Source organism: Longitalea luteola (assembly GCF_017356035.1).
GTDB classification, from domain to species: Bacteria; Bacteroidota; Bacteroidia; order Chitinophagales; family Chitinophagaceae; genus Niastella; species Niastella luteola.
The window spans coordinates 346029-461371 of sequence record NZ_JAFIQX010000001.1 but is presented as its reverse complement, the minus strand read 5'-3'; the positions used below and the strand labels follow the sequence as shown (position 1 = coordinate 461371).

Annotated in this window: 86 protein-coding genes and 1 pseudogene (1 of these 87 only partly in view); 46 read left to right on the top strand and 41 right to left on the bottom strand. The window is 44.5% G+C overall.

Annotation, left to right across the window (positions count from 1 at the left end; translation table 11 throughout):
• Positions 1-130: 130 nt before the first annotated feature.
• On the bottom strand, positions 131-1705 hold the full coding sequence (locus JUB15_RS01810; protein ID WP_207510610.1) for a glycerol-3-phosphate dehydrogenase/oxidase: 1575 nt from the start codon (positions 1703-1705) through the stop codon (positions 131-133).
• A gap of 546 nt (positions 1706-2251) precedes the next feature.
• On the opposite strand from JUB15_RS01810, the gene JUB15_RS01805 reads away from it, so the two are divergent.
• Positions 2252-3019, top strand: a complete 768-nt coding sequence (locus JUB15_RS01805; protein ID WP_207510609.1) for a DeoR/GlpR family DNA-binding transcription regulator — start codon at positions 2252-2254, stop codon at positions 3017-3019.
• Between the two features lie 152 nt (positions 3020-3171).
• On the opposite strand, the gene JUB15_RS01800 is transcribed toward JUB15_RS01805, so the two are convergent.
• Entirely contained in the window at positions 3172-3714 is a 543-nt protein-coding gene (locus tag JUB15_RS01800) for an RNA polymerase sigma-70 factor (protein WP_207510608.1), read from the bottom strand.
• Positions 3715-3868: 154 nt separating this feature from the next.
• On the opposite strand from JUB15_RS01800, the gene JUB15_RS01795 reads away from it, so the two are divergent.
• The 3 genes from JUB15_RS01795 (at position 3869) to JUB15_RS01785 (ending at position 8413) form a co-directional block, all read left to right on the top strand.
• Complete coding sequence (locus JUB15_RS01795) at positions 3869-4750, top strand: AraC family transcriptional regulator (protein ID WP_207510607.1); 882 nt, start codon at positions 3869-3871, stop codon at positions 4748-4750.
• A 393-nt stretch (positions 4751-5143) separates the two neighbouring features.
• Complete coding sequence (locus tag JUB15_RS01790) at positions 5144-6211, top strand: glycosyltransferase family 4 protein (protein WP_242696157.1); 1068 nt, start codon at positions 5144-5146, stop codon at positions 6209-6211.
• A 24-nt stretch (positions 6212-6235) separates the two neighbouring features.
• Positions 6236-8413 (top strand): amylo-alpha-1,6-glucosidase, encoded by a 2178-nt coding sequence (locus JUB15_RS01785; RefSeq protein ID WP_207510605.1) that lies wholly within the window; start codon positions 6236-6238, stop codon positions 8411-8413.
• 121 nt (positions 8414-8534) lie between these two features.
• Here the strand turns inward: JUB15_RS01785 and JUB15_RS01780 are convergent, their stop codons facing one another.
• The 3 genes from JUB15_RS01780 to JUB15_RS01770 all read right to left on the bottom strand — a co-directional run bounded on the left by JUB15_RS01780 (position 8535) and on the right by JUB15_RS01770 (position 12926).
• The gene (locus JUB15_RS01780) at positions 8535-9968 is read right to left on the bottom strand and encodes an arabinose isomerase (RefSeq protein ID WP_207510604.1); all 1434 of its coding nucleotides are present in this window, start codon (positions 9966-9968) and stop codon (positions 8535-8537) included.
• Positions 9969-10162: 194 nt separating this feature from the next.
• On the bottom strand, positions 10163-11305 hold the full coding sequence (locus JUB15_RS01775) for an aldose epimerase family protein (RefSeq protein ID WP_207510603.1): 1143 nt from the start codon (positions 11303-11305) through the stop codon (positions 10163-10165).
• 79 nt (positions 11306-11384) lie between these two features.
• Positions 11385-12926 (bottom strand): alpha-N-arabinofuranosidase, encoded by a 1542-nt coding sequence (locus JUB15_RS01770; RefSeq protein ID WP_207510602.1) that lies wholly within the window; start codon positions 12924-12926, stop codon positions 11385-11387.
• A gap of 395 nt (positions 12927-13321) precedes the next feature.
• On the opposite strand from JUB15_RS01770, the gene fdhD reads away from it, so the two are divergent.
• Together fdhD and JUB15_RS01760 are read left to right on the top strand one after the other, a co-directional pair.
• Positions 13322-14134: a formate dehydrogenase accessory sulfurtransferase FdhD gene (gene fdhD / locus JUB15_RS01765; RefSeq protein ID WP_207510601.1), complete on the top strand. Its 813-nt coding sequence runs from the start codon at positions 13322-13324 to the stop codon at positions 14132-14134.
• Between the two features lie 254 nt (positions 14135-14388).
• Complete coding sequence (locus JUB15_RS01760) at positions 14389-16650, top strand: FdhF/YdeP family oxidoreductase (RefSeq protein WP_207510600.1); 2262 nt, start codon at positions 14389-14391, stop codon at positions 16648-16650.
• A 192-nt stretch (positions 16651-16842) separates the two neighbouring features.
• On the opposite strand, the gene JUB15_RS01755 is transcribed toward JUB15_RS01760, so the two are convergent.
• The gene (locus JUB15_RS01755) at positions 16843-17331 is read right to left on the bottom strand and encodes a YbhB/YbcL family Raf kinase inhibitor-like protein (RefSeq protein ID WP_207510599.1); all 489 of its coding nucleotides are present in this window, start codon (positions 17329-17331) and stop codon (positions 16843-16845) included.
• A gap of 408 nt (positions 17332-17739) precedes the next feature.
• On the opposite strand from JUB15_RS01755, the gene JUB15_RS01750 reads away from it, so the two are divergent.
• Positions 17740-18465 (top strand): hypothetical protein, encoded by a 726-nt coding sequence (locus JUB15_RS01750; protein ID WP_207510598.1) that lies wholly within the window; start codon positions 17740-17742, stop codon positions 18463-18465.
• 126 nt (positions 18466-18591) lie between these two features.
• On the opposite strand, the gene JUB15_RS01745 is transcribed toward JUB15_RS01750, so the two are convergent.
• On the bottom strand, positions 18592-18957 hold the full coding sequence (locus JUB15_RS01745) for a hypothetical protein (RefSeq protein WP_207510597.1): 366 nt from the start codon (positions 18955-18957) through the stop codon (positions 18592-18594).
• 307 nt (positions 18958-19264) lie between these two features.
• On the opposite strand from JUB15_RS01745, the gene treS reads away from it, so the two are divergent.
• Together treS and JUB15_RS01735 are read left to right on the top strand one after the other, a co-directional pair.
• Positions 19265-22582 (top strand): maltose alpha-D-glucosyltransferase, encoded by a 3318-nt coding sequence (treS, locus tag JUB15_RS01740; protein WP_207510596.1) that lies wholly within the window; start codon positions 19265-19267, stop codon positions 22580-22582.
• Between the two features lie 777 nt (positions 22583-23359).
• Positions 23360-23998: a hypothetical protein gene (locus JUB15_RS01735; RefSeq protein WP_207510595.1), complete on the top strand. Its 639-nt coding sequence runs from the start codon at positions 23360-23362 to the stop codon at positions 23996-23998.
• Positions 23999-24196: 198 nt separating this feature from the next.
• On the opposite strand, the gene JUB15_RS01730 is transcribed toward JUB15_RS01735, so the two are convergent.
• The 7 genes from JUB15_RS01730 to JUB15_RS01700 form a co-directional block, all read right to left on the bottom strand.
• Entirely contained in the window at positions 24197-24835 is a 639-nt protein-coding gene (locus tag JUB15_RS01730; RefSeq protein WP_207510594.1) for a 3-keto-disaccharide hydrolase, read from the bottom strand.
• A gap of 379 nt (positions 24836-25214) precedes the next feature.
• Positions 25215-26465 (bottom strand): tetratricopeptide repeat protein, encoded by a 1251-nt coding sequence (locus tag JUB15_RS01725; protein ID WP_207510593.1) that lies wholly within the window; start codon positions 26463-26465, stop codon positions 25215-25217.
• Between the two features lies 1 nt (position 26466).
• On the bottom strand, positions 26467-27786 hold the full coding sequence (locus JUB15_RS01720) for an ATP-binding protein (protein ID WP_207510592.1): 1320 nt from the start codon (positions 27784-27786) through the stop codon (positions 26467-26469).
• A gap of 209 nt (positions 27787-27995) precedes the next feature.
• Positions 27996-29930: a peptide-N-glycosidase F-related protein gene (locus tag JUB15_RS01715; protein WP_207510588.1), complete on the bottom strand. Its 1935-nt coding sequence runs from the start codon at positions 29928-29930 to the stop codon at positions 27996-27998.
• A 103-nt stretch (positions 29931-30033) separates the two neighbouring features.
• Positions 30034-30588, bottom strand: coding sequence for a hypothetical protein (locus JUB15_RS01710; protein ID WP_207510587.1), 555 nt, complete (start codon positions 30586-30588; stop codon positions 30034-30036).
• A 53-nt stretch (positions 30589-30641) separates the two neighbouring features.
• The gene (locus tag JUB15_RS01705) at positions 30642-32144 is read right to left on the bottom strand and encodes a hypothetical protein (protein WP_207510586.1); all 1503 of its coding nucleotides are present in this window, start codon (positions 32142-32144) and stop codon (positions 30642-30644) included.
• Between the two features lie 11 nt (positions 32145-32155).
• Positions 32156-33286 carry an ABC transporter ATP-binding protein gene (locus JUB15_RS01700; RefSeq protein ID WP_207510585.1) on the bottom strand — a complete coding sequence of 377 codons (1131 nt, stop codon included), beginning with the start codon at positions 33284-33286 and terminating at the stop codon, positions 32156-32158.
• A gap of 127 nt (positions 33287-33413) precedes the next feature.
• Between JUB15_RS01700 and JUB15_RS01695 the strand changes: the two genes are divergently transcribed.
• The 8 genes from JUB15_RS01695 (at position 33414) to JUB15_RS01660 (ending at position 41538) form a co-directional block, all read left to right on the top strand.
• Positions 33414-35627 (top strand): ATP-binding protein, encoded by a 2214-nt coding sequence (locus JUB15_RS01695; RefSeq protein ID WP_207510582.1) that lies wholly within the window; start codon positions 33414-33416, stop codon positions 35625-35627.
• Positions 35628-35670: 43 nt separating this feature from the next.
• Positions 35671-36306 carry a response regulator transcription factor gene (locus JUB15_RS01690; protein WP_207510576.1) on the top strand — a complete coding sequence of 212 codons (636 nt, stop codon included), beginning with the start codon at positions 35671-35673 and terminating at the stop codon, positions 36304-36306.
• Positions 36307-36308: 2 nt separating this feature from the next.
• The gene (locus tag JUB15_RS01685; RefSeq protein WP_207510573.1) at positions 36309-36650 is read left to right on the top strand and encodes a hypothetical protein; all 342 of its coding nucleotides are present in this window, start codon (positions 36309-36311) and stop codon (positions 36648-36650) included.
• A 22-nt stretch (positions 36651-36672) separates the two neighbouring features.
• Positions 36673-37782 carry an OmpA family protein gene (locus JUB15_RS01680; RefSeq protein ID WP_207510571.1) on the top strand — a complete coding sequence of 370 codons (1110 nt, stop codon included), beginning with the start codon at positions 36673-36675 and terminating at the stop codon, positions 37780-37782.
• A 32-nt stretch (positions 37783-37814) separates the two neighbouring features.
• Positions 37815-38273 (top strand): hypothetical protein, encoded by a 459-nt coding sequence (locus JUB15_RS01675; RefSeq protein ID WP_207510569.1) that lies wholly within the window; start codon positions 37815-37817, stop codon positions 38271-38273.
• Positions 38274-38390: 117 nt separating this feature from the next.
• A complete protein-coding gene (locus JUB15_RS01670) occupies positions 38391-40118 on the top strand; it encodes a thiol-activated cytolysin family protein (protein ID WP_207510567.1) in 1728 nt (575 codons plus the stop codon).
• Between the two features lie 134 nt (positions 40119-40252).
• Positions 40253-41167 (top strand): SMP-30/gluconolactonase/LRE family protein, encoded by a 915-nt coding sequence (locus JUB15_RS01665; protein ID WP_207510565.1) that lies wholly within the window; start codon positions 40253-40255, stop codon positions 41165-41167.
• Between the two features lie 101 nt (positions 41168-41268).
• Entirely contained in the window at positions 41269-41538 is a 270-nt protein-coding gene (locus tag JUB15_RS01660) for a hypothetical protein (RefSeq protein ID WP_207510564.1), read from the top strand.
• A 41-nt stretch (positions 41539-41579) separates the two neighbouring features.
• Here the strand turns inward: JUB15_RS01660 and JUB15_RS01655 are convergent, their stop codons facing one another.
• The 12 genes from JUB15_RS01655 to JUB15_RS01600 all read right to left on the bottom strand — a co-directional run bounded on the left by JUB15_RS01655 (position 41580) and on the right by JUB15_RS01600 (position 58093).
• Positions 41580-42392 (bottom strand): DUF1206 domain-containing protein, encoded by an 813-nt coding sequence (locus JUB15_RS01655; protein ID WP_207510562.1) that lies wholly within the window; start codon positions 42390-42392, stop codon positions 41580-41582.
• A 128-nt stretch (positions 42393-42520) separates the two neighbouring features.
• Complete coding sequence (locus JUB15_RS01650; protein WP_207510560.1) at positions 42521-44782, bottom strand: peptidase domain-containing ABC transporter; 2262 nt, start codon at positions 44780-44782, stop codon at positions 42521-42523.
• Entirely contained in the window at positions 44772-45932 is a 1161-nt protein-coding gene (locus JUB15_RS01645; protein WP_207510558.1) for an HlyD family secretion protein, read from the bottom strand. Before JUB15_RS01645 ends, JUB15_RS01650 begins: the two co-directional genes overlap by 11 nt.
• Before the next feature lie 101 nt (positions 45933-46033).
• Positions 46034-46198 (bottom strand): hypothetical protein, encoded by a 165-nt coding sequence (locus tag JUB15_RS01640; RefSeq protein WP_207510556.1) that lies wholly within the window; start codon positions 46196-46198, stop codon positions 46034-46036.
• A 498-nt stretch (positions 46199-46696) separates the two neighbouring features.
• Positions 46697-47524: a ThuA domain-containing protein gene (locus JUB15_RS01635; protein ID WP_207510554.1), complete on the bottom strand. Its 828-nt coding sequence runs from the start codon at positions 47522-47524 to the stop codon at positions 46697-46699.
• A gap of 115 nt (positions 47525-47639) precedes the next feature.
• Positions 47640-48443: an endonuclease/exonuclease/phosphatase family protein gene (locus JUB15_RS01630; RefSeq protein ID WP_207510552.1), complete on the bottom strand. Its 804-nt coding sequence runs from the start codon at positions 48441-48443 to the stop codon at positions 47640-47642.
• A 6-nt stretch (positions 48444-48449) separates the two neighbouring features.
• The gene (locus tag JUB15_RS01625) at positions 48450-50063 is read right to left on the bottom strand and encodes a hypothetical protein (protein ID WP_207510546.1); all 1614 of its coding nucleotides are present in this window, start codon (positions 50061-50063) and stop codon (positions 48450-48452) included.
• A gap of 9 nt (positions 50064-50072) precedes the next feature.
• The gene (locus JUB15_RS01620) at positions 50073-50957 is read right to left on the bottom strand and encodes an endonuclease/exonuclease/phosphatase family protein (RefSeq protein WP_207510543.1); all 885 of its coding nucleotides are present in this window, start codon (positions 50955-50957) and stop codon (positions 50073-50075) included.
• Between the two features lie 11 nt (positions 50958-50968).
• A complete protein-coding gene (locus JUB15_RS01615) occupies positions 50969-52720 on the bottom strand; it encodes a RagB/SusD family nutrient uptake outer membrane protein (RefSeq protein ID WP_207510542.1) in 1752 nt (583 codons plus the stop codon).
• A gap of 31 nt (positions 52721-52751) precedes the next feature.
• Positions 52752-55961, bottom strand: coding sequence for a SusC/RagA family TonB-linked outer membrane protein (locus JUB15_RS01610; protein ID WP_207510541.1), 3210 nt, complete (start codon positions 55959-55961; stop codon positions 52752-52754).
• A 99-nt stretch (positions 55962-56060) separates the two neighbouring features.
• Complete coding sequence (locus JUB15_RS01605; RefSeq protein WP_207510540.1) at positions 56061-57497, bottom strand: FecR family protein; 1437 nt, start codon at positions 57495-57497, stop codon at positions 56061-56063.
• 47 nt (positions 57498-57544) lie between these two features.
• Entirely contained in the window at positions 57545-58093 is a 549-nt protein-coding gene (locus JUB15_RS01600; protein ID WP_207510538.1) for an RNA polymerase sigma factor, read from the bottom strand.
• 370 nt (positions 58094-58463) lie between these two features.
• On the opposite strand from JUB15_RS01600, the gene JUB15_RS01595 reads away from it, so the two are divergent.
• The 3 genes from JUB15_RS01595 (at position 58464) to JUB15_RS01585 (ending at position 61992) form a co-directional block, all read left to right on the top strand.
• Entirely contained in the window at positions 58464-60542 is a 2079-nt protein-coding gene (locus JUB15_RS01595; protein WP_207510536.1) for a tetratricopeptide repeat-containing sensor histidine kinase, read from the top strand.
• Positions 60539-61291: a LytR/AlgR family response regulator transcription factor gene (locus JUB15_RS01590; RefSeq protein ID WP_207510534.1), complete on the top strand. Its 753-nt coding sequence runs from the start codon at positions 60539-60541 to the stop codon at positions 61289-61291. Before JUB15_RS01595 ends, JUB15_RS01590 begins: the two co-directional genes overlap by 4 nt.
• Before the next feature lie 170 nt (positions 61292-61461).
• A complete protein-coding gene (locus JUB15_RS01585) occupies positions 61462-61992 on the top strand; it encodes a hypothetical protein (protein WP_207510532.1) in 531 nt (176 codons plus the stop codon).
• Between the two features lie 93 nt (positions 61993-62085).
• On the opposite strand, the gene JUB15_RS01580 is transcribed toward JUB15_RS01585, so the two are convergent.
• From JUB15_RS01580 to JUB15_RS01570, 3 genes are read right to left on the bottom strand one after another with little or no spacing between them, the layout of a single operon-like run.
• Positions 62086-64239 carry a xanthine dehydrogenase family protein molybdopterin-binding subunit gene (locus JUB15_RS01580; RefSeq protein WP_207510530.1) on the bottom strand — a complete coding sequence of 718 codons (2154 nt, stop codon included), beginning with the start codon at positions 64237-64239 and terminating at the stop codon, positions 62086-62088.
• 21 nt (positions 64240-64260) lie between these two features.
• Positions 64261-65253: an FAD binding domain-containing protein gene (locus tag JUB15_RS01575; protein WP_207510528.1), complete on the bottom strand. Its 993-nt coding sequence runs from the start codon at positions 65251-65253 to the stop codon at positions 64261-64263.
• A complete protein-coding gene (locus JUB15_RS01570) occupies positions 65250-66038 on the bottom strand; it encodes a 2Fe-2S iron-sulfur cluster-binding protein (RefSeq protein ID WP_207510526.1) in 789 nt (262 codons plus the stop codon). Before JUB15_RS01570 ends, JUB15_RS01575 begins: the two co-directional genes overlap by 4 nt.
• Before the next feature lie 198 nt (positions 66039-66236).
• On the opposite strand from JUB15_RS01570, the gene JUB15_RS01565 reads away from it, so the two are divergent.
• The 3 genes from JUB15_RS01565 (at position 66237) to JUB15_RS01555 (ending at position 68761) form a co-directional block, all read left to right on the top strand.
• Positions 66237-67340, top strand: a complete 1104-nt coding sequence (locus tag JUB15_RS01565) for a DNA alkylation repair protein (RefSeq protein WP_207510524.1) — start codon at positions 66237-66239, stop codon at positions 67338-67340.
• A 59-nt stretch (positions 67341-67399) separates the two neighbouring features.
• Entirely contained in the window at positions 67400-68323 is a 924-nt protein-coding gene (locus JUB15_RS01560; protein WP_207510522.1) for a VOC family protein, read from the top strand.
• 96 nt (positions 68324-68419) lie between these two features.
• Positions 68420-68761, top strand: coding sequence for a HopJ type III effector protein (locus JUB15_RS01555; protein ID WP_207510520.1), 342 nt, complete (start codon positions 68420-68422; stop codon positions 68759-68761).
• Positions 68762-68820: 59 nt separating this feature from the next.
• On the opposite strand, the gene JUB15_RS01550 is transcribed toward JUB15_RS01555, so the two are convergent.
• The 3 genes from JUB15_RS01550 to JUB15_RS01540 all read right to left on the bottom strand — a co-directional run bounded on the left by JUB15_RS01550 (position 68821) and on the right by JUB15_RS01540 (position 70745).
• Positions 68821-69261, bottom strand: a complete 441-nt coding sequence (locus tag JUB15_RS01550; protein WP_207510518.1) for a MarR family winged helix-turn-helix transcriptional regulator — start codon at positions 69259-69261, stop codon at positions 68821-68823.
• Positions 69262-69336: 75 nt separating this feature from the next.
• Complete coding sequence (locus JUB15_RS01545; RefSeq protein WP_207510516.1) at positions 69337-69837, bottom strand: GNAT family N-acetyltransferase; 501 nt, start codon at positions 69835-69837, stop codon at positions 69337-69339.
• A gap of 209 nt (positions 69838-70046) precedes the next feature.
• Positions 70047-70745, bottom strand: coding sequence for a hypothetical protein (locus tag JUB15_RS01540; protein ID WP_207510508.1), 699 nt, complete (start codon positions 70743-70745; stop codon positions 70047-70049).
• A gap of 341 nt (positions 70746-71086) precedes the next feature.
• Here JUB15_RS01540 and JUB15_RS01535 point away from each other — a divergent pair, with 341 nt between their 5' ends.
• From JUB15_RS01535 to JUB15_RS01510, 6 genes are all read left to right on the top strand, one after another.
• Positions 71087-73801, top strand: a complete 2715-nt coding sequence (locus tag JUB15_RS01535) for a PAS domain S-box protein (protein WP_207510501.1) — start codon at positions 71087-71089, stop codon at positions 73799-73801.
• A gap of 84 nt (positions 73802-73885) precedes the next feature.
• Positions 73886-75025: an AI-2E family transporter gene (locus tag JUB15_RS01530; RefSeq protein WP_207510500.1), complete on the top strand. Its 1140-nt coding sequence runs from the start codon at positions 73886-73888 to the stop codon at positions 75023-75025.
• 58 nt (positions 75026-75083) lie between these two features.
• Positions 75084-75398 carry a hypothetical protein gene (locus JUB15_RS01525; RefSeq protein WP_207510498.1) on the top strand — a complete coding sequence of 105 codons (315 nt, stop codon included), beginning with the start codon at positions 75084-75086 and terminating at the stop codon, positions 75396-75398.
• 118 nt (positions 75399-75516) lie between these two features.
• Positions 75517-77964 carry an ABC transporter permease gene (locus JUB15_RS01520; RefSeq protein ID WP_207510496.1) on the top strand — a complete coding sequence of 816 codons (2448 nt, stop codon included), beginning with the start codon at positions 75517-75519 and terminating at the stop codon, positions 77962-77964.
• A 69-nt stretch (positions 77965-78033) separates the two neighbouring features.
• Positions 78034-79083: a serine hydrolase domain-containing protein gene (locus JUB15_RS01515; RefSeq protein ID WP_207510494.1), complete on the top strand. Its 1050-nt coding sequence runs from the start codon at positions 78034-78036 to the stop codon at positions 79081-79083.
• 80 nt (positions 79084-79163) lie between these two features.
• A complete protein-coding gene (locus JUB15_RS01510) occupies positions 79164-79622 on the top strand; it encodes an FKBP-type peptidyl-prolyl cis-trans isomerase (RefSeq protein WP_207510492.1) in 459 nt (152 codons plus the stop codon).
• A 24-nt stretch (positions 79623-79646) separates the two neighbouring features.
• Here JUB15_RS01510 and JUB15_RS01505 read toward each other — a convergent pair whose 3' ends face one another.
• Both JUB15_RS01505 and JUB15_RS01500 read right to left on the bottom strand, forming a co-directional pair.
• Positions 79647-80681 carry a PorP/SprF family type IX secretion system membrane protein gene (locus JUB15_RS01505; RefSeq protein ID WP_242696156.1) on the bottom strand — a complete coding sequence of 345 codons (1035 nt, stop codon included), beginning with the start codon at positions 80679-80681 and terminating at the stop codon, positions 79647-79649.
• 97 nt (positions 80682-80778) lie between these two features.
• Positions 80779-85599 (bottom strand): PKD domain-containing protein, encoded by a 4821-nt coding sequence (locus tag JUB15_RS01500; protein ID WP_207510490.1) that lies wholly within the window; start codon positions 85597-85599, stop codon positions 80779-80781.
• A 244-nt stretch (positions 85600-85843) separates the two neighbouring features.
• Here JUB15_RS01500 and JUB15_RS01495 point away from each other — a divergent pair, with 244 nt between their 5' ends.
• The 7 genes and pseudogenes from JUB15_RS01495 to JUB15_RS01465 all read left to right on the top strand — a co-directional run.
• The gene (locus tag JUB15_RS01495) at positions 85844-86356 is read left to right on the top strand and encodes a class I SAM-dependent methyltransferase (RefSeq protein ID WP_207510482.1); all 513 of its coding nucleotides are present in this window, start codon (positions 85844-85846) and stop codon (positions 86354-86356) included.
• A 186-nt stretch (positions 86357-86542) separates the two neighbouring features.
• Entirely contained in the window at positions 86543-87277 is a 735-nt protein-coding gene (locus JUB15_RS01490) for a PDDEXK nuclease domain-containing protein (protein ID WP_207510480.1), read from the top strand.
• 41 nt (positions 87278-87318) lie between these two features.
• Entirely contained in the window at positions 87319-87624 is a 306-nt protein-coding gene (gene tnpA / locus JUB15_RS01485; RefSeq protein WP_205514631.1) for an IS66 family insertion sequence element accessory protein TnpA, read from the top strand.
• The gene (tnpB, locus tag JUB15_RS01480; RefSeq protein ID WP_205514630.1) at positions 87621-87995 is read left to right on the top strand and encodes an IS66 family insertion sequence element accessory protein TnpB; all 375 of its coding nucleotides are present in this window, start codon (positions 87621-87623) and stop codon (positions 87993-87995) included. Before tnpA ends, tnpB begins: the two co-directional genes overlap by 4 nt.
• A gap of 171 nt (positions 87996-88166) precedes the next feature.
• A complete protein-coding gene (gene tnpC, locus JUB15_RS01475) occupies positions 88167-89255 on the top strand; it encodes an IS66 family transposase (RefSeq protein WP_207510472.1) in 1089 nt (362 codons plus the stop codon).
• A gap of 30 nt (positions 89256-89285) precedes the next feature.
• The gene (locus JUB15_RS01470) at positions 89286-90197 is read left to right on the top strand and encodes a PDDEXK nuclease domain-containing protein (protein WP_207510466.1); all 912 of its coding nucleotides are present in this window, start codon (positions 89286-89288) and stop codon (positions 90195-90197) included.
• Between the two features lie 12 nt (positions 90198-90209).
• A pseudogene (locus JUB15_RS01465) lies at positions 90210-90623 on the top strand (SDR family oxidoreductase); the annotation flags it as partial.
• 86 nt (positions 90624-90709) lie between these two features.
• Here the strand turns inward: JUB15_RS01465 and JUB15_RS01460 are convergent.
• Positions 90710-91267, bottom strand: coding sequence for a dihydrofolate reductase family protein (locus JUB15_RS01460; RefSeq protein WP_207510462.1), 558 nt, complete (start codon positions 91265-91267; stop codon positions 90710-90712).
• 611 nt (positions 91268-91878) lie between these two features.
• On the opposite strand from JUB15_RS01460, the gene JUB15_RS01455 reads away from it, so the two are divergent.
• Positions 91879-92694, top strand: a complete 816-nt coding sequence (locus JUB15_RS01455) for a hypothetical protein (RefSeq protein WP_207510461.1) — start codon at positions 91879-91881, stop codon at positions 92692-92694.
• A gap of 599 nt (positions 92695-93293) precedes the next feature.
• Here JUB15_RS01455 and JUB15_RS01450 read toward each other — a convergent pair.
• Positions 93294-95252, bottom strand: a complete 1959-nt coding sequence (locus JUB15_RS01450) for a hypothetical protein (RefSeq protein WP_207510460.1) — start codon at positions 95250-95252, stop codon at positions 93294-93296.
• Here JUB15_RS01450 and JUB15_RS01445 point away from each other — a divergent pair.
• The 9 genes from JUB15_RS01445 (at position 95237) to JUB15_RS01410 (ending at position 105971) form a co-directional block, all read left to right on the top strand.
• Positions 95237-97144 (top strand): hypothetical protein, encoded by a 1908-nt coding sequence (locus JUB15_RS01445; RefSeq protein WP_207510459.1) that lies wholly within the window; start codon positions 95237-95239, stop codon positions 97142-97144. The two genes, JUB15_RS01450 and JUB15_RS01445, sit on opposite strands and share 16 nt — an antisense overlap.
• The gene (locus tag JUB15_RS01440; RefSeq protein WP_207510458.1) at positions 97141-98037 is read left to right on the top strand and encodes a hypothetical protein; all 897 of its coding nucleotides are present in this window, start codon (positions 97141-97143) and stop codon (positions 98035-98037) included. Before JUB15_RS01445 ends, JUB15_RS01440 begins: the two co-directional genes overlap by 4 nt.
• A 1660-nt stretch (positions 98038-99697) precedes the next feature.
• Positions 99698-100066, top strand: coding sequence for a helix-turn-helix domain-containing protein (locus JUB15_RS28740; RefSeq protein ID WP_207510457.1), 369 nt, complete (start codon positions 99698-99700; stop codon positions 100064-100066).
• 402 nt (positions 100067-100468) lie between these two features.
• On the top strand, positions 100469-101344 hold the full coding sequence (locus JUB15_RS01430) for a glycosyltransferase family 2 protein (RefSeq protein ID WP_207510456.1): 876 nt from the start codon (positions 100469-100471) through the stop codon (positions 101342-101344).
• A gap of 151 nt (positions 101345-101495) precedes the next feature.
• Positions 101496-101858 (top strand): helix-turn-helix domain-containing protein, encoded by a 363-nt coding sequence (locus JUB15_RS28735; RefSeq protein ID WP_369411482.1) that lies wholly within the window; start codon positions 101496-101498, stop codon positions 101856-101858.
• Between the two features lie 52 nt (positions 101859-101910).
• Entirely contained in the window at positions 101911-103455 is a 1545-nt protein-coding gene (locus JUB15_RS01420) for a hypothetical protein (RefSeq protein WP_207510454.1), read from the top strand.
• A 22-nt stretch (positions 103456-103477) separates the two neighbouring features.
• Positions 103478-103963 (top strand): MauE/DoxX family redox-associated membrane protein, encoded by a 486-nt coding sequence (locus JUB15_RS28730; RefSeq protein WP_369411481.1) that lies wholly within the window; start codon positions 103478-103480, stop codon positions 103961-103963.
• A gap of 22 nt (positions 103964-103985) precedes the next feature.
• A complete protein-coding gene (locus tag JUB15_RS01415) occupies positions 103986-104477 on the top strand; it encodes a TlpA family protein disulfide reductase (protein WP_207510453.1) in 492 nt (163 codons plus the stop codon).
• Between the two features lie 1221 nt (positions 104478-105698).
• The gene (locus tag JUB15_RS01410) at positions 105699-105971 is read left to right on the top strand and encodes a hypothetical protein (RefSeq protein WP_207510452.1); all 273 of its coding nucleotides are present in this window, start codon (positions 105699-105701) and stop codon (positions 105969-105971) included.
• 284 nt (positions 105972-106255) lie between these two features.
• Here the strand turns inward: JUB15_RS01410 and JUB15_RS01405 are convergent, their stop codons facing one another.
• From JUB15_RS01405 to JUB15_RS01385, 5 genes are all read right to left on the bottom strand, one after another.
• Complete coding sequence (locus JUB15_RS01405) at positions 106256-109276, bottom strand: S9 family peptidase (RefSeq protein ID WP_207510451.1); 3021 nt, start codon at positions 109274-109276, stop codon at positions 106256-106258.
• A gap of 199 nt (positions 109277-109475) precedes the next feature.
• Positions 109476-110147 (bottom strand): DUF4397 domain-containing protein, encoded by a 672-nt coding sequence (locus JUB15_RS01400; protein WP_242696189.1) that lies wholly within the window; start codon positions 110145-110147, stop codon positions 109476-109478.
• Between the two features lie 33 nt (positions 110148-110180).
• Positions 110181-111626 carry a thioredoxin family protein gene (locus JUB15_RS01395; protein WP_207510449.1) on the bottom strand — a complete coding sequence of 482 codons (1446 nt, stop codon included), beginning with the start codon at positions 111624-111626 and terminating at the stop codon, positions 110181-110183.
• 19 nt (positions 111627-111645) lie between these two features.
• A complete protein-coding gene (locus JUB15_RS01390) occupies positions 111646-113127 on the bottom strand; it encodes a RagB/SusD family nutrient uptake outer membrane protein (RefSeq protein ID WP_207510448.1) in 1482 nt (493 codons plus the stop codon).
• Between the two features lie 27 nt (positions 113128-113154).
• On the bottom strand, positions 113155-115343 hold the 3' portion of the coding sequence (locus JUB15_RS01385; protein WP_207510447.1) for a SusC/RagA family TonB-linked outer membrane protein. Its footprint extends 1195 nt past the window's final position; the window shows 2189 of its 3384 coding nt (coding positions 1196-3384); its start codon lies off the right edge, out of view; it ends in the stop codon at positions 113155-113157.

Sequence of the window (115343 nt, the reverse complement as noted above, 5' to 3'; positions counted from 1 at the left end):
TTATGCTATATTGTTAGTGTTTTTTTCGGCTTCAAGAGACGGCGCCATTTAGGCGCTGGTTGCAAGTAATCAAAACAAAAGCGCTAAGCAAACGTTTGCGCATTCCGGCTTCCGACTTCCGACTTCCGCCTCAGCTCTTCAACACGTATCCTTCAGCCAATTTTGTATAGGATGCCACCTGCTCCTTTATCCAGTTATTATCTTTTTGTAATGCTTTCGCCATAATAGCGGCTACCGGTTCCGCCATGCGGATGCTTTCGCGGGCATCGAGCAGCAGCGCCCTGGTACGGCGGCTTAATACATCTTCGACGGTGCGCGCCATTTCATGCTGCACCGCCCATACTACCTGCGCTTCATGGATCTGCAGACTGGTGCTGAGCCATTCATTCGAATGTCCGTTCATCAATGCTTTCACGCGTTCTTTATCGCTGCCATAAAAATATAACGGGTCGTTGAGGTTAACATTCGCCACCGATCCATGGATAGCCAAATTACGGGTAGCTGTTTTCTTATGCGGCCACCGCAGTTCTTTCTCTATGCGGTCGACCATATCCTCGCCCATTTTGCGAAAGGTGGTCCATTTACCGCCTAAAATGGTGAACAGCTTTGAAGGCGTTACCATGATCTTATGACTGCGGGAGATCTCTTTGGTTTTCTGGTTGCCACCCTGTGGCGCTGCGAGCGGACGTAAGCCCGCAAACACACTCAGTACATCGCTTCGTTTCGGCTGCTGAACAAAATAGCGTGATGCATTTTCAAGAATAAACGCAATTTCTTTTTCCAGTGCCTGTGGTTCCAGCGATGCTTCGGTTACCGGCGTATCGGTAGTGCCCACCACCACCTTGCCATGCCAGGGCACGGCAAACAACACACGTCCATCACTGGTAGCCGGGATCATCAACGCATCGTTACTGGGGTAAAATTTTTTATCCAGCACCAGGTGCACCCCCTGACTGGCTGTTATACTTTTTGTTCCGGTGGGATTATCCATCTGCAGCACCTCATCAACAAACACCCCGGTGGCATTGATCACGGCCTTTGCCTTACAAACATAGGATCGGTTGGTTTCCACATCGGTGATGGTAGCTCCTGCAATTTGTCCGTTGTCTTTTAGCAGACCGGTCACCTTCATATAATTCAGCGCTACCCCGCCCTGCTCGATGATGGTTTGCACCAGGTTAATGGCCAGGCGGCTGTCATCGAACTGACCGTCGTGGTACAGCACGCCACCTACCAGTCCTTCGGATCTTATATTGGGTAATTTCTGTAATGCTTTGGAACGGGGAACAAAAACAGACGATCCCAGGCTCAGGCGGCCCGAGATCCAGTCGTAGAGCTTCAGACCGATGGTGTATTTCAGCCGGTCCCAGAAAGTATAAATGGGAATAATGAAAGTCTGGTTCTTAACCAAATGAGGAGCATTTCGCCATAACAGGCCCCGTTCGATGCTGGCTTCTCTAACCAGTTGAATATCACCTTGTGCCAGGTATCGCACGCCACCATGCACCAGTTTGGTGCTGCGGCTGGAGGTGCCTTTCGCAAAATCGGCCTGCTCCACGAGCAATACCGAATATCCTCTGCTAACTGCTTCTAATGCAATGCCTAAGCCGGTGGCTCCACCCCCAATCACCAGCAGGTCCCATGTCGTTGGAGGAGCCAGTCTGTCAATTAGTGTCTTTCGGGTCTGTACGGTTTCTACTTCCATTTTATACCAAAAACTTTCGTTTTATTACAAATACTTCTATGATGCAATAATAACGAAACAATTTGAAACTTTAATATAATATTGCGAAACTTTCTGTTATCTTATTTGGAGCACTAAACCTGCCAGGCAGGAACAATTGAACTTATTAAGGACGTTTGCATTGGACAGGCGGTACTAGAGACCAGGCAATTTTAAATACCCGTTACCGGAGCATTACCAGGTCTTAAGGGTACCAGATCCCGGAGCCTCTTGTGCATTTCAGGTGCGAGCTTCCTGCATGTTTCCCGGATATCCCGTTCCTTTAAAGGATCGGCATAAGTACGGAACATATACGAGACATCTACGGGGTATCAACGAGACATTGGCGAATCTGGCCCGAAGCAGACCCGGCGCAGCTACGGTTTACAGATGGTCAGGAAGCGCGAACCGCCGGGTGCTTGTTAAAAGCAGAGCGGCCAACGCCATTGTAATCAGACAATTCTGTTATTCAAACTACCGTCCCTGTACAGCCATCTGATAATTTTCCTTTAATTTGGTACACCAATTATGATCTCACAAACTGAACGCCACCAATTCATACTGAATAAACTGAGTAAGGAAAGTTTCGTTAACGTACTGGAGCTTTGCAAGGAGCTCGATGTTTCGTCTGTAACGATCCGAAAGGATTTGAAACTGCTGGAAGACAAGAATCTGTTGTTCCGCACGCATGGCGGCGCAACGACGAATAATCCCTATACGATCGACCGGCCGGTCAATGAAAAGGAGAAACTGCAGTCGGCAGAAAAAATGAAGATCGGCTTTACCGCGGCCCAACTGATCACCGATAACGATTCCATCATCATTGCCTCCGGTACTACGGTGCTCGCGCTGGCCAAAAATTTTCCGGCTAAAGAAAATGTGACCGTTATTACTGCCTCGCTGCAGGTAGCGCAGGAATTGATCAAACACCCGGATATCGAGATCATGCAGCTGGGCGGGATCCTGCGCAAAAGCTCCTCTTCTGTAACCGGACCCTACGCGCAAAAGATCCTTACCGATTTTTTCTGCAGTAAATTATTCCTGGGTGTAGATGGCATTGACCTGGAGTTCGGCCTCACAACTACCAGTGTAATGGAAGCCCACCTGAACCGGCAAATGATAGAGGTATCACAAAAAGTGATCGTGCTCTCCGACTCTACCAAATTTGGTAAACGTGGTTTCGGCCGCATCTGCGGGCTCGAAGAGATTGATCAGATCATCACCGATAGTGGCATCTCAGAACATTTTGTTTCGCAGTTCGAAAGCCGGGGGATAGAAGTGACCATCGTTAATTAGCTAATTTGATAATGTGATGATGTGATGATGAATACAGAGGAAGATAAGGACAACTTCGAATTATCAAATTATCAGAGTGCGTATTACCACATTATCGAATCATTAATTATCTCAATTTCCAATTATCAAATTATCAAATTATCACATTGCCGTTAGCACATTGCCATATGGTCTTTCAGCAACCGCAGCGCCGCCACCATATGATTCTCAACGGTGTTCTTTGATAATTGCAATCTGTCGGCTATTTCCTTGTAGGAGCTGCCTTCTTCCCTGCTCATGGTAAAGATGCGTTTCTTTTGCGGCGGTAACCGGTCGAGCGAATTCTTATATAAACGTTCCAGTTCTTTATGCAGAATACGGCTATCGGTAATAAATGAAGAAGGCGGTTCCACCGATGTTTGATCCAGGGAAACAGTAGGCAGGTGTTGTTTGCGCAGATGATCTATCAGGCGGTTCCTGACCGATCTATATAAATAAGCCGATAAAGAAAGATTGCTGTTGAGGCGGTCGCGCTTCTGCCATACCGCCAGCATAACGTCCATCACTATCTCTTCTGAAATACTTTTGTCAGAGATCAGTTTCAGGGTATAGTTGTACAGCTTAAAAAAATAACGATCAAATAATACACGGTATGCGTTCTCATTACCGGTACGCCATAATTCAATCAGATGGCTATCAGGTGTGTTCCCGTTCATATCAAATGGTTTACAATCGTTTTATTGCTGTGAATGGCTGTTGACCCGATAAGTAACATGGTACATTGTGCCCAATAAAATTATTGCTATTATTGTGCTGGCTATTTACCTGATTTGATATTTGCGTTGTACTTTTTGATATTAAAGCAACAACATGGTCAATTACTACAAATACCTGCCGGTAAGTGAAGAAGATGAAAGCTGGGGCCTGAGCGTTTTGAACACCGGCTGCACACACATTGTTGCAGGGAGCACTTACCCCTATGCCACACATCCTGCCCATCATTATTTCAACTGGGAAAAAGGAAGGGTATTGCAGGAGTTCCAGATAATTTATATCACACAGGGCAGCGGCCTCTTTGAATCTAACAGCGGCGGACAGCAACCCATAACAGCAGGTTCTGTCATCCTGTTATTCCCCGAGGAACGGCATCGCTACAAACCCGATAAAAAAACCGGCTGGGATGAATACTGGGTGGGATTCAATGGTCCCATCGTACAAAACCTGCTGGCTAAAAAATTTTTTACCCCGGCCAATCCGATCATACCGGTTGGTTACCAGGAACCGCTGTTGCATTTATTCCAGGAGATCATCGATACCACGAGAGAAGAAAAAGCGGGCTATCAACCGCTCATTGCCGGCACCGTGTTACACCTGCTTGGTAATATTTATTCATTATCACAACAGGAAAAATTTACCGGGCAGGACGTAGAAGCTATTGTAGATAAAGCGCGGTTATTGTTCCGGTCGAATATCGATCAGAACTATTCGCCGGTTGATGTAGCGCATGAACTGCAGATCAGTTATTCACGATTCAGAAAAATATTCAAAGAATATACCGGCCTTGCACCGGGGCAGTTTCAAATACAACTGAAGATACACAAAGCCAAAGAACTGCTTACCAATACTACCAAATCGGTAAAAGAGATCGCTTTCGAGCTCAACTTCGAATCCAACTTTTATTTCTCAAAATTGTTTAAGGAAAAGACGGGGGTAACACCCGTTCAATTCAGGAATAAAACTCTTAAGTTGTAAGGCGCTTGAGGGAATGAAAGCGATTCAAAAAGTCAAGGAGTTAGCTAATTTGCTAATGTACTGATGTGCTAATGCTAATACATGCTATCGCTCTTGCTTAGGCATGAACTAAGCCTTTAACAGGAACCTCTGCAAAATCGGAATTAGCACATTAGCCAATGATCCCATCAGCACATTGGTTTCCCCTGGCATCCGAATTGCGTATTCCTGTTCGTATTTAATATGAATACCTTTCATTCAGAAAGCGTTAATAGATAAATCAGGAGCGTACTTATGTTGTATAATTTTCACCATATGCCACCCTGACGCCATTTTTCCCCAACCTCCTCGCATACCCCTATCACACCATCGCCGTATAATTTTAATTGAAACAACAAACAGAAATTATTGGCTATGTTGAGAATTGCACAAATTGCCCCGTTGGTTGAATCAGTTCCGCCCAAATTCTATGGCGGCACAGAACGTGTAGTAGCTTACCTCACCAATGCTTTGGTAAAGCTTGGTCATCAAGTCACATTGTTTGCATCAGGCGATTCGGTGACGAATGCCAAACTGGTTTCTGTTACACCTACTTCGTTACGATTGAGTAATTGTGTCGATCAGGTTGCGGGGCATATCCTGCAGATCCAGGAAGTAATGGATCGTGCGCATGAATTTGACCTGTTGCATTTCCATACAGATTATCTGCATTTTCCCGTGAGCCGCTTCTGCGATACACGGTCATTGACCACCCTGCATGGACGCTTGGATATCCCGGAACTAAAACCATTGTATAAAAAATTCAGTGATATTCCGGTGATCTCTATCTCCAATGCACAACGGCGGCCATTACCTATGGCCAACTGGGTGGATACCGTATATCATGGGTTGCCGGTTGACCTGTATGATTATGGCGAAGGAAAAGGAGATTATGTGGTTTTCCTGGGCCGGTTCTCGCCCGAAAAAAGAGCAGACCGCGCTATTGAAATCGCCCGCAAGGCGAACATAAAAATAAAGATCGCGGCGAAAGTAGATAAAGCCGATGAAAGATATTTTGAGAAAGAGATCCGTCCGCTGCTCGATGAGCCGCATGTTGAATATCTGCAGGAGATCGGGGAAAAGGAAAAAGGGCCATTGCTGGCCAACGCCAAAGCATTGCTGTTCCCGATCGACTGGCCCGAACCATTTGGCATGGTGCTGATAGAAGCTATGGCTTGCGGTACACCTGTCATTGCTTATAGTCATGGTTCCGTTCCCGAGATCATTGAACATGGCAAAACCGGCTTCATTGTTAACAATATTGATAAAGCAGCGGAAGCTCTTAAAAATATTCATTTAATAAGCCGTTCGGCTTGCCGCGAAACCTTTGAAAAAAGATTCAGCGATATTGTAATGGCTGAAAATTATGTACGGTTGTACGAAAAAACGGTATTCAAACAACCCAAACTTAGTTTCTCTTTAACACCAGCGTATAGAAAATAATAAACGGATACAAAACACTGGATAATGAAAAAGCACGACACCCTGGTGAAGCTGCATGATGACAAATACTACATACTGGCTTCTTCTTCGTATGCCGATGATCGTGTGCTCACACTGAATTATGGCGATACCTTTGGCATTTTTGACCGCTGGGGCGATATTAAACAGTTTGGAACCTGTGTGCAGGGCATCTACCACCAGGGCACGCGGTTCCTCAGCGATATGGAACTGGAGCTAAACCATTACCGGCCCATGCTGCTCAGCTCCAATATCAAAAATGAAAATGAAATGATGTCGGTTGACCTTACCAATCCCGACATCAACGACGATCAGAATATGGTCATTCCCAAGGGCACCTTACATATCTCCCGCAGTAAATTCCTGCAGGACGGCGCCTGTCATGAACTGATCATCCTGCACAACTATGGTTCCGATGTACATGAGGCGGAACTGGAGATCACTTTTGACGCCGACTTCAGGGACATCTTTGAGGTGAGGGGCATACCGAGAAAACAAAGAGGCGCTGTACAGGTACCGGTAATATCAGCTAAAAATCATATTGTACTTTCCTATAAGGGGCTCGACAACATTGAACGGCAGACGAACCTGCATTTTGATCCGGCCCCTGCGGTCATAAAAGAGAACAGGGTATATTATAAAATAAAACTGGCGCCACAGGAAACCTTCAGCATTAATTGCACTTCCGTTTTTTCGGTTTCCCAGCCGGTTATGCTCGAATCTTATTCCGCCGCGTTCAATAAGATCAGAACGGGCATGGAGAAGAGCAAGGAAATGATCGCTGAGATCTATACCGACAATGAGCAGTTCAATAACTGGATCAACCGTTCGAAGAATGATCTGCTCTCATTGCTGGTGCAAACACCGTATGGCTGTTATCCCTACGCGGGGGTACCCTGGTACAACACGGTGTTTGGCCGCGATGGCACTATTACGGCCCTGGAAACTTTATGGGTAGCCCCCAATATTGCCAAAGGCGTTTTAATGTATCAGGCCAAAAGACAGGCAAAGGAATTGTTACCGTTGCAGGATGCTGAACCAGGCAAGATCTTACATGAAATAAGATCGGGTGAAATGGCCGAGACTGGTGAAATTCCGTTCAAACTGTATTATGGCAGTATCGATACCACACCTTTATTCATCGTACTGGCCGGCCACTACTTAAAACGCACCGACGACCTGGCGACCATCCGCGAAATATGGGATAATATTTTACAGGCACTCACCTGGATAAAAGTATATGGCGATATGGATGGCGACGGCTTTGTAGAATACGAGCGCAAAGCAGAAAGCGGTCTGGCCAACCAGGGATGGAAAGATTCACACGATTCCATCTCGCACGAGAATGGCGACCTGGCCTCTTTTCCCATCGCATTATGTGAAGTGCAGGGCTATGTGTACGATGCCAAAAAACAGGCTGCTTATATCGCCCACCGCTTAGGTCATCACGAAATGGCAGAACAGTTGAAAAAAGAAGCGGAAGAGTTGAAAGAACATTTCAATGAAGTATTCTGGGACGATGATTTAGGTACGTACATCCTGGCCCTGGACGGCGATAAAAGACCCTGCCGGGTGGTGTCATCGAACGTAGGACATCTTTTATACTCCGGCATTGTGACCCCGGAAAGAGCCGTGCGCACAGCCAATGTATTGATGAGTGATGATATGTTCACCGGCTGGGGCATTCGTACGCTTTCATCGCGGGCAGCGAGGTACAACCCCATGTCGTATCATAACGGATCGGTATGGCCGCACGACACCGCCCTGGCCGCCTATGGGTTCGCCCGCTATGGGTTGATGCAGGAATCCCTCCGGCTGATGCAGGGATTATTCGATGCGTCGCTCTTCATAGAACAACAGCGATTGCCTGAACTGTTTTGTGGCTTTCCATTCCGGCGGGGAGAATCTCCTACCGCTTACCCCGTGGCCTGTTCCCCACAAGCCTGGTCAGTAGCCGCGGTATTCCTGCTGATACAGGGTTGTTTACGCGTTACCTTCGACGCTCACAACAAGAAACTGACCCTGTACAAACCGATGCTGCCGGATTACATTAAACAGATCAGGATCTCGAACCTGCGGTTTGGCAATGAAGTGTTTGAGCTGGAAATGATCAGGTATGAACATGACCTGGGCATTCATTGTATCAAAAAGCCGGTGGGCTGGGAAATAGTCGCCATCAAATAGATTTCTGATTTCTGATTTTGGGATTTCGGGATTTCGGGATTTTGGGATTTCGGGATTTCGGGATTTCGGGATTTTTAGATTTAATAAATCTCGTAATCAGGAAATCAGAAATCCCAAGATCCTAACAGACTTGCTTAACCTCGATACCCAACAACAATCCTAACTTTTTAATTTTCGACACTATGTGCCCCACGCCTACTGCACAATGGTGGGCGGGGCCATGGCTGTTCCAGTCATTTACAAACCGGCGGGCGCCGATGGAGAATTTATAGCGGCTATTGGTATTACCTATTTCGAGGATCGGACCGGCAACAGAAGCCCCTTCAGCGGTTAACAACATCAGCCGGCCGTCCCCCTGCTGTACAACCGAAAGCAGGGTAACCGGTCCGTTCTTTACCGACATTTCAACCGATAATCCCCTACCCACTTTCCCATGATACACATAGAGTGGGCGCACTTTGGTCTTCCCTTCGGCAATAGCTATATGGCCCGGACCGTCATGTCCCATCAATACCACATCTTCCTTGAAATCCATGGCATAGTATTCCGTAAAAGAACCGCCGGCGCCAAAGCTGTCCATGATCTTCATAGCCTGCGCATTCTTTATCTCGTATTCACCCGCCACGGGCACACCGCTGGCAGTGAGCATGGAGTTGCCCAGGATAATAGAGCTGATAGCATCTTCATTCTCTTCATTGCCGGTGCCTTTGTAATAATAAGCCATAGAACCCAGTTGGTATTGAGCAACCAGCTTGTCTAAAGCTACGGAAGTACGGGCGGCCCTGATCAATTCTTCAGTAGAACAATCGGCCTGCACATCAAAGGTCGTCTTGAATAAAGCAACGCGTTGTTCGATCGCTGCTTCTGTTACTTCGCGCCGTAAGGCCGCCAGTTCATCTACTTCTATCAACTCAATATGCCCGCCGAAGAACCGGTATTGCTGGGTGAGGTCAGAATAAATATCAAGCATGCCGCTGTAATAATGGCCCATACAACCCAGCCTGTTAAACGCCATAGTGTGGGCTACTTTAGCCGCTTCTACCCATTCCAGGATCTCTTTCCAGCATTCGGCATCGCTGTACAACATACCGGTAACCTGGTAGAACTGTATGCCGGTACGCAGGAACACATTGGCGATTTCGGGCACGGGGCAGGCAGAACAATAGGCCAGCCATTCACCGGTCATGCGGGTACGGTCATTCATGCTGTTGAATGCCTTGTAGTCGATGGCCGCTTCGGGCGACAAATTCAAAACGATCACCGGTACTTTAGCCTGCTGTACCACGGGCAATACGGTTGAGGACAATGCATAGGTGGTTACATACAGAAATATAATATTTACCCCTTCCGTGCGGAACCGGTATCCGGCTTCAAAGGCTTTATCAGCCGTATCAACCAGTCCGGCATTAACAATATCGGGGTGCAGCGCCGCAATTTGTTTATGCACTTCACCCAGGTAGCCTTCCAGTCTTTCTTTTAAGCCTGCAAACTGAGGCCAGTAGGTATCCAATCCTATTCCAAACAATCCAATTTTAAATGGGGGCGTTTTTGTCATGCTGCTGAATTATACATTTCCAATTACCAGTTTCTGAATGTTGCGTTTTTTGAACAAGACGCGTCCTGCGCATCCATAAACAATACGCAAAACAGCTCCTCGACCACCAGTTGTATTGGAAAAAGACAGGTGGGCTCAAAAAAAGCGGCGCCACGATTTTGGACCGTGGCGCCGCTAACTATTATGTTGACTTTTTACTGTACCGAAACTTTATACTGTGTTACAGTATGGTATTTCTGTCCGGGTTGTAAAATGGTGGATGGGAAATTGGGTTTGTTGGGTGAATCGGGAAAGTGCTGGGTTTCCAGGCAAAGGGCTGTACGTAATTTCACCGGTTTGCCACCGCTTGTAAAAGTGCCATCGAGGAAATTACCGCTGTAGAACTGGATCCCAGGCTCCGTGGTAAATACTTCCAGCTTACGGCCGCTCACACTGTCGGTCAATATAGCCGCCAGTTGCAGGGAGCTATCTTTGCGGTTCAACACAAAATTATGATCATAGCCACCGGGCACGGCATCGATGCGGGCGCCAATGGTTGCTGGTTTTGTAAAATCGAATGGCGTTCCTTTCACCGGTTTGATCTCACCCGTGGGGATCAGCGTAGTATCAACCGGAGTATAATGATCGGCATTGATCTGCAGCGTGTGATTCAAAATGGTGTTCTCTGTACTTCCGGTAAGATTGAAGTAACTGTGGTTGGTTAAATTAACCGGAGTGGCTTTGTCGGTTTCTGCGGAATAGTCCATATTCAGCACATTATCATCTGTAAGGGTGTACACCACCGTTACTTTCAGGTTGCCGGGGAAACCCTCTTCACCATCTTTGCTGAGGTAAGTTAATGTAAGGGAAGGTGTGCTGTCGGCAGCAGGCGATGCATCCCACACCACTTTATCGAAACCTTTGTTGCCGCCATGCAGGTTATTCTTTCCGTTGTTGGCAGCCAGCGTATAGGTTTTGCCATCGAGTTTGAATTTGGCATCACCAATCCGGTTACCATAACGGCCAATGATAGCGCCAAAATAAGGTGGCTTTTTCAGGTACTCATCCAGGCTTTCCATACCAATCACCACACTTGACTTGTTGCCATTTTTATCAGGCGTAACCCATGAAGTGACAATTCCACCATAATTTGTGATGCTTACTGTTAAGCCGTTTTTATTGGTGAGCGTAAATAACTGTACTTTTTTGCCATCAGTTTCGCCCCAATCTTTTGTTGTTACGCCAGCTTTGATCATTTCCTGATTATTTTCTGTTGAAGGTTGTTTGTTTTCGCCGCCGCATGATGCTATACTCGTGACCAGCGATAGCATAGCGACATGGCAAATCAATCTATTCATTGGAAATCCGTTATTATGTTTACAATTGGGTTGTTTGAAAATTTGTCAAATATCTGATATTTTCCCTATCACGACCACACTATTTTAACTCCAGTACAACTACAGAAAAAGGGGGCATCTTTACATTGAGAGATCTGCCTTTTAAGGCAGCGCCCTGGAACGTTGCCGGTTTAATTTTAGCTGGTTCCTCAAATGTGTTATGGTCCTGTAATTTAGCCGATGTAAGGATGCGGCCGCTCACTGTTTTATAATTCCCGCCTTCCAGGGTGATCGCAAGGTCCTGTGCCGCTTTGGGATCGATATTCACCAGGGAAATATGCATAGCGCCGGTAGAGTCTTTAGAAGCAGACGCCGATATGGCCGGCAATTTTTCATTGCCGAACATATAACTGTTGCTCCTGATCGTTAACGGAACCATTTTAGCATCCTGATGTACATTATACATTTCCATTACGTGATAAGTGGGTGTAAGGATCATTTTTTCTTCCTTCGTTAAGATCACCGCCTGCAGCACATTTACCGTTTGCGCGAGGTTGGCCATCCGAACCCGGTCGCAGTGGTTATGGAAGATATTGAGTGTAGCGCCGGCGATCATGGCATCGCGCATCGTGTTTTGCTGATACAGGAAACCCGGATTGGTACCTGCTTCCACATCGTACCAACCACCCCATTCATCCACTACCAGGGCTACCCGCTTTTGCGGATCATATTTATCCATGATAGCAGCATGTTTTGTCACCAGCGAATCCATGAACAGGGCCGATTTCATGGTTTGAAAATATTGCTGTTCGGTAAAATCAACGGCAGGGCCTTTTTTGTTCCATTCAATTACGGAGTAATGATGCAGGGCCAAACCACCCACCATGTTGTGCGGGATCTTTTTCATCAATACTTCCGTCCAGTTATAATCTTTTGAATTGGCGCCGGAGGCAATGCGGAATATTTTGGTTTCGTTCGACCAGCCGGTCATGAACGTGGCGTATTTGCGGTAAACATCCGCATAATATTCGGGGGTCATATTACCACCACAACCCCAAGCTTCATTACCTACACCCCAGTAAGTAACATTCCAGGGTTTTTCGCGGCCGTTCTGGCGGCGCAGGTCCGACATAGGACTTTTTCCGTCGAAGTTTACATACTGCACCCAGTCGATCAGCTCCTGTACGGTACCACTGCCAACGTTACCAGCAAGATAGGGCTGGGTGCCAATGAGCTCGCACATATTCAAAAAATCGTGCGTGCCAAAACTGTTGTCTTCGGTAACACCGCCCCACCAGGTATTTACCATGCTGGGCCGTTTGTCTTTAGGGCCAATGCCGTCTTTCCAGTGATAGGTATCGGCAAAACAGCCGCCGGGCCAGCGCAGGTTGGCGATCTTTAATCTTTTCAGCGCATCAACAACATCGTTGCGTACGCCATTACTGTTCGGAATCTTCGTGTTGCCTTCTCCAACATAAAAACCACCGTAAATACAATGGCCTAAATGTTCAGCAAAATGCCCATAGATATTACGGTTGATAGTCGTTTTTGCAGCGTCTACCTTAAAAGTTATGTTGTTCTGGGCAAGCATGTTAAAAGCGATCAATGAAGTGCAAGTTACAAGCAAAGCAAAGCGTTTCATGTAAGAACTTTAAGATGAATAATTAATGAATGTAAAGAATTGGTTGTTTATAGCAAGGAGCATAATTGGCAGCATGGTGATCGTTATTTATAGTAAAAATTCATCCCGACGAGGTCCGGACCGGGAAACTAAGATAGTATATCTGTCAATTTCACACTTAATTATTTTTCAATTGCGTTGCTGCGGTTACCAGTTACCAGTTGCCGGTCGCCAGTTACGAGTACCAGTCACCAGTTGCCGGATTGCCGCTCTATTTGCCTTGTTCACCGAAGCCTTGGCGTAGCGGATTGCCTTGAGCCTTGAGCCGTGTGCCTTTAGCCTTGAGCCTTGAGCCTTGAACCTTTAGCCTTGATCCGTTTCACGTCTGCCTTCCGCCTTTTCCCTAACTTTATATAATGCAAACGGCCCATATTAAAATAAAAAAGATCAATGCCGGTGAACAAACCGAGGTAGAGGATCAACTGGCCGTGGAAGCACCGCTTGAAATTCAGTTGGGCTGGCAGGGTGCCGCCGGGTACGAACAAAAAACCATCTCGGTTACCATGCGCACGCCCGGAGATGATGCCGAACTGGCTGCCGGTTTCCTGTTTACCGAAGGCATTTTACAACATATTGATCAAATAAAGCATATCCTGGCACAGCCAACCCGGGTGCTGATTACCCTGGCGCCGGGCGTAGTGCCGCAACTGCAACAGGCCGAACGGAATTTCTATACCAGTTCCAGCTGCGGGGTATGCGGTAAAACAGGTATCGATGCCGTTAAAATACAGCCGCCGTTCGCAAAACAAGCCGATGGGCTGATGGTGCCTGCCAGCTTGTTCTACGGGCTGCAGCACGGACTGCAACAAAAACAGCTGGTATTTGAAACCACTGGTGGACTGCATGCTGCCGCCCTGTTCGATACCCACGGGTCGTGCATGCTGCTGCATGAGGATATAGGCCGGCACAATGCGGTTGACAAAGTGATAGGCGCCGCCTTCAAAAACCGGCAACTGCCCTTATCGCAACACATCCTGCTCCTCAGCGGACGCGCCGGTTTTGAACTGATCCAAAAAGCGGTTATGGCCGGCATCCCGGTGATTGCTGCGGTGGGCGCCCCTTCGAGCCTGGCCGTACAACTGGCCACAGAACATGATGTTACCCTCATTGGCTTTCTCAGGCATGACAGGTTTAATGTTTATAGTGGATCACACAGGATAAAAGTATGACACCTGAAAAACTTAGTTTGAGAATACAGGCAGGCGAAGCAGGAAGTACGAAGTAGGAAATACCAGGTAATAAAGAAGGTTTTTCTTTCTTAGGCATGTGTATGAAGGAAGTGGGAAATAGATTTTTGCGTGCCGAAATTGTGCGTGAGGTACGAAATTAAAGCTCTTCTTACTTCCTAATTCTTTCCTCCTACTTCGCAATGTTCTGGCCGAAACCTCCATTTTAAGACTGAACTTAGTTAAATGGATACATTATGAGTGACAAGAAATTAAAAGTCGGACAGGTGAAAAGATCGGCAGCCGGATTGCCGGCCATTGTAGAAACCGTTAAGCAGGTAGTTGGCGAAGCAGGTCTTACCCGTGGCTGGAAAGCCCTGGCCCACCTGAACAAAAAAGACGGTTATGATTGTCCGGGTTGCGCCTGGCCCGATCCCGACGATGAGCGTTCGGCCCTCGGCGAATATTGCGAGAATGGCGCTAAAGCCATTGCTGAGGAAGCAACGCTCAAAAAATTAACGCCTGAATTCTTTGCGCAACATAATGTAGCCGAATTAGCCGCCCTCAGCGATTATGAGATCGGCCGTAAAGGCCGCGTCGCCCAGCCGATGTTCCTGCCCGCAGGCGCTGCCCATTATCAGGCGATCTCGTGGGATGCAGCCTTCCATACCATCGGCAAGGCTTTGAACAACCTGGGCTCTCCTGACGAAGCGATCTTTTACACGTCGGGCCGCACCAGTAATGAAGCCGCTTTTCTGTACCAGCTTTTTGTACGGGCCTATGGTACCAACAACCTGCCCGACTGCAGCAATATGTGCCATGAAAGCAGTGGCGTGGCGTTGGGTGAGTCGCTGGGTATTGGCAAAGGATCGGTAACGCTGGAAGATTTTTACAAAGCGGAAGTGATCATCATACTCGGACAAAATCCCGGCACCAATCACCCGCGCATGTTAACGGCCTTACAAAAGGCCAAAGCCAACGGCGCTTACATCATTGCAGTGAACCCATTGCCCGAAACCGGGCTCATGGGCTTCAACAATCCTCAACAGGTGAAAGGCTTACTGGGTGTTACCACAGCCCTCACAGATCTTTTTCTGCCCGTAACTATTAACGGCGATATGGCGCTGCTGAAAGCCATTGAATACCTGTTATGGCAATACGAACAACAGGCACCCGGCCAGGTGTTTGACCGTTCGTTCATTGAACAGCATACAGCCGGTTACGAAGCGTTCATCGACGACCTGCAACAGCAAAACCTCGATCAGCTGGCCGAGGCATGCGGTATATCTATGAATCAACTGAGGCAGGTAGCGGAGCTGCTGAAGAACAAGACCAGGATCATTGCCTGCTGGGCCATGGGCCTCACGCAACATACCAATGCGGTTGATACCATTAAAGAAATTGTAAACCTGTTATTACTCAAAGGCAGCATAGGCAAACCAGGTGCGGGAACCTGCCCGGTAAGAGGCCATAGCAATGTACAGGGCGACCGTACGATGGGTATTTATGAAAAACCCGGCCAGCCGTTTTTAAACAGCATTGAAAGTAATTTTCAATTTAAACCACCACAACATGCGGGCTACGATGTGGTAGAAGCCATAAAGGCTATGCATAGCGGCCGGGCATCGGTGTTTATTGCCATGGGCGGAAACTTCCTGTCTGCCACGCCCGACACCAATTACACGGCCGCGGCCCTGCGCAAATGCACGTTGACGGTGCATGTATCTACCAAGCTTAACCGAAGCCACCTCGTGCATGGGCGCGAAGCCCTGATACTGCCCTGCCTCGGCCGCAGCGATAAGGATCTGCTGCATGGAGAAGAACAGTTTGTGTCGTGTGAGAATTCTATGGGGGTTATACAGTTGTCAAAAGGGGTTTTGCCGCCAGTGTCTGACCAGTTGCTGAGCGAGCCGGTGATCGTATGCCGGCTGGCGAAAGCGACGCTGGGCAATCGCAGTCCCGTCAACTGGGATAAATACCTGCAGCATTATGATCATATCAGGGATGATATCGAACGTACCATTCCCGGCTTTGCCGATTATAATAAAAGGGTTCGCCAGCCCGGCGGTTTCTATTTGCCCAATTGTAACCGCGAAGGTTCTTTCAATACTGCATCTAAAAAAGCGCATTTCAATATTGCGCCTATAACCACCATAAAACTGGCCGATCATGAATTACTGATGATGACCATTCGCAGTCATGACCAGTTCAATACAACTATTTATGGGTTGAACGACCGGTACCGGGGCATTTATAACGAACGGCGGGTGATATTGATGAACCAGCAGGACATGGACCAGCGGAACCTGAAGCAGGGCGATGAGGTGGATCTCTGCAATTACAGTGGCGGTATTGAACGGGTGGCGCATAAATTCCTCGTTGTGCCCTACCCTATACCGGTACGTTGCACAGCCACTTATTTTCCCGAAGCCAATGTGCTGGTGCCCGTGAACAGTGTGGCGAAGAAAAGTAATACGCCGGTATCGAAGGCGGTGGTTATTACCGTGCGCAAAACGTGAAACGGCAAACGTGAAACGGCAGACGGCATCGACAATCGACAATCGACAATTGACAATCGATAGTCGATAATCGACCTAATAACTTTTTAACTAAATGACTTGCGAACGCGACCAGAACCTAAACAAAAACCTTCAACTGTGAACTGCAAACTTTGAACTATAAACTTTGAACTTTGAACTATAAACTTTGAACTATCTTCTTTGATACCTGCCCATCAACTCTCCATATGCCAGCACGTGGCCATTCATGGCTTTTTCCAGTTCATTCCTGCTGCATTCGTGGGGCAACACCAATTGGGTGTCTAGTGCATATACCTTGAAATAATACCGGTGTATGCCGTAGGGCGGACAGGGACCGCCGTATTTGTTCTGCCGGAAATCGTTGATACCCTGATCTTTAAGAAAAGTATCCTCTTTGATGTGGGTACCCACCGGAATATTCCAGGCCAGCCAGTGCACCCAGGGCCTTATCGGCGCATCCGGATCATCCATGATCAATGCCAGGCTCCTGGCCTCAGCAGGAATATCATGAATGTCCAGTGGTGGGTTTACATTCGCCCCATCGCAGGTAAAACGGGAGGGTATAAACTCATTGGGCGCAAATTGAGGACTGCTAACATGTAAAGGAGAGATATCACGGAATGTTTGTCTGGGCGGTGTTTGTTGGGAAATTATTTTCATGGCTATACCGTTTTATAGTTTTAGCAATCATCCTGAGTACAACCCCAATCTGCTGCTTTTGCCAAATATATTATCACAACTAAATTTTAACAATGACGGTGGTCACCAGTTAATGGTGATCGCTGCAATAAGGAAACTGGGTATCTTTTGCTATAAATCAATTAACTAATACATTTTTGCAGAGCGTATCCAATAAGTTTTCGTGAGTAACCGTTATAAGGATACATAGTGTTACACATACCCACCATTAAACTTACCGATTGCCCCTACGTCATACATAATAATGATTAGTGGCTCGTATATTAACCAGTAATGACATGGATTACAGGTTAATATGCTTGCAAACCGCCCAGGAGACGTTGTATTATTGTGATGTGGTTTTCATTCCTTCACTATTAAATCACTGTTATGTCCAGCTATCCTTTCAACAGCAGCTTCACCAAACAATTCAGACAGGAACATCCCGTTTCTTTTTGCGCTGAAGAAAAACCTTTCCAGCACATTGTTATCAGCAACTATGGTCGCATGAATGAAGCTGCCATGAATGCCCTTGGCCAGTCTTTGAATGAACGGTTGTTCGATAATGCCATCATTTACCGGCTGCTCACCAAGATCACGCAAAATGATACCCTGGACACCGTAAGGCTGAGCGGGTTTATAGAGAAAGCCCATGAAGAATTAACTGCCCATGCCAGTGCAGAACCTTTTACAGCCCAATACTACAAACACCTGATTGAATTATTAGGCTCATTCCTTGAGCTGGTAAATGAGTTTGATGCCAACGGCCAGGAATTATTATTGGGCAATCTGAATGCCTGCTACCATAATGAGAACAGCTTTGCCGTTAACCAGTCGGTTGACAGTGAAGAAATAGCTACGATGCACCGCATCATTGAAGACTTCATGTATCAGATCGGGGAATACTACCAGTATTTTCACATTCTGCTGCAAAAAGAAGGCGAACAGGAAGACAACAAGAGCCGCGTACAGGTTATGTCGTATGTAGCGTATTATCTCGATACATTGATCACCTGCACAGAAAAGCTGATCATTAATATTGAAGGCACACTCGATATGCTGCTCGAATGGGAAACTGCCCTTCAGAACAGAGAATCACAATCATTGTTTAATTAGTCACCGGTTCCCGGGTTACAAGATTCCGGTCTTCAGGATACATCGGACCAGGATCACAGTTTTGAGGTTTTGAAATTGAGAAATCCATTCACCATTGACCATTCACCATTGACCATTCACCATCTTTCACCAGCTTACCGCCACCAATTCACAATGCCGTCTTAGGTCATGCTCCATCGCCCTTGATACCAGGTGCATGCGCACGTAACTTTTACCGATACCAGTAAACGCACAAAATTCCTCCACGGTGATCAGATCCCGTTTATTTTTACTGTAAAATTGACGCAATTCCTGCAACAACTGGCGGGCTTCCGCATGATTTATGGCCATTATCTTGGTAACATCAACTATATGAATATGCCATTGTTTAAAAAATGGTTTGGTAGCCAATGGGATCTTACTAAAACAGGGAAGTACTTGCGACCGGATGCGTTTTTTTTGAAGGATGGTCTGTTGAATTGCAACGGATCTTTTCTGGGCAGCAAAGGTCATCTGATCAATCTTTTAAAAGTTTTGCCAATAGTGGCTTTTGCAGCTCACCAATCAGAATGCCTTCCAGGGTATTTTTTACTCCCTTACGAGAATACAGTTGCGTAATGGGAATGACTAATTTACAACTTTTAGGTACACACGCTGCATAAATTCACTGATATTTGATAATAATCAATCCATTAACGCCTTTTTCTCCTTCTAAAACTTTGTTAACAATCCCACTGGCGGCCCCGGTATTCGAATAAAATGCCGGCGGCAATTTCTTCTGGCATAATAATTATGTGGATTTTATTATATAACCGGTTATATGAAATCCACTACACCTGTATTGAACGATAAATTGCACTGGTATAAAGATGCTATTATATATGAATTACACATTAAAGCATTTTGTGACAGCAATGGCGATGGCATTGGTGATTTTGGCGGGCTGTTGCAAAAGCTCGATTACCTGCAGGAGCTGGGCGTGAATGTCATCTGGCTGCTGCCATTTTACCCTTCACCGCTGCGCGACGACGGTTACGACATCGCCGATTATTACAGCATCAACCCTTCGTACGGCAACATTGCCCAGTTAAAGACCCTGCTCGATGAAGCCCATCAGCGGAACCTGAAAATTATTACCGAGCTGGTCATTAACCACACATCTGACCAGCATCCCTGGTTTCAACGGGCACGCACCGCTCCCAAGGGATCACCGGAAAGGGATTTCTATGTATGGACCGACAACCCTACCCAATACAAGGATGTGCGCATCATCTTCCAGGACTTTGAAGCGTCTAACTGGACCTGGGACCCTGTTGCCCAACAATATTACTGGCACCGCTTTTTCCATCATCAGCCCGATCTTAATTACGACAACCCGCTGGTTCAGCAGGAGGTCTTCAACATCATAGATTACTGGTGTGATATGGGGGTGGATGGTTTCCGGCTCGATGCCGTGCCTTACCTCTTCGAACGGGAAGGCACCAATGGAGAGAACCTGCCGGAAACCCATGCTTTCCTGAAACGGTTACGGGCACATGTAGATGCCAAATACCCGGGCACCGTGTTGCTGGCGGAAGCCAATATGTGGCCGGAAGATTCGGCTTCTTATTTCGGCGAAGGCGATGAATGTCACATGAACTATCACTTCCCCGTAATGCCGCGCATGTTCATGGCACTGCAAATGGAAGACCGTTACCCTATCACAGATATATTCGATCAAACACCCGCCATTCCGCCCACCTGCCAGTGGGCCATTTTCCTGCGTAACCACGATGAGCTTACGCTGGAAATGGTGACCGATGAAGAGCGGGATTATATGTATAAAGTGTACGCAAAAGATCCCAAAGCGCGTATTAACCTGGGTATTCGCCACCGCCTGGCGCCCCTGATGGAAAATAACCGCGAAAAGATCGAATTGCTGAACTCCCTGCTGTTCTCGCTGCCCGGAACACCCGTGATCTATTACGGCGATGAGATCGGCATGGGCGATAATTTTTATTTAGGCGATCGCGACGGGGTACGCACCCCCATGCAATGGTCGCCCGACCGCAATGCCGGATTTTCCAATTCCAATCCCCATCAGCTGTATCTGCCATTGATCCTCGACCCGGAATATCATTACGAGTCGGTAAATGTCGAAATGCAGCGACGCAATACATCTTCCCTGTTCTGGTTCATGAAACGCATGATCAACATGCGGAAGAAACATAAAGCGTTTGGCCGCGGCGATCTTACTTTCCTGAATGTAGATAACCCCAAGGTACTCGCCTTCCTGCGGAAGTATGACAATGAAACATTGCTCATTGTGGTGAACCTGTCGAAGTTTGCGCAGGTAGCGGAAGTTCCCCTGGAAGGTTATAAAGGATTTGCCCTTATAGAACTGATGAGCCGCAACAAATTTCCGGCCGTTGGTAAAGCAGAGACCTACTTTTTTACGCTCGGTCCGCACACCTGGCTGTGGTTCTCGCTTGAAAAAGCGCACCCTGAAATAGATGACCAAAAAGCGATCCCGCTGCTGGAGGTACAAAAGCTGCAGGACCTGGTTAGTAAATCAACCTGCGCAGAACTGGAGAATGCCATCTTGCCGGCGTACCTGAAACAATCCAGGTGGTTCACCGGCCGCGCCCGGTCGTTGTACAATGTTGAGATCATAAATTATGTTGCCATACCTGTTGAATCGAACGATGCTTTATTGCTGCTGATGGAAGTTACCTATGAAAGTGGTTTACCGGAGTTATACCAGCTTATAGTGACCTTTGTACAGGATGCCGTAGCCAAAAAGCTGGAGAACAGTTTTCCGCAATCCATCATTGCCCATTTGCATATCGGCGATCAGCAAGGGGTTCTCGTGGATGCCCTTTTTGTGACCACCTTCCAGCACTGGCTTTTTCAGCATATAGCCCGTAACGAAACTTTTGCGAGCAAGGATAATAACAAATTGCGCTTCTTCAACAACGGCGCTATAAGCACCTATAATGCCCAGCACGATGATATAAGATCAAAAATACACGAAGGGAACCGGTATCAAACCGCCATCAACTACGATAACAATTTCTTTTTGACCATGTACCGGCGGGTGGATTATTATATAAATCCCGATGCGGAGATCACCCATTTCCTGAGTGAGCAGGCCAAATTCCCGTACGTGCCTACCTTTCATGGAGCTATTGAGTGGAGCACGGAAAAAGGCATGATCACCATGGGTATGGCCCAGCGTATGGAAGAGAACCACGGCAATGGCTACACCTATATGCTGGAACGTGTTTACAATTATATCGAAAGGATCCTGGCCATGAACCAGGAAAACCTGCCCACGTGGGAACAGCAGGGAAGCCTTACTGAACCTGTTGCCTTTGACCAATTGCCCAATGACCTGAAAGATCTGCTGGGCAGCCGTGCTGCAGATCAGGCACGGCTGATCGGTATTCGCACCGGAGAAATGCACAAGGCCCTGGCGTCGGGTGTTTCACTGAAAGATTTCAAACCGGAAGAATTCAGCTTACACTATCAGCGGTCGCTGTTCTCGGCCATGGTATCGCTGGTGCGGGAAGTATTTCAGAACCTGAAAAGAAATATCGATAAAGTGCCTTCCCAGTTACGTCCTGAGGCAGAAGAATTGCTGAAACACCGTGATGATGTGCTGAACGTCTTCAAAAAAATATACACCAAGAAACTGGATGTGCTGAAGATCCGCATACATGGGAATTACACGTTGAGCCAGGTATTGCTCACCGGGAAAGATATTTCCATAAAAGGATACGGCGGCGATCCGCTTCGTCCTTACAGCGAACGGCGGTTAAAAAGATCACCCCTGCATGATGTGGCTACCATGCTGCGCTCATTTCACAATTCGGTGTATGATGGATTTCAACAGAACCATCATATTCTAAAAGAAAATATGCCGAAGTATATTCCCTTTATTCGTTTATGGGCGCATTATATGGGCGGATTTTTTATGAAGGCCTATCTCGATACGGTTGACGGCAACCAGTTTGTGCCTGACGACAGAACCGATTTCAGGGTATTGATACAAACATTCCTGCTCGAGAAATCGCTGCTGGATCTGAACCATGCATTGAACAATGGGGCCACTTCAATGATAGTGCCCATGCGGACGATTAAGGCGATCGTGAAATAATGTGATAATGTGATGATGTGATGATGGAATACAGTTCCGATAATCAAGCTAATGTGATGATTTGATGATGTGATAATGTGATGATGGAATACAGTTCCGATAATCAACGGGACTGATAATTTGCTAATGTGCTAATTAGCTGATGTGCTAATGAAATACAGTTTCGATAATCAAGCTAATGTGATGATTTGATGATGTGATAATGTGATGATGAAATACCATTCCGATAATCAACGGGATCATACAGCAAATGTGCTAATGGAATTTTAATTAGCACATTTGCTAATTATCCAATAAAAAAGAGCGGTCCTTTCGGACCGCCCCCGTCTAACGTTGGTAGCTTGAAGTTACTTCTAACCGTTATGCTATCAGCGTTTGCTTAACCAATTCGGGTCTTCGAGTTAAGATAACAGAATAATTTTCTGTTTTTCCGGACAGTTAGTTTTTCTGCCTCCGTTCTTGCCTCTTTTCAAACAATACGAAACAGTTTTACTAAGTTCCTGCTTAACTGATCGCCCATTGGTTAATCTGATATAAATGTACAGCGGAAAAAGCGCCAAAACAATGACCGTCATCATAATATAAATTTTTGGCAGGCGCCACTAAAACCAATGATCCAAATCAATATCGTATTACTTCTTTAATTTGTATCTGCTTAATCATCATTCAATTGTATTTTCCGCTCAACAAGACGCCCAGTAAAATCGTTATTGATACAATTGAAGTGATAATTATTGGTAAATTACTGACAAATTCATCCGGTTTTCGGCAAGTTTTATGACAACATTCTGGACAGAAGATAGCATCCTGACCAATCAAAGCGATTCTACACCGCCTGCTGAAATATTCGATGCCTTTTGTCAGGCCATCGGATTCTATTATCAGCAGAAGGGATATAAGTATACCAGGAGCCGGCCTAAAGTAAAGATCGAATCGAAAGACCTTTTTGTGGAGATCAATTTCTGGAGCTCCAGAAGCAATATGGCAGGCAGCAGTGTAGGCCTGGAAATATTGCCTTATGTGGGTTCCAAAAAATTAAAAAAATGGATCAAAACAAACAAGACCGGACGCAACGAATACATTTATGGTCCTACCAAATATGATTTCCGTTTTCAGAATATCTATGGCGCTACCGTCGATTTTTTCCTCGACCTCATTCTGAAAATTGATAAATACATAGCTTCCCACCTGAACATAGAAGATAACCACCAATTCATCAACCGGCTCCTCAGCGAGAACAGCAACGACATCATCACCGATAACTTTGCCTGCTACCTGGCCATGAACAAAGACCCGCGGTTAATCGACTTTATTGAAGATCACCAGGAAGGCATTGGTGAAGAATTGAGCAGTAAATTAAGGGCACTTACGCCCCCTGCGCCGCTGAAGGGAGAAACCAATGTGCCGATTTCCTGATTTCTGATTTTGAGATTTCCTGATTTCGAGATTTTGAGATTTTGAGATTTCCTGATTTTGGGATACCGATAATTTATAAGAATGTTCAAACTGCACAATTCATGAGACCTTAAATCAGAAATTTCTTTGCTTTCTGCATTCGCGCTCAGCATTTTGCGCCTGCCTGCCGGCAGGCAGGTTCTGCGTCAGCGCAAAGTATTAAGGTAAAATGCTCACCTGAATATTCTTATAATACACTTTGCTATCAGGGTCATGGCCCTGCAATGCAAAGGTTCCGCTAGATAAAAAACGTCCGTTCATATCAGCAGGGCGCTGTGCATTTTCGGGCTCAGTATATTCTACTACTGTTTTACCATTTACTTTAACGGTCACTTTCTTATCCTGCACAATGATCTCCTCGGTAAACCATACGTTGTCTTTTACCAATACGTCTTTTACGTCATCAACAGCATATAAGCTACCGGTGCGGCGCCAGTCAGTATGCGAATTATTCACCTGTACTTCATAGCCTTTTTTCGGCCAGCCGCCTTCCTGGTAAGCAGTATGAAAATAGATGCCTGAGTTGGAGCCGGGCGTGGTCATTACGTCGGCCCTGAAATGAAAGTTCTTAAAGTTGTGGTCCTGCACAGGCCCGTCGTAAAAGAGGTGCGCCACATTTCCATGGGCGACGATCCTTCCGCTATCCACTGAGAATGTAGCCGCATTCTCCCCCACTTTCCAGCCGGTAAGCGATTTTCCGTCGAACAGGGAGATCCATTTCTTTGACCCTTTTTGCGCAACAGCTGCCCCGGCCAGTAAACAGCCGGCGATAGTTAACAGGTATGATACTCTTCGCATGCTTATCGTTTGCGTGAAGGTAAGAGTTTAGCAAACAAAATTGTTACCGGTTCCCGGACGCCGGTTTCCAGGCCATACATTTTAAGTTGCCCGACAATTGTCGGATTGTCCTGAACTTTTTAGCCTGGCAACCGGTAACTGGTAACCGGCAACTGGTTTTACCGCTTTCCTACCCAATGCGGATAAATGGGGATCTGCTCGCTCACAGCGTCCAGCTTCGCCAAATGCTCGGGGTTCAACCGCCAGCCAGTAACATCCAGGTTCTCCAATAACTGTTGTTCATTACGCGCTCCAATGACGCAGGATATAACTCATGAACTTTTAATTGATGTGTCAATAACAATGCAGGCGGGCGATAGTTCGGTACCTGCAAAACACCTCACCTGTTGCTGCTCCTGATCATAACAAAATTGGCCAGCCATTGGAAAGCAATAAATCCGAAGAAGAATATGTAAGCCAACGTTTCAAATACCGGATTCCGGGCATATGCAGTTGCCAGTGCCGCCACACCAACGGCAGCCATGGCAATCGTATAAATGAATAATGAATTGTATTTTGATGGAACGAACATTACGCTGAGCGGAACCATCATGATCAGCCCGTATGCCGCCACAAAAAGATATAGCTCATCAGACCGGAAAAAATACATTGACAGGCCGGTTATAAAAACAAGCAGGCTTACACCTACAAAATTTGAACTGATCTTCTCTTTTCTGTCGAGCAGGAATTTCCCATAAGGGTTAAATCGCAGAAAGAGATTGCTCAGTGGTTTAATGACCCAGGTTGAAAAAGCAAGCAGCACCAGCAGGATGATCAATGGGAAAAGAAATGGCTCCAGGGCCGGATTGGCATTAGCAAGCGCATTGAGGGCACGCGTGCTGAGATATAACCCCAGGATTACAAACCATTGGTATTTGGCAGATAAATTACCGATCCAGAAGGCGTATTTCAGGAATAAGCGGTATACCGGGTTACTAGCCTTCAGCGCTTCGATCATTCCCTTTTGCGCATAATCGAAATTAGGATAGTTCTTCAACGCTTCCTTGAAATGCTTCAACGCTTTTTTATGATCACCTTTCTCGAGCAAAGCCCAGCCATAATTGGCATGCGTATAGGCATTATTGGGATCATTTCTCAAGGCGCCTTCTATCGTTTGAAAAGACTCTTCCTTTCTATTAAGCTTAATTAATACCGTGCTTCTTACATTCAGCGCCAACAGGTTTTCGGGATCAATTTCCAAAGCCTGATTGGCCAGGCGTAATGATTCCTCGTATTGCTTACGCGCAAGTTTTATGTTGGCTGACCAGCCAAAAAAATCTGCCGTATAAGGATCCAGTTCTATGGCTTGTTGAATGCTTGCTTCCGCATCATCATATTTGTCTTTCTGAATATCTACCCGCGATTTGATAAAATACAAATGCGCCGTATCCGGAGAAAGCCCGATGGCATCCTCTATAACACTTTCCGCCTGCTCCAGCCGGTCCTGCTGCAGGTTCAACTCCGCCAGCAGCGCCAGGTAATGTATATTGGTGGGTTCCTGGGCCAGTAACTGTCTTAAGATCTTTTCTGCTGCGTCGTATTTCTTCTGTTGAATGAGGATACCAACTTTCGATAGACTATACTCCGTCATATCACTTTTTTATTTTTAAATAGGAAAGAATGTCGTCATATAAACCGGAATCATTGGCGAACATCGCAAAATTCTTCGCGGTCATGAACCATTCCTGGGTACTGGCCTTATGTTTTTTTACGGCATTCAACAGATCCTTTGTTTCAATGGGTTTTGGTATCCCGTCTGTAAATGAGGATTCCAGCTTCAGTTCAATGGCAATATCGATGATGGCATCGATGTCGGCGCCTGAATAATGCTCCGTTCTTTTGGCGAGCTGCGCATAATCGATGGCATCAGTTGGTTTATTCTTCAGTTTGAGTTTTAAAATTGACTCCCGGGTTGTTTCATCCGGCGGTGGCACAAAAACAATGCGGTCGAACCGGCCCGGCCTTCTGAAAGCGGGATCCAGGTTCCAGGGCGTGTTCGTTGCGCCGATGATCAATACGCCTTCGTTGCTGGTGTCAATACCGTCCAGCTCCTGCAGGAACTGGTTGATGAGGTGCCGGCCTGCCGACTGTTTCATATCGCTTCTGCTGGCGCCTAAAGCGTCAATTTCGTCGATGAACAGAATACAGGGTGTATTGTAGCGGGCCAGCTCAAAGATCTCGTGCAGGTTCTTTTCGCTGTTCCCGATCCACATATCCAGGATATCGTTCAGCCCTACGCTGATGAACTTTGCATTCACCTGTCCCGCAGTTGCTTTGGCGAGAAAGGTTTTACCACATCCCGGCGGACCGTACAATAAAATTCCACCGCCGATCTTTTTGCCATAGGCTTTGTACAGCTCGGGATGCATCAACGGTTTTATGATCTTTAGTTCGATCTCTTTTTTAACAGCGTCCATGCCACCTACATCACTGAAATTGATGGACGGCTTCTGCAAAAAACGGCTGTCGTACATTTCTTCCTCCGGCTCGTCGTCGTCGTGGGTGTGGCCGCCGCCTTTTACCCGCAAATGACTGTCCAGCTCCTCGTCGAAGTAATTGGGATCGATTGCCAGTACTTTTTTATAGGTCTCCATGGCGCGCGCTATGCTATTTTCCTTCAGTAATCCTTTTGCATAAAGGGTAAGCGCCTCCAGATCAGGGCGGCCACTTTCAATAAACTCTTCCAGGATAACGTTACAGGCAGAATAATTTCCTTTTCGATAAAAGACCTTTGCCAATCCGATCTTCGCTTTTGTATCGTTCGACGATCGCAGCACCTGGGTATATTCGATCTCTGCTTCTTCCAGCCGGTTCAATCCCAACAGGGTGTCGGCCAGCAATAACCTCAGGGGCGTATTGTTGGGCGAATGCTTCAATGCCTCCCGCAAACTATCTATGGTATGCTCGTTCATTGTATGTTATATTACAGTCGACGTAAAAATTTACTAATAGAACGTTAAAATCCAACGCAGGTTACAACATCCCGAAGGCACGTTCTAAAACGGGTGAAATATACAAAATAGCTTGTAACCACCCGTGTTTTGAAGTGCAATATTGAGCCATTGAACGATTTTTTACATGGAATATGCGTGGGCAGCATTGAAAATACATTTGATCTTTATTAATCAGGAATTCCTGCAACCACCCTTATCCGTTTATTAAAAACCAGTTTGTCTTTTACGAAAACCTTTAAATAATAACGCTGTGGCGAGCGGTATGAGAGATCATATTCAAATGTGGCTTTTTTGAGACCGTGGTATTGATGTTCTTCCACCACAGCATTATCGCCTCCATCTGCAACGATTTGCACCAACGGGTCCTGCGGCTCGTTACTGAAATAATCCATAACCACTTTTCCTTTTGTCATGGTAGGGAACAAACCAACGGAAACGGCTGCACCGGGCTTTGACCATTGCATACTATCGGCCGACACCACAAAGGCATATGACACGCTGCTGCCAAAATCCGATTCAAAATGCTGCAACGCCTGCCCTCTTGTGTTCAGCAGTCTGCAAATGCCACGGCCTGCTTTCACGGCATACCAGAACTCAAGGCCGTTGTTAGCAGTATCCTGTACATCGAAACGGTAACACCCTGGCTGCAGGCTGACTGTATCGCTGTATGTACTATCCTTTTGCAACGTGCCCAAAGCACGCTCAAACACCGCCTGTCCTGCCGAATTTTTTATACGGTAACTATTATCGGCCGGGCGGTTATTGGTTGTAAACTGAATGACAATCTTTCCATCATGCACCGGAGCGCTTTGAAAATAGCTTACCTGCTTATTGTCGGCCGGGTAGCCATCTTTCCTGCCGTTCGGCTGCTCTACACTCACTACAAACTCATTCATTCCCTCGTTAAAATCTATTGCGCCTGGTAAGGTGATCTCTGCTGTTTCACCAAAGGCGAGTTTCCCCTTCCATTTGAAAACGTGAGCAGAAAATCCTTTAGTGCCGTACCGGATCTGGCAACTCGTCAAAGGAGCGGCGCCATTGTTCTTAATGACAATGACCGGATTGCTGCATGCCGGATTGAGGCGGCGGTAAATATCGGTAGTGGAAGGCACCATCACTTCTTCCAATGATGCATCGATGGCTGATACCGGCGATCCATACTCGATCAAGTAAGCAAATATATTTTCAATTACATTTCGATCATTCGTTTGATAAGGCTCCATTTGTAGATCTATGACATTCTCCTGGTTGCGCACAAGCGGCTGATCTGTGATCTCCGGCTGATTTAAATAACCGGGGCACCAGTTGGCACGGTCGAAGAGCCAGGTGCCGGCCTGTGGATACAGCGGATTGTCGCCGCATTTTTTCCAGATATCCGTTCTTTTCACCAGCTTGTTATTCCACCAGACCTCCCTGAAACGTTTACAAAATTCGCCACAGCCGATACTATCCATACCGTGGCCTGTTTGCAAAACATAAAATCGGGCTGTGGTACTTTTGGCAGTTGGCCTGAAACTATAGGGACGTAATTTCTTCTCGATGGGATCTGCGGCATTTCCGTATTGGAAAGCGGCATTGTAAACGGGATGGAATGCCATAGGTTCTGCTACGGCCGGTCCTTTGATAAAAGAAAAATCCAGTTGGATCTTCCAGCCCCGGTCCTTATTTTCTTCATAGCCCGAATGGATGTATTCGATCTCTACACTGTCTCTGAGCACCAGGCTGAGATCAGTAAGATCAACCTGCCACTGAAAATGCCAGCCTTTTGAAAAGGCGCCGCCGTACGGCGTTAGCATTTGCGCAATGGTATAGTTCAATTCGGTAGTATTTGCAGCATTCCGCCGCTTCAGCACGATGCGGTCAGAATAGTCCCAGTCGGCACAGCGCATGGAATCGGGACAGCCAAATTTTACATACAGCATGATCTTCCTGATGGGTACATTTTTGCCGGGGAAGCGGGTCCAGCGGCTATACGGATTCACGCCCCTGGAAGGATCTGTAACTACTTTATCAAACGATACTACCACATGCGACGTATCGGCTGCCAGGGATGGAAGTCCGTGCAGGGCAAACACTAACAAAAGGCTTATTATTCTTTGCATAAAAAATTACCGGCTTAAGCGGTATGCAAAGTAAGGCCTTTAGCAGGGCTGTAAAAAATATAGCGTGTGTTTAATGTTACGCTTGCAGAGATTCTTTAAGCGATCAGTGCATACACCCGAGGAACATTTCCTGCTTCACTGTTTTTACCGTCGACATTTTATCCTTCAACAGAGAAGCTACACTGTCAGCCTGGGATTGTAATGAATAGATCCCGGCAATTACGACCATTTCCAGGGTATCGGCATTGTTATCGATAAATCCATTCGACATTTCAATACTTACAAAGTTTTGGTCTTCAAATGGCCTTCGCGGGAAATATTCGCCTCTGTACAATTCATCGTCTGAATCCTCGGGAACAATAATTCCCTTACCTGATTTATAAATACGATCCAGCATGTTTAATTTCGTTCCCAATAATGAAGCTGTATTCGTTGAAATAACTTTCAACGAATCGTAGTTCAGCGCTCTGGCCACTTCCACTACATAAAAGGTGCCGCTTTCTTCGTCGGTACTATTCACTTCGTCCATAGCGCTGTCTTTGGCGGCAACAGGTTCTGCGATCTTTACGGAATCAACTTTACCGCTCCTGATAGCCGGAGACTTTTGTCCACACGCGCCAACGAACAATAAAAACAAAGCAGGAAATAACTGTTTCATATACTTAAAATATCCTAGTTCTTACTTTATATTTAATGAACAAAAAAGCACTACTAATTCTCGGGCAACGAATACCAGCGGCGGTATACCTTGCCAATGTAGGTTGATACAAGCACCAGGAATAAAAGCGCGCCACCGATCTCTGAACACATAATATGCCAGCCCATATCGGGCAGCTCTGTTGGCAATCCCTGTTCGCTAAGCTGGTCCTTCTTCCACATATAGTACAGGGCTACGATCAACAACGGAAATATCGGAACTATAAAAACAAAGAGATTGGTCATGATACCGGTTATAACATTACGCTTTGTAGTAGTCCAGGTGGCCAGGGAACCGAAGAAAAACAGGATCGTGTACATGATCATCCAGATCAAAAAGCCCGTTTCATCAGCATGCGAAAAAGACATCATGAGCGCCGTTAAAATTGTCAACAGCACAGCCGCCAGCAGCGACAGGAAAAAAGTGCGCACGGTGGAATGCCTGAAAATAAAGATCAGCAAAGTGATGCCTAATGTGAAATAATAAAAAATGCGTACATACTCCGCCATGTGCCTTTCTGACCAACGGTATTTTTTGGAAACAATATGGCTTATGTTATCGTAGATATAACCTATTTTGTACTTGGCGGAAATTTTGTCGTACGTAGACATTCTATTATTGATCTCCGGAACGGCTGTTGACCTTCCGCTTTCCGCATAGTCATACTTATTGAATAAAGCAGCGAGTTCCTTACTGATAGTTTCCCGGTCGGCTGCCTTTGGCGGATGCCTTAGCACCTTATTGTAGATCTCGAAGGAGGTAAAGATGTGCGCTTTGGTGTATTCATCAGCCAGGTAAGAGTCAACAAATGTAAAATCTGGTGTTTTATAGTCCAGGTACATGGTGTCATTCAGTTTCACCACGCTATCTGCGTTCTTTATGATATTGTCAAATATTACAGTGTCATATCTGATCAGATCGTATTTTCCGTTTTTCGGTTCCGTGTCAACAGTTGCCGTTTCATCATAATCGAGGTCCGGCGCATACTGTTGTACTTTTAAATTTTTTGCCCTTACAATGGTGTCATAATCCCATGGTTCCTGCAGCGCATTATATTCCAGCTGACATATTCTAAGGTTCATGGCATTGATGTCATGCACGAGCTCTTCATCGTCAAATGCCAGGTTGGCCCGCACACTTTCCACAACCGGATGAACATAAGTAAATAGTACAATTATGCCGGTGGAAATGAAGTAAAAGCAGAAGGTCATCAGGCTGTAGAACGGGCTAATGAGACCATACTTCTTAAACACATTGAAACGCAACAGGTAAATAAGCCACACGGTAAGTGCAATAATGGCGATCATAATTACAAAACCCGTCCAGCTATCTGATGTAGAATAATCTCTTACATCATTCGGCTCCAGGAAACTGATGCCTGCGAGGAAAAGCATGAATAAGATACCGTAATACAGTACCAGGTGGGTGCGCGTGCTCCAGATCCCGGGTTTATTGAGTAATAATTTTTCTTCTGCGGTTTTCAGGAACCCTGGTACCAGGGGTCTTTTTATGTTCATGGGTAATCGTATTAAATGAAGCGTTTTGTAGAATGGGTAATGTCGCGGAAATAGGAAATGGGGATATCGCCTGTTACCAGTTGTGATAAAATAGCCTGTGCCGCCAGCTCTTTCGAAGTAATGGTATAGAAACCTCCATTGAATTGTAACTCGCCGAGCCCGTTCAACACGGTCAGTAACGAGTCCCTGCTGGCAGTTGTTTCCAGTTCTATTACAAAGGCATTGGCCGTTTTTTCCTGTTCCCCTGTTCGGAACAAACAGGTTCCGTTCTTAATGAGCAATACCGTATCGGCAATCTTTTCCACTTCATGCAGCTGCTGTGAGCTTAACAGGATACCCATTGGGTTGTGCACCGACTTGGCCATGAACCGCAGATCTGTGAGAATGACCTGTTGTGCGTTGATGTCAAGGTTGGCGAGCGGTTCATCCAGTATCAATAGCCGTGGTTTCTGCAATAAAATGCGGGCTATTTCAAAGCGGGTACGATAGCCGCTGCTGATCTGGTTCCAGGTAAGGTGAGCATACGGTGTAAGATCGAGCCGTTCGAGCATGAAATCAACCATTACGCTGTTTTCTTCGCCTTTTACACCTGAAATGGCAGCGGAGAAATGAAGATTGTCTTTCAACAACCCATACCACCGGGGAATACGCTGCGGAATAAACGCCAGGTGATGTTTTATATCGTAATGATCGGGGTTTTCCAGTTGCGCGAAATCCAGTTCGCCCGAATCCAGCGCCAGCTGGCCGGCCATACAGCGCAGCAGGGTTGTTTTACCATTACCATTCTCTCCTACAACACCCAATACATCGCCGGTATTAATTTGAATAGTTATCGGCTGTAAACTGAAGCTGCCTGCCGCGTAGGTCTTGCTGATCTCACGGGCACTTGCCAGCACACGTGGCTCGTAGGTAAATCTTTCAGTAACATTATTGATCTTTCCCAACAAAGTGTTGGCTGCTTCAAAAAAAGAAGCCGGTAATTCACCGGTTTTATACTCGCGGTATGTTTTACTTACCTGGATGGCTTCTTTCAGGAGCGACATATCGGCAGTATCGAGCGAAGCATCCAGGATCCTTCGTACAGCTAATGAATGGTCGTTATGCCGGAGATACGATTGAATTTCTGCAATTCTTGTATGCATAGGGTTTTAAAGGTTAGTATAAAGATGCAGGAAATAACGGAAAATTGAAATAACAAACGTTAAAGCATCTCCGCTTATTTTCATAAATTAGTGCTAATTTGGAAAATAGATAATCTATTTTTGTCATATGAAGCTCTTTCATGCCAAAACCCTGCTGCTATTAACTGCATTTCTTTACTGCCAGTTTAGTTTTTGCCAGAAAAAGATCTCACTGCCAGATACAGTTGCCATCAGGCATTCCCTCAATGAGGCCCTGCAGCTCAGCAAAAAAAATTACGATTCGGCAGTTAACAAATGCAATGACATCGTGCAATTGACCGAGAAACATCATTTAAAATTATTGTCAGCCACTGCGTTTGATGTGCTTGCTGAAATAATGCTGGCCAGCGGCAAGATGGCCGCTGTACGAAAATACGATTCACTGGTACTGCCTGTAGCCACTCAGTTCAGGGATACCAACCTGATCATCAATGCAAAGAACCGGGAAGGCATTTACCTGCTTGAGCAGGGAAAGAACGCAGAGGCAGCTGCGAATTTTCAATCGATACTAGACATGCGGTTGGAAAAAGCACAGTCGATAAAAACAGCCGAAGTATACAGTAACATGGCTTCGGTATACATGCATCTGAGCAAGAACAACGAGGCTATGAAGTGGTTCCTGAAGGCGCTGCGCTTGTACGAAAAACATGGCTCGGATGCAGGACTGGGAGAAACCTACAGCAATATCTCCTCTGTATATTATCTCATGGGCCGTCCGAACGAGGCCATCAGTTTTCAACAGAAAAGTATTTCGCACCGGGAAAAGCTGAACGACATTCAGGGGCTTATCATTCCGCATATCAACATAGGGCAACTATACATTCTTAAAGACTCCATGGGTCTGGCCCTCGACCACCTGAAACGGGCTGTGGTATATGCCGAAAAGATCAATAATATCAAGCTAAAAGCAAGTGCTTATTCGGGCATGTCGACTTATTATATCCGGGCAAAGGATTATAAACAGGCCCTCGAGTGGCAGAACAAATCGATCGCCCTGTTCGAGGAAACAGATAATCAGACCATGCTCTCGCGGCTGTATGTTTCGGCCGGCAACCTGGCCAGCGCTACCAACGATTCCATAGGCGCATTGGCTTATTACCAGAAAGGGCTGGCGCTTTCGCAGAAAATGGGCAATAAGGAAAATATCGGGAATGCCTATGAGAAAATGTCCAACTTCTATTTTGCGCACAAGGATTACCAGCAGGCATACCAGTATTTTAAGATCTACACTTCGTACCGCGATACCATTGCCACTGCCAGTGCACTTGCGAATATTGAAAAGATCAAGATCGAGTACGAAACAGAGAAAAAAGACAATGAGATCCTGCGGCTTGCCAATGAACAACGGATAAAGGAGTTACAAATAGAAAAACAAAAGGCATTGCTGGAAGGCAACCTGCTGGAAGCAGAGCGAAAAGAAAATGAGATAGAATTGCTGTCAAAAGCCAAAGAACTGCAGGAGCTGAAAATAAAACAGCAGGATGAAGAACTGGAGAAACAGGTGCTGCTGGCCAGGAACAATGAGCAGCAATTGCAGCTGGCAGAAAAGGAAAAACAATTACAGCAAAAACAACTACGCAACTCGAACCTCATCAGAAATTTCATTTTGGGTGGTGTGTTATTGCTGGGCCTGGTGGGCTATTTTCTTTTCAACCGCTACCAGTTGAGAAGAAAGATAAAAGAACAGGAAGCCCTGCTGGCGGTTCGTAACAATATTGCCAAGGACCTGCATGATGAGATCGGTTCTACCCTTACCAGCATCAAAATATTATCGGAGGTATCGGAAAAGAATCTGCAGAAAGACCAGGCCAGGACCTCCGCCTTTCTGCAAAAGATAACGGAACAATCGGCTGCCGTTCAGCAAGGAATAAGCGATATTGTATGGGCGGTAAAACCGGAGAATGACAAACTGGAGAACATGGTGATCAGGATGCGGGAATATGCAGCGCAAACGCTGGAATCAAAGAACGTTCATACGGTGATCAATATCGATGAACAGGTGCTTGACAAAACCCTCGACATGAACCAGCGCCGCGACCTGTTACTGGTGTTCAAGGAAGCCGTGAACAATATTGCCAAATATGCCGGCGCCAGCCAGGTGCAGGTAAATCTGGAAAAAATAAACAATGATCTGCAGCTGCAGGTAGTAGATGATGGCTGCGGATTCGATGCAGCCAGGCAAACATCTTCGAGCGGGCTGAAAAATATGCAGGCGAGGGCGGCCTCTTTAAAAGGTACGCTTGACATTCATTCAAAACCCGGCAAAGGTACGGCCATTACCTTACGCATTCCTACTACATGATCATGTAGTGCGGCCAAAACAATGGTTCCTTATTTTTAATTATATGGGCATAAAAGTATTGTTATACGACGATAACGAAGCTTTGCGTACCAGTATGGAAGCATTGATCACCGAGGAACAGGGCTTTGACCTGGTTGCGGCCATGCCGAATGCAGAAACAGTAGCAACCGACATCCGTGAATTGAAACCGGATGTAGTGCTTATGGATATTGATATGCCGGTGGTTGATGGTGTGGAAGCGGTAAGGATCATCAGCCGCATCGATGACAAGCTGCCGGTAATCATGCTCACCGTATTTGATGATAATGAGAATATCTTTAACGCCATTTGCGCCGGCGCTTCGGGTTACATTCTGAAACGTTATGCCACCGAAGAAATTCCGGCCGCTATCCGGATGGTGCTCACCGGCGGCGCTCCCATGACGGGTTCTGTTGCCCGTAAAGTGCTGATGATGGTTCCTTCCGCCAAAACATCTGAACAGGAAAAAAGCAATCTTACCGAAAAAGAAACAGCCATCCTGCAGTTCCTGGTAAATGGGTATAGTTATAAAATGATCGCTGCCGAATTAAAGATCAGCATCGACACTGTACGTTTCCACATCAAAAAGATCTACGACAAACTGCACGTACATTCCGCCACCGAAGCGGTTTCTAAAGCTATAAAGGATAAACTTATTTAAAGTTGCCGGCTAACCGGCTACCGGTTGCCGGTTGCCAGGTACCGGTTGCCGGTTTCCGGTTTCCGGTTACCAGTTACCGGTTGCCGGTTGCCAGGTACCGGTTGCCGGTTTCCGGTTACCGGTTATCGGTTTCCGGTTACCGGTTATCGGTTTCCGGTTACCTGTTACCGGTTGCCGGTTGCCAGTTACCGGTTACCTGTTACCAGGACCGAATTCTGAACCTTGCGTTGAGCCGGCCTTCGCTGAAGCTACGGCGTGCAGGCGTTTTGCGTTCAGTGTTGCGCGTTATTCGTTTTGCCGCCCTACATATTTATGTAGTTGAAGCAGGCGGCCTACACTGTTAGTTTTACAGGAAATTTATAGCAAATGAAAACACTATTTGTTTCCCTGTTACTGTTATTATCTTCAGCAGTAAGCCTCTTTGCCCAGTCTTCCGATTTCATTCCAGGCGGTACGGTGATCTTTGAAGATAATTTTTCGCAAGATCCGGTGGGCGACTTTCCCGCCAAATGGAGCACCAGCAGTGAAGGTGCTGTAGTAGAACTCGATGGTTTTCCCGGCAAATGGCTTCGGATAAATGGCGGTGTAGCGGTGAATCCTGAGCTGAAAAAGAAACTACCGGAAGATTGCACCATCGAATTTGACCTGGTGATAAAAAAAGGATCCTGCCGGGCCCTCTTCGGTGTAACACCCATCAGTGACGTATCCGCCGGGAATGTGCATTACAAAAAAATGGCAGTCACTCTTCAAAACATGACCGGCTATCCCGACATCGTAGTTACCAAAGATGTGCAGGATATCAGTAAAAAAAGCGATTTCCCGGTGGATGGTTACATAGAACGCATTATGCATGTGGGTATCGCCATCAACAAAACACGGTTCAGGGTATACCTCGATGAAACGAAAGTGATCGACATGCCAAAACTGCTCGTACCTGAATACCGCAGCAATTTCTTTGTAATGGGTGGAAAATCCATCCCCACCCCACCGGAAGGTATTTATATCAGCAACATCCGTATTGCCGGCGGTGAAGCCGATGCCCGTCGCTTGCTGATCAAACAGTTGCTGGAACAGGGTTCTGCTGTTACTGCAGATATCAATTTTAATCCGAAGACCAATACCATGACACAGGAATCATACCCCGTGCTTGATAATCTCGGTGAGGCCATGGTGGCCGATCCCAACCTGAATGTAGCCATCAATGGTATGGACGCATCGGCCGGTTATATGCCCGCTGCCTCCGGTGAAACACCAAACGACATAACAGCTACCGGCACCGGCAACAGCGCCGCTGAAGAACTCGTAAAACAGAAAGTAGAAAAGATGAAGGCTTATCTCATTCAAAAATTCCATTTGAAAGTTGACCGCATCGTGACTGGCGTGAGCACTAAATTAAAACCCAGGCTGGACGCAGTTCAAGCCAGCAAGACCGGCCAAAAGATCAACCGTTTTCTTACCGAGTTCGTAAAGCAATGATCTTCTTCCTTTTTACCTGAAAAAAATGCCACATGAAGCTCTACCAGCATATCCTGTTACTGCTGTTGATCCCCTGGCTGCTGAGCGCTGTTTCCCGCGATGGAAGATCAACAGGCACACTCCGCTTTCAGGCGAATGGCGTTTTATATACTGCCGACTCAACGCATGCCAGGGGCTACGCAGTAAAACAAACTTCCATGGCGTATATCAATGGCGCCAGTAACGATATGGTGATCGGTATTGAATGGCAAGGCATGAAAGGCCCCGGCATCTACGCCATAAACACCCGGGCTGGTAAAGCGGAGTTCTCCATTAACCATAAAAGTTATTTGCCCAAACAGGCCGATGACTACCTGAAGATCACCGTGCGGGCCATAAAACAACAGGGCGCCTTCCTGTTATTAAGCGGATCGTTTGAAGGCCAGCTGCAGGACCGCGCGGGTAATAAACTGAAGATAACAGCCGGCAGTTTTGAGACCATATCCCTCTGAGACCAATCTCTAGATCCAGATAAGACAATGCTGCTACATGCTTATGCAGTTGATGAAAGTATTGAACCGTATCATCTTTGTTCCGTAAAGAACATTAACCTTAAAACAGTCAAAACAATGAAAAAAATAGTATTACTGGTTTGCCTGGTTCAGCTGATACATGGCGGACTAATGGCGCAGATAGGGCCCAACAAACAGATTACGCCGATCAAAAAATTTACGCCCCTGAAGCTGAAAGGCAATGTTCCTTTTCTTGCAAAAGGAAGCCCGGTGATAAAGTATATTGTCCCCGCAAACGCCACCAACCCCAGTTTCAGTTTACAACGCGGTACTACCAGCGCCAGAAGGACGGTAACAAGTACGACCACTTCCTCAGCGCCTGATGCAAACGGCCGTTATTGTACAGAGTCGATAGTAAGCGAAGAAAAAGGCGATTATACCAAGATCGTATTGGGTAACCAGAACGATAAGATCTATCCCGGGGCCATTTATTACGATAATGCCTTTCTTAGCGGAACGTACAATGCGCCTGATAACCTGGAGTTGAAACCGTATGACATCACAACCGATCTTTTTTCCGCTTCTTTCTCCGGCTCTTCCATTATAAATGTGCAGCCCAGTTTCGGCGGCGTTAACGATGGCATTGGTGAACTGATGAGAAGAAGCGGCAACGTTAAAAATCCGAGTCTCATCTCAGTAGAAGTGAAGTCGATGAACTCCTCCGAACAACTGGCTTTTGAGATTGGCGCCGGCTTTACCGGTTATGGCGCTGAACTGAATACCAGTTTAAGCTCGATGAAAGCGACCAACAAAAATGTGTTTATAGCGAAATTAACGCAGGTATACTTTTCTGTTATGCTCAACCGGGCTGATGGAAAGTTGCTGGCAGCCAACAGCGCGTCATACCCCAACCTGGTTTATGTAAACAAGGTGAATTATGGCCGGCTGGGCTATATCCTGATCTCATCCGATTCAAGCCGGGAAGCTATACAGGCCGCACTGGACTTTACGTATAGCTCCGGCTCTGTTTCGGCCAGCGCCAATGCGCGGTTGAATTATCAGCGCACCCTTTCCTCCATGCAGATCAGCGGGTTCTTCTTTGGCGGCGATGCAGCCAATACCATGCGTCTTACCTCCGTTAATCAATTGCAGTCGTTCGATGATTATGTACAGAATGGGTTACGCCTCGATCCCAATGTGGCGCCGGTGGCTATCAGTTATGAATTGAAATACCTCAATGACAATGCCTCCTGCGCTACCCGCAGCACCACTACATATACGGAAAGACAATGTACACCGGCCAAAGGGATCAAAATCCAGTTCCATAATGTGGCCATAGAAGATGTGCATAGCGGCGATTGCAGTTATGCCTGGGGACGGGTAGCTGTAGATGTGTATGAAACAGATAACCAGAAAAGACCTGTAAAAAGAATAGGAAGTTTTATGTTATGGAATCACCCCGCCAATGCGCCTAACCGCACCGTCATTAATTTTGCCGATATCAGGGCCGGCAACAGGTTGCGGCCAGAGATCATGAGCATCCCTAATGGTACGAAGACGATCACCATTAACCCGGTACTGGCCAGTGAAAACCGGATCATGTTACGGTTTTACCTGAACGTGAACACCAATCATAAGGATAATGACCTGGCCGCACTGGGTTTCCATGGTATGAATCGCCAGGAAAGCATTGATAAAATGCTGAATGAAGTATTTGTGGGGTCAGACCAAATTCAAAGCAGACCGAATGACTATAAGTACGGCACTTATATGACCGGCCGCTTTTGCTCCAATACCGACCGTGTGCATTGCTTCTATGCCTTATTCACTATTACGAATATGTAACGAACGTTAAAACAATCAACCATAGCATACACTGTGCCATCCGCTGTTTGCGGATGGCACAGTGTATTTTCAGATTTTATGGTATTATTCAGTAAATTACGTAATCAAGCTGCCATAAAACCAGTCGTCATCCGATGAAAAAAAGCGTGTTCCTGTTGTTTGTTTCATTAAGTTGCTTATCCCATATGCCAAAGGCACAAAAACACTGTACAACCGATATTGATACCGCCATCATAGCTGGGGGCGCTACACCGGTCCTTATTGCCAGGACTTTCAGTTTCACCGAAGGGCCTGCACCCGATAAACAGGGCAATATTTATTTTACCGATCAGCCCAATAACAAGATCTGGAAATATGGAACAGATGGCAGCCTGTCGATTTTTCTGGATAGTGCCGGCCGGTCGAACGGATTGTTCTTTGATAAAAAAGGCAACCTGCTCTCCTGCGCCGATGAACAAAACCAGCTATGGTCAATCAGCAGGGATAAAAAAATAACGGTGCTGGTAAATGACGTGGACGGAAAAAAACTGAACGGCCCCAACGATCTGTGGGCTTCACCTGGCGGTGACATTTATTTCACCGACCCTTACTACCAGCGCAGCTGGTGGACGAGAACCAAACCAGAATTGGATAAAGAAAAGGTATATGTGCTTCGGCGTGGCAGCAAAACGCCGATACCTGTAATAGACAATCTGCAAAAACCCAATGGCATTACGGGAACACCCGACGGGAAGTACCTCTATGTTGCAGACATAAAAGGAAACAAGACCTATAAGTATGCCATCAATAAGGATGGTTCTTTAAGCGATGGAGCGCTTTTTGTAAACATGGGTTCCGATGGTATGACGATCGATAACAGAGGGAATTTGTACCTAACCGGCAAAGGCGTTACCGTTTTTAACGACCAGGGCCGGCAGATCGCTCATATTCCAATACCTGAAAACTGGACCGCCAATGTTGCTTTTGGCGGCAAACAAAGAAACAAGCTATTCATAACAGCTTCTGAAGCTATTTATGTGTTGGAGATGAAAGTAAAGGGAGTTGAGTAAAACCAATACCAGAAGTTTTAATAATATTTAAATGTCGCATGGCAACAATGTAAGCCACCATTTGGTTTGTCTGCGGGGCATATGAGTTGCATATATGGAGCATGGAAACACAAGTAATCACTGTTCTGTTGAACAACAAGCCCTACCATTTGACTTTGGAAGTGGAACAAACGGGTAATGAAAGGATCTACCGGGTGTCTGATAAGCAGCAGGGCGAAAGGCTGTCGGAGTATATTCCTGATCCCCTTGAATTTAGTGTTGACGGTAAAGTAAAGATCACTGATCGTGTGCGGACGGTGGAAGGCCAGGAAATTGCCCGGGAAATATGGAAGGCCATCAAGGACCAGTTTGAAGACCCGGAAAAGAAGTGATGACAGATTGTACCGGGAATTGACATTCCCCATTGGGAATTTCAATCCTCATCCACATCATACGCGATGCCCTGTGCAAACATGAATACACCGTAACAGATCGTTGCAATAGCAACGAAAATAAAATAGACGTGCCCAATATGGTCGCCGACAAAATCAAAGGCCTGATCGGTGTTCACCACATACCCGGCATTTTCAACGACACCTGCCTTCACGAAGAAAAATCCGATGATACCCAAAATGATGCCCCTCGCCAGATAGCCCAACCATGCCAGCACATGCAGCAGCTTCCGGAAAAACGGGGAAAACCGTTCAATATCCACCCGCTCCCTGTATCCTCTTGTAATACCATAGAAAAGCTGAATGACAGCGGTTGCGGCATAGATCACGCCAATACTTATTACCGGCCATTGTCCATAGTGCTGCAGCATTTTTTGAACCATTTCCCTTTCTTCCCGCGGCTGCCCATCGGTCTGGTAATGACTGGTACCCAGCAGCACCCGCACAGCTGCATACACAATGAGTATATCGGCAATGGTGCTAAGGGCTATACCGGTCCGCTTGATAATTCCTTTAAAATTTTTACCGTAATCGTAAGGGTCGGTTACAGCTTCATAAAACCGCCACAGCACATAACATAGAGTGCCCAGCAGTATGACCCAGATAATTATTTTTCCAATGACATATTCATCCAGGATGGCCATAAGACTGCTTTCATCGGCCCCGCCATGCCGAACCTTCAAAAAAGATAACATGGCGATGACGCCAATAGCGCCATAAATGATACCGGTAGCAATGCAGCCGTAGACCGGCAGATAGTGAATAATTGTGCGTTTGTTCCTGGTGCTTTCCATACTGTATTTTAATGCTCGTCATGATCTATTTAAATCACATGCCACCCGATCAATTTTTACAAAAAATAAAAAAACCGGAAATGAATTGGCTTATTCGATTTCCGGTTATAAACTGAAATAGGATGCATTCACGTAGCCTGCAGGGTTTCAGGGCTTCCGTTCATTTGTTTCTTCATTCCAACCTGTTGCTCCCACAGCCTGGTGTATGCGCCATCTTTTAACAGTAATTCGGAATGAGATCCTTCTTCGACGATGCTGCCCTGGTGCAGCACTACAATTTTATCGGCATTCATGACGGTACCGAGCCGGTGAGCGATCAATAAGATAGTCATACCTGCATTGCGCAGATCGCACAATGCGTTTTGGATGTGTTGCTCTGATAAGGAATCGAGGGAGGAAGTAGCTTCATCCAGGATCAACAGTTCCGGTTCTTTATACAGGGCGCGGGCAATGGCAATACGCTGGCGTTGTCCGCCCGAGAGGGTCATACCGTTTTCGCCAATGTTGGTAAGGAAGCCGTCGGGCAGCCCTTCAATGAATTCCAGGATGCCCAGGCGCCGGCAGATGCTGATCACTTTCTTCATGTCGGGCTCCGTTTCACCGAGGGCAATATTTTCTATAACTGTACCAGCAAACAGATGCACTTCCTGGGGCACTACGCTTACCAGCGTGCGTAAACTGGCAGGATGGATATATTTTATGTCCAGTCCGTTGATCTGGATACTGCCCGATTGTAAAGGATAAATATGCTGCATCAGCGATAACAGCGTGGTTTTGCCGCTTCCGCTTTCGCCGACAATTGCCGTGATGGTTCCTTTGGTAATGGTCAGGTTCAATCCATTAAATACGTTCACCCGGGTGCCGTACCTGAAATGTACATTTTTAAAAGTGATATCGCCCATCATGTCCCGGGTTAACCTGGTGGTATTGGCTGCAGACTCTACTTCCAGGTCCATAATTTCAAATAACCGGTCGGCAGCAATGACGGCATCCTGCATTAGTTTGTTCATATTAATAAGCGCTATTACCGGTCCGGTAAAATAACCCATAAGCGCATAAAACCCTAACAGCTCCCCTGCCGTTAACTGCCGCTTCAATACAAAAGCACTGCCGGCCCACAATAATATTACCGTAAACATCCCAGAAACAAGCTGGCCCCCACTGCCTGCCAGCAGCGAATTCTTCCCGGAATGATAAATGGTTTGCAGCAATCGCACAAAGCGGGTTTCGGTCTTCATATTTGAATATTCTTCCAACCCGAATCGTTTGATGGTTCCAATGGCATTTATGGACTCTACCAGCTGCGCCTCCAGCTCTGCTGAATTCTCCATCAACTTACGCTGCGTGCGTTTATTACATTTATTGGAATAGTAGTACACCAAAGCATATAGTGGCACGACGGTGAACAGGATGAGCGCCAGCTTCCAGTACGAGGTGAACATCAGTGCAAAGGAAAATAAAAGTATGAACAGGTTCACTGCCAGGTTAATGAGCACATCATTTACAAATACCCTGATCTTTACCGCATCATTCATACGGGAAACGATTTCGCCCACCCGCATGGTATCGAAAAAGGCCTGCGGTAATCGCAATAAATGTTTGTAGTAACCCAGAATGAGCCGTGCATCTATTTGCTGCCCCGTTCTCATGGTTAACACCACTTTGAAATAGTTTATACAGACCTGCGCCAGCAAAATGAAGATCATTAGCAGGCTCATGAGGTTGAGCAGGTTGCGGTTACCATCAGGCAACACATAATCGATGATCTTTTGTAAGTAGATAGATGTGCACAATCCCAGTATCGTATAGACCATGGCCCCCACGATGATTTGTATCAGCATTGGGGTATGGGGTTGCAGCAGCAGGCGAAAACGATCGGCCACCGAAGTGGTTCCTTTTCCCGGTAAGAAATTGTCGGCCGGCGCCAGAAGTACAGCAATACCTGTCCAGATCTTTTTAAATTCATCCGGAGGCATTAGCTCCATCGTACCTTTGGCGGGGTCCATTACACGGATGCCTTTCGGTGATGCCGCATATACTACTACATAGTGCTGTAACCGCTGATCGATAATAACATGCGCTATAACCGGGTGCGGCAGTTTGTAGATGCTTTCAAAAGCGCCTTTAACGGCCTTTGCAGAAAAGCCCAGGCGGGTAGCTGCTTCTATCAATCCCAGCACATTGGTGCCTTTACAATCAGTGCCTGCATATTGACGGATGCGGGCTATGGGAAGTTGTAACCCATAAAATGCAGCCACTGAAGCCAGACAGGCGGCGCCGCAATCTGTGAGGTCATGCTGCCTGATGATAGTGCGCCGTGTCGATTTCCACCAGGATCTGCGAAGGGCTGTTTTCTGTGCAACCGGCGCTGTATGTTGATTAGTGCTCATTTCGAATAAGATTAGGGTTCAGCCAGTCGTCTGCTTTATCAAACAGCAGCTGGAACAGGGTTCTGCGCGTGACCAGGAACCGCGCCTGTACCGTCATACCTTTCTTTATCATGCCCTGGTAACCATTCTTCAATCGCAGTACGGGCTTATTGATTTCGCACCACACTTTGAACAAAGGCTGTCCATCCTGAATAAATATGTCACGCGAAATGGATCTTACTTTACCTGGCACCATGCCCCATACATTATAATCGAAGGCGTCTATCTGCATTCGCACTGTCATGCCCTCGTAGAGGTAACCGATATTTTTCGGCGAAACATAAATTTCGGCCAGCAGGCCTGAATCAGGGCTCACTTCCCCGATCAACTCACCTGCCGTAAGCAGGCTGCCAGGCGCAATTCCTTTTAATTGTTGAATATAACCGCTGGTGGGAGAAGATATAGTGTAGAGACCCTGCTCCTCGCGATAAGCCGTATGGCGTGCCTGCAGATCCTTCAGTTGTATATTGAGCGCAGTGAGCTCCGATTGCCATTTGTCGCGTTGTTGTTCCCGTAGCAATGACAATTCGTTTTGCGCTGTTCTGTAGTCGGCCTCATATTTTTCGAACTCTGCAGTGGAAATAATTTTTTCCTGGTACAATTCTTTATACCGGTTAAAATTCCTGCGGGCCACATTCAGGCGGATGGTAATTTCATGGAGCTTACTGTTATAAACCACCTGTTCCTGCATATACAGCCTGGATCTCAGGTGCTGGTATTTTCCACGCAGTAATTGCTGCAGGTCCTGCTGTTGTTTTAATAACTCATTTTTTTGCGAGATAACGGCGCCCTGTTTATCATTCACGGCGTTAGCCAATAATTGCACCAGTGGTTCACCTGCCGAAACATGATCATTCTCTTTCACAAGTACTTTTTCTACCGTAGCCGCTACCAGGCTTCGGATCTCGGTACGTTCCCTTGCAGATCTGAACAGGCCGGAACTTCTTACACTGATATCTATTCGCACAATGAATAACAATACAAAGGCGATAATAAATAAACCCAGCAACAGCCAATATAAAACAAGGCTGCCATGCCGGTGATCCCTGTAATGTTTTTCAATATAATATTCGGCGGCTGCTGACGGATAGATCCGGCTTGATTCAGGCATAAGCTTTTGGTTCGTCGTTACTGGTAAGCGTTTAGGACTGGCATGGTCAGGCAAATAGAGGAACAGCTATTTGCTATTCCTCTATTTGTTTGCAGGCAACCCTACAGGCAAATGCCAATAGAAAGTTTCAATTTAACATCAATGTTAAGGCCATCACCGCAATCGTCATCGCAGCAGCGATCTTTACAGCAGCTGGATCCCAATAGACCTAACAGGCCACCATTTACTTCCGTCATTTCCTGGAGGGTTAATTCTTGTACTTCCATGATTGATAAGTTAATGATTAAACAGATATGCCTACTCTGTTCAAGGGTTTTCGGCACCGCCCTTTTTGACCGGTCAAAAAATATGTATAGCTGTTGCTCAGGACCAGCAACAACGCAGCGTTATCGATAGGTTTTAGAAGCGGGTAACGATCGAAATAAAGGATGGATTATAAAAACGGGCTTAAGGGAATAATCACGGGTCAGGCAAACCAATTCGTACTTTTAATTGGTGGGTTGGATTTCTATATAGATACATTTATGTACCACTAAAGGTATGCCAGCATCACTTCATTTGCTATCAATGGCAAAGAATATGATCGTTATTAAGAAATGAAAAAACATTTCCCATTGCGGGATAAATACAAAATAAAAAGGAATAGAAATCAATGCGTTGATAATAAAAGGTGAGACATTGGACTTTTAACGCATGCTTGGGCGTGATGTTTTATAGAAGAATTTTTATTACATTCTCACCGGGTCCTTTCACTTACACCTTCCTCAAAACTGCACCGGATCATCGTATTTAGCCGCATACGCTTTATTGTAGTCGATGGTTCCTACGCGGCTTGCTATATAACGGATACCCTGCAGCAGATGTTGTATAAAAACAGGATCGCTATAATCTTTACTATCATGCCCGAGCACACTGCACCAGGTATATCCGCCATCATAATCATAGGTCCAAACAGCAGGATACAACTCCGCATAACCGCCGGCATTTTTTCTAAGCAGCGCTGTATCAACATTTGTTAAGGAAGTAAGATCGAAGGCCATCAGGGTTCTCGGACCAGGATATAACTCTTTGGCAAAATAACATTCATCTTCTTTTGTCCATTCTCTGGGCATCCCCTGCATAGAAGCATGACGGGAATCCATACACTTTACCGTTAGCTTCTGAAATTTCGGGTGCCAGGAAAAAGTGCCGCCCATCATCATCTTGAACCATTTCCAATTCCGCTCAGTTCCTAAAACGGAATGAATGCCCACCAGGCCGCCGCCGGCCTGAATATAATGCCTGAATGCCAGGCGCTGGGCATCAGTATCAAATACATCGTTATTGGTGCTGGTGAAAATGAGGAGCTTATACCGTTTCAGATTATCGCGGGTCATTACAGCCGGATTGCTGGAAGTATCTACTTTAAACCCATACTGCCGGCCCAGTTGCTGTAAACAGCTTACCGCAGCGGGAATATTGGCATGCACATACCCTTTGCCATTTTTAGTGTATACCAGCACTGCAAGCTTTTTCCAGTTAACTTTTTCCTGGGAGAACAAAGGCAGGGCAATCCAGGCAAATAAGAGGCAGGCAATAGCTGTTTTCTTCATATATGAAGCTGGTTGGTTCGTCGGGCAAATGTAGTGTTTAATGTATTACCGTCAATGCAATGAAAGCGTAAGTGTGCCACACTTTGGAAGTGGCACACTTCTTCACCTAATAAGATCAATTTACAATATTAAACGTAGCCATCACCGGCAGGTGGTCTGACCCATAACTATGCGCAGTGAGCACACTGTCTTTTTTAAAAGAAAGTTTATGCTGCTGATAAAAGATATAGTCAATCTTCTTTTTCGGTTTCTCTACCGGGATCGTAAACCCGTTCAGGCTTCCTGCATTTGTATAATACTGCATAAGGTACTGAATACTTTCTTCCTCAGGTACCGCATTAAAATCACCGCCAAAAACCAGCCGTTGTTTCTTGAGCTTACTTAATACTTTTACTACCTCGGCAGCCTGGAGTTTTTTTACCTCCTTATTCTTAAAGTCGATATGTGTGCAGCCGAAATAAACGGGCAGACCGTTCATTATAACCTTTGCAACCAATAACTTTCTTGGTTCGGTTGGTATACCAGCTATGGCGGGCAGTTGATAGCCAGTTGCCTCTGCTATTGGGTATTTAGACAAAATACCTATGCCGTATGCCCCTCCTTCATGAGGAATGGTCCGTTCAAAATGATAGTTCATTCCCAACTTATCTGCCAGCACTTTTAACTGGAACACCCTGTTACTGCGGATGGTCATGCTATCCAGTTCCTGGATGGCTACCAGTTCGGCATTGGTGGCTTTAATGGTAGCTGCTATGGTATCTAAATCGATCACATCCTTCGACCGGGAAGGCGGATTGGCATGATGAATATTATAACTTAAAACAGTAAGTGGCGTATAGGTTGCAGCCAGTTTCCTGGATTGGCTGCAACTCAATAAAAATACACCTGCTAAAACAACTATGAAATTAAATCTTGCCATGGTCTGTTATGGGTAATTAAACAATGATACCGGGTTGTATTTTATTCGCTGGTTTTCTTCCGGCACTTTTATATCGAGGGTAATGGTAGCATAAGCACCATTCACCTGGTAATCCCGGACGATCACTAATCCAAAGGACTGGTTGTTGATAGGATCCCATTGGCCCCATCCGATATAAAAACCCTGTCCCACATTGAATACATTATTGGTTCTGCGATTGGTACCGTAAATATTATAGTTTTCGCCGCCCTGTGCTACCGGTGCGGCCACTTTAGCGGCCACGTGCTCCATCAATTGCGTATCCCACTGCAGCGTATCAAAGGAAGTGTTATTTACACTGGGCCGGTTAGCGGTAACCAATGTGTAGGGCGCCTTATCGAAACCTGTCATATAAGGAGCAACTGCACTCGCATAAGCGGTTCCGGCAGTAAATACTGCGGGCGGCATAATGTTGTTGCTGGAAGCGGAATATTTAAAGAACCCAAGGTCAATCATTTCATCATACGCCGCGGCATTATCTATACTGAAAACATGCGGCGCTTGGTAGGCAGAAAAGAAATTGTTTTTCCCCGATCCTATCTCCGTTGTCAAAACGATGTTTTTAAACAGTTTCAGTGGCCTGTATACTTTGGCAACCCTGAATTCCGCTTCTGCTTTTTTACCGCCCGCATTTATGCCGGTGATCCGCACGGCTTCAATACCGTTTTCCCCCATAAAGTTAAATGAAAAGGGAAACTCATCCGCAGGATTACCTACCGGTAAAGTGATCTCGTTACCGTAGACACCGCCCTTTTTTAAGGCATAGGTTAAACCGGTGATGGCTGTTCCGGAAAATACGTTCCCGCTCACTGTATTATTTACGGTAGTATACATTTTTTCAATGGTAGTACTATTGCTGGCCAGTGAGATCACCACGGCATCATCCTGTACCCTGCCGATGGTAAACGTATCTTTTACCACCGCACCATGTACATTCTCAGTATTGATGATAATGCCAGATAAACCGGTAGTCACACTTACATTTATGGCAAACGGTGCATTCCGTTTATCGGTGATGGCAACAGCCGTTGCTGCTGACACCGTTCCCTGCCGGATGGTTTGGTAGCTGATGGCCGACAGATCGAATTCAGAAATCACCTTTCCTTCTATCAACAGTTTTTTACCTTCAAACACCGATTCCCGGTGGGTAACATCATCTTTGAATTGGATGGCCTGTACTGAACGGATATTGTCAGTAGCAATATGTATTTCACTATTGTTATGTTGAACGTCAAAAGCGATGACCACCAGCTCCAGAAAATTATCCGTTACAGTGAGCCGGATCGTATCGGTGAGGTTTGTAGGCGCATCTGTGCGATCAACAGCAACCGGGTCGCCAGCGCTTGTGCCGTTGGCTGTTTTGGTGATCAGGTACCAGGCCAGCCGTTTAATACCCAATGGGGAATGAACCTCGACAGGAATACGCAACTGATCCCCTTCATTAAGTCCTTCAATGTTTGTATATTTTTCACCAATAGTAATAACAGGCTTCGAACCGGATTGATCGTCCACCTTTTTACAACCACCTGCAATAAACAACCATAACAGGCTTATTGCACTGTAGTGGAATATAGATCTCATATATATATTTTATCTGTTTATTTTTAATTCACTGATCACCGGTAAATGGTCCGATGCATAGGTTTCCATGACCGCTTTATGATTCATTACGCTGAATCTGGCTGCTGGTTTATAAGCCAGGTAGTCAATTACGGCAGTGGCATTACTGGCCGGGAAAGTGTTCGGGCAGCTTGTACAAGTCCTGGTAAAGCCACCATCTAAAACGTTGATGAAATCTGTGGCTGAAGGCCGTTCGTTCAGATCACCGCCCATCACGACCGGGATTGTAATTGAGGAAGCGACGTTGACCAGTTCTCTTACCTGTAACAGCCTGGATGCTTCGTTGTCATGTTGCAGGTGCGTTACCATGGCCAACAGGGAGTCTTTACCGGGAAGATCTACCTGCGCCAGGCCGATCACCCGCTGCTCTTCGGCGGCATTACCTTTTGGCAACAGCTGTTTCCGGATATGGCTCATGGGAAATTTACTCAGAATAGCGACCCCATAAAAGCCTTTCATATAATTGATAGCGGAAAAATAGGCCACGTTCATTTTTGTAAGAGCGCCCAATTCAGCCGACTGGTCTTTGGTATACCCGTTACGACCGGTATTCTTATCTACCTCCTGTAAAAAAACGATATCAGGCGCTTCATCCCTGATCACTTTGGCAATGGCGTCTATATTCACCACACCAGGCGCAGCGGGTGGTTCGGCAGTGTGAATATTGTACGTCATAACTTTAATACTGCTCAACACCGGATCATTATCATTCTCCTTGCCGTAGGTGTTCACATTATTGATCAGCTCTATATAGGTTGGCGCGTTACCGGGCATATACGGATCCTTATTGCAACCACCGTGTATTACCAGGGCCAGGGCTGCCAGAAAGCATTTTAAAAATTTGTGCTTTACCATAGTACGTATTATTACCAGTTAGGGTTTTGTGTAAGATTTTCATTAAGCTCCCGGTCCTCAATAGGCAAAGGCCATAAGTAATCCCTGTCTTCGCGGAATGTTTTGGTAATGTTCCTGTTCGTCAGGATATAACCGCCGGTTGACTGGGTAAGCTCGCTGCTGGCAATCTGGTATGGACCGGTTGCCGGTGGTTTTGCGCCGTCATATATTTCTACATCTACTTTGCCATCCCGGTTCAGGTCATATTTTCCGGCTCCCGGAAAATACATGCCTAAAAAGGGCCTGGTCAACAAATGACCTTCTTTCCATCGCATAATATCATCCCAACGCTGGTTGTTTTCCATTACCAGTTCAATTCTTCGTTCCCTTCGTATTTCCAGGATAACCCCTTTATTGTCGCCGATGACGTTTTTATACATGTTCGCCAGGTATGGATCAGGATTGGCGTTTGCTGCTGCCAGGTTCAGGTTAGGCATATTTACCCTGTCGCGCAGTTTCTTAACAGACATATCTATATCTGATTGCGTGATGGTGCCTAACTCTGCTTTTGCTTCTGCGTAGTTCAGCAGTACTTCGCCGGCACGGAACAATACCATATCGTGATACGACTGGCTATTACCATCCATGGAAACGTTATTCATCCATTTGATCGGTTGATAACCGGTCATGGTTGATTCAAAGTCAGGCGCAAGAGAGGCAGTTTGCCCGATACGCGTATAGCCCGGCGTACGAATGGTTTGCGCCAGCCTTGGGTCACGGTTCTGAACCTCATCATAAAACTGCATGGTCTGGTAACCCGGTATATCGGTAAAGCGAGAACCATCGGCCATGAGATAACTGTTTACCAGGCTTTTTTCAAGGCCGGGTTTACCCTGTGTTCTGGAAGTGATATAAAACTGGAGCCCATGCCGCAATGCCTGTTCATTGGAATACCGTCTTGCCAGTATTACTTCGTCCGCTACGCCATCTGCATTGATCGTAGCAAAAAGATCCTGGTAAGGTTTACCGGAAGGGCCGGTCGTCTTATTGTAAATGGTATACCCGCTTTCTTCTATAAAGGTCTTTGCCGCTTCTGCAGCCAGCGTCAACAACCGATCGGCGCCGGGCAAAGCAAATTCAGTATGGTATTTTCGCCAGGTGCCTTCATACAAGGCCACCCTGCTTTTTAAAGCCAATGCGGTCCATTTGGTGACGCGTTCTACACTTTTGGTAGCAGGTAAATGTGCTATGGCGAAGTCGAGGTCGGCCAGGACAGAATCAATGATCAACACGCGGAAATCCCTTGGCTTCATCAGGTTGTCCAGATCAGTATTCTCCAATACAATGCTATACCAGGGCACATCACCATACAATCTTACTTTTTCAAAATAAAATTGTGCCCTGAAAAAACGCGCCAGTCCAAAATAGCGATCACGAACGGCGGCATCTTTATAATTAATGGCGCTGGGATTATTCAACAGGAAGTTAATGCTGCGCAGGTCTGCCCATCCCCATTTGGTATCTGTTGTGGGAACGATCCTTGTGCCACTCACTTCTGCATTCACGGTTGACTTGACAATATTATCCACTGACTCGCCGTATATTGCTGCTGCGTCAGGGAATTGCGGGTAAAATCCATTGGTATAGGAAATGAAGGCGCTCTCGCTGCTGAAAAAGTTCTGCGGCGTTACCTGATCCGTAGGGTAACGTTCTAAATAATCCTTCGAACAGTTGGTGAAAGATATAAGGCTTGCAGCTATAATCAATTTAGAACTCAGTTTCATCTTGAATTTTTTTGGGTAAAACACAACAGGATTACAGGGTGATATCAATTCCAAGTGAAAATGTTTTACTAAATGGATACACCCTTCCGTCGATCTGCGCCATCGCCTGCTCCGGATCGATATAAGCCGATCTTAGTTTGGTGGCAGTGAAAATATTCTCTCCACTGGCAAAGAAGCGCAATCCTTTTATGCCGGCTCGCTGGGTAAGCTGCCCGGGAAGCGTATACCCAATCGTGAGATTCTTCAGCCGGATGTAAGCCAGATCCTGAATGTAGCGGTTATTCGTTGCACGCAGTTCATTGTTCGCATTCAGTGCTACATACGCTAAGAGATTCGGAAAATAGGCGTTGGGATTGTCGGCAGTGTATACATCTTTTTCAAAATCCTTGGGAATAAAAGAGAAATACGGGCGGGAATAAGGCCCCCAGAAACGATCCGCATTATTGCCAGGATACCAATCCATTTTACCCAGGCCCTGGAACAGGAAGCTAATATCAATATTGTTCCAGCTGGCGTTGCCACCGAACGAATAAGAATAACGCGGCGTATTATTACCTACTACCCGTTGGTCGCCCGGATCATAGATGGTATTGGCGCCGGAATTGATAACATTGTTTTTATCCAGATCTACCCAGCGAAGATCACCTGCACGCAAAGGAATATTATTATCGAGGCGAACGCGGTTTAAAAACTGTTGGTTAACCGGGTAGGTCTTCGCTTCTGCATCTGTAAGGAAAAAACCATCTGTTATGTAACCCCAGATCTCGCCCATTTTTTTCCCCTCGTATAAGCTGTTGGTAAGGGCAGTGGGGTTGTTAATTCTTTTTACGGTGGAATGATTATCGCTTAACGCAACTACAAAGCCATACTTAAAGGATTTTGACAATAACCGGAATTGATCACGGTAGTTCACCGCCAGCTCAAATCCTTTTGTTTCAATGCTGGCCACATTCTCTGCAGGCTGTGTGGCGCCATATACATTGGGGATCTTAACACCGGCAGCCAGAATATTGTCGGTGATACGAACAAATTTATCAAAGCTGATGTTCAGCCTGTTCTTGAATAAAGCGATGTCAATGCCGCCGTTGTAAGTAGTAGCCATTTCCCAGGTTAAGCTGGCTGATACGGGGTTAGCCGGACTGTAATAGTTAGCTTTTTGTCCATCGAGGATATAAGAAGCTGTAGCCGGGTTCATACTGGAAATGTATGGATAGCGGCTATCCACCTGCTGGTTACCCAATGAGCCAATCGACGCTCTGATCTTCAGATCGCTCACGATATGGAGCATGCGATCAAAGAAAGGTTCCTGGCTGATACGCCAAGCGGCAGACATGGACGGGAAAAAGCCCCAGCGATCCTTTTTGGGAAAACGGGACGAACCATCGTAACGTCCATTGGTCTCCACAATATATTTTCCCTTATAGTCGTAGCTAAGCCTGTAAAAAGCGCCGATCAGCGCTACCTCAGAAGAACCCCCGAAAGCACGCTGCTCGCCCGTACCCAGGTTAAGATCGTTCAGGTCTTCGGCAGTCAGATTATTTCTTTCTGCACGCACCTGCTTATCAATATGCAATTCCTGGTTATAGCCCACCAGCACTTTCAGGTGATGATCTTTATTGAACGAGGTTGAATAATCAGAATACACGTTCACCACATGCCGTTGGTTGAACTGCTGTGTTTCCTTCAACATATCCACGCTGTACTTCGGGGCAATCTCTACTATACCCGGATACAAAGAATATGTTGCAGGTGTTTGCCGGTAGAACCTGGGGTCTGTATATAAGTTAAAGCTATAGTTACCGGTAATGTTCCAGTTCTTCAACGGGGTCACCACTACTTCATTAATAGTGGTGAGCTCATACTTTTTATCTACCCCTCTGGTATTGCCATTGATGAGCATGGCGAAGATACCGTCGCCTATATCGTAGTTGTTCAGTCCGGTCCTGTAAGAAGCAGTACCATCCGGATTAATGGGAGCATAAGCCGGCGATGCATGCACGTTAACATGCGTAAAGTTGGCGGTTCCACCCCCTTCCCGTCCCTGGTAAGTATAGTTATTATGGTACAAATTCGTGTTATTCGAAACGCGTAACCATGGATTGAGCCTGGCACTTATTTTGGTACGCAGTGTTTTTGCACTGTATTTATCGGTGTTCATCCGCATAATACCATCTTTCGATTTGATATTACCGTTGATCATATAACTAACCGTTTCTGTACCGCCGCTGATGGAGATGTTATGGCTTTGCGATGCCTGCCATTTCGTGAACATGATATCCCACCAATCATAATTACCATAGTAAACATACTGGTCTTTCCCGTTCCGGTTCTGGATAGTTACCCATGGCCGGGACGGGTCCTCGGTTTTGTCATTGCGCCTCGCATATAATTCCTGGTAATCCCTTTCTGTATACCCGGAATATCCGCCTACATGCGCCAGGGCGGCATCGTTCAGGCGCATCCAGTCGTATCCGTTTGTCAGAAAATCGGTACTTACGGTTGGGGTTGAAAATCCCAGGTTATTGTTGTAGCGGATAACTGTTTTTCCCGACTTCCCGCTTTTCGTTGTAACGAGTATTACGCCAAATGCGCCACGGGCGCCATAGATGGCTGCCACCGATGCATCTTTCAATACACTGATGCTTTCCACTTCTTCCGGGTTCAGCCGGTCGAGCGTGCCAGGCACGCCATCGATAATGACCAACGGTTCCTGAGGGCCGCCGGTTGAAGCAATACCCCTGATATTAAACGTGCCCATCTGGCCAGGCGTTCCGCTCGACACCCGGACATTGAGATTAGGCACTACCCCCTGTAAGAGCGTGGTAATATTGGTAGCCGGCCGGTCGCGCAGCTCATCACCGGCAATTTGCTGCACAGCACCACTTAAATTCATTTTCTTTTGCGTGCCGTATCCGATGTGTACGACTTCTTCCAGGCTGCTGGCCTGCGCAGGACTCATCTTTACCATTATAGAATTGCTTTCGCCCGCCTTGATCAGAAAGTTCTTTACATCATACTGCTGATACCCGATAAAAGAAAACCGGAAATGATAAGAGGTATTCGTTTGCAGCTGGTTAAAACTGAAAATACCATTGATGTTGGTGCTCGTTAGATACCGGGAAACAGTATCGGATGCGTTGATAGCCGTAACCGTCACATTGGCCATTACCATGCCTTTTTCATCCAGTACAGTTCCTGTTATGGCACCCGTTTGGGCTTTCAATGCGGATGACAGCAGCAAAAATAGTAATAAACATGCCCCTGCCCGTCGGAGACAAGTTAGTCCAACTTTCATTGTTGATTGTTTAGTAAAATATATTGTTTATAGATCGATAAGTACCTACTGCTTTGCCAACTTAACAGTATATTCACCGCCTTTCCTTTTTATCAGCTTCAAACCGTTCATGCGGCATATAACGGGAAGCATATCGATAGACGAATTATCATTGGGGATGGTACCAGTAAAATATAATTTTTGTATTTGTTCCTGCTGGTACTTTATTGTTACGTTGTTTGTTTTTGCGATCTGGTCAAACACCATAGACAGCGGCACTTTTCTATAGTCTTTGCCTGTTGGCAGATCCACAATGCGCATAGTGTTTGCATCTGGCAAAATAATATCCCTGCTGCTGTCTACGGCCGCAGGAGGAATTACTGCCGGCACCGGAATAATTTCAGGAGCCGCTACATCACGGGGTCCCCCGCTGATTTGCGGCGACGTTGCATTCGTTGTTGCTGCTTTTGGAGAAAGTCTGAATGTATTACCTTCCTGCTGTACCTGTAAACCGTTCATACCAGCGATGATCTGTAAGATCTGCGATAATGAATCGCTTTGATCGAAATGGCCGGTAAAAAGATCCTGCGCTTTATTATTACCATTAAATACGATCTCTTTTCCAAATATTCTTTGCAGCCGTTTGAATGTTGTTTCCAGTGGCACTTTTTCAAAATCGAGCGCCAGTTGGCCGGCTTCATTTTCTTTAACAGGCTTTGCCATTAAACCACGGTTGTTTTTATTACTCGCCAGTTCCTGGATCCTCGATACTTCAACCTTTGCCAGCGCCAGATCCACATTACATTGTTCCCCCGGGAGCAGATAAGTATCGCCGATAGACAACTGCGCATCCACAGATCTTACTACCACTTTTCCTTCATACAATTGCACATTGATACCGGTTGCTGCCTCGCCGGCATTAACCAGGAAAACAGTACCCAGCGCCGTTGTGGTAATGGCTCCGCTGTGAACAACAAATGGCGACCTGGGATCTTTAGCCACATGAAAAACAGCTTTACCTGTTAAAAAGATGTCTCTTTTAGCTGTAAAGGGGGTTGAATAGATCACTGAGGATCTTGCATATAATTTGATGCGTGAACCGTCGGCCAGCAATAATTGACGTACACCATTGCTTTCATTAATAACCGTATCGAACGCCGGTGCACTTACCGGTTGATCCACTGCAACAATAGCCTGCTGCTTTGGTACCGGGGGCATGAATATAAAAGCGCCAATAATTAAAGTAATAACAGCTGCGGCCACCGCCAGTGGTTTCCACATAGCCGTTATCTTACCTTTCCTCGTAGCTGCGGCTACATGCCGCCAAATATCCTCTGCTGTTTCTTGTGGTATTATCGCCGTTTGATCAGTATCCCATTCCGAGGCGGGCGACAACTCCTCCAGAATACCGGGGTTCTCGGTAATGAACTGCATCGCCTCTTCCGCTTCTTCGGCAGTACATTGATTACTCAGAAACTTTATAACGAGGTCTCTTTTTTTCAAACGGGGATCAATTATAAGAAGTAGTACGTGCGGAATTTGTGTTTCCCCTAGTCCATGAAAAATAAAATGTAGATAATTACAAACTGCGAGTTACTCAGCGTTTTCCGGAGCTGGCTAAGGGCTTTCAGCAACTGGCTATCAACAGTTTTTGTGGAAATACCCAGCAATTGGGCTATTTCTTTATAAGAGTAGCCGTGTACATGCTTTAATTCAAAGATCTGCTTTCGCTTCTCAGGCAACCTGTTCAGCGCCGAATGGATAGCATCGCGGATCTCATGGCTGTTATTATGCCCGGTGGAAGATGACTGGGTGAGTATATTTTCCGGCGTATAGAAATGCTGGCGATAACTGGCTTCTTTTCTAAGCCAGTCAATGTAGACCTGCCGGGCTTTCTGAAAAATTTGTTGATCAAGGCCCATTGCCTCATCCATTTGCGCGCGGTATTTCCATAATTTGATAAAAGTATCCTGGGTGAGCTCTTTGGCAATTTCTGCCTGTTTGGTTTTTTTCAGGAAGTAGGAATACACTTTATGCTTCCATATGTCGAAGACATCTGTAAAAGCATTATGATTTCCCTCCTTCAGACTACTTAACATAACAGGGCTTTAAATTGAGTCGCAAACCTATATAGTTATCTAATCTAAACGATTATTTTTATTTTAAGAAATTATAAATAATCGGCATCTGTGTAAAACAGCTGATGAAACAATTTACTAATCATTGAAAAAAAGAAGCAAGACAATCGCAGCTTCTTTTTATGTAATTAAAAATCAAGCCATTGAGATTTGCATGGCTATTATTAAAAATTATTTATAAGATTTGTAGTGCTTTTTCAGGCTTCCGGTTACTCCCTGCCCTTTACAAATTATCGTTTTAAACCAGTCAACGGCTCATTGTCGTTTCCGCTTACCTGCATGAATACCTAGATTTAAGCTTATACGGAAATCGAGCATGCGACCACTGTTTATGATATTGTTTATTGTGCCGGCAGCTTTTCCTGCTGCTGCACAAAATATCGATAGCCTTAAAAAAGTTTTGCTGCTTGCAAAAGACACCCATCAAATTGACTGCCTGAACGCATTGAGCAATGCCTATATTCTACTGGAGAAAAAGGACGCTGCTGAATACTATGCCACCCAGGCCGGCGATAAAGCAAGGTCATTGAATTATAACTACGGCCTTGCCGTCAGCTTCGCCCGAAGATCACAAATTGCCAAACATTTTGATGACGATTTCATTAATTCTGAAAAATGGGGCAAGGAGTCGCTTTATTGGTATGATAGAACGGCAAATAAAGAAGGTATTAATAAAGTGTATGACTACGTCGCTTTCGCTGTATTTGCACAAAGCCGGTTCGAAGAAGCTCTTTACTACACAGAAAAGAACTATGCCTTCGCCAAACAAAAGAACAGTCTGCTCGGCCTTATCCACGCATTGACCTGGTTGTCGGCCATTCACCGGTCAACCGGCAATTATGAGAAAAGTTTCCTGATGGCCAGGCAAGGTTATGAACTGGCATTAACAACAAAAAACAAAGTATCGATCTCAACCTCATTATATCACATCGCCCAATTGTATGCACAGATAGAAGACTTTCCCAATGCCCTGATCTATTTTCGCAGGGTGCTGCAAATGGATGATGATGAGATCCGCAATGAGCGGATCCAAGGCGATATCGATATCTGGTTTAAAATGGAATTCGCAGAGGTTTTCAGCCATTTGAACCAATTTGATTCTGCCTGGTATTATTACAATTTATTCAAGCCGTCAGTAGATAAGGCAGCTTATCTGCGGGTGTACTGGATCAGTACCGGCGAATGTTATTTTCTGCAAAAGGATTATCACAATGCCCTGAAAAACTTTCAACTTGGCCTGGCAGAGCACATAAAACTAAATGACCGGAACGAGATCATGCGGGCACTGCTCGACCTGGGGAAAACCTATCTCGCCCTGGGAAATAATGCAGCCGCTTTACAATACGGGCGCGATGGGCTGGCCATAGCGCTTCAAACCAAAGCCAAACAATTTATCCGCGACGGATTCCTGATCCTCTCTACCACCTTTGAACGGATGCAACAGGCCGACAGCTCCAATTTCTATTACCGGAAATATGTTTACTGGAAGGAATCCATGGCCAATGATCAGTTAAAGGCAAAACTCACCGCCTACCGCTACGAGGAACAAATAAAACTGCTTGACAAAGAGAACCAGTTACAGCAACAGCATTTAAAACGGTCATTGGAGCACAGGCGAATGCTTATCATTGGCATCGGGATCATCCTGCTATTGGGTGTTATTATTATCCGGTTCATTATGCTGAAACGAAAGATCCTGCAAAACGAGCTGCACATTCAAAAGCTGGAAAATGAAAGTAAACAGGCCGCCTTTCAACAGCAAACCACTGAGCTGGAAATGCAGGCCCTGCGCGCCCAGATGAACCCTCACTTTATCTTTAACTGCCTCAGCTCCATCAATAGCTTTATCCTGAAAAATGAATCAGAGACGGCGTCTGATTACCTCACCAAATTTGCCCGGTTAATCAGAATGGTCATGCACAACTCAAAGGAACCGGTGATCACGCTGGAAGAGGAACTGGAGATGCTGCAGCTGTACCTGGATATGGAACGCTTACGGTTTAAGAACGCTTTTGATTATACCATTATTTTTAAAAATGAAGTGGATGCCGCCTTCATTTATATTCCACCGCTGTTATTACAGCCATTTGCAGAAAATGCCATCTGGCATGGCCTGTTGCATAAAGAAGGTGAGAAACAGCTGAGCATTACATTCAGCGCAGGCAACGGCCTGTTACATTGTTCCATTATTGACAATGGCATAGGCCGGAAAGCAGCTACAACATTGAAAAGCAAATCGGCTGAAAAACAAAAATCAATGGGGTTAAAGATCACCCGGGAAAGACTGGCATTATTCAATGGCGTAAAAGACCCGCAGAACGTCTTGGAAGTGGAAGACCTGTTCGATAAGAACGGGCATGCCACCGGCACCCGGGTATTGTTAACCATACGGGTAAAAACTAATATATGATCAATGCCATTATAATCGACGATGAGCCTTATTGCTGCGAAAGCCTGGCTACCTTACTCGACCGGTATTGCCCCCAGGTACATGTACTTGACACCTGTTTTAGCGGAACAACCGCTTTACAAACGATAAAGGCAAAAGAACCCCAGCTGGTATTTCTGGATATTGAAATGCCACAGATGAATGGCTTTGAGCTGTTGCAAAAACTGCCGGAAATAAATTTTCAACTGGTCTTTACTACCAGTTACGATCAATATGCCATTAAAGCCATTAAGTTCAGTGCATTGGATTATTTGCTGAAACCTATTGACCGGGAAGAGCTGCAAAGAGCCGTACATAAAGCCATACAGCACCTTTTACAACCATTGCCCCAGCAATTCGAGATCCTTTTGCAAAAGATCAAGACGCCTGTAACCAGCATTCAAAAAATGGCATTGCCTACGGTGGAAGGTTTGCAAATGATAGCAGTTGATTCCATTATCAGCTGCACCTCAAACAGTAACTATACTACCCTGACATTAAAGGACAAACAAAAAGTAATTGCATCGCGTACGTTGAAAGAAATAGAGGAAATGCTGGACGAATACTTCTTCCTGCGGGTGCATCATTCCTTCCTGGTGAACCTGAACGAGGTAGACAAATACATTAAAGGTGAAGGCGGTTACCTTATGATGATCGATGGTTCAACAGTGCCTGTTTCGCGCAGCAGAAAAGAAGTGCTGTTGAAAAAATTGCAACCGCATAAACATTGATCTTTGTTTATCTTGCCAAATGCATTTTAACTTCCCGCTTCCGGCATTTTTGGTATCGTCAATTATCCTACAAAAATTGCCAATTACTCAGTGTCACTTTCAATGGCTTTTGCAGCAACTTATTTTTGACGTGTTATTTCACCTCAACACTCAAATTAAAAAGTATAGCCATGAAAAAAATCATCCCTTTTGGTCTGGCCATCGCTTTACTGACCACGACAGCAAGCAGTACGCACGCCCAGTTTGCATTTAACAACAAGAAGTTCAGGGCGGATTATCTTTCTGAATCAAACAACCACTTTAGATCCAATGAAACTAAAGATGCTGCCACCATGCAGCCCAATGCGGTTACAAACTTTATTACAGCATTTCCAAATGCTACCAATGCAGGATGGACCCGGTTGCGCAACGGCGAATCATTGGTTCATTTTTTCAGCGATGACATCGAGACCAAAGTATTTTATAACAGGAAAGGGAAACACATAGCTACGATCCGTTATTATGACGAATATACATTACCCGCTGAGGTGCGGCACCTGGTAAAATCCGCATATTACGACTTCACTATTTTCCTGGTGATCGAAGTTACCATTAACAACCAAACCGCGTACCTGGTAAAAATTGAAGACAATACCCGGATTAAAACAGTCAGGGTACTGGCAGGGGAAATGGATGTGCTGGAAGAGCTGGAGAAAATGTAAGATTTATATAGCCATGAAAAAGAATAACCGTGTCAAGGTCTTACGCCGTGGCACGGTTTAACTTTTAAAATTTGTCTTACTGCATGCTTACCGTTACAACAACTTGTCTGGCGTTATCGGCAACTGCCTGATACGTTTGCCAGTGGCATTGAATACGGCGTTGGCAATAGCTGCCGCCACGCTGGTAATCCCTAACTCGCCTACACCTTTGGCGCCTAACTGATTGATGATCCTGTCTTCTTCGGCCAGAAAATGTACATCAATTTTTCCTACGTCGAGGTTCACCGGCACATGGTAATCGGCCAGTGTTCGCGTTACAAAGTTGCCATAGCGGTCATCGAGCAACGATTCTTCTGTCATCGCCTGGCCAATGCCCCATACTACGCCTCCCATAATTTGTGAGCGTGCTGTTTTTTCATTCAGAATGGTACCTGCAGCCACAGTCGTAAGAAAACGCGGGATCTTGACGATCCCAAGGCTTTCATCAACCCATACTTCAGCAAAATGCGCTGCGAAGCTGAAATGCGCATAATTGGCCATCCCGGCCGACGGTTTAGCGGTGCCCGTACTTTCATATTCCTTAATGTTGCCGGCGATCATGAGATCGGCAACAGATGGCCCTTTAATGAATTGGGCATTGACCTTCGAGCGCAGTTCTGCTTTTAATTGTTCGCATACGACTGCCACAGCGCTGGCATAACTGCCTGCGCCCCACGAGCCGCCTGAACCGGGCGTTGGCGGCAGACTGGAATCACCGATCTGTACCTTGATATTTTCCAGAGGCAAACCGAGTTTCTCTGCTGCTGCCTGCGCGATAATGGTATATGAACCGGTACCTATATCCGTTGCCGCCATTTCAACCACCGCCGTCACTGCTTTATTTTTATTGCTTACTTTAATGCGTGCCGAAGCTTCGCGATAAGGCGCCCCGCGGGAGGCGGACGACATTCCATAACCGATCAACCATCTTCCCTGCTGATGCGAACGTGGTTCCATTTTGCGTTTATTCCACCCGAACTTTTCTGCACCTGTCTGCAAACATTGAATAAGTGAACGCGACGCCCAGGGCTTGCCATTCTCCGGATTTTTTTCCGGTTCATTCTTTATCCTGAAAGCGACGGGATCCATTTTTAATGCAAAGGCCATTTCATCGATGGCCGACTCCAACGCAAAACTGCCCGGTGTTTCACCCGGCGCTCTTGTCCACCGCGGCACCTGGATGTGGGTATGAAACACCCGGTGAGTGACCAGTGAATTCGGCACCGCATACATCATACGCGATATAACGCCTGTTTGCTCAACAAACTCTTCATTCATGGCGGTATGGGTCACCGTTTCATGCGCCAGGGCCAGCAGTTTACCGCTTCTGTCGGCGCCCATCCTGATCTTTTGCCGGTTGTGTTGTCTTAGCCCAACATTGGTTTGCATCATTTGCCTGGTAATAACCGTCTTTACGGGACGGTTCAGCATTTTAGCCGCCATTACTGTCAGTAGCAGGTGCTCGCGCGGTTGCAGTTTGGAACCGAATCCGCCGCCGATGTAAGGCGATAATACTTTTATATTTTCCTTCGGTATATTAAAGGTATTGGCAACGCCCTGCCTTGTTTGCTCCAGCATCTGCGTAGCTTCATAGATGGTTAATTGATCACCTTCAAACAACACTATTGAGGTATGCGGTTCCATGGGGTGATGATGTTCTATCGGGGTGTCATAGGTCTCATTCAGTACAACGTCGGCCTGTTTCAGGGCGTCGGCTACATTTCCCCAGCTGGTGTCGGTAGGATAACCAGCATTGATCACTTCGGGTTTATAAGCTTCAGCTGCAAAGGCATCAAAATTTATTCTGGGCTTTTCGGCCTTGTAGGTGACCTTTACGAGGCGGGCAGCATAACGTGCCTGTTCATATGTTTCCGCCACTACTAAACCTATGTACTGACCGAAAAACAGCACCTTGTTGTTTTGCAAAACGGGATTGGCTCTTGTCATCCGGTTGGCATTCGTTACCGGCGGACCCGCAGGTAATTTCAATGCATTTTCATGGGTGATGATCCTGATGACGCCGGGTTGTTTTTCGGCTTCGCTGGTATCGATAGCAGTTATTTCACCGGCAGCAATGGTGCTTTGTACAGGAAATCCATAGCTTATGTTCTTAACCGGAAACTCTGCTGCATAAGGCGCCTTACCCATCACCTTCAGCGCACCTTCTATACGGCTGACAGGCGCGCCGATGAATTTATTCTCAGACATATATTAACCAATTAATGATCATTAAATAATATTCCCGAGCGCCATTTGCAAGGCCCGCACGATGCTGCGCCTGCCCAGCTCTATTTTAAATGCATTATGCGCCAGCGGTTTCGCCTCCTGCAGCGCCTGCTCCGAAGCCAGTTTGAAATTGTCGGCCGTGGCCGTTTTGCCTGCGAGAAAGCTTTCAGCAGCGGTTAACCGCCAGGGTTTATGGGCGATGCCGCCCATAGCAATACGCGCCTGTTTAATGGTACCGCCATTCAGTTCCATAGCGGCAGCCACTGACACCAGGGCAAAGGCATAACTTGAACGGTCGCGCACTTTCAGGTAATAGCTATGTGCGGCAAAATTATTGGCCGGTATTTCTATCGAAGTGATCAGCTCACCCGAGCGCAGGTTGTTGTCAAGATGCGGAGTATCTTCCGGCAAGCGGTGATAGTCGGTAATGGGAATAGTCCTTGCAGTGCCGTCAGGTCCCTGCACCTTTACCACTGCATCGAGTGCTGCCAATGCTACACACATATCTGAGGGATGCACCGCCACGCACTGGTTCGACCAGCCCACAATGGCATGCATCCGGTTCACGCCCTCGAGCGCGCTGCATCCTGAATCCGGTTGCCGTTTATTACAGGGCATGGCGATATCATAAAAATAAGCACAGCGTGTACGCTGGTTCAGATTCCCGCCATTGGTAGCCATATTCCTTATCTGGGCAGAAGCGCCGGCCAAAATCGCCTGCGATAACAACGGATAATGCTGGCGTATCAATGGATGATTGGCGGTTGCTGCGTTTTTAGCGGTTGCCCCAATGGATATACCGCCGGCTGCCAATGTACTGATGTTCGATAAATTTAACCTGGTGACATCTACCAGTTCGTCGGGCCGCTCCACGAATTCTTTCATCAGGTCAATGATATTGGTGCCGCCGGCAAGAAATTTTGCCTGGGAGTTGGCGGATACCTGCCTGGCAGCGGTGCTCACGCTGGTAGCCCTGCTGTATTTAAATGGTTTCATGATGCTGCTGTTGATGATTGAAATTGCCAAACCTGTTTAACTTCCCGGCCGCTATGCACTTCCTGGATAGCCGCAAGTATATTCGGATACGCGCCGCAACGGCAGATATTGCCAGACATGCGTTCCCTGATCTCGTCTTCGGAAAGCGCAATGTTTTTAGAACGAATGGAGCTGGTAACATAACTGGCATCGCCCCGTTTAGCCTCCTTCATCAATGCAACTGCAGAACAGATCTGCCCTGGCGTGCAATACCCACATTGAAAACCGTCATGTTTTAAAAAGGCAGCCTGTATGGGATGCAAACCATTCGCAGTAGCCAACCCTTCAACGCTTAACACGGTTCTGCCTTCGCAGGTAGCGGCCAGCGTTAGGCAGGACAATACGCGCTCTCCGTCTACGAGCACCGTGCAGGCGCCGCATTGTCCATGATCACAGCCTTTTTTAGCCCCCGTCAAATGCAGTCTTTCACGCAAGGCATCCAATAAGGTCATCCTGCTGTCCACCTCAAGCGTCTTTTTGGAGCCGTTCACCTCGAAAACCACTTTCACCGCATTTTCAAGAAAATTTGCAGTGCTTTCAGGAAGGTTTGTCTCAGCTGCTACAGCCTGTTGATCTCCCCACATGGAGTTGGTAAACATCCCGGCGCCTAAAATGGTCATCAGTTTTAGAAAGTGCCTGCGCTGTACGCCGAATTCCGACAGCTCTTTATAATCTTCCGGCATCAGCGACTGAAAAAGCTGTTTTTCTTGTTCGGTAAGTTCCGGATCTTTTGTATCCTCATTCATGATCATATTGCATTTCGTGAAAAAAGGCTTCTTTAAAATACTGCATAATTGATTTCATCGAAAATTGTTTGCTATCAGGATCAGTTTCCACATATTTCATACCACCTTCCACCTGTTCACCGGTATTTTGCTGTTATATTACCGTTATTATTGAAATATCTAAACTGTCGCCATAGCTTTGCAAATCAATTTACGAATATGAGCTCGCTGCTGAAAGACCTTTATTCCCCGGCGTTTTATGACCGGCTGTGCAATTCATTTGTTCATACCATCGAAGGATTCGATAAAAAGAAATTCAAACGTCTGCTGTTTATCGATGCCTTCGAATCGATGGAGTTAAAGGAGCGCATGAAACATACCGCGCGGTGTATGCATCCCTTTATGCCCGAAAAGTTTGGAGCAGCTTCGGTTAAAATCCTGTTTGCAATTCTCGACCGTTGGCGTACACATGAATTTCCCCGCGGCGGACTCGAACACATGTTCCTGCCCGATTATGTTGAAACTTTCGGTCTTGACGACTACGACAATTCCGTCAGGGCATTGGAACATATCACGCAATATGTAAGTTGTGAGTTTGCCGTGAGGCCATTCCTGCTTAGGTACTATCAACCCATGCTGGCGCAGATGGTGCGCTGGTCAACGCATGGCAGTGAAGCGGTGCGCCGCCTGGCCAGTGAGGGCTCACGCCCGCGGCTACCCTGGGCCCTGCGTGTACCCGCGCTGATAGAAGACCCGCGTGTAGTACTTCCTATCCTTGAAAACCTGAAGAACGATCCCTCCGAAACAGTCCGCCGCAGTGTAGCCAACAGCCTCAATGATATAGCCAAGGATCACCCTGAGCTGGTTCTTTCCATTGCCCGCGCCTGGAAAGGGATCAGCGCCGAGGTAGATGCAGTTATTAAACACGGAAGCCGAACGTTGTTGAAAAAAGGCCATACAGGCATCCTGGCGCATTATGGACTGAAAAGCCAACATGTGGAGTTGAGCGGCCTGGAAGTACTAACACCGGTGGTGAAGATAGGCAGCAGCTTACGGTTCCGGTTCAGTGTAATTAACAAGAGCAAAACGGCGCAAATAGTACGGATCGAATATGGCATTTACTACCTCAAAGCCAACGGTACCCTTACCAGGAAAGTATTCAAGATCAGTGAACGCCTGTTTCAGCCGCGGGAAACCGCCACCATTGACCGCAGCCAGTCCTTCAGGTTGATAACAACCAGGACTTTCTATCCGGGCGCCCACCAGGTATCGGTAATTGTTAATGGAGCAGAAAAAGCAATGGCCGGTTTTTTGCTGAAATAATTGGGAAAACAAGACGCTATTGCCCCATTATTGATCATAAACAGATAATAAATATTTTTATGCAAAAGATTATCCCCCATTTATGGTTCGATAAGGAAGCCAGGGAAGCTGCCGAATTTTATACTTCGCTTTTTCCCGAATCAAAGATCACCCACACCATGGTGCTGCGCAACACCCCATCGGGCGATTGTGATGTGGTTAGTTTTGAGCTCTGGAACCAGCCCTTTATGGCTATCAGTGCCGGTCCCTACTTCAAGTTCACGCCTGCCATATCTTTCATGGTAAATTTTGATCCGCTATCATTCTCTTCATCCTCCGACCAGCACAAGGCAGCCAGGGAAAAATTAGATATGATCTGGGACCGGTTAACGGACGGTGGTACGGTGCTGATGCCGATCGATGAATATCCGTTCAGCAAACGTTATGGCTGGATCATGGATAAATATGGGCTCTCATGGCAACTGATCCTGACCAACCCCGAAGGAGAACGGCGGCCACCGATAATACCCTCACTGATGTTTGTAAAAGAGAACTGCGGCCGTGCAGAAGAAGCCATCAATTTTTATCTGTCAGTCTTCAGGCACTCGAAGCAAGGTTCCATACATCGCTATCCCGCAGGAATGGCGCCAGACAAAGAAGGGACCGTCATGTTTGCCGATGTCATGTTGGAGGATATGTGGTTTGCCGCTATGGATAGCGCACATGACCATAAATTTGGTTTCAACGAAGCCGTCTCGTTTATCGTGAATTGTGGCGATCAAAATGAAATTGACTATTACTGGCAATCGCTTTCTGCCGTGCCGGAAGCTGAACAATGTGGGTGGCTGAAGGATAAATTCGGCCTGTCCTGGCAAATTACGCCCGCTGATATGCAGCAGATGTTCAACAATGGCACGCAGGAACAAATTGATCGTTTAACGCAGGCATTTCTGCCCATGAAGAAGCTGGATCTGGCCAGGTTACAAGAAGCATATAACAGCTAGCATCGACCCGTTCGGTCATTATTAGTTTTTAAATTCTATTTTTGCGCGGCAAACCGGGATGTAGTCCTGCTATTATATTAATACATGATGCGTTAAATGAAAGAACAACTAACTACTCTGATCGAAAAATTAAGAGCAAATTCAATTACATTTAAAGAGGTGATCGAATTTATAGAAACGTACTATCAACATCAGCCCACAGCCTTCAAGAATGGCGAAGCGTATAATGAGGCAACGCAAAACCAGGGCAGCGCTAAAGTATTTTCTTTCGCACAATTGAATAACCTGAGCAAGGAAGATACGCTGTATTTGTTTGCAGAGCATTATCGATCGGTATTGAATACGCCGGATGCAACAGACCACCAAAACATCAGGCAGTTTATGAAGCATGGCTGGCCGGGAGTGGTCTTTGAAGGACAGGCACTGGTGGCAAAATAATAAATAAGGCTATAGACCATCGCATCTATAGCCTTATTCGTCTGGTTTTATGTAAGTAGCTATTTACCGCTGCCATTTAGAATTTGCATGATCTGCTGCATGTGCATGACCAGCTCTTTTTGTTTTGCGACTGCCAAAGGTGCTATCAGCGCATCCACCTGGTCGTGCGACGCACGGTTTAACGTATGAAACACTTTCAGCCCTTTTTCCGAGAGCGCCAGTAAAGATACCCTGGCATCGGTGGAGAAGTTCTGCTTATTGATCAGTCCCTCCTTTTCAAATTTCTTCAGGATGCGGCTAACATAGCCCTTATCCATACTTAAGGTGGCTACGATCTGCGAAGCGCTTATTTGTTTTCCAACATAGATCTCATAGAGAATACGGGCTTCTGCAAGCGAATAGTCGCTATCGAGTAAATGTCCATCCAGCAAACCGATCAACCGGGTATAGAACCGGTTAAATTCCCTTATATCCTGGATCAATTTGGTTTTGTCCTTCATGTGTTTGCAATGCTTTAGTGGGATATGTAACGCCATAAATTGTTGCCTATGACAACAATCAGCAACAGTACGGCATTATGCCAGGTGCAGGTCGTAACGCCTTTCAGTAAGCGGTTTGCCGAAAGCCCTGGAAGGCTTTTCCTCGGTAAGTTGAAAGCCAAAACGGGTGTATAAACTAATGGCTGCATGCTGTTCATCGGTGGTCCACAAATAAGCGGCTGTAACACCGCGTTGCTGCATGAACGCAATGAATTCTGCCATCAATTTTTTTCCCAGGCCAACGCCTCTATACTCCGGTAAGAAAATAAAATACCTTAACTGAATAGCCCGCTCCCGGTGCTGTGCCACCAGGGCGCCTACAATGCGGCCTTCATGTTCGCACATCCAGATGCGGTCTTTCTCCGCATCATAATCATGGGCCAGTTCGCCCAGGCCGGCCAATACATATGCTTCGAAGTTCAAACCGTATCCACACTCCTTTGCATATAAGTCGCCATGCATGTAGGCTATATAGCCGAGATCGCCGGGAAGCAGCTCGCTCCTGACAGCGATATCGTTTAAGGCAATTGTCTTCATAATTGTCCCCTGTATTATTAAGTTTCCATACAAAATAAGGAAAATAAGTTGACATTGGCAACTATTTATACGGAGCTGATAAAATTGATCCCGGTCGATCGGGCGCATGCCTGTTTGAACGTGCAACAATAAAAATGGCCTCCACTGTCGGTATCGTGGCGGCCATTTTATTTCAGCAATCCTGTTGACCTGGAACCCCAGGCCCTTTGTCATTTCAAGGTGATAGCTTTAATATAATCTACTTTGTAGGTTGTTTCCGGAGCTTCTCCTTTGACTATTTCGTAACCCACTTGATCCAGCGACGTAACGCCACCGGATTGCAACACTCCTACCTGTGTGTCATTGATGTAAAAAGCCAGTTTGCCATCCACCAGTGTAATGCGCAGCTTGTTCACTTCGTTCAAGGCGCTTTTGATAGCGGAGGAGGTTGTCCAGTTGATCAGCTGGGTTGTGGTTCCATTGACCTGGGAGTACACGCGAAATTCCTTCTCACCAACCTGGAAACCGAGAATATAGTTCGCATCCTTCACGGCGAAAATAAGTCCGCCCTTGTCATACTTATGACCTGCTACATGCTGTTGTGCAATCTCAACTGCCTGTTTTTTGTCACTGTCCGCAAAAAGTTTTCTTGATGACCAGGTTTTGAATACATAGGGACTGGTGCCTCCATATTTCAGGGAGAAAAAACCAGCGGAGACCGTTTTAACCGCCAACCCATTTGTACCTGGCTGCCAGAAGGCAGTATTGGCATTGTCGAAATTATCCGTAAAAATGACTGTTTCATTACCGTTACCCGGAGGGTTGTCGGCTTTGTCATCACCCCCTTTGCTGCAGCCTGTTGTAGAAATTGCCAATGCAGCCAGCGTAACGAACGAAAAAAAGGACAAAGCTTGGTGTAATTGCTTCATAGATTTGTTTGTGTTTGCCTGGTAAACAGATTTGATGTAGAAAGTGGAGCCGAAACGTCAATTATAATGCCAGCTTTTATAAAAGCGTATGTATGGTAACGTCAGAGCAGAAAGCTATAGAAATGGAGATTATATTATTAAAAGTATGGTTTTGACAGGGCCAGGCATTTCACTCCCTGGACAGGTTACCCCATCGGGTATGGCCAGGTGCACCAGGTCAGCATCCGGGAACAAAAAGCTGTAATAAAATGACAATTCGTCTGGTTTAAAAATTGCTTATATTATAAACTATTATTACGGCTTGCAGCTTACATTTATAGCCCCCTAAAGACGATCGAACCATGATGAATTCGCGGCAGCCATCAAATATTAATTTAGAGCTGGAGCTATTACATACGCTTGTCAGGCAGGCGCCCGTTGCCATGACCTTGCTGAAAGGCCCCTTGTTCACGATTGAGATCACTAATGATAAAGCGCTGGAACTGTGGGGAAAGCAATATAAAGACGTTATTCATCAGCCGGTTTTGACAGTTTTTCCGGAGCTTGAAGAGCATGGATTTGGTCAGATCCTTCAGCATGTTCTTTCCACCGGTGAACCGTTTATGGCCCATGAGCTGCCTGTGAAGATCACCCGCGGCGGACGCACGCAGACGCTGTTTGTGAACTTTAGATATGAGCCCTTACGAACGTCGGATAATGAAATCATAGGTGTTATCGGCTTCGAAACAGACGTTACTGAAGAAGTAGCTTCCCGCAAAACGGTCGGGGAAAACGAAAGGCGTTCCTTTGAACTGCTGGCCCAGGCTGCAGTTGGCATTACCGTGTACCAGGGCGATGACCTTACAGTGCTGGTCGCCAACCAGAGCGCCTGCGAGGTATGGGGTAAAAGCCAGGAGGAGTTGCTTGGAAAACCAGTACTTGAAATATCACCCGAACTGGAGCATTCGCCCGCTTTACAGATTGTTCGCCAGGTTTTAAAGACCGGGGTACCTTTTGAAGGCCGGGAGGTTGCCATCGATTTTATTCGAAACGGACAGCCTTATACCGGTTATTATGATGTCGTATATACCGCGTGGAAAGGATCACAGGGGGAGATCAAAGGAGTGATCACCGTATACACAGAAGTAACACATTCTGTACTCGCCCGCAAGAAAAGTGAGGAGAAGGAAGAGCAGCTTCGGATAGCTTTGGAAGGCGGCGATCTCGGCTATTTCGACTATCGCCCGCAAACAGGAGAACTGATCATGTCGAACCGGCTGCTGCAAATGTTCGGATTGCCGGTTGATACTAAGGCAAGCCTGGACATTTTTTTCAATGTGCTGCATCCGGAAGACAGGGAGCCGGCGAATAAAAGAATTCAGGAAGCATTGGACCCTGCATACGGCGGGATCTACGACAATGAATACCGCGTTGTGAGTATCTCTGACGGTAAAGTACGATGGCTGCACTCAAGAGGCAAGACAAGTTTTGATGAAGCGAATATACCTGCCAGGTTTACAGGCGTGATTCGGGATATAACACCTGAAAAACTGGCCGAAGAAGCCGTCAGGGAAAGTGAAGAGCGGTTCCGCAGCACGTTTGAAAATGCAGCTGTAGGCATTGCACACGTAGATCTCAACGGCACCTGGTTAATGGTGAATGACCGTTTGTGCGAAATAGCGGGCTATACGAGGGAAGAATTATTAGCCAAGACCTTCCAGGAGATCACCCACCCCCACGATCTGGATGCTGACCTTCACTTTGTAGCTGGCCTGCTCAGTGGCCGGTTGAAGACGTATTCGATGGAAAAAAGATATATCCGGAAGAATGGATCATTCATCTGGGTTAACCTCACGGTTTCCCTGGCAAAGAAAAGAGATGGGAGCCCGGACTATTTTATTGCCGTAATACAAGATATAAGTGAACAAAAAAGGACTGAAGAAGAAGTTAAACAACGAGAAGAGCAGTTCCGCACGCTGGCAAATAATATTCAAAACCTTGCCTGGATGGCGGATAGCGCAGGCACGATATTGTGGTATAATCAGCGCTGGTATGATTATACAGGCACTACGCCACAGCAAATGGCGAACAAAAGCTGGGAAAGTTTTCATCATCCGCAATATGTCGACCACGTGAACCAGTTAAAAACGGCCTTGCATCAGGGAGAACCTTTTGAGCTCACTTTTCCTTTGCGAAGACACGATGGCAATTACCGATGGTTTTTAACACGGGTTTATCCAATCAAAGGAGCAGGCGGTGAAGTGCTTCGCTGGGTGGGCACCAGCACGGATATTGACGAACACAAGTCGGTTGAAGAAAGGTTAGAGAATCTTGTAGCCGAGCGCACGCGTCAGTTGAAGCGTTCTAACGAGGAACTTCAGCAATTCGCACATGTAGCATCACACGATTTTAAAGAACCCGTGCGTAAGATCAGGATCTTCAGTAATCATTTAAGCAGCGAGTACGGGCAATTCCTTCCTGAAAAAGGAAAAATTTATCTAGACAAAATACAAGACGCATCGGCCCGCATTTACGAAATGATCGATGCCATATTACTGTATTCTTCCTTCGAGGAAAACGACAGGTTGAACGAAAGCGTTAACCTGACAACAGTGATCAGGCAGATCATGACAGACCTGGAACTGGCCATACAGGATAAGAATGCAAAAATTGAATTCGGTGAATTGCCGACAATACAGGGATCATCGGTCCTGTTTTATCAATTATTTTCCAATCTTATAAACAACGCGCTGAAATTCAGCAAACCAAATGTACCGCCGGTCATTACCATCACCTGGGAACAAGCGGGCAAAGACAAAGTGCAGATCACCTTACAGGATAACGGTATTGGCTTTAAAGAGAGTTACGCAGACATCATCTTTAAAGCCTTTTCCAGGCTGCATGCTAAAAGTGAGTTCCAGGGAACGGGCCTGGGCCTTTCGCTATGCAAAAGGATAGTAGAGCGGCATGGCGGCGAAATTTATGCGCATGGCAAAGAAGGGGTTGGAGCTGTGTTTGTGATACAACTGCCTGTTAGCAGGCATTACTCACCAGGAGCGGTATTTGCGCCGGAGTGAAGTTTCAAACACCCATCATAGCACGTATGTTACACCATTGATAGGTAGTTGGCATGCGAATTACAGCAATATGTATAAAAAATTGTGGAAACACTTCCTTTGACAGTCAGGCGCTCGATCGAAATGCTCGGACTGGCGGTTGTTTTCTTTTTCATCGTTCATGCGGCGAATATTCTTTCCCCGATATTGCTCGCCTTTTTTCTTACCATCCTGCTATATCCTTTATTCAGATGGCTGACCAACAAAAAAGTGCCGGAGATGCTGGCTATTGCTCTTGTGCTGATCGTACTGCTTGCCGGTATGGCGCTGCTGGTATGGTTCATTTCCGCTCAATTTTCCCGGCTGATCGCAGATTTCCCTACCCTCAAGGCCAATGTCACGGTGCACCTGGAGCGGTTAAGCAGCTGGATCAACAGCAAGACGGATTTTTCAACCGAGCGGCAGTTGCAACTGCTTAACCAGCAAAGCGAGAAACTGGTGAATTTCGCAAGTGGATATCTTGGCGGCATCGCTTCGTCACTCACTGCGCTTTTGATCTTTTTTGGCCTTGTTCCGATCTACATTTTTCTGTTATTATTCTATCGCAACCTGCTGCTGCGTTTTGTTTTTCTCTGGTACAAAGAAAGTGAACATGAACGCGTGCGGGAGACGGTGCAGGAAATGCAAACGATCATCAAGAGTTATTTGGGAGGCCTGCTGATCCAGATAGGCTATATCACGATCCTGCTGGGCGGTATCTTGATGCTGTTTGGTATAAAACATGCGCTGCTGATCGGTGTGTTGTTCGCTATTCTTAACCTGATCCCTTACATTGGTGCACTGATTGGCAATCTCATTGGTGTACTTCTTACCCTTACTTCGTCGGACCAGTTGGGGCCCATCCTGACTGTACTCATCGCCATTGCCGCCGTGCAATTTCTCGATAATAATATTTTGATGCCTAAGATCGTCGGCTCCAAGATCCGCATCAATGCATTGACCAGTATCGTGGCCGTTGTTACCGGCGGGGCGCTTGCCGGTATCTCCGGCATGTTTCTCTCGCTGCCTATTGTAGCCGTGCTGAAGGTGGTGTTCGACCGGTCGAATCACCTGAAGCAATGGGGTGTGTTATTTGGCGATGAGCGGCCACGCAGGAGTCCTTTTACCTGGCCGCGCTATCGCAAGGCATCGCAGGCGGTACAGCAGGAGATCAAGAAAACCAGCGGGATAGATGAGAAAAAATAATTAGTTGAACCTTGTCACATTAAAGATACCCTGGCATAGGTTTTAAGCGTTCCCTGGCATGGAGAAAGTACTTGTTCAAATCTTTTTGCCCCTGACCGACAATTCAGGTCAGCGCTTTACGGGGGATTCGTATATAAGCATTAGCCGCCAGTTGAACGAACGCTTCGGCGGCGTTACGGTATACCAACGGGCGCCTGTAACCGGACTTTGGAAAGAAGAAGAGCAGCATACGGTAAAAGACGAACTGATCATTTATGAAGTGATGGCAGACGGCATCGATCCTGCCTTTTGGAAACCGTTCAAGCAACAATTAGAGCAGCAGTTCCGCCAGGACAGTATTTTGATCCGGAGTTATGCGATAGAGGTCATGTAGGTTGTTTGCCTGGCCTTTCCTTTTATTCAGTTAAAAAATCCATAAATTCCCAATCCGGGGGATCAAAAAAATCGAACTAAGAAATATAAGCTCTATTTTCAAAAACCAACCCCCCGGCATGTTTAAAAATTATATCATCACTGCCTGGCGTAATATTGCCCGGTACAAATTGTTGGCTGCAATCAACGTCTTTGGGCTTTCCCTGGGAATTAGTGCCTGCCTCGTTATTTTTCTCATCGCCAGGTTTGAATTAAGTTTCGACAATTATCACCCGGGCAAGGAACGGATATTCAGGATCGTTAGTGACAGGTATTCACCGGAATATGGAGAAGAGCACAGCGGCAATATTCCCGTTCCTGCACCTTTTGCCATACGCGGTGAGATCGCCGGTATTGAAACACTTGCCGTGTTCCATAATGATTACATGGCAACAGTGACCATACGGGATAGCAGTCTTCCTGAGAAAAGATTCGCCAAGCCACCATTTGGGGAAGAACAACATTCGGACATTGTGCTTACAGAACCTCAATATTTCGATATCTTTCACTATGACTGGCTGGCGGGAAATGCTGCGGTATTAAAGGAGCCTTACACAGTGGTGCTCACGCAAAGCAAAGCGCGGCAGTATTTTGGTGAACACGCCGCGGCTGAGCTCATAAATAAAACCATCATCTACAACGATTCATTAAACATCAGGGTGGCCGGCATTGTAAAAGATCCCGCTAAAAACACCGATTTCAATTTCACGGATTTTATTTCGTTTAATACGCTTAAAAAAGGCGCTGCTTTTGAGTCGTGGAATGATGGGTATACATCTGCGCAGGTATTTGTTAAGCTGGCCAACGGCGTTCCTCCATCCCGCATCAATGCCAGTCTGGCTGATCTCAGCAACAGGCATTATAAACAAACAGGTACCGGCAAAACAACCTGGCTGTTACAGCCTTTATCAACTATTCATTTTGATGCCCGGTACGGCGATACTTATTCCAGGAAAGTGCATTTGCCAACACTGTATATCCTGATGGGCATCGCTCTGTTTATTCTTGTCCTTGCTGTTATTAATTTCATTACATTATCCACTGCGCAATCCATTGACCGGGCAAAAGAAACGGGTATTCGTAAGATCTGTGGAAGCACAGTCAGCGGGCTCGTATTAAGATTTCTGGGAGAAACTTCTATCTTGACTGGCCTGGCCCTTGCATTGGCTATCGCAGGCATATATCCGCTTTTAGCCGTTCTCAGGCCTTTTATCCCGGAAGGTGTCAGTTTTTCTTTTTTCAGCTTTTCAAACTGGGTATTCGTATTAGCGGTTGGTCTGTTCACTACTCTGCTGGCCGGCATCTATCCGGCAAAAGTTCTGTCTTCTTCAGTGCCTGCCATCAATCTGAAAGGTGCCGGCATGCAAACATGGAACCGGCGTGGCTACTTTATTAAAGGATTGATCATATTTCAATTTACCATTTCGATGGTATTTATTATATGCAACCTGGTAACTGGTAACCAAATGCAATACATGCTGAATAAAGACCTTGGCTTTACCAAAGACGCGATCCTTACCGTACAAACGAATCCCGATCATGGGGCTGATAAAAAACAGGCGCTCGCAGAGAAGATCAGGAAATTACCTGAGGTAGCGGCTGTAAGTTTAAGCGAAGGAACGCCTCTTGCTAAACGGCACTTTTTCAATCCCCTTATTTACAAAGGAAAAGAAGAAAGGGGCACAGCCTGCATCCTGGAATGGGCCGACGAGCATTTTTCCCCATTATATGATATAAAAATTATTGCAGGCCGGAATATTCAGCCCTGCGATACCATCAAAGAATTTCTGGTAAATGAAAGCTGCACCAGGGCATTAGGCTTTACAAAACCGGAAGATGCGGTTGGCAAAATGGTGGAAACGATTATGCCCGGCCGTGTTTTGAAACGACCAATCATTGGTGTAATGGCCGACTTTCACTCACAATCTTTGCATGAACCTATAAAGCCGGTTTTTCTTACTACTTCTGCGTCGTTTACACGGCTCATCAATATAAAACTAAACACCGGCGAAAAACAGTTAAGCCATTTTAAAGAAACTGTTTTAAAAATTGAAAAGTGTTGGAAAGAAGTTTACCCGAATGATCCGTTTGATTATACCTTTTTTGATGAAATGATCGGGAAGTTCTATGAAAAGGAAAGGCAGACCTCCAGGCTGCTGGTGATTGCCCTGGTAGTTTCCATTTCCATCTCCTGCCTGGGCTTGTTTGGACTGGCCACGCTTACTGCCCGGCGGCGGGCCAAAGAAATTGGCATCAGGAAAGTGCTGGGTGCAGGGATCGAACAAATTGTTTTTGTGCTAAGTAAAGACACCATTCAACTGGTATTGATTGCTATTGCCATTGCTTCGCCAATGGCCTGGTATGGGATGAACCGGTGGCTGAATAGTTTTGCTTTTAGGATCGCTATAAACGGGTGGCAATTCGTGTTGGCCGGTGCTATTGCTTTATTCATAGCGTTCTGTGCGATAAGCTATCAATCCGTCAAAGCCGCTTTTATGAATCCCGTCGCAGCATTAAGAAGTGAATAGCGTTGTGCAAAGGAGCATCTATAAGGGTATAAACTGAGACCGGCGTATCACTTTATTAACAGTTTATCTATGAAGAAATTATACAGTACCTGCCACCTGGTTATATTATTCTTTTATGTTCATGCACAGGACATATCCACAAAACTGGATCGTTATTTGTCGAGGCCCGGAACTTTCAATGGCAGTGCTTTAGTGGTATATAAGGGGAATGTTTTGTTATATAAGGGATATGGCTACAAGAACAAGACCATAAACACGTTCAACGATACAGCTACCATTTTCAGGATCGGTTCATTGTCAAAACCGTTTACTGCTACCACTATTATGCGTTTGGAGCAGGACGGCCGGTTAAGCCTGCATGATCCTGTTTCAAAATATCTTCCGGCTTATCCTGAGGGTGATTCCATTTCGATAGAACAGTTACTGACTCACCATTCGGGGATAAAAGAGTACCTGGCAGTAAAAGCTATCCGAGAATTACCTGATGCAGCGCCGCCCATATCGATGGAGCAATTAATTTCCTATTTCAAGGATGAGCCAAGGTTCATTAAACCAGGAGAAGAATTTCCTTACTCTAATTCAAATTACATTTTACTAGCCTGTATCATAGAAAAAATTACCGGTGAGAAATTTGAGCATGTAGTACGTAAAATGATCTTTGATCCTTTACAAATGCATCATTCAGGATTTGATTTCATGAACCTGAAAAGCACTGATAAATCAACCGGCCATGTGCGTAATAAAAAGAAAATTGTTACCGTCACCGATTTTGATTCTACTTATGCTCCGGGCTGCGGTTCTATGTTTACCACCGTGATGGATCTGTACAAATGGTATAAAGGGTTGTACTCGGGCATGGTAATCAGCGACTCCACCCGGGAGCGTGCATTCATACCCCGGCAATGGAAATACGGATATGGATGGTTCCGGTACCCGTTGTATGGCAAGAAATGTATCTCGCATTCCGGTGGCGTGCCGGGATTTATTGCCGATATGAAATTTTTTCCAGATGATGATCTCTGTATTATTTTGTTAAGCAACAACAGGGTGGGAAAAGCCGATGCCGATAAGATTGCTGCCATAGTATTTCAGAAGCGTTATCAAAGATCAGGCTTATAAGCGTCTGTGGAGAGCTGGGCAACTTATTCGTGAAATATACATAACTCCACATTATATTTGTCCCTAAACTGATAACAGACATGCGTTTGATCAATCTTGTTTTTAGTATGATACTGGCCCTGGTGATGACTGGATGTAGTAATAAGGATAAAGATGTTAGCTGTACTACCGTAGCAGAAGATGATGCCAAAATGCAGAGTTATATTAGCGCTAATGGCATTACGGCTACCAAACATGCCAGTGGGATGTATTACCAGATCATTGAGCCGGGCAGCGGCGCAACGCCCACAATTAATTCAACGGTGAAAGCGAATTATACAGGTAAGTTCACCAACAACACATCTTTCGATAGCGGAGTAGCAAGTTTTCCGTTGGGAGGCGTCATTGAGGGCTGGCAGATCGGGATCCCGCTTATCAGACAGGGAGGAAAGATAAAATTGATCATTCCGCCTTACCTGGCGTATGGATGTGATGATTACAGGACTATTCCAGGCAATTCGGTATTGGTATTTGATGTGGAATTGCTGGAAGTGCAGTAGTCCCGCCTCAGCTAAGACCATTTCTTAAAACCTTGGGCAAACTACCTTATCCTGGCTGCTGTTATTTTTCGCAAAGCCTTTAAAAGCTAAACCAAGTTCAAACCCGCCCCGCAGTTGGCTGGCCGTTTTTAGTGGAGAAGTATTGATGTCATAGCTTAACGTGATGGCAAATGCCCGGATGTCCATTTTTACTACAGGAATGACCGCATCCTTATACCGAATGAACAGGCCTCCATGCAGCACATAAAGAGGATCATCTGTAAAGCCGCCCAAAATATGTGAATACCATCCGCCGCCGATAATTTCGCGGGAGGAACCCTGTATAAATACATCCTGGTGAAGGGTGAAGCTGCTGAAGTCATCAATGATATATTTAAATCCGGCCGAATAAACATATTTTGGGCGGATCTCGATGGCGGCATTCCGGTAAAATGACGTTTTTGGACGGTTCAGGTGGTGGTAAGCTGCGCCAATAAAAAGCATGTGCTTATACTCGCTGCCCAGAGAAGTATTAAAACTCATGCCTACGCTTCCATCCCAATAACCAAGGGTAGGGTTTGAAATGGTCTCACCGGTAGGAGCCGCTGCATTCCAGTTATTGTCAAAATACTGATTGTTTGTAGTTATTTTCGAATAGTCTATTCTCTTCTGCACCCATCCACCCATAAAACCCAATGAAAAGTAGCTTGTTCTTTGCGTGCTAAGCGACTTGTGGTAATTTACCACAGGCAGTAAATGTGTGGTGGACTGAACGGCAGAGCCGGCTTTATCCAGCAGGACCTGTCCGCCAATAGTAAAAAAATCATCTCCCCCACCAACCTGCATTTTATACTCGCCATTAAAAGAGGCCGTGCGAAATGAATTTGGCGTAACGCTTTTCCACTGGTCCCGGTACACCAGTTGTAACCGAACATCGCCATCAAACAACCCTGCCAGGGAAGGATTGCGTAATAGTGGCGCATCAAAGAACTGGGAAAAATGAAGGTCCTGGGCTTTTGTATTCTCTAATACCGTCATTAGCGCCAGGCTTGTCAAAATTGTTTTGAATATCGTTCTCATAGTTAGATCCCGGAATTATTATTGGTACAAAAACCCGTCTACAGGTTAACTGGTCAACTGGTTAACTGGTCAACTGATCAACTGGTCAACTGGTTATCTATCTCATCAACGTTACATCTCCTTTAAACGTCAGGGCTTGTCCGTTTTCACAAATCACTTCAATAACATATACATATACATCTTCCTTTGCCGGGGTGCCTTTATACAGGCCGTTCCACCCTTTTGAAAGATCGTTGCTGTAAAAAGCCAGCTGTTTAAATACTTCCTCGCCCCAGCGATTGTAAACGCGGAACCTTTGGATATACGAAATGCCTTTTCCCCGGGGGAAAAACACATCATTGTTACCATCGCCATTAGGAGAAAAAGTATTAGGTATGAATATATTTTCTCCATTACACACTACTAGAAGCGTAATGGCTTCTTCAGTTACACATCCTCCTTCGTTGGCTACCTGCAGTTTGTGTTTAATCGTTTGCTTAGGGGTGCTTACCGGCGCAGCGCAATTGTCGCAACTAAGCCAGGTAGCAGGAGACCATTTGACGCTGATAACATCTGCTGACATTGCAGGCTGCAGCGTCGTGGAAGTGCCTACAATTACGGTCTTTTCTTTTTCCAGCATTAACTGGGGATATGGATATACGACTACCGGAACATACGCCGTATCTGCAAAACAATGGTACTGATCCTTTCCTATTACCTGGTACATCGTGGTCGTCTGCGGTTTAGCATTCGGAGTGGCAGATTGAGCATTATCCAATCCCGAGGTTGGTGTCCAATTATACAGATCAGCCCCGCTTGCCTGCAATCGGTAGGTTTCGCCGGTACAGATGGTATCGCCGCTATTGGCTCCAACCGTGATCCGTTGCTGCACGGTTACCAATACCGAGTCGGTGGCCTTACAACCAAAAGCGTTCTCCCCTTCCACATAATACTTTACTGTTGAGACCGGATTCACCATGATGCTGCTGCAGGTAGTGCATGACAGGTTACCGGTTGAACGCCATTTATAATTCATAGCACCGCTAGCGTGTAATAGTTTGGGCTGATCGCGGCAAACTACTATATCATTCCCTGCATCGACGGGTGGTAATGGATGTATGGTAACAGGATAAACAGATCTGCCTGAACAATTGTAGGAATTGGTGATGGTGAGCGATACATTATAATTACCCGCCCGGTTAAAGTTCACCAGTGGCGGATCTTTGACCGATGCTGTTTGTCCGTTATCAAAGTCCCAGGTCCATGTTAAAGGATAGGGATTGCTGTTCAACAGGCTGCCTGCAAATTGAAAGTTCACCGGTACACAGGCAGATGTTGGTCCGGTAATACCTGCTCTGGGCGATGGTATTACCTGTATGGGCACAGCACCAGCTGTATCATCTTTACAGTTGTGCAGCGTGGTTACCGCCAGTTTTAGCGGATAACTGCCTACGGTCAGGTATTGATGAGCGAAGGATCTTGCCGTAGCAGTGGTACCGTCGCCCAGCGTCCATAGATAACCGGTGATAACATCATTCGTTACAGATGCATCCGTGAACTGAACCACTCCCCGATCGCACAAAGATTGTTTGTCTGTTGTGAAACTGGCCTCTATTCCATAAGCGTGCAGGCTGTCTTTTCCGCTTACGGGTACCTGGCAGCCCTTGGCATCTTTCAGCACCATTTTCGGTAAATAGCTGCCGGGCCGGGAATAAGTATGTGATATTCGGTTATTCACTGGCGTTGCGGCGGCAGTGGCGCCATCGTTAAAATCCCACAGAAACGATACGGCATCAGTGGTATTCGCCGTAAAATTCACCGCTAGGGGCGCACATCCTGGTGTTTTGTTATAAGTAAGCGTGCCCCTGGGACCGTCGATGTTGATCTTCTGGTCGTGTATGATATCCACGCAGCCGCCTTTACTGGTGACCTTCAGTATTGGCCAGTATTCGCCGGGGTAGGTGTAAAAGTGTGTAGGGTTTTTGAGGTTAGAAGTGTTACCATCCCCAAAATCCCATTCCAGGCTTTCTGCAAATTTAGAGGTGCTATTGAATGTTACCACCAATGGCGGACAGGCGCTTTGATTGGCGCTGATTGAAAATTGGGCAACCGGATTATTTATTTGAACATAATTCAGTTTAGTAAAGGAGTTTTTACAGCCATACTGATCCCTGAAGTCAATTTTAACGCTATAGTTGCCCTCGCTGGCATAGCTGTGCACCGGGTTGATGCCGGTTGAGGTTTTTCCATCGCCAAAATCCCACGTATAGCTATACCACGGATCGCCGATGCTTTTGAAATGAATGTTCTTTCCGGTACAGCTCATGGAGTCGGGCGACATAAAGCTTGCGTGCGGATCGGCAATAAGAATATTTCTTGAAGTGGTATCCCTGCATCCTTTACTGTCAATTGCTATTAATGAAACCGTATAATTGCCAGCCTGCGACCAGGTATGTTTAAAAGAGGCAGGATTTATTTCATCCGGTGTTCCATCGCCATAATTGATGATGCGACCGGTTATGGAAAGGGGTGCATTCACCCATGACTGATCTGTAAAAACAGCCGGCGCATTGATACACGCTGCAATAGGTGCAGAAAGCCGGGCGTTGGTTTCAATCACTTTTATCCGCAGGGGAATGGTTTTGGAGCATTTATTGGTGTCAATGATCACTGCATGTACCGTATAGTTGCCGGGTTGGGTATAGGTTTCCGTAGCTGTATTTACGTTAAACCAGGTTTGCCCTGAATAGGTTGACGTAATATACTTTGAGATCACATTCGTGGCATCGCTGATCGTCATGTCGAATTGGATGCTCGTGTAGGGGCAGATAGTGTCTTTTGAAGCCGTAAAGCCCAGGGTATTATCAACGATAAAGACATTCATTGACCTGCTATGCCGGCATCCGCCGTTCTCAACCGTTAAGGTGACGGTATACTTACCCGGCGCTGAATATACGTGTGAAGGGAACTCGCTGTTGGAAGTGGCCCCATCCCCAAAATCCCACAGATAGGATACTGGCGCCGCAGACCTGTTGACGAGGGAACGATTATCAAAAGATCGCCAGTATGGATTACTGCAATTTATTATTTCCGTGAAACGGGCAACGGGCGGTATGATGCGCACAAGATTATACTTTGTTAGCCATGAATCGCAGCCATTGCTTTTTACTGTTAGTGATACGCTGAAACGGCCGGTGTCGGAGTAAGTGTAGCCCGGGTTTTGAAGACTGGAAGAACCACCATCGCCGAATTGCCAGTACCATTCATCTATTTTATCGGTTCCCGGGGGAATGGGTTTCGACAGATCGGTAAACTGTACAGGATCCGAAGCGCATACCTGCAAAGGACTGGCCGAAAAATCAGCCGTTACCTTATTACCTACTTTTACCAAAGCGCTTTTTGTGATGGTTTCTTTACATCCATCCTTTGTGCTATAGGTGAGGCGGAGGGTGTAAGTTCCTTTTTGCGTATAAGTATGTGTGGGGTTAGAACTGGTGCTTGTGGTGCCATCGCCAAAATCCCACAAATAATCTGTAACAGGTACAGGCGAATAAATATTCAGAAAAGGGGTGAAGTTGTAAGGCACACAGCCCTGCTGATCACTATTCACTATACTTACTATTGGTTTTTGGACAACCACGTATTCCGGCTTTTCAACTGTTACCTTACAGCCGGCGCTGTTGGTAATGGTGAGTGAAACTTTGAAGCGGCCCTGTGAAGCATAAGTATGAACCGGCGCCGGATCGGTACTGGTAGCGCCATCGCCGAAATCCCATTTCCAGTCTACTGCATTGGGAGCGATTGCCTGGAAGGCAGCCTTATAGGGAGCTTTACAGGATAGCCTGTCGGCTGAGGTAAAATCAGCGACAGGCCGCGGGATAATTTGAATGGAACCGGTTTTGGTATCGATGCAACCGCCAAAATTGACTGTTTGGGTAATTGTGTAGGTGCCAGGAGAAGAATAAACATAGGTGACAGGTGTGCCGGTGGCAGTAGCGCCATTACCAAAATTCCAGAAAACGTTCAGCGGATTGGTTGTCGATGAACTGGTGAAGGTAACGGGTTGTCCTACGCAACTGATAGCAGGAGCAGTAAATTTGGCTTCATTGAGCCCGACCGCAACGTTGGTGTTTATAAATGTATCGGTACAACCGGTATTGTTCTTTATGGCCAGCTTTACCACGTATTGGCCGGCGGCCATATAGGTATGTTGCGGATCTTTAGCCGTTGACTGGCTGCCGTCACCAAAATCCCAGCTATAGCTCATAGCTCCGGTACCGGTGCTGGTATTGAGAAAAGTTACAGTGGCCGGTGCCTGGCAACTGGAGATCGTTCCGACTGTGAATGCGGCTTTTACTCCTGTTTGAATATCGATCGCTTTGAGCCGGGTAATGGACCCCGTACAGCCGTTACTGTTCACTGACCGTAAAGAAATATTGTATTGCCCCGTGCTGTTATAGGTATGAGTAGGGTTTGGGTCTGTACTGGTGGTGCCGTCGCCGAAATCCCATAAGTAGCTGGTAGCGGTGCCGCTGCCCGGGTCACTTTGATTGGTGAAGGAGATCTTTAACGGAAAGCAGCCTATTGCAGCAGATTGCGTGAAATCAATGACCGGCGAAGCGTATGCGTTTATGTATTGTGTTTTGGTTACTGAAGCAGTGGCAGTTCCCTTTTTTACGGTCAACTTTATAGTATAAACGCCGGGGTTGAAGTACGTTAATGAAGGATGCTGATAATGGGAAATAGTGCCGTTGCCAAGGTCCCATTCCCATTGGTCGGGATTCCCGGTAGAAGCGTCGGTAAAATTAACCAGTAGCGGAGCACAGCCAGCCGTTGTGGCGGCGGTAAAGTCTGCAGTGAGCTGGGCATGCACGTTATTGAAAAAAAGCAGCAAGCATAGGGCCACGCTGGTTTTGAACCGCGCAATATTCATTTTCATATATATTGGAAAGTGCTTAGGTCGGTTAGGGATTATACCGGGTAAACGTTAAACCAGGTTATTTAAGTATTTAGCTGGAAATACTTATTGAAGCTCATGATAACATGCAATGATAAAAATATCAATAAATTATAATGTAGTAAAAGGCAATCATTTATACTTTATGAAAAAGGCTCCAAAACGGTCCTGCCTGTTTTAACCGTAAATTTAAAAATTAGAAGAGCTAAATACATTGCCCGAGAATATGCAATTACCTGAAGCGATATCGTTGATTCAAAAAGGAATTGTTCCGCATAGCGCACCACAAACCTGGGCAGATCTTGGCGCCGGTAAGGGATTATTCTCAGAGGCCTTACTCTCTATTTTACTACCGGGTTCAACTATTCATTCCGTCGATTTGCATAAGCACCCTGATCTCCCACATCATCCCTCGATCATTTTTCACCAGGCGGATTTTGTGAAGGACCAATTACCAATTATTAACCTCGATGGAATATTGATGGCAAATTCACTTCATTATGTAAAAGAGCAGGTAGCATGCATCAAACAATTAAAAGCCCGTTTACGCAGTGGCAGTGGAGTGTTTATTCTGATTGAATACGACACCGATAGAGCGAATCAATGGGTTCCTTTTCCCATTTCGTTTGCGCGTGCACAGAAGATATTTGGTGATGCAGGCTTTTCCAAAATCGAAAAAATAGGAGAACGCAAATCTATGTACCGCAGTGATTTGATTTATGCAGCTGTAGTTAGTTGAGCGATTGTTGTTTAGTGATGGCTTATCCCACTTATTACAAATTACCGTTGCCCTTTTTAGTCAAAAGATCGGCTTGAATTGTTTCTAATATATATACTGTTTGGCTGTGAAACATCTCCTTTTACCAGGATTTCTGGCATCAACCTACCTCACTGAAACCGTACCGTTCATTAATCGTTACACTTTATGAGTATCCAAAAGATAACAGATCCAGGATATAAACAATGGTTGGCTATACTAAAGGACAAGATCCGAACGAGGCAGTTAAATGCTGCCCTGAAAGTCAATACAGAAATGATTAGCCTGTACTGGGACCTTGGAAAAGCCATTACCGAAAAAGTAGCAAATTCTAATTGGGGGGAAAGAATCATCTCCCAATTGGCAATGGATCTAAAGGCTGAATTTAAGTCGACTAATGGCTTTTCAAGATCTAACTTATTCTATATCTGCAAGTTCTATAAATTTTATGCTGATCATTCAAAATTAGTCCAACAGCATGTTGGACTATTCCCCACAATTTTGGGATTTGTTCCGTGGGGGCACCACGTCCAAATTTTTACCAGATGCAAATCCGTGGAGGAAGCACTTTTCTATATTCAGCAAACTGCAGCGCATAACTGGGCACGGTCATTACTCGTTTACCACATGGAAACTGATTTATATAACCGGCAGGGTAAGATCTCAAGCAATTTTCAGGTTGTCTTACCTAAACCCCAATCGGATTTAGCGTCCGAGCTTTTGAAAAGCCCATACAATTTTGGATTTCTTATGTTATCGAATGCTGCCTCAGAAAGAGAATTGGAAAATGCCCTTATAAGCAATCTTAAAAAATTTCTTCAGGAGCTAGGGCCTGACTTTGGTTTCATTGGGCAACAGTACCATTTACAAGTCGTATCCCTCCGGCCAAGTACATCTTTTTAAAGAGTTAGCCGAATGTTAGCTTAGTTCTTTAAAACCAGGATATGGAATCAAATAGTATCACCAAGAAGGCCAAGGTTTTTAGAAGTAAGCAGGAAATTAAGCGGTTATTAATGGAGCATGCTCAAAGTGGCCTAAGTGTAAAATCGTTCTGTGCAGGTCTACATATAGATGATGGCACATTCTATCATTGGAAGAAGAAATACTCAAAAGATACTGGAGCAGCTGGAAAGACAGGTTTTGCGCCTGTTGAAATTGTTCCATCCGCTTGTACATTGTTTGCCGAAGTGGGTAGCATAAAGATATACCAGCCAGTGAGTGCTGCTTATCTTAAAGAGTTGTTAGCATGAGCAGTTTGATTTTACTTGGTGATCACAGGTCCTACCATCTATATCGCAAAGAAACCGATATGCGTAAAGGGTTTAACCAGCTGTGCGGGATAATAACTAATGAATTGGGACGACTGGTAACAAAAGGCGATGCCTTTATATTTATCAATAAACCGCGGACTCATCTCAAGATGCTTGTATATGAGCAGGGCGGGTTCACCATTTTCTACCGGCGCCTGGAAAAAGGAGCTTTTGAAGTGCCTGCTTTTGACCTGGATGCCAGGAGCATGCAACTAACCTCCAACCAGCTACATTTTATACTGCAGGGTATCTCTTTAAAAGAGATCAAATACCGCAAAAGATATCAACATAAAAAAGCAAATAGTGAATAACTATTGTTGTATAGCCCTTCTGTAAAGCCGAACTTAGGCTTATCTGCAAGCAGGCTATGCAAAGCACTTCATCTCCAGATTATAAAACGCTGTATGAACAATCGCAACTAAGAATAGTTGCGCTAGAGCAGCAATTACACCAGTTGCAGAAAATGATCTTTGGTTCGCGTCATGAGCGCTTTATACCTACAGACAAAAACAACCCGCAATTATCACTGGATATATACCGGTGTAATCATAGGCGATCTTCCTTCAAGACCAATCGACAAGGCAATAGCTGGAGAAGGCTTGCTGGCACAGGTCGTGATCGATAAGTATGTTGATCATCTTCCATTGCATCGCCAGATGCAGCGTTTTGAAAGAGCCGGTGTTAAACTGGCTTATTCTACATTGACCGACTGGGTAAGCAGTACCTGCCACCTCATTACTCCATTGTTTGAAGCGCTCAAAGCTGAAGTATTGCAAAGTGGCTACCTGCATGCAGATGAAACACCTATCAAGGTAATCGATAAAGACAAAAAGGGGCAAACGCATCGCGGCTTTTATTGGGTTTACCAGGATAGTATTAATAAAATCGTCTTTTTTGATTACCAGGAGGGCCGAGGCCGGGAAGGTCCAATGATGATACTGGAAGACTTTAAGGGTTATCTGCAAACCGACGGGTATGCGGCCTATGATGTTTTTGATAAAAAGCCAAACATCACGTTAATCCATTGCATGGCCCATGCCAGGCGTATGTTCAGTGAAGCATTGGACAACGATTATGAGCGTGCATCTTACGCACTGGGTGAGATCCAGAAATTATATACAATTGAGCGTATCAGCAAAGAAAATGGTCTGAACTTCCCCGAATTACAAGTCGTTCGTAGCAAAAAAGCTGATCCGATATTGAAAGGAATGTGGCTATGGATGCAACAACAATACTTACACGTATTGCCTAAAAGCGCCATAGGCAAAGCGCTTGCTTATAGTATCGAACGATGGCAAAAGTTATCAATCTACACTACCGATGGCCGACTGAAAATCGATAATAACCCAGTGGAAAATAGTATACGCCCTGTGGCTCTTGGCAGAAAGAATTATCTATTTGCCGGCTCTCACGAAGCTGCAAAACGCAGCGGGATGCTTTACAGCCTATTGGGTACTTGTAAAATGCATGGCATAGAGCCCTACACCTGGCTCAAAGAGGTTCTTCACACAATTGCAGACCATCCTGTTAATAGAGTTCACGAGCTACTTCCTCATCGCTTCAAAAAATAGTTCTTACGTGTTTTTGAGCAGCTTAGCAATATGTACTTAGTCGAAGGCATACTACAAGTCAGTGATCAGGATTATTACATCGATTTACTGTTTTATCATACGGCCTTACACTGCTATTTTGTAATCGAACTAAAGGTTAAAGATTTCAAACCTGAATATGCTGGTAAAATGGAATTCTATATAACCGCAATCGATGAGCAATTAAAAAAGGATGGCGATAACCCCACAATTGGACTGTTGCTTTGTAAGGATGTAGATAAAATTATAGTTGAATATACTTTACAAAGCAGATCCAAACCCATGGGTGTTGCTAAATACCAATATACACATGTTGTACCAGATGATTGGAAAGAATACTTGCCAAATGAGGAAACTATAAAGGAAGAACTGTGCAAAAAATTGGAGTCCCCAATAAACCCAGTCGATGCAAAAATGAAACGTTTGAAGGGATTATTAGAGAAAATGACCTCTGAAGAAGCAGACTTACCTAAAACTCATGAAATAATAGGCCGGGTCTTTTCAAACATTTTACAACCTTTAATTGAGTTTATTGGAGAAAAAATGATCGAACTTGAACCTTTGTTCAATAAGACAACTATTGATACGTGGTATAATGGTAAAGGCCTTAACGGTAGAATTACGGAAACCGATCTTGAAAATCTAATTTCAAAAGAAGGGGATATATGGTCTCTAGGCATTCAATTCCATCTGGATGGGTTCAAAAAAGCTGGCATTAAAACCTTTAATGTTGTGAACAGGTTGGAAATTAATTTGGACAAATACAAATATTCGATTGCATTAGGAGGTGATAATAGATTAGCTGAAAGAGTTTATCGTCAATTTCACACAACTGAAGAACTTGAAGGGCTTGCTGAAATATATGTTGAAAAAATGTTGGATGAGATCAATCAACGAGTTGAAGCGTTGGTAAAAAATGTCTGAAAAGGCGTATGGAGTTGTATGAAATACGAATTACAGCAGATGCGCAAACAGGGCAACGGTGCTATTGTGTTCTTCAATCGGCGGCATTTTGGGAGGGCCGCAAAGAGGAACGATCACGCAGCCAAACATGGTGTAATCGGCCTTACCAAAAGTGCAGCATTGGAATATGCCTCACAGGGAATACGTATCAATTCCATTTGTCCTAACATCATTCATACTCCCATGGTAGACAAAATGATGGCTGGCGGCCAGCAGGAGCTATTAGATGCAATGATAGAAGCTGTACCTGCCAGGCGCTTGGGACGTTCTGAAGAAATAGCGAGTGCGGTACTTTGGCTTTGTAGTGACATGGCAAGCCTTGTAGTTGGTCATACCTTGGTTGTGGACGGGTGGTTACAGTATTCAATAAACCTCTGGTTGTTTTGAAAAACTATAAGTTCTAAATAGCATTGTCATGAAAGAGAATAAAAAACACCTGGCGAAAGAACGACCATAAAAATTGCATAAATCAATCACTTGCGATCATTTGCCGGTTCATAATAAAGAATGACTGCACCACCGCGAAACGTTTTGGTCTTTATGAGTTTAAGGATAATTTTTTCGCTGATGTTTTTAAATAATGGCATACCACTTCCTGCAATAACAGGGTGAACACAAAGTTGATATTCGTCTATTAAATTAAGTTTCGTCAAAGCTACAATCAGGCTTGGACTGCACACAAAAACGTCTTTACCCGACTGTTGTCGGAGTTCCAAAACTTCTTTCTCAAGGTCCTGACTGGCTAATTTTGCACTTTTCCAATCTACACTTTTCAGTGTGCGGGAAAAAACAAGCTTTGGGGTGTTGTCTATTGCGACGGCAAAGTCGTCCATTCCTTTATCGCCTGTGGGATTTTCAAGCACGGTTCGCCAAAATTCCATAAGCTGGTAGGTTATCCTGCCATATAAAGTGGTACCGGCACTTTTCAACAACTCAGCATAATGTTGATGTATTTCTTCGTCAGGGACACCTGAGGTATGGTCACAAAATCCGTCAAGCGTCATATTGATTGTTGCAATTACTTTTCTCATATTTTCTTGTTTGCCTGTTTTCGTGGGTTGTATAAAAATAGATTAAAATCCCAGACAGCAAAACTTACGTAGAAACAGACACCACTTTCCAGTCATAAACGGGGAAATAAAATATTAAGATATGGAAGATGAGGCTATTGATTAAACAAAAAAAGGAAACAATCAAATTTGACCGTTTCCTTTAGTGGAGTCGGGCAGAGTTCTATCGAACCCCTTATTGCTTTCCTTGACACCATTCAAATAATAAAAATAGCTTAAAATCAATCAGTTATATTGCAAGATCAACAGTTTGTGTTCAAGTATCTTCAGTTATCGGAAGCACGTTGTTAAAAATAGGATATTTGCAACCTATAACAATATAAATGTGCATTTACTATAAAGGTCGAACTGACCTGACTTTTGAGAATAGGGAACATATCATTTCTGCAGGAATTGGCGGAATAAACAGACTGCCGAAGGACTATGTCAGTACGCAATTCAATACCGACTCCTCCAATCTCGAGCGGGAATTTATTAGAAATTCCTTGATATCAATTCCGAGGCCTATTGTCGGACCAGGCAAGAGAGGCAAGCAATCGGAAAAATATGCGACGAAATCATCGATAGTTGTAATGGAAAACTTGCATAACCCGGGTGAATTTTCTTTGGGTTATCTAAAGCTGGGCAAACCCTATGAAATCCCATTGCTTTTATATGATGAGACGTCAAAATTTGTAAAATTCAGCTTCGACAAAACGGACGAAGGAAATCTGGATGAGATCATTGGATCTTTTATAGACAAGTTGATAAACCCTGAACCATTTAAATTAAAGATACTTGATGACGAAAGGCTCCCACTTCAGCAAATACTTTTGGGCCATTCGACCGAAGTGGAAGATAATTTTAATTTTTACCTTGCCAAGCACCCGGGCAATAAAACTCAGGTAACACCGGAGAAATTGAAGCCTTTTGCCATGGCACTTACCAGAACGAAAACCGATTTGCCCCAGCATGAACAATATATTCCGAAAATGTCAATAAAAATGATCTGGAAGGAGGACCATTTAAGGGTTTTTGGAAAATATGCATTCAATTGTCTTTCTTTTTTGAAAGGAAAAAATTTTGTACTGAATGAAAGATTTGACGGAGTAAGAGGTTGGATAGCAAATGGCGGCCACAATATCTACGCCAAAATGAACAACGAGTATGGTGAAATATTAGCAAAATTACCAGTCACATTTCCCGAGCTCTCACATGTCATTCATTTTACGAAAATCGATCGCCACCTTGTTGCCCTGGTTTCCTTATATGAGACTTCGAGTGTGTTTATTGACTTGGCTGACAATTTCGATTCTCCCTTTGAAGCGGATACTTGGATATGCGATTGGAAAAACAGAAAGGAATATAGGCTGATGGAGTACCTTAATACATTATATCCGGGCGTATAGCCTATATTGGGGCGTAAACACACTGGGAGATGGAAGGTAGATCTCTTCAGTCGATTACTTACGCCTCCCACATCAAATTTAGCCCCGTCTATATTCATCGACTAACTGGTTTAATGAACAGTTTGTATAATTCGTCGATGATTTTCATCGAAATTCCAGTTGCTTGCGCCATATTTGGCTTTTTAAGAGACCGCCAATAGCTGGATGCCACTTGATAACATAAATAGTTAACGGCGAAATTTATATCGCCCTTGAAATAGTATCTAGCGACAAATCGAAATCAAACACCAATGAACGATGAGCCGCTGCAAGTAGCTGAACACCCCCACGCCGAGTGATTGGGCAGGTAACCAGATCAATTACGAGGATGTTTCCCCGCTTTTCCCAATAACGCTTGTACCTTGTACAGCTTTTTTGAGGAATATTTAAAGCTTTTGCTGCCTGGGAGCAGGTTGCAATATGTTGCGTGAAATACAAAGATAAAATCGGTAACGATCGCTGTTGGTCTGTATTTGCATTGTGTAAATTTTTACGACATCAAAGATGGATGCAAATACATGTCTGTACGCATTAGTGTACGTACATTATACCGTACATTGTTATTGAAATGCCTTGAGGGTTTTGATATAATTCTGGAGCAATTCTCCATCTGCTTCAGAAAGTGCGGGTAGCAATTGCTCAATTACTTTTCGTAGGTTGCGCTTATTTTCGCTATTTGAGTAGTGCTGGCGTACCTTGTCGCTGTAGGCCAATTTAAATTCAGTACATATGCGGCGGCACAGCTCCTCGATCCCTTCGCCTGGAACTCGGGAACGGATACCCGCCCTATCAAGCAGCCTACAGAATAGCCCGATGATTTCGCGGGTCGGTTGCTTCTCCTGTCGTTCAACCTTACGTTTCTTAAGTTGCTGAACTTCCCCAGCCAGGTAGTTAATGAATTCTTGAGCAAGGGCAAGGAGCGCTATATCAAGGCCGCTGGAATACTGCATCTTTGCCCGATGCAGTTCAATTAATTTAAGGGTATGGTGATGAAGCTCTTCAAAAAATGCCAGACGGACACTAGGTGTATCAGAGAGAGACTTTGCCGTAAACTCACGATCACAAATTAGCCGAAAATCAGCAACATTGGTAGCATGACGCCTTTGGTTTGTTTGAACGAAAGGCACTTTGATAACTTGGAGGCCATCTTTATTGAAAAAACTGACTTCATCCGCGGTACATAACATGGGCAGATAATACTGGCAGTAGACGTATTTTCCACTTATGGGATCCTGGTAGCTCGTGACGGGTAAAAAGCTGGTTACGATAGGTTCGAGTGATTTAGTCTCAAATCCTTTGTATCCATATTTGTGATGATAAATATTACATTCAACCGGCTGATTATGGAGGTCATGCAAAAAAGCGTGTTCGTGAACTATATCGGGAGCAGGGACAGAGAGAAAATCTGAAAGCCGCGTCCCATCCATGATAGTCTCAATGACTTTCTCTATACCCTCATTGTCAATCGCCGGGGGCACTGAGACCTTGCCAACTGGCTTAAATAATAACCCATGTAGTTCTTTATAGTAAGCATATAATTCCTGAACATGAATAAATGCTTTCATTTCTTCAACATTCAACGCGATTCGACGCTCATCGAAGACATGACCATGCCGAAACGAAGCAAAAACCGCTGATTGCCAAAGCGCTATATCCTTAATAGAATAAGGGTATAGCAATTCGAGATAGTTATCAAGATGTTGATAGCCAAAATGCCGCTCTAGCCGGCGCATTTCCGCCCGGATTGATTCCTCTCGGTCAAGTGCACGGGTCAACTGGTCATGAAATGCCCTCAATCCTTCATTTAGACGAAAGCCCTTATATTCTTGGGGAATGAGCCAGTGAAGAGACTGCGGGGAATCTATAATTTGCTGAACATGTTTGCGGATATATTGGTTATAGGTCGCTTTTTGTTCCGCACTGGACGGTGTAAGGTCAATGAGTGCATGCCTGCCCAGTAAATGGTCAGGAACGGTACCTCCACCATCAGAAATGAATCGTACCCACTCATTACTTTCGACTACCAGACTTTCCGGCCTTAGTTGCCCCGCCCGGCCTTCAATTAGACACGCCAATTGCCCGTCGTAAGTGTTGTGCAAGGAAATTTTGCTCAATAGGCGGTCAACTTCTCTCTGCCGCTCTTTTAGAAAGACCTCAAAGTCAGGATCGTTCCGACCAGTCTTCCTAAAGAACACTTTTCCATCCCCATGGAAGTCATCATACTGGCCGTAACAGTGAAGTCCATCGGCTGGATACATGTAAGACAGACTGCAAATCTCAATATTATATAAGTCAAAGGCATTCGACAAATTGCCAGTTGATAGGAGTTTTTCTCCTGCACGAAGCACATGGTCCGCTGGCGTTATAGTAAAACTTTTGAAAGAAGGATAAATTATATCTAAGGGATCGCGCATGACAAAAAGTGAGATTGGCAAGTAAATAATAACTGCTAAGAAACGTATTTTTAAGAATGATTTCAAACCTAACTGCCGCCCGCCAATATTTGAAAGATAATCCATTGACTAATCAAGCCCTGCGCAAACTTCTTCGGACCTCAGTAGCTGATAAGAAGGTGACATTCGCTATTGATCAATGGCAGACTGAATACGATCTCTTGAACAGTCCAGAGGTTCTGACTAAAACGATCGGTAAAACTTTTCAATTAGATTTTGCCATGTTACCCGCAGCCCATGCGTTGCTCGATTTCGCATTGGAATTGATGCACGTAGCTATGCCTAAAACATTCATCGAAGCGTTGGCCTTCGTCCATGATTTCGAGCATTATATTCGCCAGCCCAAGATCCGACACCATTGGGAACAAGGAATGGGTATGCGACTTGAAGCGATGCTCTGGCTTCATCTCGAAGAAACTGAGGGCGTTGATGTGTGGGATGCACGTAAAGCTCTTCTCGAAAAATCAGACGAAGAGCACAGAGGAATAAGATCAACCGCTGTCACGTTTTTTTATAGTTTCCCATTCCTGTCTCAAAGACCGGAGCGTGCACTGCAAATTATCAGAGCAGCGTTCCTTGATGACCGAACATCAGATAGCGCATGGGAAGCGGTTGTGCAGACAGCGCTATTAAAACCTGATAAGGCTGAACAAATAGCAGGGTTGCTAAAAGCAGAAGGACAACAGACCGATTTGCCAATAAGGACAGCTCTAATTATAGGGGCCTATCCAAATGATCCTTTTAGGTATCTGACAGAAGCGTTTGCCTTGCATAAAGAAAGCCCAGTAGAAGGATTACGTGCCCTGGCATCTCTTAAATATTCAGACAACACCTCTATTCGTCAGGCGATTGATTTCGTGCATACCCAAAATATTTCAACGATTGAATACCTGCGAACGCTGCCTGTGTTTTACAGCAGAATTATCGAGAATCCTGCAGGAGACGACGAGATCACCCAAGTGGCATTTTTAGGTCTTCGGGAATTAACGAGATTTAAAGACCCCAGTCTTCGCAGTAATCTTTTGTTTCGCACCCGAATGATTAAAGGACATGACAAAGAGAAAATGGACTTACTGCCTTATTTTTTGCAGTGGGAAGGTCAGGGCATTATGAATGAGTATTTCAACTATTTTTCTTCGGTTCAACCACTATTTCATCTGCTTAGGGATACTATTGCCGAATACGGATTAACCATAAATATGGAACTTTTTTATACACCCATGCAGTCAATGGCGACTTTAAAGAAAGAAGAATTCGGCCAAGAATTACTTAAACTATTGAGTGATAAAAATGGCATGGTGCGTTTTGCGGGCGTGCAGATCCTTTGTCGTAACCGCGGAGAAAGAAAACTATCCGACACACTGCTATCGCTTACGGAAGATGAGCAGTTGACGATTATTGATACGCTCGTTCATTTACCGCTTAGCATAGAGGTGATAATACCTGCACTACTGACGTTTCGCCACAGCAAATTTGACACAGCTAAGGAAGCGCTTAAAACGGGATTACTTGTCTTAACAGAAGCGTTTGAAAGCAGTATTAAAGACCTAGTTTTTTCTCGATTGGAAGATAGTGCGTTTGATGCGGATCTACGTGCATCTTTTCAGCAAACCATTGATCGGCAGGAAATCGCCCATCAACAGAAGAGTACATGTAAAGAGTTCGATCCTTATTTAAACGAACTGGAGTTTGTTGAATATTTTTTCCAACTGGAACATGAGAAAAATTCCGAGGAAATGGAACAGATCGAAGCAAAAAGCATTTTTGCGGATATCGGCCAAAGAGTAAGCGTAGTTCGCGGTAGCGCCTTTAAAATAGGCAAATCAGGAAGAATCGGAGAAATGGGAAAATTCGGATTTACTCCTTTGGTAGACCACCGCTACAATATTAATCCTGACAAATACGAACAGGATTTTCATGATTATATTAACGGCACCCCTCAAGAACCTTCTATATGAAAAACATCATTATAAGAGAATATCTTGAATCCCTGACTGAGAGCGAGGAACTAGACTTTATTTTTCCGATTCTCCTGGAAGCGATGAATTTCAAGATTGTCAGCACACCGAAAATGACGAAAGGGTTTGCGCAGTATGGCAAGGATGTAGTCGCCATTGGCACTGAAGATGGAATAAAAAAGCGCTTTTATTTTGAAATAAAAGGTGGCGAAGATAGACACATTACAACAACAACCTACGGTAAAATTGATGGAATCAGGGAATCGATTATTGAAGCAATGGATAAAGTATATAAAGATTTTTCCCATCCCGGATTTAATGAACTGCCCATCAAGATAATACTGGTACACAACGGAATAATCCGGCCAAATGTAAAGCATACATTCGACGATTTCATCGAAAAGAATTTTGCAAAAAGACCTAACGAAGAAAAGATTGTATTCGAGCGATGGGGTATTTATGAACTCACCGAATTATTTGCAACAAATTTGTTCAATGAGTATTTATTGATAGACGAGGAAGCACTGATGCATTTGAAAAAAGTACTTGTTCTGATGAATACTCCAAGAAACACTTACAGTGATTACTTTTCATTGGTAAATGGCTTGTTCAAGCAGGCTGAGGATATTACAACTCTGGGTAAACGGAAACGCTGGCTATTTCTGGAAACACTCAACTTATTGTCCTATATCATATTTGCGTATAGCAAACAGGCAGGAAATCTCGAACCGGCAAAAAAATGTCTACCATATGCACTCCTACGAACGTGGAACTGGCTGATAACAACAGGTCTAATGCGAGATAAGGAAATGTTGGCCACATTTCAAAAGCAGGTAAACATCATTAGGGAGCTACTCGATCAGTACTTCACCAAGACGTTACCACGTTCGTAATGATCTCTTTCCTAACAATATGTCCTTTGATTCCTTCTTATACGTTTTTGCTATTAACATGTTTAGTCCAGCAAGCATGCCCATCGGGCATTCGCTTTTCCATAGTTTACTGAGAACCTGGTAAGTCGTATTATCCCTACTGCACATAAGTATTCCCTCTATGTCCTTCCTGACACTGGTTAATTTAACTTTTGTTTCATCTGTAAGGTAAAAGAACTCTTTAATATTGTCATGCAAATACAGGTGCGTTGCGATTTGGTTAGCCGACTTATGGACAATCCGTTGCCACTTATACCATTTTTCATAGAGCGGCTTTAGTTCTGATTTTTCTTTAACATCAAACAAAAGCTGTATTTTTCTAGTAATAGTAGGCATCCACTGTATTATATTAATTTACTATTCCTTTACTTTATCCTGGTAAGCAATTTTGATACTTTAGTTCCTCTTAGTTTAAGCGACCACTATCCTTGAGTCAGAATCGCGTATCCATAGCCCATTCTTTTTTAGCACGACAGCCTTATAGTAGTCTTCATGTACATGGGTAAACAGTTTAAATGAGCTCCCATTACAATGCTCTTTTAGATCCGGACAGCCAGGCACCATCACGGAGGCCCACAACTTCGCCATTAACTGCTCACCAGTCCGATAAAAGGCTACTGGAAAAGAGTGTCCGGAAAATACAGAGATATGATGCCAATAGACAACGCTGCCGGCATTCCTTTCTGAAAAGGATGCAACAGAGTTTGTCGTTTACAGATGCCGCCGTAATGCAGCAATGTTAAGCAAAGAAGCAGTGTCAATGCATTCATACTAAGGAAGGGTTTGTACAACCATTAACATGTTAGTGCTTATAAAGCAGGCCGGTTTCCCGACCCGCCTTATAGTATATGAATCGTCGAGTAGGGCGAATTGGTTTTCATAGGCCAATAGCAAAGACAAAGAATCCCTCGCCAATACTATCGGAAATAGTATTGATTTATCGCGTCAAATCATCTGCGTCAAATAATGGGGAATCTCTATCCTCGTTTGAGAAAGAAACTTGTCAATGATGAAACTGTTCGTCTTTATGTTACTGATACCAAATAGTTGGACTAGGTTTAAGCCTAGTGCCATCGCGAGCTTGTCCACTTATTAAAACTATCAAACTGACAAATCATACTATTCAAAATGAAACTTTTTATTATTTTTTTTTATTAAAATATTGTATACCATGAGAATCAATCATTTACCACTGCTTCTGCTAAAATCCCACATATCTAAGACGATTGGAAGCGGCATTTCATCTAAACGGACAAAAAAAAATAATTCTTCCTCTCCAGGTTCCGCCCATGCGACCAAAACACCTAGCTATTTTTATCCGGGGCTATAGTTTAAGATTTGGCACTGAGAATACCATTTTCATACATTTCCTACTAGCACCGAGTAGACATCCGATCAATCTTGCAAATGTTCAAATTCCAAAACGTTAGGACTTACAATTTTTTAAATGTCATATTTTGCACACTTTTAAAGATATTTCATCTTAATTTTAATCCACTCACGACTTTTAATTTTCTGGATCCCCACTCCACGAAAACCAACCCTAACACCGTTGGCAATGATAAACCTTAGAATGAATGAAATGTGACATAATCAATTATGTCACTAAAACCTTGTCTATATGCGAATATCAAAAGACGATCTTCAAAGAGCGCAAATCGCAAAATCCTTAATCGAAAAAGACCTCTCAAAACACCACACCTATCAGGATCTAGCCCATGCTGTGAGCATGAGTGTTAGTAAGCTACAATGCAGCTTCAAACGAATCACCGGAAAAAACCTGTATGAATACCTTACGATTAGGCGGATAGATGAAGCAGTGTACATGCTTGAAAACACTGAATACAATATAGATTATATAGCGTTCAAAGTTGGATTGAACCGAACAAATTTGAATAAGCAGTTTAAGAAGGCATTGAACAAATCGCCTCGGCAGTGCAGACTTGAGCAGGAACAAAAGGATACTACAAACATGAACTACTCTATCTGACTTCGAATTTTGCCAAAAAGAAATTAAATCGCTACAAATTAAAATGGATTCGCTACAAAACCCGGCCTATCTTTGATCTACAAATCTGGACCGATAAAAACAGATCTACTGCAAGCAACCTTGGACCGTGTAAGTATTAAACCTTGAAACTTTATCCATTATGACGGCGTACACAAACTTCCAAAAAGCAATACCGCCTGACCACTACAGCAAGGGCGATCTAATCAAAACAATCTTTCGACGTTTAACTTCTCTCAGGGATCCTTTTTTGTAGGAGCTGATGGCACCCTAAGCAAACCTATGCATTTTTATTTGTATGGTACTATAGACTGCTGCTATATCAACCGACTCATGTTATATCGCGACATGTGACTCTATCTGCTGACTCACAAATCTTATTCTATGCACACAACAGAAAGACAAGTGCATCCAACCGTCGATGCACAATTGAACCAGGACGAACTAATTGACATCTCTAACAGTCATGACAATGTAAATGACCGTTCGGAACAGCCGATCAAAAGACTGTCGATAATAATACCTGCGTACAATGAAGAAAAAACCATTACCAAAATATTAGATAGAATCAATGAAGTAAAGTTGATACGAAACATAGAGAAGGAAGTAATAATAGTTAATGACTGCTCAAAAGATAACACTGAAAGCATTATTCAAAACTATGTCGAAAATCGTGCAAACCATACGATAAGCCTTTTCAAATATATAAAGCACGACGTAAACCAGGGAAAGGGTGCGGCTATCCATACAGGTATCGCGCAGGCTACCGGCGATTATTTGTTGGTACAGGATGCGGACCTAGAATATGATCCAGGCGAGTACAATACACTCTTGAAACCAATAATACTCGCTTCGGCTGATGTGGTATACGGCTCAAGATTTATGGGCGGCAATCCTCACCGCATCCTATTCTTCTGGCATTCACTTGGCAATCGGTTTCTCACTTTTCTCTCCAACATGTTTAGCAATTTGAATCTAACGGATATGGAGACTGGATACAAAATATTTCGGACAGACATGATAAAATGCATCACGCTTTGCGAGAAGAGATTTGGGTTTGAGCCGGAAGTGACCGCCAAAATTGCGCAAGTACCAGGTATTCGGATTTATGAGGTTGGAATTTCTTACTATGGTCGGACGTTCGCTGAAGGGAAGAAAATAGGCTGGCGTGACGGGCTCAAGGCCATCTACTGCATACTAAGATATTCACTGTTACCACTCAAGTCCGCAGCTGAAAAGCGGAAAAGACAAACACACTAAAGCTATTAACCACAATCTAGAAAACACAAGATTTATCCGATCCGATCAACGTTGTTTAAGGTTCAATTTGCTAAATGAATAAATTTTCACACGAAGATACGTTCAGCTCTTCCGCTGCAGAAGACGTATTACCAACAAATGTGAATCTCATATGTCTCTACAAACAACAGAAACGTTTATGCAAGACATTGATAGTAACATGGCCAGAGTGATTGATTTTACTCTGAGGTCTTTCCAGGAACCGTTAAGATTATCACAGATTGCTAGTATAGCAGTTATGAGCGTATCATCATTCTGCTATCATTTCAAAAAATGGACAAATAGGACGTACATAGATTATCTAAATGAAGTAAGAGTTAACAATGCACGATATCTACTAATCGAAACGACTAAATCCGTTTCAGAAATCGCTTATGAATGTGGCTACAACTCCAAATCTCAATTCCATCGACAGTTTTCAAAGAAGGAAAAGAAAACGCCACTTCAATATCGCATTGCTCATCAATATCAATGAAACAATGATGGTGGAACGTATAGACCTCCAGTAATTATATTAACTATTTACTATGAATACATTTGCAAATCATAGCAGTGGACACTCATTCAAACAATTCGTATTTCAGGACAGACGTAATCGAAGAATTCTATCCATCGCCGCTGTGTCAATAATTATACAGTTTGCATTCTTCAAGTATTTATATCCATATGCCAATTTCATCCATGGAGATTCGTTTTCTTACTTAAATGCAGCAGATAATAATTTAACAATCAATACCTATTTAATAGGTTACTCAAAATTCTTAAGGGCAGTGAGCATCTTCGCAAAACCAGATATTGTTCTTGTAAGTTTACAATACCTGATGATCGAATGTAGCGCCTTATTTCTAATCTTTACTATCCTGTACTTCTATTCTGTTCGTAGAGTAATGCAAGTAGTGCTCGTGTCATTTGTAATTGTTAACCCATTGTTTTTACATTTGGCAAACCTAGTGAGCAGCGACGGCGTCTTTTTATCGCTTAGTATGACTTGGTTCGGCCTTCTCTTGTGGATTATATTCAGACCATCTACAAAGGTTGTCATTTGGCACGCAGTTGTTTTATTCATGGCGTTTACAGTAAGGTATAATGCAATGATTTATCCCTTAATCGCATGCTTAGCCTTTTGGATGTCAAGACTTACCATTCAAAGGAAGCTGGTAGGTGTAGGTTTGGTGCTGCTACTTTGTGGATGGTTTGTAGGCTTGACGATGTATCAATACAAGCAATTGACGGGACACTGGCAATATTCACCGTTCAGCGGTTGGCAATTTGCAAACAACGCGATGTATGCTTATCGACACGTTGATATCGTTCGCCGCGAACCGGTATTAGCAAAATATCGAGCACTAGACAATATGGTTAGAAACTTCTATGACAGTACGCGCGACTTAACCATTAACCCATCAGAAAAAGCTATGGCCAGCACTTTTTACATGTGGTCACCAGGCATGCCTTTGATGGCATACAGAGATAGTCTATTCAAAAATGACACAGCTGCCAAAGAACTAAAAAAGTGGGCAAGCATGGGGCCGTTCTACAAAGAGTATGGTATTTACATAATAAAGAAATACCCCCTACACTTTCTTGAATATTTTGTATGGCCGAATACACGAAAGTATTTTGCACCGCCCGTAGAGTTCTTACAAGAATATAATTCTGGGAATACTTATGTCACAAAACAGACCCAAAAGTGGTTCGGATACAAAAGCTATTTTGTCAGCACAAGGATGAATACAATAGAAACATGGGTTTTAAATTACTATCCTATCCTTTCTGGAATTATTAACGTAGTTATGGTCTTTGGACTTATTTATTATCTCATACTTAAAGGATGGAAGAATAACGAAGTTTTTAACAAAATACTCGGATTGGGAGCATCCGTATGGCTTTTTAACGCAGGATTTACAATTTTTGCCTCTTCCGCAGCCTTGAGATTCCAATCATTTCCAGTCATAGTTACTACAGTCTTCACACTACTAATTATTAATTGGATGATACAGTTAATAAACGAATTAAAGAATGAACAAACCGTTCAATCACATAACACATTTGCCCCTAAAATAACAACTTAAATGTACTATATCTGATCGATTTATGATAAAATCAAATGTAAATAAAACAGTCATTGAAACGATTGTCTTCTTATATGCAATACTGTTTCTATACTCAGGCATTAGCAAGCTAACCGAGTTTAACGTTTTCAAACAACAATTGTCAGAATCGCCCATTTTAGGACCAATTTCTTCGCTCGTCGCGGTGGCGCTGCCCTGGATCGAATTTTTAATCGTGATTATGCTAATAATACCGAAATGGCGTCTGAAAGGCTTCTATGCTGCCCTAGTATTAATGGCCTCTTTCACATTATACATAATTCTTTTATTGTCGATTAGTGACAAACTTCCTTGTAGTTGCGGTGGTGTGTTGTCTGAGTTGTCATGGACACAGCACATAGTTTTGAATGGAATCTATATTTTAATTTGCGTTATAGGCATCATTTTACAAAGAAAACACATTCAAAAGATAAATAAGACTTGGGAACTAGTAGCCACTATTCTGCCATTGCTCTCAATATATCTTTAGTACATACGATAAAACGTAATTTATGAAATATTGTATTCTATTATTTACTGCCGCCTTGCTGATAAGCTGCTTTGGGACAGAACCGCAAAAAACAGGAAAAGAAGGAAAACCAATGCCTTCGTTCAGTTTATTGTCTTTAGATAGTACTACTTGGATAAATAGTAAAGACTTTCCAATCGGAAAACCTACGGTGATGTTTTATTTTAGTCCTTATTGCCCGCATTGTAAAGCTCAAACTAAACAAATTGTTCAGGAAATAGATGAACTGAAAAACATACAATTCTATTTCATATCCAGTTATTCTTTAGCAGAAGTAAAAGCCTACGCGAACGAATTTCAGTTGGCAAAATATCCAAATGTGACCACTGCGTTGGATAGTGCCAGCTTCATTAATGACTATTTCGAAATACCTGGCTTCCCTTACTTCGCCATATATGGCAAGGATAAGAAACTAAATAAGTCCTTCTTAGGCAAACTTTATATTAGCCAAATTCTGAAAGCAGCTGACGAATAAATTCATGTAATAATGATTTGGACGTTTAGTAGAAAAAAATCGGAGTTAGCGTGAAAGCGATAAAGTATTAAGCAAGGTTATAATTAAAATATTGCCAATTAGAAACCAACGCGGGCCCATTAAAAAGTTTCTAAAAGGAAACCTGTCGCAATTGAAATATTAGGCGACAGAAGTGGGAAAGCCGAAAACCACGAGAATAGAGTAGGCAAATTTTTAAATCTAACAGTTAGCTTTTCGATCTCAAAAAGCACAATTATTATGAAAAAGGTAAAAATGATGCTCCTTTCATTAGGACTGTTCGCAGTAGTAGGTGGCGCACTGGCATTTAAAGCAAAGTATTCCACAAGTTATTGTACGGCCCCGACTCAACAAGGTATAGCATGTGCTCAAAAGTTCTGTCCAAACATTGTGGCCAATTCGACAACACTTAATGCAGGGACACAGCCATTTGTTTGTACTGCGCTACCTGTCGACGGACAATGTCAGCCGAACACTAGATGTGCTGGTGCGTCTACAAGGCTTACCACAAACTAATCTTGCATGGCATTAAAGAAATACCGGCTTTTTAAAGCCGGTATTTCTTTATAACGGAGTTTGAACGTATTCTCTAATTGACCTGTGGTACCTTTGTCTGACATACCAATAAACATTATTCTGCCTGACTAGTGCATCGAATTTGATGCTGGTCGCCTTCCATAAAAAATCGCTGAGCGATCTAAAACGTAGTATTTGGATTAGAATAAAATAGCCAAAAACCCCCAAGGATAGTCAAGCAACTATATAAACTAACGGTCGTTTTTTCAAACTCAAAGGCACAAATATGAAAAAAGTCAAAATTATGCTGTTTTCACTGGTATTGTTTGCAGTAATAGGTGGCATCTTTGCTTTCAAAACAAGGTTTACCTACACATTTTGTACAGCTCCAACTCAACAGGGCGTCGCATGTGCTAATAAGTTCTGTGTAAACCGGACGTTTTCGACATTTTTTTCTGGAACGACCCCATTTGTTTGCACGACAATTCCATTTGATGGAGAATGTCCTTTGACAATGAGATGTGCTGCCGCTTCGGCAAGACTTACAATAAATTAAAATTCCCTAATTCACAAAAATAACACCTGATAATAGATCTAAGCATCCACTAGGCGAACGCCACGTACTGAAAGAATAGAAAAAGAAAACTTTTGTAATAAGCCCATAAATTTAAATAAAAAAATAGCGTTATGAAAAAAGCAAGATTGATGCTGCTTTCACTGGCATTGTTTGCGATAGCAGGTGGTGCATTGGCCTTTAAAGCAAACTACGGCCGTTATTACTGTACAGCTCCAACTCAACAGGGTGTATCATGTTCCAACAAATTCTGCCAAAATCTTACGAATGCGACAACCCTCGGCGGAAGTCTAGCACCATTTGTTTGCACAACAACTCCTATTGACGGAGATTGCGTGCCAAACTTAAGATGTGCTGCCACATCAACAAGGCTTACTCTAGACTAGTTAAGATTACCAAAAACAAACACTTCCAGGAGGTGTTTGTTTTTAGCATAATAATTTTAATCTTAATTTCCTGTCCAACTTTATTTTGGAAGATAATTAAAAAGTTTGTCCTTGTTGCTCGAATGACACCCCGAAAACTAGTCATAAATTTGGCAGAACACATTTTTTCCAATTACGCATCATTTTTAAAACGATTATTCGACCCGCTGCCAAAAACTTAACTTGCACTTAGCAAGGGTTATTATGCTTCTTACAAGCAAAGGTCAACAAATTACTTAAGTACATTACTTGACAATTGGCATACAGGCTTTGCAATTGATGCCGCATTTAGCTGTACTATCTAATTCAAACCCACTTAATATTCCTTTATCTTTGTGCATTATTCCCTTTGTCATCCACTTAGGTGCCGGCGCACTTTTTAAGTAGTGATCAAAAAACTGTGTGTATCTAATTGTGAAATCCCGTTGTTCTTCTAATTTCCAAACTTCATGACCTCCATAATCATATTGCAGCCACCATGCCTTTTTTTCTAGCCTTCTCAAACTAACAAATAGCTCTTCCGCAAGGCGAACGTCGTCGCCATCCTTTTTATTGTGAAACAACAACAGCGGGCTTGTTGACCTATCTGCTTGTATAACTGCCGTATGGTCAATCCACCTTTCCTTGTTTTCCCACAGAGAGCCAAGCGCTGCGCCGTATGCACCGTTTTCGGCCCATTCTAACCCGCTTTCTCCCTTTCCTCCATGAACTAACGACACCGCCACGCTAATTACATTCGTACCTCCGAAACCTGAGCCTAGGGACATTGCTGCGAATGAGTTTGAATGAGTAAACAAATAATAACCAAATCTTCCAGAATTGCTATGACCACCTACGCCAAGATGGTTTGAATCAACATATGGTAATGATCGCAGATATTCTACTGCACCTTCAATGCCATTGACTGTACTGGGACCCCATTGATCTTTTTTAAAATAAATGTCTGGAACAAATACCAGGTACCCATGACTAACCATCCATGCTGGATTCTTAAAAATACTTGGTGCTGTGATATATTCTGCTTGGGGATAGCGATGTAAACCGTTTGTTAACATAGCATAAAATGTGATTATCATCGGATATCGCTTTGTAGAATCAAAGTTCTGTGGCTTATAAAGAATTCCATGGCTTTCTGTTCCATCAAGCTGCTTGAATGTATGCAATTCTGCGGTCAACCAATTGATCTCCGTATGAGGTTGAAGAAAAGTTAACTGCTTGAAGTTTTTGAAGTCTAAAGTACAAAAGTAATTTGGAGCCGCATTGAATGACTCCCGTTTGACAATGCCAATCGTGAAAGCTTTGTGGTTTTCTTTGGCTCCTGTGGAGTTAGCACTACTTAAAAGAATTTGCGTACCGAAGCTGACTGGTGCCATATACAAAGAGTCAGGACGCTGACGAGATTTAAGATTTTTTTGATAGAACCCGCTATATTTTGTTTCCGTGTTAAAAGCGCGGACAATCAAGGGCTCGTCAATAGCAATAATCTGCTTTGTCGGGTACCACCTGTCTACTGTTAGCATACTGAATACGGTTTTAGTTGCTGAACCTATAGAGGTAACGTTTAAGGGAGGCTTTACACCGGCCAAATCTAGTTGCCAAATGTCATATTCGTCATACACAAAAACACCTTTGTCATTTAATAAAAAACCTGCAACACCATAAGAAAATTGCGGTTTCGCATCTATTTGAGGTCTAAGTGCAAGCAGCGAGTCGGGGATTCCTGACGAGATCCTATGCCGCTTTCCAGTGCGCAAATTATAACTGAAGTAATGACAGCCATTAGTGATGTCAAAATAAACCACATATTCCCCACCCGGAGAAAAAATCACATCGAAGCTGTGTTGTCCGCGGCTTGCAATATATTTTCGCTCACCTGTGTGTAATGACACAAGCCATGCACTATCCAAGTAGTTACCCGACCTCCAAAATAAATCACCATTAGATTCGAAACTTGATTTTGAAACAATGGCGTATTCACCGTGTATTTCAAGTACATGTTCATACTCGTTCTCTAATAGAACTACATTTCTATTTTTTAAATTTATGACCGCCTTGTATTGTCGGTGTTGGTTTTCCAAATGAGGCTGCATTGACTGTAAGAATTTATCGTGATAGCTCCAAACATCTACCTGGGCTTTACCAGGCATAGGACTTCGCTTCTCTTCAGGCACCTCCAAAACAAACTGAATGAATCGGCCATCATCCGTGAAAAAAGCAGCATTCCCAATAATTTGTTCATCTTTCACTTCCCTCTGATCATTTGGGACGAGCAGCTCAGCATTTGATCCTTCAGCCCAGTACCATATAGAATTCTTTCTTGAGCGTACAGCCAATGCTCCATTAGAAGGGGTAGTATTATGACCACTATCTCCAAGTATGAAAACAACTTCCTTTTCGTTGGCATTTAGGCTAAAGCTAACCAGTTGAAGATCATGATTATCAGATTCCCAAACACCGCTCTTCTTGCCAGTGACTAAATTCACATACACAAGTTTCGTGTTTATATATTTCAAACCGGGTACTGCAGTCTTCACGACTAAACACATTCCACTTTTGCCAAACGCAAACTCATCGACGTTGCTAAAATTTCGATCACGACCTGTTTTAACATTATGTAAAATCAACTGCCTTTTTTCTCCTTCAACCTGGCACCAAAGCCACTGGCCACTAGCATCGAATTCATAAGATTTCACATGCGCGTATCTTGTCTGTTCGCCTGAGAGAAAATTGTGTAAAACAACCGTTTTATCGTAATCCGTAAGTTGAAAGGCCACCCAACCACTGCCAAGGTCTGGTGGCAATTTGTATGAACATACACCTGGAAATGAGACAAGAGTATTTGTTCCTGTTAAGAGAGAATGTAAACCATTTTTCGTTTTGTAAAGGTATTGTCTTCCCTTGGCTAAAAACTGACCGTCCTCACTACCAGTTATAGCGTAACGCCAACTGTTGTTGGTTGACTGAACCACCAATGTGTCTAGTCTTCTATTATTACTGTTGTGATTTCCAACACTATAGGCAATATATTTACCATCTTCGCTTAGAGCTACCTCGTCCCTCACGCTTTTCCAGTTATCTATGATCTTAAAATCAATGGGAGGCTTTCCCTTTGTTAAGTAGGCTTGGTTGTGGCTCCACACATGATTATTTAAATCTTCATGTATTGATGATTCAGACAGTACTTGAGGTAGAGAATTCTTTCTCTCCTGCGCATGTATTTGACAGACGATAAATAAAAATACCCAAGAGAAAACGGACCTTTGCATAATAATAAATATTTATTCGTTGAGATGGTGTTATGAGACAACACAGGTCTAGCCACCGAACGTTGACGTCATATTATTGACCGAAAAACGGTAAGGACAATGGTAACAAGAATACCCCAGAAAACATTTGCGTATTTTCTAAATCGATTCCTTTAAAGAGTTTAAAAAGACTTAATTATAATACCGGTGGTCAGCATAATTATCTATCATTATTGACTCTTGTGATTCCAACTGAAGAAAAATCATTGATCTTTCCCCTTATCACTAATGTGACATTGGCGAACCTCGGGGTGTTTAAGGTGTAAGTCACTACGAGGGAATCATCTGAGGACTTTCTAATTTCGAAAGTATATTTTGTATTATCGGCTTTGGCTGGATACGACTTAAAATCAGTATGTTGTTTATAATCTAGATTATTTGCTTCATATACTGAAGGCGATTCCTTTAGGTTAACGGAAAGCGGTCCACTATCTGGAGAAAGATTTATGAATCGGATACCGCATGTACTGTCTGAATGGTATGGCAAATTTTCCTTTATTAAAACGCCTTCCACATTAGAATAAGATCCAGCAAGAAAGAGAGAGTACACCTCACCTTTTTCAATTTTGAATTTCTGATCCGAAAAGTACGGTCTTGAAGAATCGCTGACTGGCCACACATACAGGCTACTTTCACCCATGTCTATTGCCATGTGAGCGGAGCTGTTATTTGCAATGATAGCTGACCTGCTTCCAAGTCTAACAGGTTCACCATCGGTTACCGCATTGATTATTGTTAATGATGCAACATTCGGACTGTGTATAACCTCCCTTTTACAGGCTGAAAATAATATTGTCGCCAATACCATCGTAAAAATATCTTTGTTCTTCATCACATAAATTGTAATTGTTTAGTAATATAAATTTCAATTGTTTAACCAGACTGCACCCCTATGTACATAAGTGGGCTGTCCCAGCTTCATTTTGTACAACGCTTCTTGCATATCTTTGTCGGATGGTGACAAAGAAACTGCTTTTCCTTGCCAACCAATTGCCTGATCTTTTAGTCCAACTTTATACAAAAGGTTTGCATAGGTATCGATCCAAGCGGCAACCGTAGGTTTTGCTTTGATTACTTTTTCCATCCACCTAATGTACCCATACAAAACTTCTTTTTCATTTACGTACATAAACGCATTCCAAGCCATCGCGTTGATTCGGTCGGATACACCTTTCTTCAGAGTAGGGGGATACTTATTTAAATAAATAAGCGAATACTTCGCAGCGGCACCATAATTCCAATGCCTGGTGTACCATTCGATTTTTGATTTTAAAACAACACGCTGCGCATAGTACCTATTGAACCTTTTGGAAATTAGCTTGGCAAGCTTATACCAGTGTGCTTCCCGATAGTCAGCCTGCAACAAATTCTTGCCCGAAATATCTGTAAGATATCCGCCCGTCATGGCTACACCAGACTCCGCTGCCTCCTGCTCTAAAAAAGGAATGGCAATTTCATACATTATCGCAGGTTCCACTATGTTTGCTGCCACGTATCCTTCTTCTTTCATCACCTTATCAATAAACTTAGCGTCTGCATAAAACATTTTAAATAACTTAGTGTTGATGCCTGGGTTTAATGCTACCCAGCACTCAATATTTCGGGGCAGATAGCGTTTTTCTTTTGGCAATCTTACGCTGATATCTACATGTGTTCGGATCAATTGCATGCGCATTATGCTATCATTTCTCATTTCTGCCATTTCTATCATAGCCGGCAAACTATCATATATAATATTGCCCATCAGAAAGTTCTTTTTTAATTCCAAATAGCCAGCAGTTGGATCATAAAAGCTTCTCCCTGGTAAAATGGCCTCTTTGGCAATTGCAATAAACTCAGCTGATGCTTTGTATCCGACTTCTTTATGTACGATTGTGCCTTCAGGAGAAAAGAACAAATAACAGGGATAGCTTCTTATAGAGTATTGGCTCAATAGACTGTCAGCGCTTTGATACCATTTTTTAACATCTTCGCCGTCCATTGCAGTCCTATCCATCTGAACTTTGACGGAAATAAAGTTTGAGTTAATAAATCTTCCCACCGTGTCTAAATTAAATACCTCCGTATTCATTCGTTTACAAGGGCCACACCATGTTGTAAAACAATCAAGAAAAATGTATTTACCATCCTTTTTTGCCTTGACTTTCACCTGCTCCCAACTCAGCCCTTTGGACCATTGTATCCCAGGCCCATTTAGATGATTGTCTATAACAGGTTCTTGCGATTGCATATTTAACGGCGCCAAAAGAAGCAGAGAAATAGCAAGCTTTATCCAACACTTTTTATTCATATTGCAAAACTTAAAAATCATGATTACTAGTTTTCCTTTCTTAATACCCAGTGTTCTGCTTTATATTGGGAGCTCTATCAATATCACTCGTTTTTGGAATAGGATATAATTGTTGATATGATTCCCAAGAGCCACCGTTTGATTTCAACGGCGTTACGATACTCATTACTGCGTCTATTGTACCCGTTCGTTTGAGATCAATCCAGCGATGGCCCCATTCAGAAAAAAGCTCCACCCGGCGCTCATGCAGAATTGCTGCCAACATTTCTTCCTTTGAGTCTGCAGTAGTATTAGGCAATCCAGCTCTCGTCCTGATTACATTTAAATCCTCTTTAGCTTCAGCAACCTTTGACTGTTGCGCCCGTGCCTCAGCGCGTATTAGATACTGCTCGCCCACACGCAGCATCATGAAATATTCTTGCATATTGTCAGACCCTGAATTGGAAGTAATCGATCCGTCAGGAAGATTCAACTTGTATTTATAAGGAAATCGGTATGTCGTTCCAGAAATTGCAATCGTATCTATCCAATTTTTTGGTAACGCCCGGAGATCATCAGGTTCAAAACTATTGAAAAGTATATCGCTTACGTAAACTGGATTGGCGTCACTTGGACCTGCTTCGGGAAGCACCAAAACAGTAGCTTCTGTGGTGTTAAAATCAATTGCGGTTGGCTGCAACTGCCAGATTGCCTCTCTGCTATTTTTAAGAAACACATCATTTAAGTCAGGTAGTGGACCATATAAATGGTTGTTACCGATCAGAAGGGACGACATGGCCTCTGCGTTAGCAAAATCGCCAATGAATAGGTATACCCTCGCTAAAAAAGCGTTGGCGGCCCAGCGAGTAGGGCGAACTCTTTCCACACTATTAGTTAAAAGAGTGCCATCCAAATAATCACTGCTTAACAGTTTTTCCGCTTCTACAAGATCTGAAATGATTTGTTTAAAGACCTCTTCCTTGGATGTTCTGCTCAGTGATACATTAACAGAGGGGTCAGTTGAAAGAACAAGTGGAACATCTCCAAAAAGGCTGACCAGATAAAAGTAGAAAAAGGCACGCAAAAATCTAGCTTCACCTAGTAGTTGTTGTTTCACAATTGGCGTTAATGAACTAGCCTGTGGTGACATTAGTCCTTCAATTGCGGCATTACATCTAAAAATATAACTAAAAAGCGGTGCCCAATGTTGGGTACCTATTTCATCCAAGGCAGAAAGAGAATTGCGGTAATAACCTTCATAACTCGGCTCGCCAATTCCAGAATATAAAGTAAGTTCATCGGCGGAAAGCCCACCCAAAAGCGATATGCTCTTTCTACCTTGAATTGGCTGATTGTCTTCGTTCATAGAAATATAAATTCCATTTAGAACAGCAATGGCAGTTGCATCAACGGAAAAAGTATTAGTCTCTGCTAAAACATTAGTTGGAGGAGGCGTCTCAACCAATTTTTTGCATGACAATGAAAAAAGAGAAATGACCAAAATAAACCGATTCATCTTGCGACATAAAGTTGAGCAGTTCATATTATACGATTTAACTGTATTACCCTTTTAAAATTCAATTTGTACGCCGATAGTTAACATGCGAAGTGGCGGAAGTATACTTACACTTGCTGTCTCGGGGTCCAGTCCTTGATAGTTAGTAAATGTTGCAACGTTCTGACCGTTACACGATAATCTGGCATTTTGAAGGTGTAATTTTTTTACTAGCTTATCGGGTACCTGCCATGAAAGCGATATATTTTTTAACCGAACAAATGATGCATCATAAGTGTACCATGCATCACTATTGATTACTCTGGACAAAAATCCAGCGGTTAAATAAGGAGCTTTAGAAGTATTGTCCCCGGGCTTTTGCCAACGATCTCGTACAGCAGTAGGTTGATTACTTTCTCCGCTAGAAAACTCTCCTGGGTATCTCTTACCATTATAGAAGACCATATCATTAGCACCTCGTTTTCTTACAAATTGAAAAAGTACTTCGAGTTGAAGGCGTCTATAAGTAAAAGTATTCATAAGGCCTCCGTAGTACCTGGCCAACGACGATATGAACACATTCCGGTCTTCTTCCTGAGGTGCTGTGGCCACTGGATTTCCATTTTTATCTCTAATCATATATGCTCCATTTACCGGATTCGTCCCCGCAAATGAAGCAACCTTACTTACCCCAATGGGTTGACCTACAACAACGCCGGTTGCTCCGGTCGCATGGGCGGTTAGTTCTATCCCTGGAAAACTTCTTAATTTGTTTTTTGGAATTGAAAAATTAGCCGAGGTTGTCCAGCTAAAGCTTTTACTTCTTAGATTGGTGGATGTGATCGTAAACTCCCAGATTGTGTTCTCAATTGTCGCTGGAAGATTCTGAGCAATTTGACTGAAACCTGAAAATGTCGGTAAAACATACTGCACGAGTTGATTGCTGCTTCTATTTCTAGAATACGTTGCACCTACAACAATACGATCTTGCAATATGCCAAAATCTATTCCGGTTTGCCATTTTTTAGTTTCCTCCCATTGCAAGTTCGGATTGGGTATTTTTTCCACATTTAAACCAATGTTACCTTGATACAAGATTGTAGAATAGCTAATTCCATAAGTGCTCAAGTAAGCAAAATCAGGTATTTGATCGTTTCCCGTTATTCCGAAACTGCTACGGACCTTGCCGAAACTAACGAACGGAAACCGTTTCCTAAACCACTTTTCCTCACTCATTATCCATGCCACACCCACACTTCCGAAGTTTTGAAATTTATTATTACCTCCAAATTTGTTGCTGCCGTCTCGCCGGCCGGTCAAATTCAAAATGTATTTATCGTCCATATTAAAATTCAATCTGCCAAAAAGAGCATTAAACCTATTTGTGACAGAGTTTGAAAGATCAGCGTTAATAGAAGTGGCCGCATTTAGAGTCTTCATCAATTGATCTGTCGGAAAGCCAAAACCAAACAATGATAAATAATCTATGCTGCTTTTCTGAATAGTTGTACCCACCAAAGCGTCCAATTTTATTCTCCATGCACGAGCTTGATAGTTTATTTGAGGCTCGATGATCCAAGAGCTCATGTTTCTATTTCCAAAACCCGCGATCCTCTGCGACGTTGCTCTACGTTCAGGTCTATTTACTTCCAATCTAATTGGGTTAAAGATATTCGTTTGCATATTAGTATATCCGAAACTTGTACGTAAGTCCAAGCCCTCCAAAAGACGATAGCTAATAGTGAGATTACCAATTAGATTTTTAGTGGTGTTGTTATAATCAGTACTGTTAGCATTAGCCAGCGGGTTAATAAATGTCGACCTACCAGTTGCATTTTGTGCCCAATTTAAGTTGCCATTGCTTGTGAACAGTTCAGGTGCATTGGGCTCAGTAAGTAATGCTGACTGAGTTAAGTCAACGCCCGGCAGATGATTTTGATCATAGGAATACGATCCTGATAGTTGCATCCGTAATTTCCCATTGCCAGGCGCTCCACTTAGGTTAAAATGCAGTGTTCCAATATTATCGTCAAACCTACCAGGAAATACAGTTGTTTGCCGATTATAAGTGGCCCCAATTAAATATTGCAGACTTGGCGTACCACCGGAAATACGAGCGTTAACGTTGGTATATTGCGCAGTACCACCAATTAATGTTTCCTGCCAATCCGTATATCTGGTAGTGTCCCAAAACATAATATCTGGAGCATAAACAGACGAACCAGAAGCTGAAGGGTTTGCAGAGGGAACTTGTCCGCTGTTAT

Bases quoted from the DNA above. Each gene is read 5' to 3' on its own strand.
- JUB15_RS01810 (WP_207510610.1), bottom strand. From the start codon at position 1,705: ATGGAAGTAGAAACCGTACAGACCCGAAAGACACTAATTGACAGACTG.
- JUB15_RS01660 (WP_207510564.1), top strand. From the start codon at position 41,269: ATGGAAACACAAGTAATCACTGTTCTGTTGAACAACAAGCCCTACCAT.
- tnpA (WP_205514631.1), top strand. From the start codon at position 87,319: ATGGAATCAAATAGTATCACCAAGAAGGCCAAGGTTTTTAGAAGTAAG.
- JUB15_RS01600 (WP_207510538.1), bottom strand. From the start codon at position 58,093: ATGTTAAGTAGTCTGAAGGAGGGAAATCATAATGCTTTTACAGATGTC.
- JUB15_RS01400 (WP_242696189.1), bottom strand. From the start codon at position 110,147: ATGAAGAACAAAGATATTTTTACGATGGTATTGGCGACAATATTATTT.
- JUB15_RS28740 (WP_207510457.1), top strand. From the start codon at position 99,698: ATGCGAATATCAAAAGACGATCTTCAAAGAGCGCAAATCGCAAAATCC.
- JUB15_RS01680 (WP_207510571.1), top strand. From the start codon at position 36,673: ATGAAAACACTATTTGTTTCCCTGTTACTGTTATTATCTTCAGCAGTA.
- JUB15_RS01805 (WP_207510609.1), top strand. From the start codon at position 2,252: ATGATCTCACAAACTGAACGCCACCAATTCATACTGAATAAACTGAGT.
- JUB15_RS01390 (WP_207510448.1), bottom strand. From the start codon at position 113,127: ATGAACTGCTCAACTTTATGTCGCAAGATGAATCGGTTTATTTTGGTC.
- JUB15_RS01625 (WP_207510546.1), bottom strand. From the start codon at position 50,063: ATGAGATCTATATTCCACTACAGTGCAATAAGCCTGTTATGGTTGTTT.
- JUB15_RS01780 (WP_207510604.1), bottom strand. From the start codon at position 9,968: ATGACAAAAACGCCCCCATTTAAAATTGGATTGTTTGGAATAGGATTG.
- JUB15_RS01695 (WP_207510582.1), top strand. From the start codon at position 33,414: ATGAAGCTCTTTCATGCCAAAACCCTGCTGCTATTAACTGCATTTCTT.
- tnpB (WP_205514630.1), top strand. From the start codon at position 87,621: ATGAGCAGTTTGATTTTACTTGGTGATCACAGGTCCTACCATCTATAT.
- JUB15_RS01440 (WP_207510458.1), top strand. From the start codon at position 97,141: ATGAAAAACATCATTATAAGAGAATATCTTGAATCCCTGACTGAGAGC.
- JUB15_RS01620 (WP_207510543.1), bottom strand. From the start codon at position 50,957: ATGGTAAAGCACAAATTTTTAAAATGCTTTCTGGCAGCCCTGGCCCTG.
- JUB15_RS01550 (WP_207510518.1), bottom strand. From the start codon at position 69,261: ATGAAGGACAAAACCAAATTGATCCAGGATATAAGGGAATTTAACCGG.
- JUB15_RS28730 (WP_369411481.1), top strand. From the start codon at position 103,478: ATGATAAAATCAAATGTAAATAAAACAGTCATTGAAACGATTGTCTTC.
- JUB15_RS01595 (WP_207510536.1), top strand. From the start codon at position 58,464: ATGATATTGTTTATTGTGCCGGCAGCTTTTCCTGCTGCTGCACAAAAT.
- JUB15_RS01700 (WP_207510585.1), bottom strand. From the start codon at position 33,286: ATGCATACAAGAATTGCAGAAATTCAATCGTATCTCCGGCATAACGAC.
- JUB15_RS01800 (WP_207510608.1), bottom strand. From the start codon at position 3,714: ATGAACGGGAACACACCTGATAGCCATCTGATTGAATTATGGCGTACC.
- JUB15_RS01410 (WP_207510452.1), top strand. From the start codon at position 105,699: ATGAAAAAAGCAAGATTGATGCTGCTTTCACTGGCATTGTTTGCGATA.
- JUB15_RS01490 (WP_207510480.1), top strand. From the start codon at position 86,543: ATGAGTATCCAAAAGATAACAGATCCAGGATATAAACAATGGTTGGCT.
- treS (WP_207510596.1), top strand. From the start codon at position 19,265: ATGAAATCCACTACACCTGTATTGAACGATAAATTGCACTGGTATAAA.
- JUB15_RS01735 (WP_207510595.1), top strand. From the start codon at position 23,360: ATGACAACATTCTGGACAGAAGATAGCATCCTGACCAATCAAAGCGAT.
- JUB15_RS01630 (WP_207510552.1), bottom strand. From the start codon at position 48,443: ATGGCAAGATTTAATTTCATAGTTGTTTTAGCAGGTGTATTTTTATTG.
- JUB15_RS01515 (WP_207510494.1), top strand. From the start codon at position 78,034: ATGAAGAAATTATACAGTACCTGCCACCTGGTTATATTATTCTTTTAT.
- JUB15_RS01655 (WP_207510562.1), bottom strand. From the start codon at position 42,392: ATGGAAAGCACCAGGAACAAACGCACAATTATTCACTATCTGCCGGTC.
- JUB15_RS01755 (WP_207510599.1), bottom strand. From the start codon at position 17,331: ATGAAAATAATTTCCCAACAAACACCGCCCAGACAAACATTCCGTGAT.
- JUB15_RS01760 (WP_207510600.1), top strand. From the start codon at position 14,389: ATGAGTGACAAGAAATTAAAAGTCGGACAGGTGAAAAGATCGGCAGCC.
- JUB15_RS01505 (WP_242696156.1), bottom strand. From the start codon at position 80,681: ATGAGAACGATATTCAAAACAATTTTGACAAGCCTGGCGCTAATGACG.
- JUB15_RS01585 (WP_207510532.1), top strand. From the start codon at position 61,462: ATGAAAAAAATCATCCCTTTTGGTCTGGCCATCGCTTTACTGACCACG.
- JUB15_RS01785 (WP_207510605.1), top strand. From the start codon at position 6,236: ATGAAAAAGCACGACACCCTGGTGAAGCTGCATGATGACAAATACTAC.
- JUB15_RS01415 (WP_207510453.1), top strand. From the start codon at position 103,986: ATGAAATATTGTATTCTATTATTTACTGCCGCCTTGCTGATAAGCTGC.
- JUB15_RS01510 (WP_207510492.1), top strand. From the start codon at position 79,164: ATGCGTTTGATCAATCTTGTTTTTAGTATGATACTGGCCCTGGTGATG.
- JUB15_RS01525 (WP_207510498.1), top strand. From the start codon at position 75,084: ATGGAGAAAGTACTTGTTCAAATCTTTTTGCCCCTGACCGACAATTCA.
- JUB15_RS01455 (WP_207510461.1), top strand. From the start codon at position 91,879: ATGGAAAACTTGCATAACCCGGGTGAATTTTCTTTGGGTTATCTAAAG.
- JUB15_RS01670 (WP_207510567.1), top strand. From the start codon at position 38,391: ATGAAAAAAATAGTATTACTGGTTTGCCTGGTTCAGCTGATACATGGC.
- JUB15_RS01650 (WP_207510560.1), bottom strand. From the start codon at position 44,782: ATGAGCACTAATCAACATACAGCGCCGGTTGCACAGAAAACAGCCCTT.
- JUB15_RS01715 (WP_207510588.1), bottom strand. From the start codon at position 29,930: ATGCAAAGAATAATAAGCCTTTTGTTAGTGTTTGCCCTGCACGGACTT.
- JUB15_RS01520 (WP_207510496.1), top strand. From the start codon at position 75,517: ATGTTTAAAAATTATATCATCACTGCCTGGCGTAATATTGCCCGGTAC.
- JUB15_RS01405 (WP_207510451.1), bottom strand. From the start codon at position 109,276: ATGCAAAGGTCCGTTTTCTCTTGGGTATTTTTATTTATCGTCTGTCAA.
- JUB15_RS01750 (WP_207510598.1), top strand. From the start codon at position 17,740: ATGTCCAGCTATCCTTTCAACAGCAGCTTCACCAAACAATTCAGACAG.
- JUB15_RS01710 (WP_207510587.1), bottom strand. From the start codon at position 30,588: ATGAAACAGTTATTTCCTGCTTTGTTTTTATTGTTCGTTGGCGCGTGT.
- JUB15_RS01590 (WP_207510534.1), top strand. From the start codon at position 60,539: ATGATCAATGCCATTATAATCGACGATGAGCCTTATTGCTGCGAAAGC.
- JUB15_RS01555 (WP_207510520.1), top strand. From the start codon at position 68,420: ATGAAAGAACAACTAACTACTCTGATCGAAAAATTAAGAGCAAATTCA.
- JUB15_RS01460 (WP_207510462.1), bottom strand. From the start codon at position 91,267: ATGAGAAAAGTAATTGCAACAATCAATATGACGCTTGACGGATTTTGT.
- JUB15_RS01535 (WP_207510501.1), top strand. From the start codon at position 71,087: ATGATGAATTCGCGGCAGCCATCAAATATTAATTTAGAGCTGGAGCTA.
- JUB15_RS01430 (WP_207510456.1), top strand. From the start codon at position 100,469: ATGCACACAACAGAAAGACAAGTGCATCCAACCGTCGATGCACAATTG.
- JUB15_RS01395 (WP_207510449.1), bottom strand. From the start codon at position 111,626: ATGATTTTTAAGTTTTGCAATATGAATAAAAAGTGTTGGATAAAGCTT.
- JUB15_RS01770 (WP_207510602.1), bottom strand. From the start codon at position 12,926: ATGAAACGCTTTGCTTTGCTTGTAACTTGCACTTCATTGATCGCTTTT.
- JUB15_RS01575 (WP_207510528.1), bottom strand. From the start codon at position 65,253: ATGAAACCATTTAAATACAGCAGGGCTACCAGCGTGAGCACCGCTGCC.
- JUB15_RS01565 (WP_207510524.1), top strand. From the start codon at position 66,237: ATGAGCTCGCTGCTGAAAGACCTTTATTCCCCGGCGTTTTATGACCGG.
- JUB15_RS01730 (WP_207510594.1), bottom strand. From the start codon at position 24,835: ATGCGAAGAGTATCATACCTGTTAACTATCGCCGGCTGTTTACTGGCC.
- JUB15_RS28735 (WP_369411482.1), top strand. From the start codon at position 101,496: ATGTCTCTACAAACAACAGAAACGTTTATGCAAGACATTGATAGTAAC.
- JUB15_RS01720 (WP_207510592.1), bottom strand. From the start codon at position 27,786: ATGAACGAGCATACCATAGATAGTTTGCGGGAGGCATTGAAGCATTCG.
- JUB15_RS01640 (WP_207510556.1), bottom strand. From the start codon at position 46,198: ATGGAAGTACAAGAATTAACCCTCCAGGAAATGACGGAAGTAAATGGT.
- JUB15_RS01470 (WP_207510466.1), top strand. From the start codon at position 89,286: ATGTACTTAGTCGAAGGCATACTACAAGTCAGTGATCAGGATTATTAC.
- JUB15_RS01500 (WP_207510490.1), bottom strand. From the start codon at position 85,599: ATGAAAATGAATATTGCGCGGTTCAAAACCAGCGTGGCCCTATGCTTG.
- JUB15_RS01705 (WP_207510586.1), bottom strand. From the start codon at position 32,144: ATGAACATAAAAAGACCCCTGGTACCAGGGTTCCTGAAAACCGCAGAA.
- JUB15_RS01570 (WP_207510526.1), bottom strand. From the start codon at position 66,038: ATGAATGAGGATACAAAAGATCCGGAACTTACCGAACAAGAAAAACAG.
- JUB15_RS01795 (WP_207510607.1), top strand. From the start codon at position 3,869: ATGGTCAATTACTACAAATACCTGCCGGTAAGTGAAGAAGATGAAAGC.
- JUB15_RS01675 (WP_207510569.1), top strand. From the start codon at position 37,815: ATGAAGCTCTACCAGCATATCCTGTTACTGCTGTTGATCCCCTGGCTG.
- JUB15_RS01495 (WP_207510482.1), top strand. From the start codon at position 85,844: ATGCAATTACCTGAAGCGATATCGTTGATTCAAAAAGGAATTGTTCCG.
- JUB15_RS01420 (WP_207510454.1), top strand. From the start codon at position 101,911: ATGAATACATTTGCAAATCATAGCAGTGGACACTCATTCAAACAATTC.
- JUB15_RS01665 (WP_207510565.1), top strand. From the start codon at position 40,253: ATGAAAAAAAGCGTGTTCCTGTTGTTTGTTTCATTAAGTTGCTTATCC.
- JUB15_RS01725 (WP_207510593.1), bottom strand. From the start codon at position 26,465: ATGACGGAGTATAGTCTATCGAAAGTTGGTATCCTCATTCAACAGAAG.
- JUB15_RS01790 (WP_242696157.1), top strand. From the start codon at position 5,144: ATGTTGAGAATTGCACAAATTGCCCCGTTGGTTGAATCAGTTCCGCCC.
- JUB15_RS01645 (WP_207510558.1), bottom strand. From the start codon at position 45,932: ATGCCTGAATCAAGCCGGATCTATCCGTCAGCAGCCGCCGAATATTAT.
- JUB15_RS01450 (WP_207510460.1), bottom strand. From the start codon at position 95,252: ATGGATTATCTTTCAAATATTGGCGGGCGGCAGTTAGGTTTGAAATCA.
- JUB15_RS01775 (WP_207510603.1), bottom strand. From the start codon at position 11,305: ATGAATAGATTGATTTGCCATGTCGCTATGCTATCGCTGGTCACGAGT.
- JUB15_RS01580 (WP_207510530.1), bottom strand. From the start codon at position 64,239: ATGTCTGAGAATAAATTCATCGGCGCGCCTGTCAGCCGTATAGAAGGT.
- JUB15_RS01560 (WP_207510522.1), top strand. From the start codon at position 67,400: ATGCAAAAGATTATCCCCCATTTATGGTTCGATAAGGAAGCCAGGGAA.
- JUB15_RS01545 (WP_207510516.1), bottom strand. From the start codon at position 69,837: ATGAAGACAATTGCCTTAAACGATATCGCTGTCAGGAGCGAGCTGCTT.
- JUB15_RS01540 (WP_207510508.1), bottom strand. From the start codon at position 70,745: ATGAAGCAATTACACCAAGCTTTGTCCTTTTTTTCGTTCGTTACGCTG.
- JUB15_RS01615 (WP_207510542.1), bottom strand. From the start codon at position 52,720: ATGAAACTGAGTTCTAAATTGATTATAGCTGCAAGCCTTATATCTTTC.
- JUB15_RS01745 (WP_207510597.1), bottom strand. From the start codon at position 18,957: ATGACCTTTGCTGCCCAGAAAAGATCCGTTGCAATTCAACAGACCATC.
- tnpC (WP_207510472.1), top strand. From the start codon at position 88,167: ATGAGCGCTTTATACCTACAGACAAAAACAACCCGCAATTATCACTGG.
- fdhD (WP_207510601.1), top strand. From the start codon at position 13,322: ATGCAAACGGCCCATATTAAAATAAAAAAGATCAATGCCGGTGAACAA.
- JUB15_RS01635 (WP_207510554.1), bottom strand. From the start codon at position 47,524: ATGAAGAAAACAGCTATTGCCTGCCTCTTATTTGCCTGGATTGCCCTG.
- JUB15_RS01690 (WP_207510576.1), top strand. From the start codon at position 35,671: ATGGGCATAAAAGTATTGTTATACGACGATAACGAAGCTTTGCGTACC.